Annotated in this window: 132 protein-coding genes, 2 pseudogenes, 2 riboswitches and 1 other annotated feature (1 of these 137 cut by a window edge); of the genes and pseudogenes, 23 read left to right on the top strand and 111 right to left on the bottom strand. The window is 45.5% G+C overall.

Annotated elements, in window-relative coordinates; translation table 11 throughout:
* Both BHE18_RS19045 and BHE18_RS19040 read right to left on the bottom strand, forming a co-directional pair.
* On the bottom strand, positions 1-120 hold the start of the coding sequence (locus tag BHE18_RS19045) for a serine/threonine protein kinase (protein ID WP_071620089.1). It extends 546 nt beyond the left edge of the window; the window shows 120 of its 666 coding nt (coding positions 1-120); it begins with the start codon at positions 118-120; its stop codon lies off the left edge, out of view.
* A 121-nt stretch (positions 121-241) separates the two neighbouring features.
* A complete protein-coding gene (locus BHE18_RS19040; protein ID WP_071620088.1) occupies positions 242-1,186 on the bottom strand; it encodes a TRM11 family SAM-dependent methyltransferase in 945 nt (314 codons plus the stop codon).
* A 185-nt stretch (positions 1,187-1,371) separates the two neighbouring features.
* Here BHE18_RS19040 and nei point away from each other — a divergent pair, with 185 nt between their 5' ends.
* A complete protein-coding gene (nei, locus tag BHE18_RS19035) occupies positions 1,372-2,214 on the top strand; it encodes an endonuclease VIII (RefSeq protein ID WP_071620087.1) in 843 nt (280 codons plus the stop codon).
* Positions 2,215-2,243: 29 nt separating this feature from the next.
* Here nei and BHE18_RS19030 read toward each other — a convergent pair whose 3' ends face one another.
* The 7 genes from BHE18_RS19030 to BHE18_RS19000 form a co-directional block, all read right to left on the bottom strand.
* On the bottom strand, positions 2,244-3,689 hold the full coding sequence (locus tag BHE18_RS19030; protein ID WP_071620086.1) for a DEAD/DEAH box helicase: 1,446 nt from the start codon (positions 3,687-3,689) through the stop codon (positions 2,244-2,246).
* 80 nt (positions 3,690-3,769) lie between these two features.
* Positions 3,770-3,970, bottom strand: coding sequence for a cold-shock protein (locus tag BHE18_RS19025; protein ID WP_071620085.1), 201 nt, complete (start codon positions 3,968-3,970; stop codon positions 3,770-3,772).
* A gap of 199 nt (positions 3,971-4,169) precedes the next feature.
* Positions 4,170-4,322, bottom strand: coding sequence for a DUF3934 family protein (locus tag BHE18_RS19020; RefSeq protein WP_071620084.1), 153 nt, complete (start codon positions 4,320-4,322; stop codon positions 4,170-4,172).
* Positions 4,323-4,497: 175 nt separating this feature from the next.
* The gene (locus BHE18_RS19015; protein WP_071620083.1) at positions 4,498-5,439 is read right to left on the bottom strand and encodes an NADP-dependent oxidoreductase; all 942 of its coding nucleotides are present in this window, start codon (positions 5,437-5,439) and stop codon (positions 4,498-4,500) included.
* A 176-nt stretch (positions 5,440-5,615) separates the two neighbouring features.
* Entirely contained in the window at positions 5,616-6,476 is an 861-nt protein-coding gene (locus BHE18_RS19010) for a 5'-methylthioadenosine/S-adenosylhomocysteine nucleosidase (RefSeq protein ID WP_071620082.1), read from the bottom strand.
* A 149-nt stretch (positions 6,477-6,625) separates the two neighbouring features.
* Positions 6,626-6,729, bottom strand: a riboswitch (purine riboswitch).
* Positions 6,730-6,874: 145 nt separating this feature from the next.
* Positions 6,875-7,951 (bottom strand): GGDEF domain-containing protein, encoded by a 1,077-nt coding sequence (locus BHE18_RS19005; RefSeq protein ID WP_071620081.1) that lies wholly within the window; start codon positions 7,949-7,951, stop codon positions 6,875-6,877.
* 209 nt (positions 7,952-8,160) lie between these two features.
* Positions 8,161-9,633: a protein adenylyltransferase SelO gene (locus tag BHE18_RS19000; protein ID WP_071620080.1), complete on the bottom strand. Its 1,473-nt coding sequence runs from the start codon at positions 9,631-9,633 to the stop codon at positions 8,161-8,163.
* 180 nt (positions 9,634-9,813) lie between these two features.
* Between BHE18_RS19000 and BHE18_RS18995 the strand changes: the two genes are divergently transcribed.
* Positions 9,814-10,320: a GNAT family N-acetyltransferase gene (locus BHE18_RS18995; protein ID WP_071620079.1), complete on the top strand. Its 507-nt coding sequence runs from the start codon at positions 9,814-9,816 to the stop codon at positions 10,318-10,320.
* 47 nt (positions 10,321-10,367) lie between these two features.
* Here BHE18_RS18995 and htpX read toward each other — a convergent pair whose 3' ends face one another.
* A complete protein-coding gene (gene htpX / locus BHE18_RS18990) occupies positions 10,368-11,249 on the bottom strand; it encodes a protease HtpX (protein ID WP_071620078.1) in 882 nt (293 codons plus the stop codon).
* 164 nt (positions 11,250-11,413) lie between these two features.
* On the opposite strand from htpX, the gene BHE18_RS18985 reads away from it, so the two are divergent.
* Positions 11,414-12,151 carry a DUF1836 domain-containing protein gene (locus BHE18_RS18985; RefSeq protein ID WP_071620077.1) on the top strand — a complete coding sequence of 246 codons (738 nt, stop codon included), beginning with the start codon at positions 11,414-11,416 and terminating at the stop codon, positions 12,149-12,151.
* 438 nt (positions 12,152-12,589) lie between these two features.
* On the opposite strand, the gene BHE18_RS18980 is transcribed toward BHE18_RS18985, so the two are convergent.
* From BHE18_RS18980 to BHE18_RS18955, 6 genes are all read right to left on the bottom strand, one after another.
* Positions 12,590-12,778 (bottom strand): hypothetical protein, encoded by a 189-nt coding sequence (locus tag BHE18_RS18980; RefSeq protein ID WP_071620076.1) that lies wholly within the window; start codon positions 12,776-12,778, stop codon positions 12,590-12,592.
* Between the two features lie 25 nt (positions 12,779-12,803).
* A complete protein-coding gene (locus tag BHE18_RS18975) occupies positions 12,804-13,208 on the bottom strand; it encodes a DUF5412 domain-containing protein (protein WP_071620075.1) in 405 nt (134 codons plus the stop codon).
* Between the two features lie 32 nt (positions 13,209-13,240).
* Entirely contained in the window at positions 13,241-13,519 is a 279-nt protein-coding gene (locus BHE18_RS18970) for a SunI/YnzG family protein (RefSeq protein WP_071620074.1), read from the bottom strand.
* A gap of 49 nt (positions 13,520-13,568) precedes the next feature.
* Positions 13,569-13,775, bottom strand: a complete 207-nt coding sequence (locus BHE18_RS18965) for a hypothetical protein (protein WP_071620073.1) — start codon at positions 13,773-13,775, stop codon at positions 13,569-13,571.
* A 99-nt stretch (positions 13,776-13,874) separates the two neighbouring features.
* Positions 13,875-14,369, bottom strand: a complete 495-nt coding sequence (locus BHE18_RS18960) for a hypothetical protein (protein WP_071620072.1) — start codon at positions 14,367-14,369, stop codon at positions 13,875-13,877.
* Entirely contained in the window at positions 14,366-14,746 is a 381-nt protein-coding gene (locus tag BHE18_RS18955; protein WP_235860383.1) for a hypothetical protein, read from the bottom strand. The genes BHE18_RS18960 and BHE18_RS18955 overlap by 4 nt, the downstream gene beginning before the upstream one ends.
* 266 nt (positions 14,747-15,012) lie before the next feature.
* On the opposite strand from BHE18_RS18955, the gene BHE18_RS23810 reads away from it, so the two are divergent.
* Complete coding sequence (locus BHE18_RS23810) at positions 15,013-15,135, top strand: hypothetical protein (protein WP_268876382.1); 123 nt, start codon at positions 15,013-15,015, stop codon at positions 15,133-15,135.
* 49 nt (positions 15,136-15,184) lie between these two features.
* Here BHE18_RS23810 and BHE18_RS18950 read toward each other — a convergent pair whose 3' ends face one another.
* Complete coding sequence (locus BHE18_RS18950) at positions 15,185-16,864, bottom strand: glycoside hydrolase family 13 protein (RefSeq protein ID WP_071620070.1); 1,680 nt, start codon at positions 16,862-16,864, stop codon at positions 15,185-15,187.
* 189 nt (positions 16,865-17,053) lie between these two features.
* Between BHE18_RS18950 and BHE18_RS18945 the strand changes: the two genes are divergently transcribed.
* Together BHE18_RS18945 and BHE18_RS18940 are read left to right on the top strand one after the other, a co-directional pair.
* A complete protein-coding gene (locus tag BHE18_RS18945) occupies positions 17,054-17,965 on the top strand; it encodes an NAD(P)-dependent oxidoreductase (RefSeq protein ID WP_268876475.1) in 912 nt (303 codons plus the stop codon).
* A gap of 56 nt (positions 17,966-18,021) precedes the next feature.
* Positions 18,022-18,528 carry a 2'-5' RNA ligase family protein gene (locus BHE18_RS18940; protein ID WP_071620068.1) on the top strand — a complete coding sequence of 169 codons (507 nt, stop codon included), beginning with the start codon at positions 18,022-18,024 and terminating at the stop codon, positions 18,526-18,528.
* A gap of 55 nt (positions 18,529-18,583) precedes the next feature.
* Here BHE18_RS18940 and BHE18_RS18935 read toward each other — a convergent pair whose 3' ends face one another.
* From BHE18_RS18935 to BHE18_RS18905, 7 genes and pseudogenes are all read right to left on the bottom strand, one after another.
* Positions 18,584-19,159, bottom strand: a complete 576-nt coding sequence (locus tag BHE18_RS18935; protein WP_071620067.1) for a DUF4256 domain-containing protein — start codon at positions 19,157-19,159, stop codon at positions 18,584-18,586.
* 242 nt (positions 19,160-19,401) lie between these two features.
* Positions 19,402-19,920, bottom strand: a complete 519-nt coding sequence (locus tag BHE18_RS18930; RefSeq protein WP_071620066.1) for a phosphatase PAP2 family protein — start codon at positions 19,918-19,920, stop codon at positions 19,402-19,404.
* Between the two features lie 162 nt (positions 19,921-20,082).
* A complete protein-coding gene (locus BHE18_RS18925) occupies positions 20,083-21,603 on the bottom strand; it encodes an MDR family MFS transporter (protein ID WP_071620065.1) in 1,521 nt (506 codons plus the stop codon).
* Positions 21,604-21,778: 175 nt separating this feature from the next.
* Complete coding sequence (locus tag BHE18_RS18920) at positions 21,779-22,018, bottom strand: hypothetical protein (protein WP_071620064.1); 240 nt, start codon at positions 22,016-22,018, stop codon at positions 21,779-21,781.
* Positions 22,019-22,042: 24 nt separating this feature from the next.
* Positions 22,043-22,437: pseudogene (locus BHE18_RS18915) on the bottom strand (VOC family protein).
* A 27-nt stretch (positions 22,438-22,464) separates the two neighbouring features.
* A complete protein-coding gene (locus BHE18_RS18910; protein ID WP_071620063.1) occupies positions 22,465-22,716 on the bottom strand; it encodes a hypothetical protein in 252 nt (83 codons plus the stop codon).
* A gap of 29 nt (positions 22,717-22,745) precedes the next feature.
* On the bottom strand, positions 22,746-23,027 hold the full coding sequence (locus tag BHE18_RS18905; RefSeq protein WP_071620062.1) for a hypothetical protein: 282 nt from the start codon (positions 23,025-23,027) through the stop codon (positions 22,746-22,748).
* Between the two features lie 577 nt (positions 23,028-23,604).
* Between BHE18_RS18905 and BHE18_RS18895 the strand changes: the two genes are divergently transcribed.
* A complete protein-coding gene (locus BHE18_RS18895) occupies positions 23,605-25,155 on the top strand; it encodes a hypothetical protein (protein ID WP_071620061.1) in 1,551 nt (516 codons plus the stop codon).
* Between the two features lie 479 nt (positions 25,156-25,634).
* Here BHE18_RS18895 and BHE18_RS18890 read toward each other — a convergent pair whose 3' ends face one another.
* From BHE18_RS18890 to BHE18_RS18875, 4 genes are all read right to left on the bottom strand, one after another.
* Complete coding sequence (locus tag BHE18_RS18890) at positions 25,635-26,054, bottom strand: GNAT family N-acetyltransferase (RefSeq protein WP_440480402.1); 420 nt, start codon at positions 26,052-26,054, stop codon at positions 25,635-25,637.
* Between the two features lie 190 nt (positions 26,055-26,244).
* Complete coding sequence (locus BHE18_RS18885; RefSeq protein WP_071620060.1) at positions 26,245-26,682, bottom strand: NUDIX hydrolase; 438 nt, start codon at positions 26,680-26,682, stop codon at positions 26,245-26,247.
* A 149-nt stretch (positions 26,683-26,831) separates the two neighbouring features.
* Positions 26,832-27,935 (bottom strand): AI-2E family transporter, encoded by a 1,104-nt coding sequence (locus BHE18_RS18880; RefSeq protein WP_071620059.1) that lies wholly within the window; start codon positions 27,933-27,935, stop codon positions 26,832-26,834.
* An 80-nt stretch (positions 27,936-28,015) separates the two neighbouring features.
* A complete protein-coding gene (locus BHE18_RS18875; RefSeq protein ID WP_071620058.1) occupies positions 28,016-29,320 on the bottom strand; it encodes a hemolysin family protein in 1,305 nt (434 codons plus the stop codon).
* A gap of 482 nt (positions 29,321-29,802) precedes the next feature.
* On the opposite strand from BHE18_RS18875, the gene BHE18_RS18870 reads away from it, so the two are divergent.
* Together BHE18_RS18870 and BHE18_RS18865 are read left to right on the top strand one after the other, a co-directional pair.
* Positions 29,803-30,171 carry a hypothetical protein gene (locus tag BHE18_RS18870; protein ID WP_071620057.1) on the top strand — a complete coding sequence of 123 codons (369 nt, stop codon included), beginning with the start codon at positions 29,803-29,805 and terminating at the stop codon, positions 30,169-30,171.
* Positions 30,172-30,305: 134 nt separating this feature from the next.
* On the top strand, positions 30,306-30,500 hold the full coding sequence (locus BHE18_RS18865; protein ID WP_071620056.1) for an IDEAL domain-containing protein: 195 nt from the start codon (positions 30,306-30,308) through the stop codon (positions 30,498-30,500).
* A 130-nt stretch (positions 30,501-30,630) separates the two neighbouring features.
* Here the strand turns inward: BHE18_RS18865 and BHE18_RS18860 are convergent, their stop codons facing one another.
* The 12 genes from BHE18_RS18860 to BHE18_RS18805 form a co-directional block, all read right to left on the bottom strand.
* Positions 30,631-31,038: a YbaN family protein gene (locus tag BHE18_RS18860; RefSeq protein WP_071620055.1), complete on the bottom strand. Its 408-nt coding sequence runs from the start codon at positions 31,036-31,038 to the stop codon at positions 30,631-30,633.
* Between the two features lie 942 nt (positions 31,039-31,980).
* Entirely contained in the window at positions 31,981-32,910 is a 930-nt protein-coding gene (gene rbsB, locus BHE18_RS18855; RefSeq protein ID WP_071620054.1) for a ribose ABC transporter substrate-binding protein RbsB, read from the bottom strand.
* 10 nt (positions 32,911-32,920) lie between these two features.
* Complete coding sequence (gene rbsC, locus BHE18_RS18850; RefSeq protein ID WP_071620053.1) at positions 32,921-33,877, bottom strand: ribose ABC transporter permease RbsC; 957 nt, start codon at positions 33,875-33,877, stop codon at positions 32,921-32,923.
* Entirely contained in the window at positions 33,870-35,360 is a 1,491-nt protein-coding gene (locus BHE18_RS18845) for a sugar ABC transporter ATP-binding protein (RefSeq protein WP_071620052.1), read from the bottom strand. The genes rbsC and BHE18_RS18845 overlap by 8 nt, the downstream gene beginning before the upstream one ends.
* Positions 35,361-35,379: 19 nt before the next feature.
* Positions 35,380-35,766 (bottom strand): D-ribose pyranase, encoded by a 387-nt coding sequence (gene rbsD, locus BHE18_RS18840; RefSeq protein ID WP_071620051.1) that lies wholly within the window; start codon positions 35,764-35,766, stop codon positions 35,380-35,382.
* Positions 35,763-36,653: a ribokinase gene (gene rbsK, locus BHE18_RS18835; protein WP_071620050.1), complete on the bottom strand. Its 891-nt coding sequence runs from the start codon at positions 36,651-36,653 to the stop codon at positions 35,763-35,765. The genes rbsD and rbsK overlap by 4 nt, the downstream gene beginning before the upstream one ends.
* A 5-nt stretch (positions 36,654-36,658) precedes the next feature.
* Positions 36,659-37,636, bottom strand: coding sequence for a LacI family DNA-binding transcriptional regulator (locus BHE18_RS18830; RefSeq protein WP_071620049.1), 978 nt, complete (start codon positions 37,634-37,636; stop codon positions 36,659-36,661).
* Positions 37,637-37,819: 183 nt separating this feature from the next.
* Complete coding sequence (locus tag BHE18_RS18825; RefSeq protein ID WP_071620048.1) at positions 37,820-39,802, bottom strand: hypothetical protein; 1,983 nt, start codon at positions 39,800-39,802, stop codon at positions 37,820-37,822.
* Positions 39,803-39,946: 144 nt separating this feature from the next.
* Positions 39,947-40,513, bottom strand: coding sequence for an AAA family ATPase (locus tag BHE18_RS18820; RefSeq protein WP_071620047.1), 567 nt, complete (start codon positions 40,511-40,513; stop codon positions 39,947-39,949).
* Between the two features lie 24 nt (positions 40,514-40,537).
* Positions 40,538-42,484: a DUF2207 domain-containing protein gene (locus BHE18_RS18815; RefSeq protein ID WP_071620046.1), complete on the bottom strand. Its 1,947-nt coding sequence runs from the start codon at positions 42,482-42,484 to the stop codon at positions 40,538-40,540.
* 87 nt (positions 42,485-42,571) lie between these two features.
* The gene (locus BHE18_RS18810; RefSeq protein ID WP_071620045.1) at positions 42,572-42,982 is read right to left on the bottom strand and encodes a hypothetical protein; all 411 of its coding nucleotides are present in this window, start codon (positions 42,980-42,982) and stop codon (positions 42,572-42,574) included.
* A gap of 52 nt (positions 42,983-43,034) precedes the next feature.
* A complete protein-coding gene (locus BHE18_RS18805; protein WP_071620044.1) occupies positions 43,035-43,796 on the bottom strand; it encodes a YdcF family protein in 762 nt (253 codons plus the stop codon).
* 188 nt (positions 43,797-43,984) lie between these two features.
* Here BHE18_RS18805 and BHE18_RS18800 point away from each other — a divergent pair, with 188 nt between their 5' ends.
* Positions 43,985-45,124, top strand: coding sequence for a YibE/F family protein (locus BHE18_RS18800; RefSeq protein WP_071620043.1), 1,140 nt, complete (start codon positions 43,985-43,987; stop codon positions 45,122-45,124).
* Complete coding sequence (locus BHE18_RS18795; protein ID WP_071620042.1) at positions 45,121-45,897, top strand: YibE/F family protein; 777 nt, start codon at positions 45,121-45,123, stop codon at positions 45,895-45,897. Before BHE18_RS18800 ends, BHE18_RS18795 begins: the two co-directional genes overlap by 4 nt.
* Before the next feature lie 156 nt (positions 45,898-46,053).
* Here the strand turns inward: BHE18_RS18795 and cntE are convergent, their stop codons facing one another.
* The 9 genes from cntE to BHE18_RS18750 form a co-directional block, all read right to left on the bottom strand.
* Positions 46,054-47,220 (bottom strand): staphylopine family metallophore export MFS transporter CntE, encoded by a 1,167-nt coding sequence (gene cntE, locus BHE18_RS18790; protein ID WP_071620041.1) that lies wholly within the window; start codon positions 47,218-47,220, stop codon positions 46,054-46,056.
* Positions 47,221-47,268: 48 nt separating this feature from the next.
* Complete coding sequence (locus tag BHE18_RS18785) at positions 47,269-48,030, bottom strand: ABC transporter ATP-binding protein (RefSeq protein WP_071620040.1); 762 nt, start codon at positions 48,028-48,030, stop codon at positions 47,269-47,271.
* A 1-nt stretch (position 48,031) separates the two neighbouring features.
* The gene (gene cntD, locus BHE18_RS18780) at positions 48,032-48,838 is read right to left on the bottom strand and encodes a staphylopine uptake ABC transporter ATP-binding protein CntD (RefSeq protein WP_071620039.1); all 807 of its coding nucleotides are present in this window, start codon (positions 48,836-48,838) and stop codon (positions 48,032-48,034) included.
* A 43-nt stretch (positions 48,839-48,881) separates the two neighbouring features.
* Positions 48,882-49,760: a staphylopine uptake ABC transporter permease subunit CntC gene (gene cntC, locus BHE18_RS18775; RefSeq protein ID WP_071620038.1), complete on the bottom strand. Its 879-nt coding sequence runs from the start codon at positions 49,758-49,760 to the stop codon at positions 48,882-48,884.
* Entirely contained in the window at positions 49,761-50,693 is a 933-nt protein-coding gene (opp1B, locus tag BHE18_RS18770) for a nickel/cobalt ABC transporter permease (RefSeq protein WP_071620037.1), read from the bottom strand.
* A gap of 110 nt (positions 50,694-50,803) precedes the next feature.
* Positions 50,804-52,411: a staphylopine-dependent metal ABC transporter substrate-binding lipoprotein gene (cntA, locus tag BHE18_RS18765; protein ID WP_071620036.1), complete on the bottom strand. Its 1,608-nt coding sequence runs from the start codon at positions 52,409-52,411 to the stop codon at positions 50,804-50,806.
* Positions 52,412-52,498: 87 nt separating this feature from the next.
* Positions 52,499-53,794, bottom strand: a complete 1,296-nt coding sequence (locus BHE18_RS18760; RefSeq protein ID WP_071620035.1) for an opine metallophore biosynthesis dehydrogenase — start codon at positions 53,792-53,794, stop codon at positions 52,499-52,501.
* Entirely contained in the window at positions 53,791-54,594 is an 804-nt protein-coding gene (locus BHE18_RS18755; RefSeq protein ID WP_071620034.1) for a nicotianamine synthase family protein, read from the bottom strand. The genes BHE18_RS18760 and BHE18_RS18755 overlap by 4 nt, the downstream gene beginning before the upstream one ends.
* 134 nt (positions 54,595-54,728) lie before the next feature.
* Positions 54,729-55,556: a diaminopimelate epimerase gene (locus BHE18_RS18750; protein ID WP_071620033.1), complete on the bottom strand. Its 828-nt coding sequence runs from the start codon at positions 55,554-55,556 to the stop codon at positions 54,729-54,731.
* Positions 55,557-55,899: 343 nt separating this feature from the next.
* Between BHE18_RS18750 and BHE18_RS18745 the strand changes: the two genes are divergently transcribed.
* Entirely contained in the window at positions 55,900-56,892 is a 993-nt protein-coding gene (locus BHE18_RS18745) for a metal ABC transporter solute-binding protein, Zn/Mn family (protein WP_071620032.1), read from the top strand.
* 333 nt (positions 56,893-57,225) lie between these two features.
* Here BHE18_RS18745 and BHE18_RS23340 read toward each other — a convergent pair whose 3' ends face one another.
* The 11 genes from BHE18_RS23340 to spxA form a co-directional block, all read right to left on the bottom strand.
* The gene (locus tag BHE18_RS23340) at positions 57,226-57,384 is read right to left on the bottom strand and encodes a hypothetical protein (protein WP_171910753.1); all 159 of its coding nucleotides are present in this window, start codon (positions 57,382-57,384) and stop codon (positions 57,226-57,228) included.
* Positions 57,385-57,408: 24 nt separating this feature from the next.
* The gene (locus tag BHE18_RS18740; RefSeq protein WP_071620031.1) at positions 57,409-57,588 is read right to left on the bottom strand and encodes a hypothetical protein; all 180 of its coding nucleotides are present in this window, start codon (positions 57,586-57,588) and stop codon (positions 57,409-57,411) included.
* Between the two features lie 11 nt (positions 57,589-57,599).
* A complete protein-coding gene (locus BHE18_RS18735) occupies positions 57,600-57,827 on the bottom strand; it encodes a hypothetical protein (protein ID WP_071620030.1) in 228 nt (75 codons plus the stop codon).
* Between the two features lie 129 nt (positions 57,828-57,956).
* Positions 57,957-58,511, bottom strand: coding sequence for a DUF488 domain-containing protein (locus tag BHE18_RS18730; protein ID WP_071620029.1), 555 nt, complete (start codon positions 58,509-58,511; stop codon positions 57,957-57,959).
* Positions 58,512-58,622: 111 nt separating this feature from the next.
* Positions 58,623-58,859, bottom strand: coding sequence for a DUF2651 family protein (locus tag BHE18_RS18725; RefSeq protein WP_071620028.1), 237 nt, complete (start codon positions 58,857-58,859; stop codon positions 58,623-58,625).
* A gap of 19 nt (positions 58,860-58,878) precedes the next feature.
* Positions 58,879-59,304: a DUF4181 domain-containing protein gene (locus tag BHE18_RS18720; RefSeq protein ID WP_071620027.1), complete on the bottom strand. Its 426-nt coding sequence runs from the start codon at positions 59,302-59,304 to the stop codon at positions 58,879-58,881.
* A 443-nt stretch (positions 59,305-59,747) separates the two neighbouring features.
* Complete coding sequence (locus tag BHE18_RS18710) at positions 59,748-60,041, bottom strand: hypothetical protein (protein ID WP_071620025.1); 294 nt, start codon at positions 60,039-60,041, stop codon at positions 59,748-59,750.
* A gap of 145 nt (positions 60,042-60,186) precedes the next feature.
* Positions 60,187-60,630 (bottom strand): GNAT family N-acetyltransferase, encoded by a 444-nt coding sequence (locus BHE18_RS18705; protein WP_071620024.1) that lies wholly within the window; start codon positions 60,628-60,630, stop codon positions 60,187-60,189.
* Between the two features lie 221 nt (positions 60,631-60,851).
* Positions 60,852-61,175, bottom strand: coding sequence for an IDEAL domain-containing protein (locus tag BHE18_RS18700; protein ID WP_071620023.1), 324 nt, complete (start codon positions 61,173-61,175; stop codon positions 60,852-60,854).
* Positions 61,176-61,250: 75 nt separating this feature from the next.
* Positions 61,251-61,664: an RrF2 family transcriptional regulator gene (locus BHE18_RS18695; RefSeq protein WP_071620022.1), complete on the bottom strand. Its 414-nt coding sequence runs from the start codon at positions 61,662-61,664 to the stop codon at positions 61,251-61,253.
* A 75-nt stretch (positions 61,665-61,739) separates the two neighbouring features.
* A complete protein-coding gene (gene spxA, locus BHE18_RS18690; RefSeq protein WP_071620021.1) occupies positions 61,740-62,135 on the bottom strand; it encodes a transcriptional regulator SpxA in 396 nt (131 codons plus the stop codon).
* Between the two features lie 291 nt (positions 62,136-62,426).
* Here spxA and BHE18_RS18685 point away from each other — a divergent pair, with 291 nt between their 5' ends.
* Together BHE18_RS18685 and BHE18_RS18680 are read left to right on the top strand one after the other, a co-directional pair.
* On the top strand, positions 62,427-62,909 hold the full coding sequence (locus BHE18_RS18685) for a GNAT family N-acetyltransferase (protein ID WP_071620020.1): 483 nt from the start codon (positions 62,427-62,429) through the stop codon (positions 62,907-62,909).
* Between the two features lie 23 nt (positions 62,910-62,932).
* Positions 62,933-63,313: an FAS1-like dehydratase domain-containing protein gene (locus BHE18_RS18680; RefSeq protein ID WP_071620272.1), complete on the top strand. Its 381-nt coding sequence runs from the start codon at positions 62,933-62,935 to the stop codon at positions 63,311-63,313.
* A gap of 600 nt (positions 63,314-63,913) precedes the next feature.
* On the opposite strand, the gene BHE18_RS18675 is transcribed toward BHE18_RS18680, so the two are convergent.
* From BHE18_RS18675 to BHE18_RS18595, 17 genes are all read right to left on the bottom strand, one after another.
* Positions 63,914-65,323, bottom strand: coding sequence for a sensor histidine kinase (locus BHE18_RS18675; RefSeq protein WP_071620271.1), 1,410 nt, complete (start codon positions 65,321-65,323; stop codon positions 63,914-63,916).
* Complete coding sequence (locus tag BHE18_RS18670) at positions 65,313-66,011, bottom strand: response regulator transcription factor (protein WP_071620019.1); 699 nt, start codon at positions 66,009-66,011, stop codon at positions 65,313-65,315. The genes BHE18_RS18675 and BHE18_RS18670 overlap by 11 nt, the downstream gene beginning before the upstream one ends.
* Before the next feature lie 229 nt (positions 66,012-66,240).
* A complete protein-coding gene (locus BHE18_RS18665) occupies positions 66,241-67,122 on the bottom strand; it encodes a peptidylprolyl isomerase (protein WP_071620018.1) in 882 nt (293 codons plus the stop codon).
* A gap of 323 nt (positions 67,123-67,445) precedes the next feature.
* A complete protein-coding gene (locus BHE18_RS18660) occupies positions 67,446-68,720 on the bottom strand; it encodes a S1C family serine protease (protein ID WP_083573885.1) in 1,275 nt (424 codons plus the stop codon).
* Positions 68,721-68,908: 188 nt separating this feature from the next.
* Positions 68,909-69,142, bottom strand: a complete 234-nt coding sequence (locus BHE18_RS18655) for a hypothetical protein (RefSeq protein ID WP_141771937.1) — start codon at positions 69,140-69,142, stop codon at positions 68,909-68,911.
* Positions 69,143-69,267: 125 nt separating this feature from the next.
* Complete coding sequence (locus BHE18_RS18650; protein WP_071620016.1) at positions 69,268-69,705, bottom strand: hypothetical protein; 438 nt, start codon at positions 69,703-69,705, stop codon at positions 69,268-69,270.
* Between the two features lie 46 nt (positions 69,706-69,751).
* Positions 69,752-71,479, bottom strand: coding sequence for a phosphotransferase (locus BHE18_RS18645; RefSeq protein WP_071620015.1), 1,728 nt, complete (start codon positions 71,477-71,479; stop codon positions 69,752-69,754).
* A gap of 182 nt (positions 71,480-71,661) precedes the next feature.
* Positions 71,662-72,141, bottom strand: a complete 480-nt coding sequence (locus BHE18_RS18640; RefSeq protein ID WP_071620269.1) for a GyrI-like domain-containing protein — start codon at positions 72,139-72,141, stop codon at positions 71,662-71,664.
* 28 nt (positions 72,142-72,169) lie between these two features.
* Positions 72,170-72,616, bottom strand: a complete 447-nt coding sequence (locus BHE18_RS18635) for a GyrI-like domain-containing protein (protein WP_071620014.1) — start codon at positions 72,614-72,616, stop codon at positions 72,170-72,172.
* 114 nt (positions 72,617-72,730) lie between these two features.
* Complete coding sequence (locus tag BHE18_RS18630) at positions 72,731-73,195, bottom strand: GNAT family N-acetyltransferase (RefSeq protein WP_071620013.1); 465 nt, start codon at positions 73,193-73,195, stop codon at positions 72,731-72,733.
* Positions 73,196-73,223: 28 nt separating this feature from the next.
* On the bottom strand, positions 73,224-73,565 hold the full coding sequence (locus BHE18_RS18625) for a n-acetylglutamate synthase (RefSeq protein ID WP_071620012.1): 342 nt from the start codon (positions 73,563-73,565) through the stop codon (positions 73,224-73,226).
* A gap of 41 nt (positions 73,566-73,606) precedes the next feature.
* A complete protein-coding gene (locus tag BHE18_RS18620; protein ID WP_071620011.1) occupies positions 73,607-74,281 on the bottom strand; it encodes a RibD family protein in 675 nt (224 codons plus the stop codon).
* Positions 74,282-74,596: 315 nt separating this feature from the next.
* Positions 74,597-75,154, bottom strand: a complete 558-nt coding sequence (locus BHE18_RS18615) for a D-glycero-alpha-D-manno-heptose-1,7-bisphosphate 7-phosphatase (protein WP_071620010.1) — start codon at positions 75,152-75,154, stop codon at positions 74,597-74,599.
* Between the two features lie 72 nt (positions 75,155-75,226).
* The gene (locus BHE18_RS18610) at positions 75,227-75,751 is read right to left on the bottom strand and encodes an AAA family ATPase (protein WP_071620009.1); all 525 of its coding nucleotides are present in this window, start codon (positions 75,749-75,751) and stop codon (positions 75,227-75,229) included.
* A 70-nt stretch (positions 75,752-75,821) separates the two neighbouring features.
* The gene (locus tag BHE18_RS18605) at positions 75,822-76,364 is read right to left on the bottom strand and encodes an AAA family ATPase (protein ID WP_071620008.1); all 543 of its coding nucleotides are present in this window, start codon (positions 76,362-76,364) and stop codon (positions 75,822-75,824) included.
* A gap of 134 nt (positions 76,365-76,498) precedes the next feature.
* Complete coding sequence (metG, locus tag BHE18_RS18600; protein WP_071620007.1) at positions 76,499-78,136, bottom strand: methionine--tRNA ligase; 1,638 nt, start codon at positions 78,134-78,136, stop codon at positions 76,499-76,501.
* Between the two features lie 54 nt (positions 78,137-78,190).
* Positions 78,191-78,454, bottom strand: a binding site (T-box leader).
* Positions 78,455-78,582: 128 nt separating this feature from the next.
* A complete protein-coding gene (locus BHE18_RS18595; protein WP_071620006.1) occupies positions 78,583-79,947 on the bottom strand; it encodes a VWA domain-containing protein in 1,365 nt (454 codons plus the stop codon).
* 157 nt (positions 79,948-80,104) lie between these two features.
* Between BHE18_RS18595 and BHE18_RS18590 the strand changes: the two are divergent.
* Positions 80,105-80,341 (top strand): annotated as a pseudogene (locus tag BHE18_RS18590) (GNAT family N-acetyltransferase); the annotation flags it as partial.
* A 103-nt stretch (positions 80,342-80,444) separates the two neighbouring features.
* Here BHE18_RS18590 and BHE18_RS18585 read toward each other — a convergent pair.
* The 4 genes from BHE18_RS18585 to BHE18_RS18570 all read right to left on the bottom strand — a co-directional run bounded on the left by BHE18_RS18585 (position 80,445) and on the right by BHE18_RS18570 (position 83,405).
* A complete protein-coding gene (locus BHE18_RS18585; protein WP_071620005.1) occupies positions 80,445-80,732 on the bottom strand; it encodes a hypothetical protein in 288 nt (95 codons plus the stop codon).
* A gap of 384 nt (positions 80,733-81,116) precedes the next feature.
* On the bottom strand, positions 81,117-81,992 hold the full coding sequence (locus BHE18_RS18580; RefSeq protein WP_071620004.1) for a YitT family protein: 876 nt from the start codon (positions 81,990-81,992) through the stop codon (positions 81,117-81,119).
* Between the two features lie 391 nt (positions 81,993-82,383).
* The gene (locus BHE18_RS18575; protein ID WP_071620003.1) at positions 82,384-82,848 is read right to left on the bottom strand and encodes a YjdJ family protein; all 465 of its coding nucleotides are present in this window, start codon (positions 82,846-82,848) and stop codon (positions 82,384-82,386) included.
* A gap of 2 nt (positions 82,849-82,850) precedes the next feature.
* Positions 82,851-83,405 (bottom strand): cysteine hydrolase family protein, encoded by a 555-nt coding sequence (locus tag BHE18_RS18570; RefSeq protein ID WP_071620002.1) that lies wholly within the window; start codon positions 83,403-83,405, stop codon positions 82,851-82,853.
* Positions 83,406-83,721: 316 nt separating this feature from the next.
* On the opposite strand from BHE18_RS18570, the gene BHE18_RS18565 reads away from it, so the two are divergent.
* Positions 83,722-84,138 (top strand): SRPBCC family protein, encoded by a 417-nt coding sequence (locus tag BHE18_RS18565; protein WP_071620001.1) that lies wholly within the window; start codon positions 83,722-83,724, stop codon positions 84,136-84,138.
* Between the two features lie 343 nt (positions 84,139-84,481).
* Here BHE18_RS18565 and BHE18_RS18555 read toward each other — a convergent pair whose 3' ends face one another.
* The 4 genes from BHE18_RS18555 to BHE18_RS18535 form a co-directional block, all read right to left on the bottom strand.
* Complete coding sequence (locus BHE18_RS18555; RefSeq protein WP_071619999.1) at positions 84,482-84,781, bottom strand: hypothetical protein; 300 nt, start codon at positions 84,779-84,781, stop codon at positions 84,482-84,484.
* A gap of 569 nt (positions 84,782-85,350) precedes the next feature.
* Entirely contained in the window at positions 85,351-85,932 is a 582-nt protein-coding gene (locus tag BHE18_RS18545) for a hypothetical protein (protein ID WP_071619997.1), read from the bottom strand.
* Between the two features lie 117 nt (positions 85,933-86,049).
* Positions 86,050-86,967: an alpha/beta fold hydrolase gene (locus tag BHE18_RS18540; protein WP_071619996.1), complete on the bottom strand. Its 918-nt coding sequence runs from the start codon at positions 86,965-86,967 to the stop codon at positions 86,050-86,052.
* A 19-nt stretch (positions 86,968-86,986) separates the two neighbouring features.
* Positions 86,987-87,511 carry a DinB family protein gene (locus BHE18_RS18535; RefSeq protein ID WP_071619995.1) on the bottom strand — a complete coding sequence of 175 codons (525 nt, stop codon included), beginning with the start codon at positions 87,509-87,511 and terminating at the stop codon, positions 86,987-86,989.
* Between the two features lie 155 nt (positions 87,512-87,666).
* Here BHE18_RS18535 and BHE18_RS18530 point away from each other — a divergent pair, with 155 nt between their 5' ends.
* The gene (locus BHE18_RS18530) at positions 87,667-88,185 is read left to right on the top strand and encodes a GrpB family protein (protein WP_071619994.1); all 519 of its coding nucleotides are present in this window, start codon (positions 87,667-87,669) and stop codon (positions 88,183-88,185) included.
* A 541-nt stretch (positions 88,186-88,726) separates the two neighbouring features.
* Complete coding sequence (locus BHE18_RS18520; protein ID WP_235860381.1) at positions 88,727-90,829, top strand: peptidoglycan D,D-transpeptidase FtsI family protein; 2,103 nt, start codon at positions 88,727-88,729, stop codon at positions 90,827-90,829.
* A 73-nt stretch (positions 90,830-90,902) separates the two neighbouring features.
* Here the strand turns inward: BHE18_RS18520 and BHE18_RS18515 are convergent, their stop codons facing one another.
* The 14 genes from BHE18_RS18515 to BHE18_RS18450 form a co-directional block, all read right to left on the bottom strand.
* Positions 90,903-91,433, bottom strand: coding sequence for a GNAT family N-acetyltransferase (locus tag BHE18_RS18515; RefSeq protein ID WP_071619992.1), 531 nt, complete (start codon positions 91,431-91,433; stop codon positions 90,903-90,905).
* 16 nt (positions 91,434-91,449) lie between these two features.
* Positions 91,450-91,818: a GNAT family N-acetyltransferase gene (locus BHE18_RS18510; protein ID WP_083573882.1), complete on the bottom strand. Its 369-nt coding sequence runs from the start codon at positions 91,816-91,818 to the stop codon at positions 91,450-91,452.
* A 96-nt stretch (positions 91,819-91,914) separates the two neighbouring features.
* Complete coding sequence (locus BHE18_RS18505; protein ID WP_071619990.1) at positions 91,915-92,280, bottom strand: hypothetical protein; 366 nt, start codon at positions 92,278-92,280, stop codon at positions 91,915-91,917.
* A gap of 112 nt (positions 92,281-92,392) precedes the next feature.
* Complete coding sequence (gene fosM / locus BHE18_RS18500; RefSeq protein ID WP_071619989.1) at positions 92,393-92,815, bottom strand: FosM family fosfomycin resistance protein; 423 nt, start codon at positions 92,813-92,815, stop codon at positions 92,393-92,395.
* A 13-nt stretch (positions 92,816-92,828) separates the two neighbouring features.
* Positions 92,829-93,692 (bottom strand): alpha/beta fold hydrolase, encoded by an 864-nt coding sequence (locus BHE18_RS18495; RefSeq protein WP_071619988.1) that lies wholly within the window; start codon positions 93,690-93,692, stop codon positions 92,829-92,831.
* Between the two features lie 292 nt (positions 93,693-93,984).
* Positions 93,985-94,779: a phosphotransferase gene (locus tag BHE18_RS18490; RefSeq protein WP_071619987.1), complete on the bottom strand. Its 795-nt coding sequence runs from the start codon at positions 94,777-94,779 to the stop codon at positions 93,985-93,987.
* 28 nt (positions 94,780-94,807) lie between these two features.
* Entirely contained in the window at positions 94,808-95,383 is a 576-nt protein-coding gene (locus BHE18_RS18485) for an HAD-IA family hydrolase (RefSeq protein WP_071619986.1), read from the bottom strand.
* 29 nt (positions 95,384-95,412) lie between these two features.
* Entirely contained in the window at positions 95,413-95,904 is a 492-nt protein-coding gene (locus tag BHE18_RS18480) for a VanZ family protein (protein WP_071619985.1), read from the bottom strand.
* A gap of 39 nt (positions 95,905-95,943) precedes the next feature.
* Positions 95,944-96,486, bottom strand: coding sequence for a DUF402 domain-containing protein (locus BHE18_RS18475; RefSeq protein ID WP_071620267.1), 543 nt, complete (start codon positions 96,484-96,486; stop codon positions 95,944-95,946).
* A 26-nt stretch (positions 96,487-96,512) separates the two neighbouring features.
* A complete protein-coding gene (locus BHE18_RS18470; protein WP_071619984.1) occupies positions 96,513-96,935 on the bottom strand; it encodes a GNAT family N-acetyltransferase in 423 nt (140 codons plus the stop codon).
* Positions 96,936-96,951: 16 nt separating this feature from the next.
* Entirely contained in the window at positions 96,952-97,656 is a 705-nt protein-coding gene (locus BHE18_RS18465) for a peptidase E (protein WP_071619983.1), read from the bottom strand.
* Positions 97,657-97,679: 23 nt separating this feature from the next.
* Positions 97,680-97,901, bottom strand: a complete 222-nt coding sequence (locus tag BHE18_RS18460; RefSeq protein ID WP_071619982.1) for a DUF3953 domain-containing protein — start codon at positions 97,899-97,901, stop codon at positions 97,680-97,682.
* Positions 97,902-97,991: 90 nt separating this feature from the next.
* A complete protein-coding gene (locus BHE18_RS18455; RefSeq protein WP_071619981.1) occupies positions 97,992-98,462 on the bottom strand; it encodes a GNAT family N-acetyltransferase in 471 nt (156 codons plus the stop codon).
* A 60-nt stretch (positions 98,463-98,522) separates the two neighbouring features.
* Positions 98,523-99,776 carry a sensor histidine kinase gene (locus BHE18_RS18450; RefSeq protein WP_071619980.1) on the bottom strand — a complete coding sequence of 418 codons (1,254 nt, stop codon included), beginning with the start codon at positions 99,774-99,776 and terminating at the stop codon, positions 98,523-98,525.
* A gap of 295 nt (positions 99,777-100,071) precedes the next feature.
* On the opposite strand from BHE18_RS18450, the gene BHE18_RS18445 reads away from it, so the two are divergent.
* Positions 100,072-100,584 carry a DUF3189 family protein gene (locus tag BHE18_RS18445; RefSeq protein WP_071619979.1) on the top strand — a complete coding sequence of 171 codons (513 nt, stop codon included), beginning with the start codon at positions 100,072-100,074 and terminating at the stop codon, positions 100,582-100,584.
* A gap of 524 nt (positions 100,585-101,108) precedes the next feature.
* Here BHE18_RS18445 and BHE18_RS18440 read toward each other — a convergent pair.
* From BHE18_RS18440 to BHE18_RS18425, 4 genes are all read right to left on the bottom strand, one after another.
* Positions 101,109-101,537 carry a hypothetical protein gene (locus BHE18_RS18440; protein WP_071619978.1) on the bottom strand — a complete coding sequence of 143 codons (429 nt, stop codon included), beginning with the start codon at positions 101,535-101,537 and terminating at the stop codon, positions 101,109-101,111.
* Positions 101,538-101,583: 46 nt separating this feature from the next.
* On the bottom strand, positions 101,584-102,060 hold the full coding sequence (locus BHE18_RS18435; RefSeq protein ID WP_071619977.1) for an NUDIX hydrolase: 477 nt from the start codon (positions 102,058-102,060) through the stop codon (positions 101,584-101,586).
* A gap of 75 nt (positions 102,061-102,135) precedes the next feature.
* Positions 102,136-102,378 carry a DUF3221 domain-containing protein gene (locus BHE18_RS18430; protein ID WP_071619976.1) on the bottom strand — a complete coding sequence of 81 codons (243 nt, stop codon included), beginning with the start codon at positions 102,376-102,378 and terminating at the stop codon, positions 102,136-102,138.
* Positions 102,379-102,476: 98 nt separating this feature from the next.
* Complete coding sequence (locus BHE18_RS18425) at positions 102,477-103,094, bottom strand: NUDIX hydrolase (RefSeq protein WP_071619975.1); 618 nt, start codon at positions 103,092-103,094, stop codon at positions 102,477-102,479.
* Between the two features lie 202 nt (positions 103,095-103,296).
* Between BHE18_RS18425 and BHE18_RS18420 the strand changes: the two genes are divergently transcribed.
* Complete coding sequence (locus BHE18_RS18420) at positions 103,297-103,629, top strand: SdpI family protein (protein WP_071619974.1); 333 nt, start codon at positions 103,297-103,299, stop codon at positions 103,627-103,629.
* 331 nt (positions 103,630-103,960) lie between these two features.
* Here the strand turns inward: BHE18_RS18420 and BHE18_RS18415 are convergent, their stop codons facing one another.
* The 5 genes from BHE18_RS18415 to BHE18_RS18395 form a co-directional block, all read right to left on the bottom strand.
* Positions 103,961-105,310 (bottom strand): histidine--tRNA ligase, encoded by a 1,350-nt coding sequence (locus tag BHE18_RS18415; RefSeq protein WP_071619973.1) that lies wholly within the window; start codon positions 105,308-105,310, stop codon positions 103,961-103,963.
* Positions 105,311-105,580: 270 nt separating this feature from the next.
* Entirely contained in the window at positions 105,581-106,108 is a 528-nt protein-coding gene (locus BHE18_RS18410) for an AAA family ATPase (protein ID WP_071619972.1), read from the bottom strand.
* Positions 106,109-106,267: 159 nt separating this feature from the next.
* The gene (crcB, locus tag BHE18_RS18405) at positions 106,268-106,636 is read right to left on the bottom strand and encodes a fluoride efflux transporter CrcB (RefSeq protein WP_071619971.1); all 369 of its coding nucleotides are present in this window, start codon (positions 106,634-106,636) and stop codon (positions 106,268-106,270) included.
* Entirely contained in the window at positions 106,633-107,013 is a 381-nt protein-coding gene (crcB, locus tag BHE18_RS18400; protein WP_071619970.1) for a fluoride efflux transporter CrcB, read from the bottom strand. Before crcB (BHE18_RS18400) ends, crcB (BHE18_RS18405) begins: the two co-directional genes overlap by 4 nt.
* Before the next feature lie 73 nt (positions 107,014-107,086).
* Positions 107,087-107,147: riboswitch (Fluoride riboswitch) on the bottom strand.
* Positions 107,148-107,157: 10 nt separating this feature from the next.
* Positions 107,158-107,640: a dual specificity protein phosphatase family protein gene (locus tag BHE18_RS18395; RefSeq protein WP_235860388.1), complete on the bottom strand. Its 483-nt coding sequence runs from the start codon at positions 107,638-107,640 to the stop codon at positions 107,158-107,160.
* A gap of 124 nt (positions 107,641-107,764) precedes the next feature.
* Here BHE18_RS18395 and BHE18_RS18390 point away from each other — a divergent pair, with 124 nt between their 5' ends.
* Both BHE18_RS18390 and BHE18_RS18385 read left to right on the top strand, forming a co-directional pair.
* Positions 107,765-108,073, top strand: a complete 309-nt coding sequence (locus BHE18_RS18390) for a PepSY domain-containing protein (RefSeq protein ID WP_083573880.1) — start codon at positions 107,765-107,767, stop codon at positions 108,071-108,073.
* Positions 108,074-108,228: 155 nt separating this feature from the next.
* Complete coding sequence (locus BHE18_RS18385; RefSeq protein ID WP_071619968.1) at positions 108,229-108,447, top strand: hypothetical protein; 219 nt, start codon at positions 108,229-108,231, stop codon at positions 108,445-108,447.
* A gap of 152 nt (positions 108,448-108,599) precedes the next feature.
* Here the strand turns inward: BHE18_RS18385 and BHE18_RS18380 are convergent, their stop codons facing one another.
* Together BHE18_RS18380 and gpmA are read right to left on the bottom strand one after the other, a co-directional pair.
* A complete protein-coding gene (locus tag BHE18_RS18380; protein WP_071619967.1) occupies positions 108,600-108,989 on the bottom strand; it encodes a DUF421 domain-containing protein in 390 nt (129 codons plus the stop codon).
* Positions 108,990-109,145: 156 nt separating this feature from the next.
* Positions 109,146-109,916 carry a 2,3-diphosphoglycerate-dependent phosphoglycerate mutase gene (gene gpmA, locus BHE18_RS18375; RefSeq protein WP_071619966.1) on the bottom strand — a complete coding sequence of 257 codons (771 nt, stop codon included), beginning with the start codon at positions 109,914-109,916 and terminating at the stop codon, positions 109,146-109,148.
* 109 nt (positions 109,917-110,025) lie between these two features.
* On the opposite strand from gpmA, the gene BHE18_RS18370 reads away from it, so the two are divergent.
* On the top strand, positions 110,026-111,726 hold the full coding sequence (locus tag BHE18_RS18370; RefSeq protein ID WP_071619965.1) for a pyruvate oxidase: 1,701 nt from the start codon (positions 110,026-110,028) through the stop codon (positions 111,724-111,726).
* A 48-nt stretch (positions 111,727-111,774) separates the two neighbouring features.
* On the opposite strand, the gene BHE18_RS18365 is transcribed toward BHE18_RS18370, so the two are convergent.
* Positions 111,775-112,809, bottom strand: coding sequence for a nitronate monooxygenase (locus BHE18_RS18365; protein ID WP_071619964.1), 1,035 nt, complete (start codon positions 112,807-112,809; stop codon positions 111,775-111,777).
* Positions 112,810-113,260 lie beyond the last annotated feature (451 nt).

Here is a 113,260-nt window from a genome sequence, read left to right as displayed (position 1 = left end):
CACTCCGATGCAGCGGAGGCGGTCATGTCCGCCCGCGATCGTGACTGGTTCATTATTGGGATGGGACGTGACAGTCACCTCGGATAAAGAATCAATTGCAGCTTCCCACTTCTGATTCATGTCATTCTCTCCTCATACAAATTGCTTTCTTTGTTATTCGCACAAATATAGCATGTATTAATGGGAAACTCCAACTAAAGCCTTTTAGTAATTTTTATCAGTCACTTTTTTCAGGCCGTGTCTATTTGCACACAATAACATGGCGGACAAAATTAGCTTTCGTGACCTCGCACCGGTCCGTAATCGTGAACCCGGCCTCAAGGATAACGGGGTCGACATCCTCGACGGTGACGATGACGACTTTAGAAGCAAACCGCCTTGCACTCTGGAGCATTTCAAGCTGCTCCTCCACTGTGATCACCGAGCATAAATTATAAGGAAGATCGATGATGGCTGCATCGTAATTCCCGGTGACGTCGCGTACATCCCTGCATGTGACTTCCCCATTGAGGCCAAAGTGATCCATGTTCTCCCTCACTCCCGATAGGATCAGAGGATTCCGGTCACTTCCGATGATATCGATGCCCATTGATAACGCTTCGATGAGTACCGTCCCGATGCCGCAGCATGGGTCTATAAGTTTCACCCCATCCGTTTTGGGGGCAGCAATATTCACGACGGCCCTCGCGACGCGGGTGCCGAGGGCAGTTGAATAACTGTGCGGCTTCCATTGATGCTTTAACCAGATCGCTTCGTTTTTTGAGTATTCCCCAAGCACCCATTTCTCACCCGTGTTCAGGATGCCGAGCCAAATGGAGGGGTCGATCAGTTCCGCTGCACCCTTCATATGAAGGCCGACTTCCTTTTCGATTTTGCGCAGTTTTTTAAAGCCTACTCTTTCATGATCGGGATTTTGCACAAAAACAATTTTGAAACCATCGAAGGATTCTAATTTATTTACTTCCTCTGTTAATTCTTCTATACTCTCACCCTCGCAGATGATGCCGAGCCTTTCTTTTATGAACGGGCTTCTGCTTGGATTGATTTCATACGTACTTTCAACAATACCGGATTCAGAGTCAACACTGAATAATGCGCGCCTCTCCAACGCACATAAGCCTTCTTCATTTGGTTCAAATGTAAAAGTATATATATACGAACTTGGTTCGATTGTTATTGTTTTCATAAATTCATCTCCGTGTGATCGTTTATTTCCTCAAAGCTGCTATTTCTCCATTGTACCATCCTTGTAAACTGCCGTCTTAAAGCCCGTCCTTCTGTGCATTAATGCGTTAGTGCATCGAGTGACGGGCTTTAAGGGATTACAACGTGTTAAATCAGGGAACTTCTATATTAAAAGGAGGAGAATATATGCCGGAAGGTCCAGAAATCAGGAGGGCGGCCGATCAAATTGAACGCGCCCTTCAGCACAAACAGGTGGCGGATGTTTATTTTGCTTTTCAGGAACTGCAGGGTTATGAGGATATCTTGCAGGGTGCTGTTGTGACGGGGGTAGACACCAAAGGGAAAGCCATGCTGATCCGCTTTGACAATGGCTACACCATATACTCACATAATCAGCTTTACGGAAAATGGTACGTAAGGAATGTATATAACTATCCCAAGACTAATCGTCAGCTGCGATTGGCGTTACATAATGAGAAGAAGTCCGCACTTCTGTACAGTTCATCCGATATTGACGTGCTGCGAGACGAGGAGGTCAGCGAGCATCCTTTCATTGCGAAGGCCGGGCCTGATATTTTGAGTGAGAAGGTTACCACTCGGGATCTGCTGCAGCGGATAAGAGATAGGAAGTTTTTAAGAAGAAGATGGGCAATCCTTTTGTTAGACCAGGGATTCGTGGCAGGGATCGGGAATTATTTGAGATCTGAAATTCTATTTTCTGCAGGCATCCATCCCTCTCTCCGTCCAATTGATTGCAGTGAAGATCAACTTGTAAAAGCTGCCGGAGCCATCATCCGATTGATGGAACAATCTTACCGGACAGGAGGAATCACGAATGATCTTGAGCTCGCAGAAAAATTGAAGGCTGAAGGTGTCAAGCGCTCCCGCTATCGTCACTGGGTTTTCAACCGGGAAGGCGCACACTGTTTCATATGCGGCACCGAAATCGAAAAAACACAAGCTGCTTCCAGGAGACTTTACTACTGCCCGGAATGCCAAAATGCAGAAGCCCGTCCCTCGGCACGTTAATTCGTCAGCGTGCCGCGGGACGGGCCTTTTTAATTTCTTGCCTCGTGGACTTTTAGTTTCTTCCCTTTAACGGGGGTGGTTTTCATGGCTTGGAGAACAAGCGGACCTTTTCCGTTGAGTATATCGACATAGGTCAGGTTTTCCTGGATGGTGATGATGCCGATGTCGTCTGCGGTCACGCCTTCAATTTTGGCGATGGTTCCGACAAAATCCACTGCCCTTAGCTTCTTTTTCTTCCCGCCGTTGAAATAAAGCTTCATGATTTCTTTGTTTAATCGTTCGCTTTTATCTGATTTGATGTCCGGCATTCGATTTAATTTTTCCTCAAAAGCACTTGCCGCCATCACAACCTCGTCTTTTGAAGGAGCCTGAACTTCCGCTATCGTAAAACCGATATACGCTTCAATCTCCTCCAGGAATTTTTCTTCATAAGGAGTGATGAACGTGATCGCTTTTCCAGAGTTCCCTGCCCGCCCTGTTCTTCCGGTTCGATGGACGTAACTTTCTTTTTCAAGTGGAAGATCATAATTGATGACGTGTGAAATCCGCTCGACATCAATCCCTCTTGCCGCCACATCTGTTGCGGCAAGATAACGGAATTCTCCCCGTTTAAATTCATCCATCACCTCAAAACGGGCTTCCTGATTCATGCCGCCATGAATCTTATCGACCGGAAATCCTTTATCAAACAACTCGTCACAGACCTTATCCACATTCTCTTTGGTCCGGCAAAAAATGATGCAGCTATCCGGGTTTTCAACGGTCGTCACATCCATCAGCAGTGAAAACTTATCTTTCTCATCCACTTGTATGACAGAGTGGTCAATGTTATGAGTGGTGATGCCCTTCGCTTTCACCTCGATGTTCACGGGGTCTTTCATGTATTTGTGGCAAAGCGATTCGACATCCTCCGGCAGTGTGGCTGAGAATGTCAATGTCACTCTTTCGGCAGGGAGTTCCTTTATGATCGCTTCAACCTGTTCGATAAAGCCCATATTGAGCATCTCGTCCGCTTCATCGATGACAAGATAATTCAGCTTATCCAGCGGAAATGTCCCTTTTTCGATATGATCAAGTACACGGCCGGGTGTACCTGCGACCACATGCGTTTTTTGGTTCAGTTCAAGCTTTTGACGGTGAAAAGGGGATTTCCCGTATACGGCGGCGGCTTTGATCCGCTTAAATCTCCCTATATTGGTGATGTCTTCTTTCACTTGGACCGCAAGCTCCCGGGTAGGGGTGAGGATCAGTGCCTGAGGCTTGTTCTCTTCCCACTCCACCATTTCACAAAGCGGAATCCCGAATGAAGCCGTCTTTCCGCTTCCGGTCTGCGATTTTACGACAAGATCTTTCTTTTCCAACGCCACAGGCAGTACCCTTGACTGCACTTCAGTCGGAGTTTCATACCCCAGTTCCGTCAGGGCCCTGGCAATTTCCACGCTGAGTCCGAAATCGGAAAATCGTTTCGTATTCATATAACACCCTCATTTTCATTTTTTATTAAATGTACGCATAAAAAAAGGACCCTGCAAAGAGAGTCCTTCGTTTAAAGCTGTTACGCTTTGTTTACGTTAGCCGCTTGAAGTCCGCGTTGACCTTGTTCTGTGTCAAACGTTACTTTTTGGCCTTCGTCTAAAGATTTAAATCCTTCGCCTTGGATAGCTGAGAAATGTACGAATACATCTTCTCCACCTTCGACTTCGATGAAACCGAAACCTTTTTCTGCATTAAACCATTTTACTGTACCTTGTTCCATAATTGTTTCCTCCTGCGTGGAGTCAAGTCCACATGTTATTACTATTGTTGCTCAAGTTAGATATCAAAGGCGAAAAGTTTAAATACTTTCATTCCTTACAGACCGAACAAAAATAATTCTTACTAACCTTAACACGTAAAGAAACTAAAAGCAAATCTTTATGAAAGAAGTTGGCTGCAGCCGGCTTTTTTGGCCTTCCTTACTTGTCTGCATCCGATTTGTTCCCGTGCTTCACACCTTTACTCTTATAAGGTTTATTGCTCTTTGCCTTATTGGCTCCCGCCTGCCAGCGATTCCAGCCCTTCTTGCCGGTACCTTGACCCGTTCCGCTTTTTTTCTTTGGTTTGCTCATGCGTTCCCTCCGCCCTATCTGCTGCATGTCTTTAAGTTCATCATCTTACCATAAGAACCAATGAAAAAACAGGGCCCGTCCCTCGGCGCGCTAATGCGTCAGCGCAGCGAGGGACGGGCCAAAAAAACTTCGGGATCATGTTCGGATCCCGAAGCCTTTTCTTAATTTCTTCAGATTAAACTTCATTTATTTTTATTACAATCTTCCCTTTTGCATGATGGGTTTCACTCAACGCATGCGCATCCTTCAACCCTTGTTCATTGAAGGGGAAGGTGTCGCCTATGACCGGTTTCAGCTGACCTTTTTCAAAGAGATCTGCAAGCTGTTTCAATTGCTCACCTTTCGGCTCGAGCCACAGGAATCCGGCTTCGATGCCGTACTCCTTTGCTTCATCCTCATTCGGCGGCTGAGCGATGGAAACGAGTTTCCCGCCTTTTTTTAATACTTTATAGCTGCCCGACTGGACCTCACCGCCCATTGTATCGAGGACGATGTCGAAATCATTAAGAACCTCGCTGAAGTCATCCTCTTTATAATTGATGAACTGGTCTGCCCTGAGCGACTTCACAAACTCTTCATTCTTGCCGCTTGCCGTAGCGGCGACATGCGCTCCGAAGCTTTTGGCGATCTGGATGGCAAAATTCCCGACTCCCCCGGAGCCCGCATGAATCAGGACCTTATCCCCTTCTTTGATATCGGAAAAGTCAACCAGGCACTGCCAGGCCGTCAATCCTGCAAGCGGGATGGCTGCAGCTTCTTCAAAGCTCATCGACTCCGGCATCGGGGCGAGCAGATGATCATCCACGGCAACATATTCAGCATATGTACCGCGGTTGGTCGTATCGGGGCGTGCAAATACCCTGTCTCCAATTTCGAAGCCCTCTACATTCTTCCCTTTCCTTGCCACGACTCCTGCTGCATCCCAGCCCAGGATGATGGGAAAATCAAAGGGAAGCATATCTTTCAGATATCCTTCACGTACCTTCCAGTCAATCGGGTTGATGGAAGTAGCACGGTTGGACAGGAGCACTTGATTGTCTCCAATATCCGGCTGCTCCACTTCCCGTTCATTAAGTACATCCTTATCTCCATATTGATCGATTACAATGGCTCTCATATAATCCCTCCCAGTATTCGTTCCGGTAACCATTTTCCGATCCCGGATCCTCACATAGAGATATCTTTCCCTTATCATTTCCTTTTCTAAACACACAAACACTCGGAAAAAAGCCCGCCCCACACATGGTTAATGGATGAACACATGGAGGGACGGGCTTATTTCGTCAGGCTGGTTTATTTTGTTTTAATGTATTCTTTCAGGACTTCCAACACGTATGCCTGGTTGGCTTCTGCTGTATCGGGGTTGTACTGCCCGCCGTTCACTTTATTGTTGGACAACACGCGGATTCCGAGAAATGGAACGTCGTAAGCGGCCGCGATCTGCGCACCGGCAGCTCCTTCCATTTCCTCCACAGAGGTGCCATACTTTTCATGGAACCAGTTGATGCGGTCCACTTCATTATTCCAAACGTCGGCGGAACCGATCGTCCCCTCGACGACTTTCCCCTTCTCGTATTTCCCTTTCACGGCTTTAGCCGCTGCCAGCAGGTCTTCATCGCCTTCGAAATAACGGATATTCTCTGCATCAGGATCTTCCCCGGCACTTCCTTCAGAAGCCATCAAGTCCATCGGGATCCATTCCTTCGGTTCGATGCCTTCGCCTTCATTCAGAGCGCCTGTTTTCAACGACCCCAAGTTTACCGTTCTTTCCCCCAGCACGATATCAAAGACATTCAATTCAGGATCGTGACCTCCGGATGTCCCCTGATTGATAATGGCTGCCGGATCATATTTTTCAATGGCCAGTGCAGTCGCGGCCGCGGTATTTTCCATACCCTTTCCTGTCTTTGCAATGATGACCGGGTAGCCTTCCAGCTTCCCTTTATAAAAAACGAATGATCCTGATTTTTCTTCTTTTACATCTTCCAGATGCCCCGCCAGTTTTTCAGCTTCGATGGGCATCGGGCCCTGAACGATGATCGGCTGCTTCTCCTTCGCTTCTGCAGCGCCCTGTTCCTTGGACGAGCTGCACCCCGTAAGCCCCGTCACAGCCAAAGCCGCAAGGATGATGAATGAAATAAATTTTTTTACCATGTTGTACCCTCCTGTTGAATGATGTCTCCCGTAAAGACAATAAAAGGTCCGGAAAAAGAGAATTTTCTCTCTACCTTCCGGACCGTAAAGTCAAAGTATGGATAAACAAGGCACACTATATCCCCGTTGTTCGGATTTACATTGGAAACCCGAACAATACTTCAACCCGTAGTCCGGTTCTTCCAATGGGAACCAGGTAGAGACTCTCAGACCATATTACTGAGTTTATACGAGTGTGCTATGTAGTTGATTACGAAGTAAGTCTAACAGAGGGGGGAGTCAGTTTCAATACTAAATACGAATTTTAATTTTATTTATTTAACAATCGTTCGGCTTTAAACCCAAAAAGCCCATCCCTCTTCACTATATGGAGAGACGGGCTTCCCTGTCTCATTTGGTCATGCACTCTCCACCCTGTTTCTGCCTTTATTCTTTGCCAGATAAACGGCCCGGTCGGCCGCTTCCAGCAGTTCTTTCGGCCCGACCCCGGGTGTGGCGGCAATTCCAACAGACAGTGTAATCCCTATGGTGACTCCGTTGTTTCGAAACGGATCGCCCTCTACGGCTTCCCTTACCCGTTCCATGATCATCCTTGCATTCTCCTGGCTGCAATCCGGCAGAAGGACAACGAATTCTTCCCCTCCGTACCTTGCCACAATATCAACATTCCGCAGGCTGCCGGCAATCAGTCCGCTGACATGCTGCAGCACCAGGTCACCTGTGCTGTGGCCAAATTGGTCGTTCACTTTTTTGAAATGATCGATATCGATAAAGCCGAGGGATAAAGGGAAAATCCTCTCGTCTTCACTGTATTTTTTAAAATAACGCAGGAACGCCCTTCGGTTGTATAATTTCGTCAATGGATCCCTGCCTGCCTTGTCCATCAAGTCCAGTTTATTCACATGTTCATCAATCATATCTTTCACAATCCATACGAGCAGCAGGCTTAATAGAATGTTTGCGGGGAATACGGTCGGCATGATCATCCGCAGAATATCGTTAATCGGAATCACTCCCAGCAGGACGATGATGAGTGTATTAAGCAGGTTCAATGCCAGGACCACCGTCCACATCTTCCTCCGGTACGTCCAGGACCGGGTCAGATAGGAAATCAACACTCCCATCAGTGCAAGGAAAACCATATTAATGAATCCCACCGCGGCCGCCAGACTGAAGCCGAAGGTGAATCTCATCAAACCGATGCCTATTCCCACCCATACGATGTAACGGCGCCTTGTGGCATAAAGGGATGCCACGATGATCGGGACAAAGCGCAGGTCAAAAATCACCGATTCGGTCAGATGGATGCCGAAATACATCGATACCCACCCGGTCAGTGCAGCAATCACGACAAGAGTTACTTCCTTCCATTCTCTGTCTGCTTCCATGAGGAAATGTTTGTACAATAAAGAGGTCAAATAAATGAATGAAATCATGAGACACAGATTAATGATATATTCCTCAATATTAATCATTGCCTCTCCCTCTTTTCCCCAAGAATAATCACTTTCTTACCTATACCCTTTCCGATTAAAAATAATACTATTTTACTAGTTAAATATAACTATCCAAGTACTATAATAAAGCAAAATAAAAAACACATCCAAAATAGGATGTGTTTTCAATGTACAAAAAACCACCTCTTACCTACCCCCCTCACATTAAGGGGCCGGACATTCAAGCATCAGGTTCCGCAGAACGTGCGGTATGGACGTTCCGACGGAGGCGCCGGCGCACAGTATTCTTCCTGTTCCGGAGAATGTTCATAGGGGCGGGAAAGAACTCCAAGCAGCCTTTCCATTACGCTGTGATCGCCCCGCTCCACTGCAGCATCAAGTGCTTCTTCCACACGGTGATTCCGCGGGATGACCGCCGGATTGCTGTTCTTCATGAGATTGAATGCATCCTCTTTCGTTATCTGCTGACGTCCGAGCCTCTCTTGCCAGCGCTTTTTCCACTGAACGAATGCCTCTAAAGAAAATAAAGCAGAATCCTCTTCCCGGCCAAATGTAAGGGTGCGGAAGGTATTGGTATAGTCGGCTTTCTGTTCATGCATCATGCCAAGGAGCTCTTCAATCAAGACTTTGTCTCCCTCTTCTTCCCCGAACAATCCAAGCTTAGCCCTCATCCCTTTAAGCCAGCGGGCATGATACAGCTTCGGAAATTCGGAAATCGCATCCTGGGCAATTTCGACTGCATGCTCGCTCTCTTCATGAAGGAGCGGCAGCAGCGTTTCGGCAAAACGTGCAAGATTCCAGCCTGCAATCGGCGGCTGATTCCCATATGCATAACGTCCCTGCCTGTCGATCGAACTGAATACCGTTGCCGGATCAAAGGTATCCATGAAGGCACAAGGCCCATAGTCGATCGTTTCCCCGCTGATCGTCATGTTATCGGTATTCATCACACCGTGGATGAAGCCCGCAAGCTGCCATTTAGCCACCAGTTCAGCCTGGCGCCCGATCACTCCATTCAATAATTGGAGGTACGGATTCTCCGCGCCGGATGCTTCCGGATAATGACGTTCGATCGCATAATCGGCCAATGAACGGACATCATCTTCAGATCCGAACTTCGAGGCATATTGAAAGGTTCCGACCCGCAAGTGACTTGACGCCGCACGCGTAAGAATGGCTCCGGTCTGTTCTGTTTCCCGGATGATGGATTCACCTGTCGTAACTACCGCAAGACTCCTTGTCGTCGGGATCCCGAGGGCATGCATCGCTTCACTAATGATATACTCGCGGAGCATCGGCCCGAGTCCGGCACGGCCGTCTCCTCCCCTTGAATAAGGCGTCCGCCCCGCCCCCTTCAGTTGGATGTCGAAGCGTTCACCCGCTGGCGTCATCTGTTCACCCAGCAGGACCGCACGGCCGTCCCCGAGCATGGTGAAATGCCCGAACTGGTGCCCAGCATAGGCCTGTGCCAACGGCTCAGCGCCCTCCGGCGGCTCATTGCCCGCAAACACTTCCACCCCCGATTCACTCTGCAGGATATCCATATCCAGCCCGAGTGACTCAGCGAGCGAACCGTTCAGGATGACGAGGTGCGGCGAATGGACGGGTGTCGGCATCTGTTTTTTATAAAAATTCTGCGGAAGAGATGTGTAGCTGTCGTCTAAATTCCAGCCTGCTTCCGTTCGTTTCTTTTCCTTCATAACATATCCCCTTCTTTTCGAGTAATTCAGTCTGTTCAACGAGTGCCGGGTTTCTATCACCATACTAACATACGTACACTTCCCCTATAGTCTCCTCTGCCTCGGGAGGGTTATACTTATTCCTTCTTTGCCTGAAATGATTTACTATAAATATAGATATAAAATGCTGGAGGTCACACCATGAACGTAATTGAAACAGACCGTCTCATTCTGCGCACGGTCGAAAAAAGCGATGCTGCTTTCATTTATAAACTGCTTAACGAACCTGGATGGATCGAATATATCGGGGATAAGGGGATCCGGACAACTGAAGACGCGGTACACTATATTCAAACCGGACCGCAGGCGATGTATGAGCAGAAAGGATTCGGCCTTTTCCTGGTTGAATTGAAGGAAAACCATGGTCCCATCGGGCTGTGCGGGCTCATCAAGAGGGATGGCCTTGAAGATGTGGACATCGGGTTTGCCTTTCTTGAAGATCATCAGTCCCGGGGATATGCAATAGAGGCAGCGAAAGGGACTGCTGCCTATGCAAAAGAAATCGGCCTGAAACGTCTGGCTGCGATTACCACGAAGGACAACCTCCCTTCTTCAAGGCTGCTCGGAAAGCTGGGGATGAAGCTTGACGGCTACGTGACCCTGCCCCATGACACCGAGGAATTAAAGAAATATACGATGACACTGTAAAAAAAGCCCTTCCTCCACTGATCAAACAGTGATGGAAGGGCTTTTCATTATTTTGCCTGAAGTCTATTGATGCGGTCATCAAGGTCCGGGTGAGTCGAGAAAATGGCTGATTTTCTGCGGCCGTTGATTTTCAACGTGGAGATGGCTGTATCATCCTCGCCTCTCATCCGGGCTGAATAGTCTTTCAGCATGCGCAGGGCATGGACCATTTTATCTTTACCGGCAAGATCCGCTCCGCCGCGGTCTGCATGGAACTCCCTGTGACGGGAATACGCGAATACCACCAGGCTTCCAAGGATCGAGAAGACGATCTGGAAAAGGATAACGGCAATAAAATGGACGATCGGTGCCATTTCTTCTTTTACAAATCGGGACGCAATCCATGCTGCAATCCTTGAAAGGAACACAACGAATGTATTGACAACACCCTGCAGAAGCGTCATGGTCACCATGTCTCCGTTCGCCACGTGGGCAACCTCATGGGCGATGACACCTTCCACGGCATCGTCGTCCATCTCGCGGAGAAGTCCTGTCGAAACTGCCACGAGGGAACGCTTCTTGGAAGGACCTGTCGCGAAGGCATTCACTTCCGGTGAATCATAGATTCCAACCTCAGGCATATGCATAAGTCCGGCAGCTCTTGATAAGCGGTGGACTTTCTCGACAATCCCCTGTTCGGCTGCAGACAATGGACCGTTCGGATCAAGTACACGGACATTCATCATTCTCTTTGCCATCCAGCGGGACATGGCAAGGGATATGAAAGACCCTGAGAAACCGATGATGGCACTGAAGATCAAGAGAGCCCCAAAATCTATTCCACCTTGATCATTAATATAATTCCCGGCTCCAGTCACGGAAAATATGATAGAGATGGTGAGTAGTACCAGAATATTGGTCAATAGAAAATAAAAAATACGCTTACCCATCTTCAGTCTTCACTCCTGTTTTTAAGTTCATATGAACTTATATTTGAACTTATTATATAGCTTTTATTGATAAAATTCAATCAATTTTTACCGGGGGTGCAATTGACGGGGCTTTTGGGAAGACGTACTATAAAGAAGGAGATTTAAGATAAGGGGGTTTGACTGTGGAATACTTTACATTATCACGCAAGAATATGGCTGACCTGCTGCACTCACTTAATGGTCAGCACTCCAAAACCCCGACAATGATCCTGAAAGAAGCCTGGTCCCTCACGAACAAGGAAGAGTTAAGCACGCTGATTTCATCCGGGATGCCCTCCATTTTTGAAAAGATCCTTAAACACACGAAAAATGAAATCGGGTTTTCCATCAATGAAATCGTCGCCCTCGGAAACCAGATTGAATATACCCACCTTTCCCCAAGCGCCGTCCAGAATTGGGTGAAGCGTGACATCAAGGAATTGGTCGGAAGACCCCAGATCGGCAAGAAATACAATGTCGACCAGGCAACGATGCTGTTGATTGTCGAGGATTTAAAGTCATCGCTTGATTTTGATTCCATCAGGAAGATATTGACACTTGCCTTCAATAACCCTGAAGACAGGTCAGATGACATCATCCATCCCATCGACCTCTATTCAGCCTATGCGTTCGTCTTCGAAAAACTTCATCACCGGCCGCTTCCGCCAGTCGACGGCTCAGGCCCGATGAATGAGTGGATCGAACAATTCATACATAAAGAATGCAGGGACATCCTTCCGATTTTCCACCACCTGAATGAAGATCAGATGAACTCGGTGCTGAATGTCCTCATTGTTTCTTCCTTGAGCGTCCAGGCGGCATACTACCAGTCAGCCGCCAAACGCTATGTCTATGCTGCTTTGTTCATGCAGGAAAAATAGAAAGTGATTTTAACTTATTTGCCCGTCCCCGGCTGTGTAGACGCATCGACGCTGACGGGGGCGGGCTTTTAAAAATTCATTTTAGATCACTTGCTATTCCCGTGTTATATAGTTGGTCACATACTTTCAGTAGGATGGAATCCCGGCCGGACAGGGCGGACTTGCAGACCAGCTTATTTAGAATAATTCTCATAAGATCATAAATTTGAAAATAGGATCATAAATTTCTATTTAGGATCATATAATTCTAATTTGGATCATATATTTCTATTTAGGATCATAAATCCTGAATGGGATAGTAATCTATATACAAAATGCAGCTTTCAGACGATTGAATCGGCTGAATTTCGTATTTGAGCGGTCAACTACTCCCCAAAACAGACAAATCTCAATCATTTCAAGCTAAAGCAAGCCAAAATACCTTGTTAATTTCCACTGCTAAAATCCACGTTCCGCATTTTCCCCCTTATTTTTCACTACCAACGTTAAAACCAGCAAAACCACCCCGGTCACACCACCGGCAAACTCCGCTATGTAAAAATCTCCGTCCCTTATAAAACGAATCAAAAAACCGCCTCCGAAAATGACGGCCAGGGCCGACCCGAAAAAGAATAATGCTTGCTTCATGCCGCTTCCTCCCCTCCCCATGTAATCAGTCATGCCTAAAATCAAACCGATCCCCCGGCACATCCAACGTGTGTCCGTTTATGATGACTGTATCGTCATCCTTCCAAGAGAGGTGCGCACTTTCCTGGCGATCGTTCCAATAGATTGTTTTCTTCTTGCCCTCTTTTTTATTAAATACCAGTTCAACGCGGACTGAATACGGGACGGTCGCTCCGCCGTTCGCTACGTATGCTCTCACGGTGTAGGTGCCATCAGGTGATGGTTCTTCCGTAAGAAAGTCCCCCTCTGGCAGGCGGCCCATATCATAAAACAGCCAATAAACACCATATCCAAAGATTCCAGCAGTGACCAATCCGACGACGAGGAATGTGGTGATCACTTTTTTGAAAACTCTTCTTTTCCCGCTTTTAAATGCTGCATCTGAATCCATGATTTAACTCCTTACTTATCACTTGCAGTATGTCAGCTTAAAGCACCTTTTTGCTGATAAGACAAAATCTTCTCCCTCAAGCCGCCGATGCTTGTAAAAAGGATATAGGTTTCGGTTTGTGTCTGGATGACCACCCTGTCAGTATGCCCATACGGGTTGCCGATCCGGATCGCTGATTTTTCTTTGCCGCCATATGTATCATCGTTTTCCACACTCACAATGTCTGCGAGAGGGATCTCAATCTTGCTCAATTGCCATCTGATCTGGAGAATGCCTTGATTTTCAGTCACTTTCAGTTCGAATAGTTCCATATCTATCACACCTGACTCATGTAATTTTTACTTTCCGGAAAAAAAGGATTCATTCGCCTCCCCCGCATCCGCCATCTCCACCGCCAAACCCGCCGCCCTCAAAACCGCCGCAGTGATCCGAATTATCATTGTCGCCGCCGTAAAAGACGGTATTCCCTCCTCCCTCTGTATGCTTTCTTTCTGAAGGATCGGCCATGAGTTTAGCGATGAAAACAATGAAAAACGGTACCAATATGATTAAAAAGATTCCAGTCATCTGAATCACCCCTTATTACGATTTACGGATAATATAAGGAAAAGTTTCAATTTTTTGTAAAACAAAAAGCCCCTGGTTAAAAGGAGCTTTCAATGGTAACTATTTAAAAATGATCGAAATGATTTCATCCATGCTCATTCCGCTTTCGATCTGGAATGTGCCTGGTCTTAATTCATTCTCGAGTCCGCGTTTTTCGACTTCTTTGTAGAATTTCATCCCGTCATCGATGATCTTTGCATCTTCCAATGCATTTCCGATGTCGATACTCGTCATACCCATCGATACGTTCAGGATAGTGCGGTAAACGACACCGTCTTCATTTTTCTTTTCTGATTTCTTTTCAGGTTCATCTTCCTTGGCTTCAGTTGCAGCTGCGACCTGCTTGTCCCATGCTTCCTTCGATTGGACAACAAAGCCTTTGGCAGTCAACTGCTCGATCATTTCGTCTTCTGTGAGTTTTTCTGTTTTCACTGTTTTTTCATCGGATTTCTCGGTGCTTTCCGCTTCCGAAGGACCAAAGAAATAGACTCCCCCGGTTGCCGTTGCGGCAAGAAGGAGGCCCAGGGCAAAACTGCGCAGGGAATTAGATGTCATTGTGCCACCATGCCCCTTTCAGCCTTTCTTCTCATATAAGGCGTAAGCATGCGCTCCACTTCAGTTTTAGGGAGCTTTGATTTGGCCGCGATGCTTTCTACTGAATATCCCCGTTTATAGAGATCAAGCATGTCACGAAGCATTTGACGCTCTTCTGAAGAAGTTTCCATTGCTCCGGATTGTTGTGCCGTGATCTCAGCATCCAGTTGCATATTCCGGATCTGCTTTTCGAGTTCCTGGACTTCATTCAACACAGAAATTGAAGCATGTTCCACCTGCTGCTCCAGCTGTGATTTTTGTTGTGTCGTTTTAATTAACGATATAATGAGCAGCACGACGGCTGTACCGAACAAAATGGCGATTATCCACCCCATCATCTGTTCCTCCTTTAAATATGTATGTAACTTTCATCAATTCTAAATTATACCGTGATATCCAGAAAAATTCGATTTAAACGGACAAAACCCCACGAAAGTCCCGTTTTTGTGACAGAATATCGGATACTCACCTGGACATAGGAGCTATTCCAATTGATGATTCAAACAATTCATAATGAGGCAAAATGGAATAATAAAGAATAAGCATTTCTAAATAAATCAAAACTAGAGATGAACTTGAACGATTGGAAAGGGAGGGAAACATCATGGCAAAGCCTACGCAAGAGCAGCAGCATGAAGCAGCAAAAAAGCTTGCTGAAAAGCAGATGAGCGAAAAGGATGAAATCATGTCCGTTCAAACGGACGGAACACAAAAGAAGCAGAAATAAAGTCAAACAGGAAAGCACCCGTTAAAAGGTGCATTCCTTTTTCCACCCATCACTTCATTAAATATACCCGTGCCTCATAAGGGCGGAGCTCCACTTCGCGGATGTCCGTGCCCGATTCAACCCCGTAGTTGCCAATCAACAGGTTCCCTGCACTTTCATAATCTGAAGGAAGTTTAAATACCGGCTTGTCATCAGAGAAATTGAGCATGACAATCATTGTTTGTCCCTCATATTTCCTTGTGTACGCATAGATTTTGTCGTGGTAAGACATGACCAGGTCATATGAACCGTATACCATGATCGGATTTTCTTTACGAAGTGCGATCAGCCTGCGGTAATAATGGAAGACGGAATCGGGGTCGTCCATTGCCTGTTCCGCATTGATCTCCGTGTAGTTAGGATTCACCTTCAGCCATGGGTCGCTGGTCGTAAATCCTCCATGCTCCGAATCATCCCATTGCATCGGAGTGCGGGCATTGTCGCGGCCCTTCGCGTAGATGGAATTCATCACAAGGTCTTGATCTTCTCCGTTTTCAATGACTTTTTCCCGGTACATATTCAGGGTCTCGATATCCTGATAATCCTCGATGGAACCGAATCTGACGTTCGTCATGCCGAGTTCTTCACCCTGATAGATATACGGGGTCCCTTTTAACGTATGAAGGAACGTGGCGAGCATTTTCGCTGATTCCACGCGGTATTCCTTGTCGTTTCCGAAGCGTGATACCATTCGCGGCTGATCGTGATTGTTCAGGTACAAACTGTTCCAGCCTTCGTGCTCGAGCCCTTGCTGCCACTTTGTGAAGCTGTCGCGGAGCGCGCTCATCTTCATCGGACGGAGGTCCCATTTGCCGCCGGGACCGGAGTCAAGGTCCACGTGTTCAAATTGAAAAACCATATTCACTTCTTTACGGTGTTCGGCTGTATAAAGTTTTGCTTCTTCCACGTTCACCCCGGGCATTTCACCGACTGTCATGACGCCATAGCCGGACAGCGCCTTTTCATTCATTTCCTGAAGATAGTCATGGATTTTCGGCCCGTTCATGTAGTAGTCTCCGCCCGGCGCGAACTTCCGGCCTTCCGGTAACTCTGCATCCGGCAGCCCGTCCACTTTTGAAATGAAGTTGATGACGTCCATCCGAAACCCGTCGATCCCTTTATCAAGCCAGAATTTCATCATCTCGTATACTTCTTCGCGGAGCTTCGGGTTCTCCCAGTTCAAGTCCGGCTGCTTCTGGCTGAACAGGTGCAGGAAGTATTGATCCGTAGCCTCATCGTATTTCCATGCCGATCCGCTGAAGCACGACTCCCAGTTGTTCGGCTCGCTTCCTTCTTTGCCGTCCATCCAAATATAGTAATCCCGGTACGGATTATCCTTTGATTTCCTGGATTCCACGAACCACGCATGCTCATCCGAACTGTGGTTGACGACGAGGTCCATGATCAGCTTCAAGCCGCGCTTATGCATCTCATCAAGGAGGCGCTCCCAGTCTGCCATCGTCCCGAATTCATCCATGATACCCCGGTAATCGCTGATATCATAGCCGTTGTCGTCGTTGGGAGATTGATAGACCGGAGACAGCCAGATCACATCGATCCCGAGTTCATTCAGATAATCAAGCTTCGAGATGATCCCATTGATATCACCGATCCCGTCGCCATTCGAATCCTTGAAGCTGCGGGGATAAATTTGATAGATGACCGCTTCTTTCCACCATTGCTTAGACATAAAACCGCTCCTTTATATACTAATCAAATTTGATTCAATCATTATTCTACAATAAAGTTAGTATACTATGAAACCGGTTGCATTAACAGGGATAAATCACCCTTCCGCTACGCTCAACAAAAATGTGAACGAACCTTTAACTGTTCCTATCAGACAGGGATTGGTATACTTTACCTAATAGATCGATAGATTCCAAATGCGAAGGTAGGGAAAGAAATGCAAAAGAAGACGATAGGATTCATCGGCACCGGCGTCATGGGAAAAAGCATGGCCCGCAATCTTACGAAAGCCGGCTTCCATTTGAATGTGTTTACGAGAACGAAGGAAAAAGCGGCAGACCTCCTCACAGAAGGAGCCCGGTGGAAGGAAAGCGTCGCCGCTCTCTCAAAAGAGTCGGACATCATCATCACAATTGTCGGTTATCCGACTGATGTAGAGGAAGTCTATCTTGGCGAGGCCGGTATTTTGGCAAATGCAAAGCGGGGTTCGTATGTCATCGATATGACCACTTCGTCCCCTGACCTCGCGAAGCTGATCTTTGACAGGGCAAAGGAAGCGGGCATCCATGCCTATGACGCTCCTGTGTCGGGCGGTGATGTCGGGGCCAGGAATGCTGCCCTCACCATCATGGTCGGAGGCGAAGAAGAAACATTTGAAGGAATCCGCCCGGTCCTTGAAGCAATGGGAAAAAACATCGTGCTGCAGGGAAATGCAGGCGCCGGACAGCATACTAAGATGTGCAACCAGATCGCGATCGCTTCCGGTATGCTCGGTGTCTGTGAAGCTGTTTTCTATGCCGAAAAAGCAGGCCTTGATCCAAAAACCGTATTAAAAAGCATCGAAGCCGGGGCTGCCGGAAGCTGGTCGCTTTCAAACCTGGCCCCCCGCATGATCGACGGCAACTTCGACCCTGGATTTTATGTAAAACATTTCATCAAAGACATGAAAATCGCCATCGAATCTGCAGAAAACATGGGCGTCCCTGTCCCGGGCCTGAAGCTGGCAAAAGAGTTATATGAGCTGTTCAGCCAATCAGGTGGTGAAAATAAAGGAACGCAGGCGCTGTATCAGTATTATGAAATGATGAGTAAAGAAAATTAATCAGCGGCCCGTCCCGCCCAAACCGGGGGACGGGCTTACAATGGCAGGTGATAAGAATGATAAACCGCTCCATTTGTATTTTCCCCGAATTTGATAATGTTGAAGAAATCGAAGAATTGAGAGAAAAATATGACCCCCTCCATTCCTGCATCTCTCCTCATATTACATTGGTTCATCCGTTCACAAGCAGCCTCCAAAAAAGGGAACTTATTAATCATATTCAAGACTGCCTGATTGGCTTCAAGCCTTTTGAGATCAGATGTCAGAACGTGACCGGTGCTGATGGACATTATTTATTCTTGAATGTTAAGAAAGGGAATGACCACATCATTGAACTGCGTGACCGCTTGTACCAGGGCATCCTGAAGAGACATCATGCACGTGAGCTGAGTTACATACCGCATGTGACGGTGGGAAAGCTGAATGGTGAGGAAACGTTTCAGAAGGCTCTGCATGATACGGAGGAGTTCAACACTGAATTCTCTTCAGTCGTACATAAAATTTCGGTCGAGCAAATTGGTGAAGACGGGACTTCAATGATTGAGTATGATCATTATTTTTAGTCAAAATAAAAAGCCCGTTCCCTGCAGTCGACGGCAAGGAATGGGCCCGATTATTTTATACGGTCAGCCTCCCGCGGAATCCCCGGGCGGCATAATAGGAGTCCGCCCCGTTATGATACACGAAGACATGTCCGAACCGGTAGTCGCAGAACAGGGCACCGCCAAGTTCCCTGATATCTGCCGGAGTCTGGATCCAGCTCGAGGTTTTCTTATCAAACGATTCAATTTCCTGGAGCGAACGATATTGTTCCTCCGTCAATAATTCAATCCCCATCGAAACGGCCATGTCGATCGCGCTGTTTTCAGGCTTGTGCTTTTTCCGGGACTCAAGGGCTTCTCGGTCATAACACACGCTCCTCCTGCCTTTCGGGCTTTCTTTTGAACAATCACAAAACAGGTACACGTCCTTCTGCTCATCATATCCGATGACATCGGGCTCGCCCTCTGTCCGTTCCATTTCGTGCAGGGACCATAACTTATCAGGATTTGCCTCCAGCTTTTTCTGCACCCCGGACCATTCTACTCCTTCATGACGATGCATGTTCTTCTCAAAGCGAGCCTCCAATCCGGTGAGTAATTCTTCCCTTTGTTCTGGTGACAATTCTTTTTTATCGCTGATTTCATATGGCATATTCGTTTCCTCCTCTGTTATGTAAAAGCATCTCTATTGATAGATTCCCGCTTTATATTCCGGAACCCTTCAAAAACGATTAAAAATTGCCTGTAGTCTCTTATCTATTTCTATTAGAATAAACTATTCTTTATTCCAGCACAAAAAAACCGATGGACCTTTCGATCATCAGGCAGTAGTACTTCCATTATGTTACCTTGTGAGTTCTTAACTTTCTGGAACTATTGCAGTGATGGTATCTGCTATAAAAGGGATACCAAAACCGCTGTACACATAGCCAGTAACGCCCCAGCCATCACATCGGAAGGATAGTGCACGCCGAGCACAACTCTCGAGTAGGCAACGAGCACACTGATGGGGAACAAAATCACGATGACTGCAGGAAATTGCAGCATAAATGGGATTGTTATCGAAAAGATCGCCGTGGAGTGGCCTGAAGGAAATGAGTGATCCTCAAACGGATGACCGTGGAGCATCACATCAGGCAGCGACAGATAGGGCCGGATCCTTTTCACCGAACGTTTGATAAAGTGCATGAGGAAATGGCTGACACTCAAGGCGAGGAATGCCTGGATGACTGCCGGCCTGATCGAAGGATAGAATACGCTTATAAGAGCCAATAAAAGGATGGAAAGGATTGAGATTCTCGCACCTCCCAAATGAGTGATCACACCAAAGAAGGAACGGTACAATTTACTGCCGTTTATTTTGTAAAAGAGCTGCTGATCCATCTTATGAAGTCCTGTAAACATTCGATCCATTGATATCACCCCTTTAAATAGTCACCTTCATTATAGACACGGAATGTTGGGGCGATTATAAGGAGTGGTTAAAAAGTGTAAATTTCATTGGAGTTAATTGTAAATCCATAAATTAAAAAAGGAGAAGGTCGCAGCCCCGTTCTCCTTTTTTCTTTACTACACTTATTCAGAAGCCTTTGGTGCTTCCTTTTCAACTTCAAGCCTGCTGCTGCCCATCCGGTAAACAAAGAACACCGCGATGACCAGCGGAATCAATGCATAGGCGAATGTCGTGGTGATCGAGTCCGACATCGCCGTCGTGATTTTCTCAAGGACAGGTGCAGGGATCATCTCTCGCATTTCCTGTTCGAAAATGCTTCTTGGATCCCCGCCTCCAGGGAAGGCCTGCCCGCCGCCCTGGCCTTTAAAGGCTTCTTCCAGATTGGAAGCGAAGAGCTTTGTCTGAAGCGTCCCGTAAACGGTGATCCCGAGCGTCATCCCGAGTGAACGGAAAAACGCATTGGTTGAGTTGGCGGATCCCCTGAACCTTGGATCAAGCTTATGGATGGTCGCATTCGGCAGCAGCGAAAAAGAGAAGCCGACGCCAAATCCGCTCAGAATCATATAGAGCGTGAGCAGAAGCCTGCTTGTATCCGGTCCCATCGTAGCCAGGAGCAGCATTCCTGCCAGGAACGACAGGATCGACAGCCACATGATGTTCCGGTAGCTTGTCTTTGTCATGCGGATACCGGCAACCGCGCTCCCTGCGACTGATCCGAGCATCAACGGTGTGAGGATCATCCCTGCATTTGTCGCCGAACCTCCATAAACAGCCTGAACGAAGATCGGGATCAGGATCGTCAGGATGATGAAAGCCGCCCCGTATAGAAAGGCAAGCGCCTGTGAAGACGCGAACAAAGGACTCTTGAACATCCAGAACGATATGATCGGTTCGTCTGCTTTTCGTTCGATAAACATGAAACTAACAATGAAAATGAAGAAAGACAGCAGCAATCCGATGATCTGCCAGGAAGCCCAATCGAATTCCTTCCCGCCGAGTTCAAGCGCGAACATCAGACTTACGACCGCAATGACAAGCGTAATCGCCCCGCCCCAGTCGATGCGCTGATCAGAACGCTGAGGGGATTCTTTATAAGCCGTGATGATGAAAAATAAGGATAGCAGCCCGATCGGCACATTTACGTAGAATACCCAGTGCCAGCTGAGATTATCGGTCAGGAAGGCACCGATCAGCGGACCGAATACAGATGCCGATCCGAACACGGCACCAAGCAGACCCGTCATTTTCCCCCGCTGTTCAGGAGGAAACAGATCGAATACAATCGTGAAGGCAATTGGAAGCAGTGCGCCTCCCCCGATGCCCTGTATCGCACGGAAAATGCTCAGCTGGACGATATCCTGTGCAATCCCGCACAATGCAGAACCAATCAGGAATATGGACAGCCCGAAGATATAAAACCTCTTCCTTCCATACATATCCGACAGCTTACCAAAAATCGGCATTCCGGCCATGACGGCCACCATGTACGCAGATGTCACCCAAACAAATTTATCAAGGCCGCCGAGATCGGACACGATCGATCCAAGCGCCGTAGCGACAATCGTATTATCCATCGCCGACATCAGGATCCCGAGCAAAAGACCTGCAAGAGCAAGCTTCATATTGCTTTCTTTTGCCACCATATATCTCACCCTTTATATGTAAAAAAGTAGGTTTGCCTTTTTATTATAGTCCTTTGAATGGGAATGTCTAGTTAAACTCAGCATCAAGTTCAAGCGGGTACATACTTAGGAATGAAATTTAGAACAAACAAAAGAACAGCAGGGATTTTTGAGATCCCAGCTGTTTATTAGCATTCTAAAATTTATGATCCATATACCAAATGACCAACGTGCCTAGTACAGGACAAGATAATCCACTGAGGATTCCCATTATGATGAGATAAACCCCTTTCCTTTGTTCATCATAATCAATCTTTAATACAACCCCAATACACACTGCAGCGATTGCTGGGAAAATTGTTCCCGTGAAGAAGGCGGCAATTACAGCGAGCCACCCTGAGACTAACAGGATTTTCCTTCCTTTCATCTCTTTCACTTGAACACCTCTCTGAATATCAAATTAAGGTGCCGCAAACTCCACCTTTATCTGATCGGGATCTTCGAAGTAGACAGCATAATAATTCTCTCCCCCTGCGAAAGGTGGAGATCTTCATAGAGGACCTTTGCCCCCTTCTCCCTCAACTTTTCCGTCATCTCATCCACCCGCTCGCGGGATGCAGCATAAAACGCCAAATGGTTCATTCCCGTCCTGCACCTGTGATAAGGTTCGTCCAGGAACCGTTCTTCCGTCTGAACAAAAACAAGATAAGTCTCTCCCAGCCTCCAGCTTTCTCCCTTCTCCCACTTTTGATAAGAATGGTACCCAAGTTCTTGTAAAAACCATCCCCAAAACTCTGATGATTTTTTCAAATCGGATACGTAGATTTCGACGTGGTGAAGATGTCCTTCTTGCATAGAGATTCCCCTTCCTTTACTCATTATTTATGGTGTGTTCCAAAAAAAAGTCGTCACGATAACCGGCACAATAATTGCGACACCCACGATGACACCATTGCCGGCGATTGCAATTTTTTTATACGGGCCGCGCTCTGAAAACAAGGCAATGATCAACCCCGCCACCGAGCAGCTCACGCCTGCCAGGAGGAACTCATCCCTGCCAAAGAGCATCATCACGTAAATCAAGGCTCCAATTAAAAATAATCCAAACGATAATAGACTAAGTTTTTTCTTCATAGCATCATCCCCCTGAAAGTCTTATCGAATTACGCTTCACCCATCCCGAAACCAAGCAGGAGGAGGTAAATAAGTGAACCTGCCAGTAACAGTGATGCGGACAGCCCCAATACAGCAAATCCATTCTTTTCACTTTTCTTGAATAGTGCAGTAATACTTAAAATAATGGATACCGGAGCACCTAAAAATAGTGCATAAAAGATACCTTTAACCACTGTTCGCTCCGTAATGTTCGGCACTGCAAATAATAGAATCATCAATACAATCGGAATCCCTGCTGATACATAACTCATCCAGGAGTATTTTTTCAACTTTATCCATCTCCCTCATTCTGCTTCCCCGTTAAGCGGGCAGGATATTTACCATTAGACGTTCTGTGCTTGAATTAAGTTTTCAGCATCCTCAACTTACTGCTTTGCTGCGGTGAACAATCCATACGATAAGGTTCAACAATATCGTTACACTAAAGAGAATCGGTGATGCAAATGTTGCCCCATACATCGTATCCAGGAGGGCCGTCCAGTCCTCAACCGTAACCTTATGATAATATATAGAATTTGAAAACACAGTGAAAAACCGCATGCACTGAGGCTTATGATGGAAAGCATGGCCCAACGAGGATGTTTGATTTTTTGCCGCGCGCAAGATTTATAAATGGCAGCATCCATGCGATCAGCCCAAGCAGAAAACTGACAAGATTCAGCCAAACAAACATATCTTCAACCCTCTCGTAAATTCCAACTATTTGTAATTTTACCATATATCACTCAGGTGAGTTCTTTAAGTTAATTTCTAAAACGGAGTATTTTGTAAAAATATGGTGTTTTCCGATGTCTATTGTGTTAAAATTCAAAATTATACAAAGACAACTGTGGGGGATGTTATTTAATGAAAGAAAAGTTGAAAGCCTTCGGACTTCCAATTGGGATTACTTTGATATTTATTGCAGCACTATTTATCCATCAACTGCTGATTGTGAAAGAGCTTCCGCAACAGGGCTGGAGCAGGTCGATGCCATTCGAGGAATCTTTCAAGGAGAAGCCGCAGGTATTTGTGGATGCTGAAGATAAGATACATATCGCATCAGACGGTCATGTGCAGACGATCAAGATAAACGATAAGCTGGAAATCTCTGAAGAGACCACATCAAAAACAAAAATCACGAGGGGTTTTCCCTTTTGGACCGATGGAAAGCAGTATATATATTATAAAAGCGGGAATTTAGTTTCAGCTTCCGGCGGGCAGGAACAGATCCTGGAAGAAGATATAGCTGGCCTCGGAACAGGAAAGAATGACGTCTACTACTGGAAAGACAGCACATTGAGCCGTTACGATTTAGAAAACAATGAAGCAATTAAAATTCAATCTTTCCCGAATACTATTGCCGGCATGTTTGTAGCTGACGACGGGAGCGCGGTCGTTCAAGTCGAGAAAGACAATACCCACGACGTTCTTTATTACGTAGATGAAAAGCAGCAGGTCAGCGGCGCTTTCCTGACTGTCGCCAGCTCACCTAATAAGAAGATGGAGGGCCTTACGTTTAAAATAAAGGACGGGAACCTGCTTGTTTTTTATAATCAAAAGGCAAGGACCCAGGGAACACTTTCTTACAATGTATTCAAGCTTCAGGCTCCCGTCGGGGAGATAGGGAATTCCATGCTGGAAGGTGAAAAAGTTGAGTTCGATCTTAGCGATACCGGACAAAAGCTGATGAGCCCCGGCGGCGTACAGCTGATGGAAATGAAAGGGGAAGAAATGATCCTCATTACATCCGAAGGCACAAAGATAGGTGACAATAACACGGTCAGCCTGTATGCGGCACCATTAGAAGATGGTACAGTCTTCAGCGCAGCACCGGTGAGCACGACAAAACACGTGTCCTATCCGCCGCTGAAGATTTCCGATGAAGCCATGATCTGGATGAATTACGATGGAGCCGACTATGCACTGAAAGGGAGTTCACGAAATCCGGAGGTCATCTCAGAAAGCACCAACTGGTCGAAAAGTTCTGTTAAAGAAGCCATCAATAACGGCATCCTCATGATGTTCAGCAGTCTGGTGACAATCATGACGTCATTCTACTGGGTGCTGCCTTCCCTGTTCTTACTGATCCTCATGTACATCTTTAAGCCGAACGCATTCGAGAACGACGGGATCAGCTGGGTTGAGTATCTTTCCATCATCATCTTTATATTCATGCCAGTGTCATATACGCAGAATGCAATGAATGCCTACTTTGAACAGATGGCTCCAGGTTACCTTCTCTTCCCGGGCAGTGCCTATGCAGTGACCATATTTTTGTCTCTGATCACTCTCGCCATCTGGAAATTCGGAAGGGATCCCGACTGGGGTTCGATGGGCGGAGCATTTTATTTCATGGGGACGTACATCTTGTTCTACATCACATTCATCGGCCCGTATATTTTTAATTTGTATTGATTGGGAAAGATGCCTGTATCCTGGATGGCCGGGATACGGGCTTTTTGTTTGGGTTCAGCCTTTTTAGTAAAAATAACTCCCATTACAGCTGGGGAGTAAAAGATTTGTCTGCCTCCCACATAAAAAGACGGAGTACAGGCTTTTTTGTTTTGTTTCAAGACCATTTTTCGTTGAAAATCATCAAAAAAGCATCTGGTTACAGTTGGAGATTCAATGATATAGCAGCTTCTCACTGAAAAGACAGGGTAAATCAACGATTACAAAAGGTTGAACCGGCATTATTATCGAAAATGTAAATTTTATTATCGAAATTAAAAGATTAATTATTGAAAATCAACGATTTATTATCAAAACTCCCTATCCTGACTGAACCAATCGGCGACTTTATTGTAATATAAGCAAATCCAAAAGTTTATCATCACAACTGTTTAGTTATTATCAAACTCAAAACAGTTTCTTTAAGCAAAAAAAGACAAGTATCACTCAAGATACTCATCCTGCAATTCCTCCCGTATGTACCGCGCCATCCCCGTCTTCATCTTTCTGAAACCGCACTTCTTATAAAATGCTTCATTCCCGCTGGTGGAAATCAAATGGACGCAGGAAACCCGCTCCAGCCTATCCAATAAATGTGCCAGGATCTTCTTGGCAATGCCCTGCTGCTGAAACTCCCGGTGGACGACGATATCATAGATGGCAGCATTAAAAACACCGTCAGACAGAGCCCTCCCGAAGCCGACAACCCGCTCCTCCAATTTAACAATCACGATGACATTACTTGATTCGAATACCTGTTTAATCACCTCAGCAGAATGCTTCATCCATCCAACTGACTGATAGACTGCTTTCATTTCCTCGAGGTCGCCGCTGCAGTATTCTTCTGTTATTTCGAGTTTCACTTTTTCTCCTCCTGACAGGATTTCATAAAAAATTCTTGCTCTGAAACGCGTTTCATACTTTAAGCTAAAGACAGGATGATAACCCCATATCCTGCAGCCATGATTGGCGTTACGCGAAAAGGCGGCGTGACAATCACGGCTCAATCAGAAGTGTTCATGAAATCATGAACACTTTTTCATTATGAGCAGCTTAATTAACAGACGCACTCTCCTGAATCTTCTTTTCGGCAAGCGAGACATTCGTCTTTAAATATTCCGGGATCTCTCCATTTGACAAAATCTCGGACGTCGACATCCATAACACCTCATCGACTTCGTCAGTACTCTTCGGGCAGGGTTCACCGGATTCAAGCTGACAAAGGAATACGATATCAACCACGTTCACCCCTGTGTCCGTTACAAAAGAAGAACTATTCACATAGGTCAGCCCTCCGATCACTGCTCCCACTTCTTCCTCCACTTCCCGGATCAATGTCCGTTCGAGTATATCATTCGCCACTCCTTCCGGATCACATTTGCCTCCGACGAGTGACAGCTCCCCCGCCGCATGCTCCTCTTTTTCACTTCTTCTTATTAATAGCCACTTTCCATCACGATGGATGGCTGCTTCAACGTTGACGATGAACACATTGAACCCCTCCTTATGTATTAAGACACGTACATTCCCCTTTGGAACCGCCACTCTACTACTTCCCTGGAAAGGGCAGGAAATCCTTCAAAAAAACCCGCCCCTTTATGCAGACATGCATCAAGGGACGGGCTTTCTATCTGGCTGTGCTATTCTTTTTTCAACTCACTTAAGTTATACCGGCGCATTCTGATGAACTTCACCGTATTCACGACGATGGTCTTGGCGACCGCATACGTCGGAATCGCAAGGATCATACCGAGGATCCCGGCAAGGTTCCCCGCTACAAGGAGCAGTATGATGATCGTCGCAGGATGGGTGTCGAGGCTCTTTCCGAGGATGAGAGGCGACAGCACGTTCCCTTCGATCTGCTGTGCTATCAGGATGACGACCACGACGAGGATCGCTTTTGTCGGTGAATCGAACAATGCGATGACGACCGCCGGGGCGGCTCCAAGGAACGGCCCCAGGTAAGGGATAATGTTCGTGACTGCCCCTATGAGCGCCATCACCAGCGCATAAGGCAGCCCAATGATCAGGTAGCCTATGAAGGTCAGTGTCCCGACAAACAAACCGACGAGAAGCTGCCCCTGAATATATGCGCCCAACGTGTCATTCGTGTCGTGCAATGTTTTCAATCCTTCTTCGCGGTACGCATCCGGCATGAATTTTGCAATCGCATGCGGAAGTTTGTGACCATCCTTGAACATGAAGAACAACAGGAACGGAACCGTGACGATCGTAATCGCTATGCTTGTCAGGATGCCGAAAAATCCTGTGATGGCAGCTGTAATATTGTCAGGAAGGGTATTTGCATACTCACCCAGACGTTTCTCGATATCCTCAAGCGGAACGTAGTCCTGATTCATCATCCACTTGAACTGATCGCTCTCGGATAAATGGATGATATAATCACGGGTCTGCCTTACATAGTCAGGCATATCGTTAATCAGCCCGGTCACCTGTTTTGTGATGATCGGTGCGATATTCCCGATGATCAGGCTGATCACCCCGATGATCAGCGCATAAAGGACAAGGATGGCGACCGTCCTTGGAAGCTTCAGTTTTTCAAGTAAATTCACAAGCGGATTCAACAGGAAGTAAAGAAATCCGGCAATGATGATCGGGAAGAAAATCGTGGAAAACAGGACCCCGATCGGCTGAAATAAAAACTGGACTTTCGTTGCTACATAGATAATGGTCAAGATAATGAGTATCTGAATACTCCATCGATACAGTTTGCTTTTTGCCAATTGAATCACCTGCCTTAAAGTAATATTCATATGTATGAAAAGAAGCAACCGGTCTACCAAACCAGTTGCTTTTCTTGCGTCTAAAGCTTCGTCACTTCGAGATAACGGAGCTGGATGCCGTCTTTTTCGATGATTTTAAAACGGTATCCCTCTTCTTCGATGACACTGCCGATTTTGGAATTGATGTTGTGTGTCATGAACCAGCCGCCGATCGTATCGATGTCAAGGTCCCCTACGTCGATCGAAATGTCCAGAAGAGCGTTAACCTCATTGATCAGCACCTTCGAATCAAGCAGATAATGTCCGTCCTTCAGCTTTCTTACCTCAGCGACTTCATCCTCATCAAATTCATCACGGATCTCACCGACGATTTCTTCAAGGATGTCCTCGACCGTCACGATCCCTGCCGTTCCGCCGTATTCATCGATCAACACGGCGATATGCACGCGCTCTTTCTGCATTTTCACAAGCAGGTCATGGATCGCAATCGTCTCGATGACGGTAATGATCGGATTGAGGAACGAATGAACCCTGAAATGCTCTTCTTCGAGGTTCCTGGTCACCGTCTCCGTCAGAAGCTCCTTCATATTGACGAATCCTTTGATGTTATCCTTATCACCGTCAATAACCGGATAACGGGTGAAGTTCTCTTTTCTCAGTGTCTCCACCACGTCGGCAAATGTATCGTCGATCGAAAGGGAGACTATTTCTTTCCGCGGAACCATGATTTCCTTGGCGATCCGCTCATCGAATTCAAAGATGTTGTTCACATACTTCAATTCATTCTTATTGATTTCCCCGCTTTGATAGCTTTCCGAAAGAAGGATCCGCAGCTCTTCTTCTGTATGGACTTCGTCATGCTCAGAAGCCGTCTTTAGTCCAAATATGCCCACAAACACCCTGGCTGAACCGTTCAAAAGCCAAATAAACGGATACATGATCCGGTAGAACCAAATAATCGGACCCGCGAACAGCAAAGTCACTGCCTCGGCTTTCTGAATCGCCACCGTTTTCGGGGCAAGTTCACCGACCACCACGTGGAGGAAGGTTACAAGAGCAAAGGCAATACCGAATGAAAGCAAATGCGTGAGCGTTTCATTCACTTCTAAATAAGCAAACAGCGGATGCAGAATCTTCTCAACAGTCGGCTCACCCAGCCAACCAAGACCAAGGGCTGTGATCGTAATCCCGAGCTGACAGGCAGAAAGGTACTCATCGAGATGAGTCACGACTTTCTTCGCTGCCATCGATCCCTTCCTGCCCTCAGCAACAAGCTGGTCAATCTTGGATCCGCGGACCTTCACAATCGCGAACTCAGTCGCCACGAAAAATGCGGTCAAAGCAATCAATAATGCAATCAAAATTAAATTTATAGACGTTGTCAATTAGCAGCCTCATCCATGGACGAGGCTTACACCTCCATTATTTTTAAAAATCTCATTTACATTGTAAATGGTTCCGGGAGATGAAAGCTTATGAATCTACTTATCTAGTGAAGGGATAGCATAGAACCTGTCATGAGAAGCAGAACTTCCGGCTTTCAGCAGCCCGCGCTGATACGTTACCAAATATGTTCCTGCGCGTGTCGCAAGCAATCTTAGCTTCTCTGTCCCATTTCCATCCCCCCAGCCGTTTTAAAAAAATGAATATAAAAAGATTTTACCTAATTCCGAGTGCATAATCAAATAAACTATCACTATTTCATTATTATCTTCTCTTAGTCATTCAAGCTTCCGGGAAGTTTGCTAAGCGGGCTGTGTTATCTTGAAGCATGAACAGAATCCACAAAAATCTGAAACAATCTGATGCCCCATCCGTATATACTAGCAGACCCTCTTCAGGCGAAAACCAGAACGGAGGAATTATAATGGGGAAAATGAATATCCATGTAACGACCAATGTCATCTTGTCAGAAGAATACAGGAATCAGCCGGACAAGCTTCAGGAAGAGATCGATTTCATCCTGCACAAGTTCGGGGAAATAGAAGAGTTCAGAATAGAACAGGACGCTGACGGCAGACTGACCGTGAACACCAGATTGAAGGCGGCGGACCTGCAGGTGAAACTGTTCGAGAAATGGGGACAATGGGAATATGCCCGAAATCTCGACCGCGACATGAAGATGAATTTCATCGGATTCGGCGAAGTCGAATCCTGCACAAGCGCAGTCCGCGATTACGAACCGACCAAGAGAGCATTCAAGAATCCTTTGCGGTCGTTGTTTTTCTTTGATTGAAATACTTTTGAAAGCCCGCCCCTCTGTATGTCGATGATTAACGGATTGAGGGGCGGGTCAATTTTTTTTATAAAATGTTTGAAAATTAAGAAAATGGTTAGTATAATAGAAAAAAGGTCAAGGAGTTGATTCTCATGAAGAAATACTTGCTGAACGCACCAAAGCCTGATTTGATTACCCTGGACTCTTTAATGGCAGAAATGATTTTGGATAAAGCTCTGCTTGTGTTCCGGAAAGAACAGCTCGAGCAGAACATCGACCGGGCATTGCGGGACGGAGACAAGAATGAATTCCTGCGGCTGACCGGGGAATTAAAAGCAATGGACTAAATTACAGGCCGTTATATGAAGGCTGTTTAAATGGACGAGCACCGGCTGCAGAGCCGGGACCCGTCCCTTTTTATGTGGTTGGAGACAGCCGGCAGGACCACAGCCGGGAAAAGCGGCCGCGCCTCCCGCGTCAGTTCGCTTCATTCACCTCATCACCTTGCCTATCCGCAGGCAGGGTCTTTATTTTTTTCACAAAATAATAATGTTTGTACAAAGCGAGGACTATTAAAATGATTCTGACAAACAGGATGTCCACGAATATGACAGAAAGCAGGATGAAGAAATCGGCCGTCACGTTGATTCTGATCTTCTCCCTGCGGGTCATCCCCTTCTTTTGCAGAAATGCCAGAACATACTTATCATATATAGTTGTATTTTTAAACCATGTTTCAATCCGCTTGGAACTTTTGGCAAAACAAAAGGCGGCAAATAAATAGAACGGACCGCCCGGAAGGACAGGCAGCACCGTGCCGGCAAGCCCGATTCCGAGCGACACGATCCCAAGCAGCATGAACAGGATACTTTTTATCTTTTTCATAGATTCATTTCCCCTACGATTGTCATTAATCCATTCATTCTATTTTAACTATAACAGGGATATGCCGTTATTTGTTTAGGGGATTTCTGTTAATGGGGGTTCTGATGGTAAGTTTCGGGGCGTGGCAGCTTCTTGGTACGGTGATTTGGGTGGTTTTTTCGGAGAGTGTGGCGGTTTTTGGGTAATGTTTGAATCTTAGGGCGGTGGTTTGGTAATTTTTGAGTTTTATAGTGGTGAATCTTACAGTTTTTTTAGTTAATCTATAGGTTTTAGAACGGTGAATTTTACAGTTTTTAGTCAATCTTTGAATTTTGGCCTGAAATCTTTCGAAAAATGCACTTATTCTTTCGATTTCGGCCAGGAATCTTCGAATTCCCACCAATAATCTTCGAATATCTCGATTTCCGTCACTTACCAAAAATACCCAAACAAAAGGCATCTTCTATCAATAAATCAGCCTGCCGCCCCAGGTTCCTACTTATAAAAATAGATCCATCCCCATGAGTTTCTCCAATCCACTTAGATAATTCATCTCGTCCCCCCTCCATTAAATTGAGCCCGGTTTGAGTCTTATTTGTGTATTTTGAAAGTTAATCTTGAATTTTCCGGGGGTGATTGGACCGATTTTTTAGTAATCTTTGTGTTTCGGAGCAGTAATAATTACATTTTTTGGATAATATTTGAATTTCAGCCTGAACCTTTCCGAAAAATGCACTTTTTCTTTCGACATCAGGGCGGAATCTTTGAATTCCCACCAATAATCTTCGAATTTTACTATTTATTCCGTCAATTATAAAAAATATCCATGCTAACACCAGGCAAATGATACCCCTTCCGCCAATATATGTCCCGGCATCCGTAAAACTTCAAATAAAAAGAGACCCACCCCCGTGAGCCTCCTCTCCAATCACTAAAACCAACCAATTATCATTCTCTACTTCCCTATTCTACATTCTCCTCCGTCACCAGTTTCAACGGAACCGGGATCAGCTCTTCAACCTTCTTCCCCTGCAGCACATCGGCTCCTGCCTTCACGGCAAGCTTACCGATTTCAACGGGCTGCTGGGCGACGGTTGCGGACAGATTCCCCTGTTTGATACTGTTCAATGCATCATCATTTCCGTCGAATCCGACGACCAGAACATCTCGGCCTGAGCTTTGGATCGCCTGATACGCACCGAGTGCCATTTCGTCATTGTGCGCAAACACCGCTTTGACATCAGGATTACCCTGAAGGATGTTTTCCATCGTGTTCAACCCTTTCGTACGGTCGAAGTTGGCGGTCTGTTTTGCGACGACCTCCAGTTTTTCATCGGCGATATTGTGGAAGCCCTTCCCGCGCTCGCGGGTAGCGGATGCCCCCGGAACCCCTTCAAGTTCCGCGACTTTCGCTCCATCACCAAGCTGTTCCACGATATATTCGCCGGCCATTTCTCCGCCTTTTTCATTATCGGATGTGACCAGCGTCTCCACTTCGCCCTTATCGGCGGAACGGTCTAGTGTGATGACTGGAATGCCGATACTGTTCGCCGACTGGACCGCGGTGGATATCGCGGATGAATCGGTCGGGTTGATGAGCAGGACATCAACGCCCTGCTGGATCAAGTCTTCAACGTCATTGATTTGTTTGGCTGCATCATTCTGGGCATCGACAACGATGACGTCCATCCCCTGTGATTTCGCTTCTTCTTCGACACCGTTCCGGATTGAGACGAAGAATGGATTATTCAACGTGGAAACCGACAGCCCGATCTTGATGTCTTCCGGATCCTTGTTTTTCGTGTCAGGTTTTGCCCATTCCGGCGGCTGCAGCGAGCAGGCGCCAAGGAATACAAGAGACAAGCTCAATATGAATACGAGTAGTTTTCTCATGATCATCCTCCTATGCTGCTTTCTTTCGATCGATCAGAACGGCGATGATGATGACGACACCCTTTACGACCATCTGGAAGAAGGATGAAACGCCCAGCAAGTTCAAGCCGTTATTCAAAGTACCGATAATGAGCGCCCCGATCAGTGTACCGACAATCAGTCCGCGTCCGCCTGAAAGGCTTGTCCCGCCAAGGACGACGGCTGCGATTGCATCCAGCTCATACGATGTACCGGCTGTCGGCTGCGCCGAATTCAAGCGGGAAGTCAAAATTGCACCCGCAAGTGCTGAAAGCAACCCGGCCAGTGAATACACCATCACTTTCACGCGTGAAACTTTGATACCTGAAATCAGTGCTGCCTTTTCATTACCGCCGATCGCATACGTTTTGCGTCCGAACGGTGTTTTATGAAGAATCACCCAAAGAACGGCAAATGCAAGGAACATCGTGACCGCAGGAACGGGGATCCCAAGGAAATAACCTCTTCCAAAAAGCTGGAACGCGTAACTGTCACCTAGCCCGGTGATCGGATTTCCATCAGTGTATACAAGGGTCAGCCCGCGGAACATCGTCATCGTTGCCAAAGTGGCAATGAACGGTGCCATTTTCCCTTTCGTGATGAGCAGTCCGTTGATTGCACCCATAATTGCACCCAACAGACATCCGATCAGGATCGCAAGGATCGGATCGATGCCGGAAACCATCATGCCTGCCATCAAAGCACTCGATAAAGCGAGGATGGATCCGACCGACAAGTCGATTCCGCCTGTCAAAATGACGAAGGTCATGCCGTACGCGATCAATGCGTTAATGGCCACCTGTCTTAATAAGTTCAATAAATTCAATGGTTCGAGAAAACTTGGGTTCATGACGGAAACAGCCACAAACAATACGAGCAGCCCCATGAACGGCCCAAGCTTCTGCATTACACTTCCTGCATGGTTTGTACTTCTCAATGCATTATTCATGAATTCGACCTCCTGTTGCCAGTGTCATAATTTTTTCCTGATCGGCTTCTTCCCTTGTAAGTTCGCCTGCAATCCTTCCTTCGTGGACGACTAGGATCCGGTCGCTCATCCCGAGCACCTCCGGCAGTTCCGAAGATACCATGATGATTGCCACCCCGCGGTCCGTCAGCTCATTCATCAATTGATAGATTTCACGCTTCGCCCCGACATCCACACCGCGCGTCGGTTCGTCGAGGATAAGCACTTTCGGGCCGATCCCGATCCACTTCGCGATGACGACCTTCTGCTGATTCCCGCCTGACAGATTCCTTGCTGCCGTCTGGGAGGATTCCGTCTTGATCGTCAGGCGTTTGATGAGCATGTCCACAAACTCCTGTTCCTGCTTCGACTGAATCAAGCCATTTTTTGTAAAACTGAACAGACTCGGCATGACGATATTTTCCTTAATCGGAAAGTCGAGCACCAGCCCCTCATCTTTCCGGTCTTCAGTTATAAATCCGAGGCCCATTTCAACCGCTTGGTTCGGGTTCTTGATCTTCACATTTTTTCCGTTTATAAAAATGTCCCCGTCATACTTACCGTCAAGGCCGAATATGGTCCGCATGATTTCTGTCCGGCCGGCCCCCATCAGACCCGATACGCCGACGATTTCGCCTGCACTGACCCTGAAACTCACATTCTCGAAGACTCCTTTTCTCGTAAGATTCTTCACTTCGAGCATTGATTCACCCGGCTTCGCCTCACGCTTTGGGAAACGGTCGGTCAGTTCGCGGCCGACCATCTTGCGGACGACCTCGTCGAAGTTTGTTTCAGGGATCGGCGTCGTATCGACCGTCCTGCCGTCGCGCATGACAGTGATCGTGTCGCATATCGTGAAGATTTCCTCCATCCGGTGAGAAATATAGACGATGGATACGCCCGATTTCTTCAACGACCGGATCACTTCGAAAAGTTTCCCGATTTCCCTGTCCGTAAGTGCCGCCGTCGGTTCATCCATGATGATCACTTTCGCATCGGTCATCAGTGCTTTCGCGATTTCAATCATCTGCTGTTCACCGACTGAACACTGTCCCGCTTCTTTATGCAACGGGATCGAGATGGACAGCTTCTCGAACTGCTCACCAGCAATCGCTTTCATTTTTTTCGTTTGGATAAGTCCGAAATGTGTAACCGGTTCCTTATTGATGAATAAGTTTTCCAGCACCGTCAGTTCCGGCCAAATATTCAGTTCCTGGTGGATAAATGCAATGCCGAACTCTTCTGCCTCTTTAGGACTGGCGAACGTCTTTTCCCTTCCGTCGATCTGGACGATCCCCTGATCTTTTTTATGAAGGCCCGTCAGGATATTCATAAGGGTCGACTTTCCCGCTCCATTTTCCCCCATCAAAGCATGGACTTCCCCGTCTCCAATGTGGATATCTACACCTTCGAGCACCTTATTTTTTCCAAAGGCTTTATGGATATTTTCCATTTTGATCTGCATAACTTGTCACCCCTTTTTGTTAAAAAGTAACGCCTGCATGAAGGATACAGTTCGCATAGGGTGTGATTTCTCCCGTGCGAATGACAGCCTTGGCATCTTTCAACTGAGATTTCAACGATTCATGTGTGATGTATTCCATTTCCGGAAAAGCGTTCTTGAGCTCCTCATGAACTCGCTGGTTCTGTTCGATTTCTCCGGCCACCGTCACCTGTTCAACGACCATATCTTCTTTCAAAACCTCCACGACATCGAGAAAAGACGGGACCCCTTCTTTCAAGGAAAGGTCAATCTTCATGACCCCCGCCGGAACAGGAAGTCCCGCATCGGCCACCACAATCGTATCGGTGTGGCCAAGATCTGCAAGTACTTTCGTGATATGACTGTTCAGCATTCCGTTGCGTTTCATTCCGCCAGTCCCCTTTCCACTTCGTCCCTTGTCGGCATTCCGCCCTGCGCCCCGAATCCGGTGACAGACAGCGAGGCTGCCCGGTTTGCAAAACGAAGGCTTTCTTTCATGCTTTGGCCTTCAGCGATTGCCGTGCCGAATGCGGCATTGAATGTGTCACCTGCACCAGTCGTATCGACCACTTTCACCGAAAATGACGGGATGAGCTGTTCCCCATTGCCATCATGATAACGGACGCCTGCCGCTCCTTCGGTAATGAGAAGTTTGTCCGGATAATCAGAAAGTGCTTTCGATAAGTCCAGCCCTTTGAATAAAATTCCTGCCTCGTGTTCGTTCGGTGTCAGGTAGGCCGCTTTTTCAATCACCTCATCAGGTAATTCCCTGGCAGGAGCCGGGTTCAAAAGAAGCGGGACTCCTATTTCACCGCAAAGCCTGGCTGTTTCCAGTACCGTTTCTTCGGGTACTTCCTGCTGGATCATGATCAGATCGCACCCTTTTAAAAGAGGCAGCGCTTCTTTCACATAGTCGGGAGTGACACAATCGTTCGCCCCTTTTACGACGACGATGCTGTTATCCTCTTCAGCTAATATGATGTGAGCCGTTCCGCTCTTTTGATGTGTAACCGGTTTCACATAACCGGTGTTTACTCCATTCGCTTTCAGGTTTTCCAGTATTTCATTTCCGTAGGAGTCATCCCCGACGCATCCGATCATATGGACGTCAGCTCCAAGCCGTGCAGCCGCCACTGCCTGGTTCGCTCCTTTTCCTCCGGGTACCGTTTCAAACGACTCCCCGAGGACAGTCTCTCCTGCGAGCGGGCGCCTTTTTGAAGTCACGACAAGGTCCATCGATGAACTGCCAATGACCGCAATCTTTGGTTTCTTCATGCTTTTCAATCCTTTCGGGTAGTATTTCGTTCTATCAGTTCGACAGGCATCTGAATCGTCTGTTCTATGCCTTTCTCTTTTCTAATGATATTGATAAGCAGCTGAGCTGCCTCCCGCCCCATTTCGTAGGCCGGCTGTCTGATCGTAGACAGCGTCGGATACGACAAGCTGCTTTGCGGGATATCATCATATCCTATGATCTGCAGCCCCTCGGGGATCCTTTTTCCAAGCTTAAGCGCCTCATGGAGGATCGCGATTCCGACGATGTCATTACTCGCAATCACGCCATCCGTATCCGGGAACTTTTCAAATAGTTCCTCTGCCCATCCCTTTGCTTCTTCAAAAGAATAGGAGGTCGTGGACAACACGGAAAAATCGACGTCTGTCCGGCTCAATTCTTCAAGCGCACCCTTGTATCGGTCCTGAGCAGGCTTGACGTGAGCCGGTCCTTTTACAAGTGTGATCCGCTCTGCCCCCTTATCGATAAGGGTGCGCGCGGCCATACGACCGCCTTCCCTGCCATCCGCATATACGGCCGGGAATTCTTCAGACGTTCGGTCAAGGAGGACAAGCGGCAGCTTCAATTCGTTGTAAATCTGATAGTCAACGTGATTGGTCGCTGAGATGATCCCGACCACATTGTTCTGCACAAATGTCTGGATATAATCAAGTTCCTTCTCCGTATTCTCATCGCTGTTCCCGAGCAGAAGCCGGAAGCCCGATCGGCTCAATTCATCCTCCACACCCCTTGCAAGCTGCGGAAAAAATGGATTTGTAATATCGGGCAAAAGCAGCCCGATCAGCCTGGATTCCCGTTTATAAAGAGAGCGTGCCACTTCATTCGGGCTGTAATTCAATCGGGCAATCGCCTTCATTACTTTCTTCCTCGTATCGGTACCGACATAGCCGGTATCATTCAATACACGTGAAACCGTAGCGACAGATACACCCGCTTCACGTGCAACATCTTTTATCGTTGGCATCATTTTCACTCCTGGTTTGTGTAACCGGTTACATACAAGATAGCATAGAATTGTAATCGCTCGCAAGTTTATTTTTCTTCATAAAAAGTAGTTTGTGCTCACCCTCCCGCTTTGTTTCATAAAAAATGCCGGAGTCATCTCCCCCGGCTTTCATTCTAATGAATGATTTGAAAAATAAATCACTTAAATCAATAAATGTATAAATTTTTCATTATCATACTCCAATACCCCCATATTGTTCTTTGTTTCTATTAAAGTCCCGCTATTCAAAGGCAGATACCGGATTCGTTCTGTACACTGCATATCGATATCGTTAGATGGTTTCTCCGATGATAAGAAAGGCCTGCATTCTCCATCACAAAATAGGTAAACCGCACGCTCCGTTCCTTTTCTTGCGTACATCCATATTTTCCATTTCATCATAAAGCTTTTAAATATGCTGCAGCTCATGTTCTTTATAGGACTGCTTGTGAACTGGCGGAGCGTCAGGCTGCGATTGCCTTCCCCATGAAAAGTGATGTCGGATGTAATGGCGGAAGCAAAGTGCCGGCCGCCGGACAGGATGATGCAGGGCCCCGGTTTCAGTTCACCAACCTTATGAATAAATTCATTGAAGTCTTTACCGTTTTGCCTCCAGGGTTCAAAATCATATCGGCAATGCCCAGAGACACCTGGCAGGGTTTCAATCAGGGCGCTTCCGTATACCGGCTGCGGCATGGTAAGGATGAGCGGTTCGCCTTCCTTCCATCCCGATTGCATTAATTTAGCCTTCACCTTTTCCCAGACTCCACTCTGATAAGCAGACGATGTTCCTTCACTGCCTTTTCTGCAGAGAATCCTGCAATCAAGGAATACCGAGGCCGGGACTGTCGGCGCTGTAAAATGACTGAAATCATAATTCCAGAGAGAACTGGACCACTCCTCGAATTCTGGTGAACCAACTTGATTAATGTCCAGGTATGAGCTCATCGTTTTTTCAAATTCAACAAAGGAATCCGGGTCATTTCCCCAGCCCTGGAATAACCAATATGCTGCAAGCGCATTACTGACCACATGCCTTCCAAGCGGAGCCTCCCTTACTTCTGTCATCCACTCCACTGAAGAATTCCAGCCGTCTGTGATGTCATGTTCGTCGAAAATCATATACGTCGGGGTGTTGGCAAGCACCCTTCTCACTGCGCCGAGGGCTTCGACGGTGTTCGATAGTTCATCCAGCTGTTTCCCATAACGCTTTTCGAGCTGTTTGTACTCCCTCTTATATTGCGTTGAATGCTTGTCCTTACTGTAAAAATGGATCTTTTCCGAATCCACAAGTTCATCGAACGGCTCGAACATCCCGTAAGCAAGTGGCTGCCTCCACAGTTCGGGGCTCCAGGATAATAAGTACATGACCATATATTCCCCAAGCGTAAATAGGTGGTTGGCTGATTTTCGGGATGTGAAACTGCAGCAATTCTCACAGATCGATTGTCTTCCATTGATCTGATTGAGCTGTTTTTGAAGAAGGGGATCGTTCAGGCGTGAATCGATTAAACCAAGCTCCCCCTCCCGGCCCGAGAGGTCTTCACCCATTCTGATAATCGGCTGGATGAAAGAGTCCGCCACATCATCCGCGTAAATTTGATTTCCAATTAAAAAAAGGGCAGAAGGTCTGTCTGTTCCGCCGGCATCCATTGAAATGACCTGATCAGCTTTTATAAACACATCTTCCCCTTTGCCATGAAGGTTTCGGCATGACCCATATAGGATCTTGTTTTTCTTACTTTTATTAATATAAAACGTAGGATACGCGAGGTATCCATAGACTATGGATTGAGGTTTCCCCGGGGAAAGCAAACCTAGATCACCGAGATCGAACTTTTCCCTTTTACTTTTGAACGTTAGATTATAACCAATCAGTGTATTAACAGGAAATGTCCCGTTTTCAGGGGACACTTTTATCATGCAGATATACAGATGCTTCCCTGCCCTGATTGTCCGTGTTTCTGTGGAACAATCCAGCTCGTTATAATGAAACCCGGCAGGCGCGCCGTTCTTCGTCACCTCGAACAATTGTGCACCCAACTCATAAGACTTACTCAAGGCTGCCCAGATGAAAGCCTGTCCATCTTCGACCCGCCTTAAGATCGGCCCTCCCAATATAATTGGTCTCTCACTTTCACCCACTCTATCATCTCCTGTTCGTTTGTATTACACAATATCGTATTCAGATAGAGCAGCAGTGGTGTGGACAACGAGACGATTTAGCATAACCGTTCACACACAAAAAGCCGGCCCCGTTTGCTGCCGGGGCCGGTGTCTCAGCTTCTCTTAAATTTTTTTCATCTTAAACACTTCAATTATTTTCTTTGTCGTTTCTTCCGGTGTCAACGTTGTATTATTAATCTTTAAATAATGCTTTCTATTTATTTCCCCATCAAGCGAATTCAACCGAAGCCTGTCCAATGAAGCCAGCAGCCGCTTCTCGGAATCTTCTATATTCCGCTTGGACGGTTTATGCTGTAGCCGGTTCTCTGTTTTGTTCCGTTCCAACCGTACTTCAAGATCGGATTCAAGTTCAACGAAATACACTTCCGCACCATTCGATTCGAAGATGGCTTCCACTTTTTCAACCCAGTCCCAATCCTCCTGCTCGTTGAACGCCCACATGAAGGTGAAGATCATGCCTCCCTGGTCGCTTTTTGCAAAAGCTTCAAAAATTTCTTCCCGCATAAGTGTGGACAGCCTCCACATTTCATCGGTGAATCCGAAGAAGGGCTGAAGCAACTCGATGGTCATGTGGTTGTGGAACAGCTTTAATCCCGTCGCTTTCTCCAGCTCTTGTCCGACCGTCATTTTTCCTACGGCCTGTGGACCGAATATCAGAACTAGTTTCATATTTGAGTCCTCCCAGTATCATGATCAATCCGCGCCTGCACCCCCGCCGCTGTCACCGCCGCCTCCGCCATCACTTGTATATACCCCGCCGTCGGTATAACCCGATGAAGGACTTGGCGGCGCCACACTCCCCTTCCATGAGTTCACGAGAAATTCATGTGGATTCTGATCGGTCAGTACTAATGAGGCAAGAGGCGCTGCTGAAAGCATCGAGCGGTCTGTCCGCCCCCAAATCTTTCTGATTCTCCGTCTGCTTTGAAATAACATGGAGCGGATCATCCACTTATCCAGTTCTTCTTCTGCGCCAGCCGGGATCCCCTCTTTTCTTGCTTGTCTTTTGAAATCACGGATGCCTGCTTTCAATCCGAGAGCAGGGCTGGATAATACGTGACGAGGCACCACAAGAATGATCAATGCAGACACCGTGATGATCGAGAATAGAAGAAGCATCGTTGTTTCGTGATAAACCTGGGCAGCTGCAAATAGCGATAGTACATGAAAAACGAGTAATGGCCATTTCCTTTTGACCTTCAGCCAGGCAAATAACAGTAAGGCAACTCCTCCCCCTGCATAAAGGGAGATCGCAAAAGATGATTGCTGATTGAAATAATAAGCCAGGGTAACTGCTGCCAAGATGAGAAAAGGCAGCGCTTTTGTACCCATTTGATACCATTTTCCATGTAAAAGACCCGCTTCTTTTGCTTCCATTAATACCGCTGAAAACCATTCCTTCTCATTCATTTTTAACGTCTTTACCTTTGAATGATATGTTTTTGTATGCCGTTTGTTATTTTTCTCATCCTTGGTCGCTCCTGCCAGATCAGTCAGTGCCAGGGACGCTGATCCATTACGGCCTTTTCGCTTAAAAAATAGGGAAACAAAATATTTTTCATGTACGGAGAGTGTTTCTTCACTTGCAGTCAAATGGACAAACAGGGTTTCATCCGGTGCTTTCGGATCACTGAGGAACCGGCTGCTCGTTTTCTCCGAACGTGCCGAAGCCTTTCCCCTTTCAATGAGCGAATACAAACCTGCCATTAAAGCTAAATACGTGAACTTCCCCCGGTTGTGGACCATGTACAGCAAAAGAGGATCAGCATCCAGCACATCGGACATATTATTCCTTCCCCTTAACCTGCCGATCAACATGCCGAGAACGACGATTGCACCGAGAGAGCCCAGCCCGACTGCCAGCCCTTCAAGCAATTTGTTATAGTTTTGTGTCTGCTCTTCTTTAAGAACAGCTTCTGCCATCCGCTTTTCCTCTGAGGCAATCACCTTCTTCAATGAGACAGGGGCTGATGCCTTTTCTTGATCTTTCATAATGGAGGAGGGAAAAAGGAGCCGGGTTTCCGTCAAAGTGTACATTTTTGACACAGGTGAAGTGAACCGGATGACAGCCGGACCTTTCTCCTCCACCTCTCCTTCCCGGCCATGAAAGAAAGCAGTATAATCTGCCGGATCCATTTTTTCAGGGAAAACAAAATCGATTGTCACGTTATTTATATCCACGTCATGATTGCCGTCTGTACCGAAGAAAGGGATCGTTAAATCACTATACGTATCGTAGGTCTTCACGGCATTCTTCAGTTCATACGCATACACAATATGCTTCGCCGTATTCTTCACTTTAAACGGCGACCTGTACGTGTTCCCCTCTTCCCGCTCTACCTTGAGCTGCTTCAGGTCCCCATCTTCAAGGAAGCCCAACTCTGCCTCATCATCCAGCAGTTCATAAGTTTCAAACCACTCCACCCCATCATGATGAACCTGATGGACAGACCTACGGACACTTTCAAAGGCGCCATCAAATGTATAGGTGAATTTTTCATTGACCAGGACGTTCCCATCCGTCTGGATCCAGGCCCGGATCTGCACTTCATCAATCCGGTAGGACTTCGCATCAGCAGTCATCTGGGCAAAGGCAATAAACAGGAAAAGGATGATGCTGATCTTTATACCTGCTTTCAAATTCGTCCAGCCCCCTCTCAGTTGCAATTTGTATAATATATATACGCAGAAAGAGAGTTGAAAGTTTCATAGTTCATCTCTCCAGGATCAATACCAAATGAATAGATAACTTACAAAAACCCCTATATAAATCGTATCCGCAACAGCCAGATACATTAATAGATTCGATTTCCTCAATCTCTCAAGGGTGTAATTAAACAAACAATCATACAAACTGAAAATAAAAAGAATAAGAGAAATGATAAGGACAACAGGATTTCCGGTCATCGTCACTGCCAGGATATAGATCAGCCATCTCCTGAAAAAATTGAAGATCAGCACCATGATATCGAGGGACACGGAATAAGGGTTGATTTCAAGTTCATCGGCAGAGGCGATTTCATCGAGTCCTTTTTTAATCTTTTTGTATTCTCTTAAGTAGCCGATATTCAGCCAAAGAATAATGAAGCAGTAGATGATGATCAGCATTTCCTGGTTATTGCGAATATAATCTTCCAATAAAACACCCTCCTTGAAATCAGCTCAGGAGCCAATTTATTCAGCTGCCGGTTCAGATTGGCAGAATCTTTTCCATCATCATTTTACCAATCGCAAAATATTCCCTTATGAAATAATTCACCCTCACAACAAAAGGTGAAATTCCCGAAACCCCAACGGCGTCAATGCCGAGATCTCCTGCAATCATCTCCGCCCTTACGACGTGGTAATCACTCGTCACAATGAGGACTTTTGGATCCTCCATTCCCTGCTGCCTTAGGATCTCCATAGAGTTTAGTAGATTTTCATATGTAGTGGTGGACGTTTTTTCATAAATGATACGATCCTCTGAGATACCGTTTTCCATTAAATAACGTCCCATTGCTTCTGCTTCCGGTATCGACTCTCCCTCGCCCTGGCCTCCTGAAACGACCACAGGGAGGTCCTTATCGGCATCGAGGACCGCCTTCCCCGCTTCAAGCCTTGAAACCAGCGTCTTCGATGGAGTTTCCCCTTTCAGTCCGGCACCAAGGATGATCACCACATCCGCTCCAGATGAATCAATCACTTTTGATTTTTCAGATTCTAGTATGAGATAGCCCTCGACCGCGATGAATGAGAGCAGGAACAGGCCATACACGATCATGAATGATCGGGCTATGTACAGAAAGGGGTCTTTCATTGTTTTTTTGTAGCTTTTTAATAGAAACGTAATAAGGAAGATGAATATAACGTTCGCTGCGATGAAGAGGACACCGAATGTGCGGCCGAACAGGGTCAGCAGCAGTCCTACTATCAAAATTGGAAGTAGGTATACGGACTTTTTCACTTTCATGTAAGGCACCTCTCTTGTTTAAGGCGGGATGAATGACTCGGTTCAATATCCTTATTTTACCACAACCTTTCATTTCAAGTTGGCATTTCTTTTGTCCGGGCAGGATGTTCCTTTGAATTCCCTCCTCGATATGAAATAATGAAAACTGCCACTATGGCTAATACGCTCTTTCGGAGGTACCTCCTTGCATGCATGCACTTATAAGAAAATTAAAGAATATGTCTTACATACACATCATTTCAATTATACTTGCCGGGTTGGCGTTCGCGGGATCGCTCTACTTCGTCGATCATAATCAATCGCTTTATGACCGGCCCATAGCCGAAGTCGAGAATGTAAAAATCATAAACTCGAATGACATGGAGGATATGAACGGCAATAAAGACCGGTTGTATACCCAGCAGATCACGGCCCAAATAAAAAACGGGGAGCATGAGGGGGAGAAGATTCTCTTGAAGAATGAATACTCCTCATCGGGCGCGTATGACCAGCCTTATAAGCCGGGTAATGAAGTATTCGTCACGATTGATAAGGATGGGAAGGACTCCGGGGCATTGACCGGCGGTATTGAAGATGTGAAACGGGATAAATTTCTGATGTTGATTTCCTGGGTTTTCATCCTCCTGATCCTGGTCGTCGGGAAGAAGCAGGGGCTGTTTTCACTGGTTACGCTCGCGGTCAATGCAGTGGTGCTTTCCTATGGACTTGACGTATATATCCAGACTGATGGTACGAGCCTTCTGCTAGTATGCAGCGTCGGGGTCATCATTTTCACGGCCGTCTCCCTATTATTCGTAAATGGATTCAATGAAAAGACCTATGCGGCGGCGGTGTCGACTCTCATCACGACGTTTATCACACTGCTCATCAGTTATGCCGTCGTGAAACTTACCGGGGGCAGTGGTCTCCGGTACGAAGAGATGCAATTTTTAACCCGTCCTTATGAAGCGGTCTTCCTTGCAGGAATCCTGATCGGCTGTCTGGGGGCCGTGATGGATGTTGCCATTACCCTGTCATCATCCATCTTCGGTCTTTACGAGAAGAATCAGGGGATTTCCATCAAGGCATTGACGAAGTCAGGCTTTGAAATCGGGAGGGATATCATGGGCACGATGACCAATATCCTGTTCTTCGTCTACATCAGCGGAGCGATTCCGATGCTTATTTTATATTTTAAAAATGCTTCTCCGCTCGGGTTCACCCTGACCATGAACCTGTCGCTCGAAACAGCCCGGGCATTGTCGGGGGGAATCGGCATTGTACTGACGATTCCGATTGCGATCTTCATTTCCATCTTTTTTGTCAAACGAAAGAAGGCGAAACTATGACTGTACAACTTTGGCTCGCAGCCATACTCTTTATCCTGATGGTATCAATAGGGGGTAAAAAGGGAGCAAGTTCGTTTGCAGCCCTTTTCCTCAATTTCGGGGTCCTCCTCCTCACCATCATCATGATGAACGATCCAAATATGAATCCCATCATCCTGACACTCGCAGCATGCGTCCTGATCAGCTGCATCTCACTGTTCATCATCAGCGGGATCAACATCAAGACCGCGACAGCCTTCATCTCCACGATCGCCACCGCCGGAGTCCTGCTCTTCTTCATCCTGACACTGGCAGATGCAGCCATGATCCAGGGATTCAGCGAAGAGGAAATCGAAGAAATTGGTGCCTTCTCATTGTTTGTGGGGGTCGACTTTGTCAAAATCGGTGTTGCGATGATCATCATGAGCACCATCGGAGCAATCATCGATTTATCGATCTCGATTTCCTCCCCAATGAAGGAAATACACTATCACAATCCGGGCATCAGCCGGAAGGAATTATTCACAAGCGGACTGAGCATTGGCAGGGATATCCTCGGCACCTCTACAAACACTCTGTTCTTTGCATTTTTTGGTGGATACATGGCACTGTTGATTTGGTTCAAGGACCTGTCCTATTCTTTAGGGGAAATCGTCAATTCCAAAGTGTTCAGTTCAGAGATGATTTTCATCGGTTCTGCCGGGATCGGTGTGGCACTTGCCATACCGGTCACCTCGTGGATCACGGCGTATTTTTTGATAAAAAGGAAAAAACAGACAGACATAGAAGTTTGATTGCCCTTGCTCACCAAGAGCCTGTTCCCGGCACTACTATTTTCACCTTTGGATTAGTGGGATCCCTGGCTCAACTTAAAATTTGGCGAACAGGGTGAGATAAATTAAAAACGACCCGCTCCGAGAGAGCGAGTCGTTTTTTTGCAGCAAAAGTGTTTATGCTGTTACCGGCCTCCCCCTAAAGGAAAAGAAAATCATCAACACGGCGAGCACGGCACATGCCATATACATTGCTGAGTATGATGTGAGATCGGCCACCGGCCCCATGATGACTCCTCCCATCGATACCCCGAGGTCTGCAGTTGCAATGAACAGGCCCAATAAGACATTCCTGTCCGCCTTTGGCAGGACGAAGGACAGGTAGGTCGTGAGCGTTGGGTAGATCAGTGCCTGGGCGATTCCGATGCCGACAGCCGCTGCGTAGAAAAAGACGGGGCCAGCCGTTGAGGAAAAACTGATGAACTGAACGGAGAGTGCCAGCAGAGACATTGTTCCCAGTACAAATGAAGGATGCCATTTCCCGTCAGACGGGACACGTTTTCTCAACGTGAAGCGGGCAGCTACAACCGTCGCTGCCTGGAGCATAAGGAAGATTCCTGCACTCCCTCTGTCCAATTCCAAGGCATAGAGGGGGATGAATGTGGTAACCGCCCCAAATATAATAGACGATGCAAGCATGAGGACACTGCATTTAAACAAGAAAGGGTTTTTCACCAGCTGGGAAAAAGACCCCAGGACGTTTCCTCCTTCTGTGCTTCCCTGCTCCTCTTCACCTTTGTCAATCTTCGCACTGTATCCCGCGACTCCGGTAACCACGGCGATCCCGATCATGACCCAGCCGAACGAATCCATTCCATCCTTCCAGATCGCCACCGCCGCCAATGGGCCGAGAATACCCGGGATATAGGAAGATAAAGAATATAACGATATCCCCTGTGAGCGATCTTTTTCAGGAAGCGCGTCGATGATGCCGATTTGAAGCGCCATCGAGAAAAAGGCAGTCGACACTCCTTGAAGGACACGTGCAAGAATGTATCCCCCCAGGCCGGAAACGGCGTATATCGCCAGGGCAGCACCATTTAATATAAGAATGATGCGGAGTACTCTAATCGGGCCATATTTCTGAATGATGCGGCCTGCCCACGGCCTGAAGAACATAGTCGTGAACAAATATGCACCCATCACAAGCCCGATTGTTGTGTTGCTTGCTCCCCATTCCTTCCCCTGCAGCGGAATCAGCACATTCAAGATGGCGTTCGCACTGAAGTAAAATAGAACCAATATGTATAATCGTAAAAAGGGCCATGATAATGCTCCCTTCACGCTGATCCCTCCTTTTTGACAAGAGGAGTGTTTTTTCACTCCCTTCTATTATGCCTGTTCTAAACCTGCAGCCGCTTCGGCTGTACCGGAAAGTACGCCGAGCAGTTTTCTGGCGTAATCAGACCGGACATTCTTTAATTGTCCAGTTTCTGCTGTTTCTTCAATCCTGCCGTCCCGGAAAAAAATGATCCGGTCACAGATATAGGCGGCTGCCTGGATATCATGAGTGATGAAGACATAGCCCATGCCGCGCCGTTCCTTCAATCGTTTCAACAGGTTCAGGATCTGCAATTGAACCGTGACATCCAGGGAACTGACGGCTTCGTCAAGCAGAAGGAAGCGGGGGTGTGATGCCATCGCTCTTGCGATGCACACCCTCTGTACTTCTCCACCAGATAATTCATGGGAGTATTTTTGCCTGTAAGAAGAAGGAAGCCCTACTTCTCTCAGCAGCTCTTCAACCCTCTGCCTGCTGCCGTCCTTCCCGAGGGGCTCCATAATTGCTTTTTCTACTGTAAAGAAAGGATTGATTGACGATTTATAGTCCTGAAAAACTGCACTGACTGCTCCTTTACGTGTCTTCCTATTAAACACATCGAACCCTTCAAGTAAAACAGTTCCCCGATCAGGCTTCTCGATACCGATCAGGAACCGTCCCAGTGTCGACTTGCCGCTCCCGCTCTCTCCTACGATGGCGAGGCACTCACCGGCGGGGCTTTGGAAGCTGACTCCTTTTAATACGGGCTTTCTTTCCAGGGAAAAAAGTCCGCCTCGCTTATATGATTTATATACATTCTCCACCCTGATCATATCAGCGCACCTCCATGATTTTCATGAAGTTGTCACTCAAAACCTGCCTGGCAGATATGAGAAACTTCGTGTATTCTTGCTTATGTTCCATGAAGACGGTTTCTGTTTCTCCTCTTTCCACAATTTCTCCGTCTTTCATGATCAGCAGTTCATCGGCGACCTTCCTTACCAGCCCAAGATCATGAGAGACGAAAATCATTGTACAGCCGATCCTATCCCGCAGAAGCGAGAGTTCATTCATCACTTCATACTGCGTGATGGCATCAAGCGCCGTCGTCGGCTCGTCGGCAATGATGAGCCCGGGTTCGAGTACCAGGGCGAGAGCGATCATGGTACGCTGCAGCATCCCGCCTGATAACTGGTGGGGATATTGATTCATTACTTCCCCCGGATTTTTCAATAGTACACGTTCGAGCGCGCTGTGAAGGTTCCGCTCGGTTTCTGCAGCAGTCCACCCGTAATGTTCTCCAGCAGTCTGCTTAAGATGGACGCCGATGACGGTTGAGGGATCAAATGCGGTCATGCCGTTCTGCATGATCATATACATCTCCCTGCCCCTCATCTTCCTCAAGGATTCTTTTGAAAATTTGGCGATATCATTCCCTTTATACAGGACGGTCCCCTTCTCAGACAGCCCTGATTGATTAAGCTTCATCAAAGCCCGGCATGTAAGCGACTTACCGCTGCCGCTTTCGCCCGCGATGGCAAGGCACGATCCTTGTTTTACTTGAAAAGAGCTGTTCTTGACAAGGATTTCATCCTTTTTATCATCTCGGATGGAAAGTCCTCTGACTTCCAATACATTCATTTCCCTTCAACCACCTTCCGTATGTCATTTCTTGACGGACCGGTCATGATACTTCCGCCTTCTTACCGGATATGTGAACACGTTCTTTCCTTTCCCTATTTTGCCTTGCCGGGTCTAAGGCAGTCTGGAGGGCATCACAGAAGAAGTTGAAAGCCATGACAATAATGATGATCGCAAGACCTGGTGCGAGCAGCAGTTCCGGCCTGGTGAACATTACCTCACGTGCTTCGTTCAGCATCATCCCCCATTCAGCTTTCGGAGCCTGGATCCCGAGACCCAGAAAGGAGAAGCCGGAAATCTGAAGGATCATCGACGAAATCGAACTGCTTGATATGACCGCGATGTCGGCAAATGTCACCGGTAACATATGCTTGACCATGATAGGGATATGTCCCTTCCCTATTGTTTTCGCATATTTCACATAGTCTTCTTCGGCAAACTGGCGGACTGAAGTGCGAATGATGCGCGCAAACCATGCCCACTTGATGGTGATGAAGGCGATCAAGATGTTTTCAAGACCAACACCAAGAACACCGATGATCGCAAGGGCCATCACATACCCCGGGAATGACAACATGATGTCGCAGCATCCCATAAGGAAGGCATCCGCCTTCCCCCCGAAATACCCGGACACGAATCCTATGACTGTTCCGATCAGTACTGACAAGGCCAAGGCTGCTATCACCCACAGTACACTAGGCCGGATTCCATAGATGATGCGAGATAGGATGTCGCGCCCCAAATGATCATTCCCGAGAAGATATTCTGCCGAAGACGGTGCATAGCGCATGCCCATATTCACTTCTTCCGGGTCATGGGGAGCGATGAAAGGCGCGAGTATCCCGGCTATGACCGTCACTAAAATTATCCCAATGGACACAATGGCCAGGGGATCTTTGAATAAATTCTTTAACCTGCTCATCTATAAATCATTCCTCATCCTTGGATTGATTAATGCGTTCACAATATCGGATAGGGCATTGAACACGACAAAAGCTCCTGCTACAACCAAAACATACGCCTGCAGGATAGGGAAATCGCGGCTGACAATAGATTCGACACTCAAGGTCCCCACTCCCGGCCAGGCAAAAACATTCTCGATGACGACCGTACTCCCGAGGATGATGGGAATCGCCATGCAGAAGACAGAAATAGCGACTTGAAGGGAATTGCGCAGTATCCGCATGGTAATCTTTCTTTCCTTCAATCCGCATGCCCTGCCGTACAGCACATAATCCTTCTGAAGATTGCTGATCATGGAACTCCTCACTACCCTGAAGTAGATGCCGGCATAACTGATTGTGATCACAGATGCCGGCAGGATATAACTTTCATAAGAGTCCATTCCATTTGTAGGGAATAGATCCAGTTTGACTGAAAAGTACCAGATCATCAGCGATGCAAGCAGATAGGAAGGCATCGCCGTCAGGAAAAAAGCGCTGCCCCTGACGGCGTGATCGACCGCTTTCCCCTCTTTGACGGCACAGATGACTCCTAGAATAATAGAAATAAAAATAACCATTATGGAAGACACGGCCGTCAGTTTCAGTGTATTGAGAAATGCCGGACCGAGCAGTGACCAGACAGGCTGCCCGGTCACATAGGATGTTCCGAAATCAAGCTGCAGACAAGACCACAGCCAATCTGCATATTGCAGCAGAAAAAACCGGTCCATCCCGAGTTCTTCCCTTGTTTGATCCAATAATTCTTCCGTGATGACTGGCACCCCTTGAGACTGAAGGACTACCTTCGCCGGATCCATTGGAGACAGATTCATCAGCGCAAAAGAAATGAACGAAATGACAAACAGTAAAGGGATGGAGACGAGCAGCCTTTTAAGCACAAAGTGAAACAATGAATCACTCCTCCTTTTTCAGGTATCAACTATGCTGACTTTCAAACCTGCCGGCCCTTTTCCCGGCAATCGGCCAATTATGTGTAAAAGATATGACAAAGCGGTGCAGATTACTCAAAACGCATCTCCTCAAACGGCAGTTCAAACTGTGTCTGCTTAAACGATAATCCTTTTAAGTCTGAGGGTGCCACCACTGTCATGCTTCCGTTGGTAATCGGGATGAACACCGCCTCTTCATGAACGATGGTAAGAATCTCTTTGTACAATGTTTTTTTCCTCTCCTCATCCGTCGATTTCATCACTTGATCAATTTTTTTATACAATTCGCCGGCTTGATCTATGCCTTTTGTGGTATGAAGATATGAAGCGTCCGAGGTGAAGGCTGCAATGGTACTTTGCGGATCGTATGCAAGTCCCCAAGTTTGATTAAATAATAAATCATACTCCCCGGTAGACCTCCTGTTCGCTATTGAACTTGATTCTTCCCCTATGAGTTCCAGCTCAACACCTATTTTTTTCAATGAACTCTGAATGAATTCTGCTTCTGTTTTTTGGGACCCTGAATTGACGTCATAATATAATTCCAAGGTCAGCGGATGACCATCTTTCTCCCTTATCCCACCTTCTTCCTTTGCTTTCCAGCCGGCATCTTCAAGGAGATTCTCCGCTTTTTTCAAATCAAATCCGCGCTTTTCCAACTCAACGTCCGCATAGTTGACATTCGAGGAAAAAAGAGTGTGTGCTTCGGTTTCAGTACCTTCGAGAATCTCTTCTGCAATCGTTTTGCGGTCAATGGCATACCAAATGGCCTCCCGAACGGATTTCTCGCTGACAGGATGGCCGACTTTGCTGCTGTTCGCCACAATCATTTTCGTATTCATCGGTTCGCTTCTTTTCACCTGATAATCACCGCTTTCATCCAATTGCTCCATCGCTTCCTTATTCAAGCTGTCTGCTCCCCGGTCATCGGTAAAAGCGAAATTAATTTCTCCCTTTTGGAAAGCCAGGAAGGTAGTTTCACCGGCAGGAAGCACTTTCGCAGTTATTTTCTCGATGTCAGGCTCCCCTCCCCAATAATCTTTGTTCGCTTCAAATACAGCGTACTCTTTAATCTTTTGGTCAGTTAAGATATATGGACCCGTGCCGTTGTAGCCTTTCACGCCGTTTTTTGTTTCACCATCTTTAAAATCGTTTGGTGAGATAAATACGTAGGGCCTTGTCATGGATAGTTCGACAAGCGCGGGGTCATAGGGCTCGGATAGTACCATTTTCACTTTATATTCATCGATAGCATGGACATTTTCGATCTTAGCTGAAAGTTTGATCCACGAATGCTTTTCTTTGTTGCGCTGAACTGCCTCTATATTCTTTTTCACTGCTTCTGCGTTGAAAGGTTCACCATCATGGAAGGTGACACCTTCTCTTAAATGGAAGGTATACACCTTGCCGCCCCCTGAAATTTCCCAGGATTTAGCAAGTAGCGGCTTTATGCCGTCTTCGGTGTTCTCCACAAGTGATTCAAATACTTTTCCCTGCGCCGGCATCGATCCCGCGTAGAGGTGTGGATTCATGTCGTTGATATCTTTTGCAGTGGCATAGACCAATTCATTTTTTTCACTGAGGCCTTCGGATTCCTCGCCTTTCTCTGATGAACATGCTGCCGAAACGGCCAAACATATGATAAACAGGGAAAACAAAACAATTTTACTCTTGTTCATACTCTTCTCTCCTCTGATTCTTTCATTTCTTTTATTCTCTTTCTGCTTGCCTACTGATGGTAAGGTTTCTCCAAAAGTTCTAAAACCTCACTCTTCTGAGTGTGTTTTCAATTCCCGGGTGATCCTACCGATATCTCCATGAAAATCCCGGAGTATGAAAGCTTCCGATAATAATTTATCCTTATAGAGTTCTGCCGCTTTCTTCAGATTTTCTTCATAGACCAAAATGAGACCGTCTATGGCCGGGCACTCCACTTCAAGATGCCTGGCAATGCCCTGGATAATTTTAATCCGGTAATAATCTTCTTTCGGCATCCTGGGGATATCAAGTTCCCCTTCGTGGTTGACGAACAGCTTCCGGATCGGGACAGCGGAGAAATCAAAGTATCTGCCATCTTCATCCGGTGTTGAAAACGGATCAATAAGCAGGGAAGTATAACGTATGTACAGTAAATACTCCTGATGAACCGGCTCTAAATCCCCAAAGTGTTCGATGTCCCGGCGCGGTAGACTCTCAGGCCTTACCGGATAGGTATCATCCGTCATGAATTTGAGGAGGTTGAGCTGCGGAACCCCCAGCTTCTCCAAAATCCCCATCATTTCCTTCCATTGAGACCGCATGATACGGATCAGCCGGTGGGTGATTGGACCTTCCGGAAAGAGTTTATACACATACTTTCTCGTACCTTCTTCAAAAATGGCACGAAGCGTATACTCATTCATGAAGAGAGGCGGATGTACGTACAGGGATATGTTCCTCGTTTCCGCTTCAAGAGGAGATGGTACATGGACAAGTTCAATGCCCATATCTTCTCCGGCATTCACAAGTCTTTGAATCACCTTGGATTCCCGAAAGCCCGATCCGATATACAGCCTTTTCTTCACTGCAGCCGTGATGACATGATGAGAGGGCTCGCCGCCCACCCAGCGGGTATCCCCAAGATAGGTGGAGAAGCTGATGATCTCGCACTTTGCATTAATTCCCTTTATGAACTGTTTTACAAGACTGTTGGAACCGAAAGTAGGCGAAATCAGTACAATGCTGCTGACCTTTTTCAATACTTCCCGGTCAATTGACTTCAAGACAGCTGTGTATGAATCAGTCGTCACAGTAAGTACAAGGACATCCCACTTTCCTTGCACCGCTTCGTAACCGGAATAAATGTTGTCGATCACACACACGCCCTCCATACCGCGGATTGTTTCTTTTTGAACAGAAACAGCAATGCGCTGACGGTTTTCAGCAAGGGCCTGAAAGAATTTACGCCCGCGTACTGACCTCCTGCCTGCGATGCCAACTTCACAATTCAGCTTTTTTTTCGCAATGACGGCAAGTTGAACAGATACCGGTCCGGTCCCTGCCAATAAGACACGAGGATTCATCGGCTTCCTCCTTTCATTGCTTTTTCATAGATGAGAATATCGAAAATTTGATCGTTGCGAATGAAGTTCTCTGCTATGATCCATTTTTCCTCATTCACCGACTTTGATGGAAAGTTGAACAGCGATTTAAGTCCGTTGCCGTAGCGCATTGATACGACCACTCTATCCCCGGTCTTCTCATACAGACTGTCCAGGATTTTATATTTCCCATCGACTGTCGAACTGAAGATGATATGCGTCACTTCATTCAATTTATCCAGCTCTTCTGCCGGCTTTGGCTCAATCCTTATATCCAGGTCTGCACCAAGTCTTTCTACGACCTGCCTTCCAAGCGTGACCGCATCTTCATCGATATCGATTCCGATCACTTTAGCACCCGTCCTTCCCGCAATTAATAACGGTGTCATGGGGAATGCCCCGGATCCCACAAGGAGGACGACCGACTCATCCGTCACTTGGAAACGGCCGAATTCCTTGTCGATGCAGGATTCGATATTTTCAAAGTAATCCGCTTTTCCGGACTCCCCTTTCAGTAGTTTCATAGCCCGGTGTTTCTCCAGTACAGCAACGGCAAGAGCGGAAGACTTTTGCAATTTCTTCACTATTTCCGGAACCCCTGCTGCAACTAATTGCTCCCATCTTGAAATGTATTCGGGACTGAGTATGAAACTTGAATAGTCATCCACCAGCTGCTCCAATTCCCCGGCGCTGGTTCCTTCCTGTATAAAACTTTGAACGGTATGTTCGAATCGTTCTAAAAAGATATCCAATTCCCCTTCAAATGTCCTGATTGCTTTCATTTGATTCCCTCCTGTACCGTTCAGTTTTAATTTTGATGTGCCGTTATGCTATGTGTTTGATGTCGTGCTTTGTTTGGTGGCACGAGGCACAATTTGACGGTTTTTTGCCTGGCACCACGAACCGGTAATGAAACTTAACCGATATATGCTTTTCCCTCCGCTACGATGCCGACGGTTCCTTCGATCTCAATCGCCCGGATAGAACCCTTTTCCCATTCACAGGCAGCTTTCATCACTCCTCCCGGCTGCTTAACCAGAGCGGAGATGATCTCTCTTTTTTTCCAGGCAAGATATGCCGCGAGAGAAGCAGTGCCGGATCCACAGCCGCGTTCCCAGATCATGCTCCCTATTTCCGGGACATATATGAGGGGGGCAAGCTCCTCGGTATGAGGGATATACACCAGCACTCCTACAAGTTTCCCCTCATATCCAGAACCGATTATTCTCGCCATCTCCTCCGCCTGCACCCGGACTCCGGAATTTATCTCGTCCACTTCGATCACGATGTGGACTGCTTCTTCATATTGAATCATAGCCATAGAGAAGTGGGCGAAATCATCCCGCTGATTTTTCCCGATCGCTGAAGGCAGCGGCATCGATAACTTGCAGTGGTACCTATCAACCTCCCTTTTAACCCTGCAACGCACCAGTTCCCCGGTACCTGAAGCCTCCATCGCCACGTTAATTCCTTTCCCCTCGGGTAAACCATTTACTGAAGCGATGTATGCTGCAAGCGACATGCACGCATTCCCGCAGAACTCCCCTCCTGCCATACGTAATGACGAAACCATCCCTTCTTGTTCAGAAAGTTTGATGAAACCCACCTGCTCTGCATGGACGCAGTCATAAGACATCAGCTTTTCTGCGATACGGGCATGATCTTCCTTATTGTGCATGGACTTTACCAGAACGGTCATGTTCTCTGTCGGATTAAACTTGATAAAATCGACTCCCTGCTTCATGCGCACCTCTCAAAATGTATTATTTAATCCGTAATCATTACGATTTATTACTTAAAAAATAAAACGTAATGATTACGATTTACCTGTTTTATACTATTCCTTTCGCTCTTAACTGTCAATTCTTTTTCCATTGCTTCTAAAACATCCCACCTCCCCGCGCACAGTCAGTCTGGGTAAATAGATTGGTTGAAACAGATCGAAAGAAGCAGGCCATTCACCTCTGCAAAACAGACTTATGACTTATGTTTGGTTAAGTTTTTACTCAAATCGAAATCATTACTATTTACAAATCGTAATCACTCCGATAAAATACCTGTTGAACAATAGAAAAGGAGATTTTCAGATGAAAAAAAATACCCTGCTTACACTAATTAGTACTTTAGTCATCTTAACGGCTTGCCAGAATGAGTCTTCAACGCTTTCTTCAGAAAATGAGCCAATATCCATCAAGACTTCCATCTATCCGCTCCACTACTTTGCTGAGCGGATCGGTGAAGATCAAGTGAAAGTCAGCACATTGCTGCCTCCAGGTTCCGATGCCCATACTTTTGAACCGACACCCAAAGATATGATTGAAATAGCAGAGTCAGATTTATTTATTTATAACGGACTTGGCATGGAATCTTATTCTAGTAAAATAGCAAAAGCCCTCAAGAGTGAAGACGCTCTGATGGTCGAAGCGACTGAAGGGGCGGATGTCATCTCAAGTTCCCACGGTCACAAGGGTGAACAAACTGCCGGAGAGGAAGGTGTACATGATGAACACGGCGATGGTTCCCACGAGGAAGAAGCTCACGACAAACACAGCGACGGTGATTATGACCCTCACATATGGCTTGATCCGACACGTGCCGATCAATTAGCCGCCAACATCCGTGATGCCCTGATTAAGGAAAAACCAGAAGAGAAAAAAAACTTCGAGAAAAATTATCAAGAGCTGGTAAAAGATCTTAATGAACTGGATAGAGAAATGAACGAAGTCACAAGTGAAAAAGACCATCCCGAAATCCTGGTTTCACACGCAGCCTATGGATATTGGGAAGATACTTACAAAATCGAACAATTGGCTGTTGCCGGATTATCACCGACAGATGAGCCGTCCCAGAAAGAATTGAAAGAAATTATAGAAACAGCAAATAAACACGGACTTAAATACGTCATTTTCGAACAAAACGTGACGCCCCGGGTTGCGAAAATCGTTCAAGATGAAATGAAAGCAGAGCCTCTGCGTATTCATAATCTATCGGTATTAACGGAAGAAGATATTGAAAAAGATAAAGACTATTTATCCTTAATGAAAGAAAATATTGAAACGTTGAAAAAAGCACTGGAATAGGATCATTTAGCTGCCGTAATCCTGGTAAATTTGACTAGGCAGCTTTTTTATTTCTCTCTTCCCCCGAACAGTACCTACACTTTTACCATTATTAAACTTTTATAATTTTTGCCTTCCGACTATAAACACTTAAACAAATCTTTCAAATTTATTTCAAAAATATAAAGAAGGTGAATCTATGATAAGATGAGGGTAATTTCATACAACTTGGGAGGTTGCAACATGGTCAATAGAAGAGTGATCGTCTTAGGGGTGCTTCTAGTCATCCTGCTAGTCGGGGTTTCACTGGTATCGATCTAACATACATAAAATAATGGTCAGGTTCCTTTGCTGTTAACAGCGGCGGACCTGGCCATATTCTTTTTTTAGTAACCTTGTGATGCCAAATAAGAATAATAACAGCGAAACCGGAAGTGTGTATATGGTACTTACCGGGGTGAGGTAACCTAGGAGGAATAGGATGATTGCAATAAAGATTGTTATGAATGCCATGGTTGTACCCCCTGTTCTTTCTTTTTAATGAGTCTTCTTAATCTGAAATACCAGAGCGACAACAAATAACACAGGCAAATAGAATAACACCCCAAATACAATGACAAAAGCTGTACCGTTAGGATCAGCTTCATCTCTTAGGAGCAATGCTATCAAACCGGCAAATAGCAGCAAACCAACACCGAATACTTTCAAGAACGTCATTTTCGTTTCATTTACTCCTTGCTCATCTTATTGGCGATGTCCCATAGCAGCCCGATAATCACCCCAAGTGAAATGGAGACCACATAAAAAGATGTCATATCCGTATCGGTGAGAATATTTAGTGACGTGTTTGCCGTCCACCCAAGTGCTCCTCCCGCAAAGGCACTGAACGCTGTGAGATTTTCTTTTTTCTTTACGTTTTGTTTGCTGTCTTTAATTCTCTTTTCTGCTTGTTCCATGTGGGTCACCTCTAATTCTTATATTTACAATTAACGTTTATTTTACCATAAAATGTATTAAGGTGGTGGAAAATTAGAACAAGCCTAATAAACATGAAATAAAAATATGTATCAAAGGTGCAATGACACCTACCCCTCCAGCTCCGGATAAACCACCGAACCATCCTCTTCAATTATCGGCACGGCACCCCACTTGCCGAGTTCATGACTGACCAACTCAGCCTCCCCGTCAGAACGATCAATGATATGCCGGACATCCCAGCCGTTCGCTTTCAGGACATTGCTGATCAGCAGCCGGTGGCACCTCGCAGGATGCCGTTCCGAACACATATAGGCAAGTCTTTTATCGGATGCAGCGATTTTCAATTCTGAGAGTCCCTTTTTGAACTCATCCGTAAGAGTGTAATCTGCGTAATTATGAAACGATCGATTATTCCAGCCTGCGTTCAGGTTTTCGCCGATCACACCGGATAAACGCCTCCTGCCCCCGAGACCCGGAAAATGGCTGTACCCGCATCCTGCTTCTGCCAGCCATTCCGACATGTTCTCCTTTTTGAACTGAGGGTATTTTCGGCTGGCGGGGAATGCACGGATATCCGCTATGTATTCGATTTCTGCTGCCTTAAGCATTTTGAGAAATTGGTCTTTGGTGTGAGTAGAGTGGCCAATTGAGTATACTTCCATGGTAGATCCGCCTTTCGTGACGAGTTTAATATACTATACCCGATAAGCGTCTCCTTACGCTTTCAATCATATAAAAAGAGCTTATCGGGACTTTGGATAACCTCTGCTCGTTCAGCTTCTTTTTTTACTGAATGCCTTTAAAATCACACCTGTCACCAGTGCCAAAAGAGTATATACAAATACCCATATCAAAAAGGTTTCGTTGAAAACTAAAAACAATGCAATCATTGAGGAGATGAAAACAAACGCCGGGGCTGCAAAAATATTCTTGAAGATTGCATACCCCGCTATCCCCAAGATAACTGAAATGACAGGTAATAAGATCAGAATTATGAAAAACACATTCATCGGACCGCCTCTTCCTCTTTTAAAATGAATTGCTTAAATATTGAACACCCAGTGTGAAAAACAAAATTAGCAGGACTGCCTGCAGGCTGGTTTCGAGTATTGTATATGTATATTCACGTTTATCTTCAATGTATTTCCATTCCATATAGATTTTTAGTAATTCACCGCTAATGAGAGAGACAACCAAAATCGTGTACGGATGGATATACCAATGATTCAGCTCAAAATCCGTAAGAAGACTTAATATGAAACCGGTTATTAGTACCGCTACAGTAATCAACCTAATCACTTTATCTAATTCTTTATGTTTTTCATTGACGATTCCGTAATCAAAAATTTTTCGTTTGGTGACACCAAGCCAACGGCTGATTCCAAGGTGGGCTGCGTACAAGAGCAGAATATAGATAAATATAAAGAGTATTAATTTTAAGAAGAAGAGTCCCATATTAAAACCCCTCCTTTCCATGTTTGCCTAAATAAAATAATCGAATATACTACCCGCCCCGATAAAGATAACGAAAAAGATCAATCCCATAAGCGAGATGATATATTCCTTTTCAGAGCGGTTTTATTTCCACTGAACGGCTAAATCAAAGGTGAAAAATAAAAAGATAATAAGGACAGTGATGATTTCAGAACCGTAGAAGCACATATTCACAAAGAACAGAGCCCAAAAGCCGCGTTCTATCCATTTAAGGACTGTGCATCTATCTTGAAGAGCCGTTCTCTGCTTATATGGGATTTTCAGTTTCTTTCGCATAAGCCATTCGAAGAGAAAAAATATTGCTGCTGAAATGGTAATGTAAATGAAAAAGGTATACATTTGTCGCCTTCATGTGTCTGTCTTCCTGCCGCTGTTCCTGAAACTTCACTCCTAATTATTTCAAATCACCTTTGTATGTTCAATGGTTTTTCTAGTTTATTCCAATCGATATAAAAAGCCTGTCCTTTGATTACTCCCTTACCAGGGATCAAAAGACAGGCTTGCATTTGAATGACGAAAAGCTTATAAAAATCCGGTGAAATTGAAGATTCCCATTGGTTTTGCAACCAATCAATGATGAAATGGCGATTTTTTTGATTTTTGGATAAGCCTGATACCCCTTTCAGTCCATTCATCAGCCCCAACCGATGTTTTTCATTCCACTTTTGAAAAATACATTCCTCTTTTACGATTTTCAATCCAGATTCCAGAAATACATTCCGGATTTCAGATTTTCATTCCACTTTTCTAAAATACGTTCCACTTGTCGAATAATCTTTATCCCAGGAGAACCGTCTCAAGGCCCAGCCCCCTTAGTTCTTCAAATCAACGTTCTAAGTTCAATCACTTTTCCAGCACCATATCAATATGAGGAATCCCATCATCCAAATAAGTCTCCGTTATCGCCCGGAACCCGAATGAACCGTAAAACTCCCTCAAATATTCCTGGGCCTGGATCTTAACTTCTGACTCTCCTAATTCGCCATGGATGAAATTCAATGACTTGTTCATCAGTTCGCCTGCCAGTCCCCGGCCGCGATATTCCTTTTTGACAAATACCCTGCCGATGGATGCTTCCCTATATGACACACCCCGGGGTAGAAGCCTGGCGTAGGCGGCTACCTCGCCATTTTCTTCTTTATAAAGGTGGTAAGAGTGAACGTCCTTCCCGTCGACTTCGAGGTACGGGCATTCCTGTTCGACCACGAAGACCTGGGTTCTCTCTTTTAAAATTGCGTACAATTCTGTAGTTGTCAGTTCATCAAATCGTTTAACCTTCCAGCTCATGAGTGTGACACCTCTTATGTATTATTTATCTTAACTATTATAGAATAGGCTTCTTCACCTGCAAACTGTGTGTACCCCAGAGTGGGCCGCTGTACCTGTCCCCCTGGCTACTACTTACCCTAGTATGAGCCGGGCACCTTGGCTCTCCTTCCACCTCCGGCCCACATAAAAAGTGCCCGACACCAACTGGGAAAACCAGCTGGTATCAGGCACTTCTTTTGTCATTGACCATTTTTCACCAGTTCCCTCATTGCGTTATATTTCTTTGAAAGCTCGAGGAACCACTCTTCATCCCCTGTAGAAAGGGCGAGGTCAATCAGGAAGCAGATTTGTTCTTTATTCGCTATTTTGGTGTCGGGCAGCTTCTTCACATCTTTGGCTAACAGCGGGATGACAGAGCCTTCAATTTCCCTGTTGTCGCTTGTGATGACCTTGGCTTTTACGGTCGTTCCCTGCGGATCAAGATTCTCGATATAGCCGATGATCAATTCCCCTTCCAGGGAAGTCGCTTTTATCCAATCGCCTTTTGTCAGGATTTTGTTCATTTATTCCACCTACTTTTTTAAACTGAAATAATTTTTATTACATTTAAGTTAAAGGAAAGGCCGATCCCTTTCATGTCATTTCTCTTTTGAAATCAGATCGACGATGTCTTTTATCGTATATTGTTTCAGGTACTCGCCAAGATGCTCTTCCGCTCCGAGAAAGATGGTGAACAGCACCTTGTGCATATTCGCTCCGACGACACACGCTTCATTCGACTGCGGACACTTTGGCTGCAGCGCGCCTTCCGACGTGAGCGTGTAGATGTCCCAAAGGCTCACTTCGCAGAATTCCTTTGCAAAAAGAAATCCTCCGCCGGTCCCTTCTTTCGATTTGATGATTCCGTGTTTTTTCAGTAAGCTCAGGACCTTCCGGATACGGACGGCATGGACGCCTGCACTTTCTGCGATGGCATCGCTTTTCGACATCCGGTCATTCTGCAGGGCGAGATACGTTAAACTGTGAATGGCCAGAGTAAAATCACTATTCATGGGCTTCCTCCTACTTTCTATCTGCACGGTAATCGTATATGCTACAGATCAGCCAGTCAAGTCTGCCGGGCCATCCTAGTTCGCTTCTTTCATCAATTCATGATAGTTGAACGTACGAAGCTTCCTTGGCAGGAAACTGCGGATCTCTTCGTCGTTATAGCCGACCTGGATCCGTTTTTCATCCAGCATGATCGGTCTCTTCACCATTTTCGGATTGTCGATGATCAGCTGATACAAGTCTTTAAGGGGAAGTGACTCAAGATCGACGTCTAATTCCTTATATGTCTTGGAATTTGTCGAGATGATCTCTTCTGTCCCTTCCTCCGTAAGACGCAGGATCGACTTGATTTCATCAACTGTCAGCGGATCAGCCAGGATGTTCCGTTCCGTATACTCGATTCCGTGTTCCTCAAACCATGCCTTTGCTTTTCGGCAGGAAGTACAGCTCGGTGTGACGTATAATGTAACCATATTATCCACTCCTTTAACGTTTCTATATCGGTTATGTGAAGTTCAGTTTAAATGTAACAATTATTCTTACAGTTAGGCTTTAAAAAATAGTTCCCTTCTTCGATTGAGAACTTAACGTTACTGTAATTATAATATTTACAGTTGAAGATGTCAATAGCAGGTATATCGTTTGAATACTTCTAACCTTTTCCCTTACCCCTTCTGCTTTAAACCTCCCCTCTCATTTCATATTTCCAAAAAGGAAATTCATGGTAAAATATTCTCTATAAGATACCGAAGTGAGGTCGTAAGATGAACGTCATTAAAACCATAAACCTGCCTCAAAAAGTGTTAAATGATTTCTTCAACACCCACTGGGGAAGCCCGCAGATGGTGATTTCAAGCGGAGTGTACAACTGCTCAGAACTGGATGGATTCGCCATAATGAATACCAAAGATCAGGTCATCGGACTTATTACATATGTCTTCCGGAACAATGAGTGTGAGATCATCTCCCTGGACAGCCTGGAGGAAGGCAATGGAATCGGCACCATCCTTGTGCAGGAAGTCGAGCGTGCCGCACGCCATCATCAATGTGGGCGCGTTACGCTTGTCACGACAAATGATAATTTACTTGCATTGAAGTTTTATCAAAAACGAGGTTTTAAATTAGTGAAGATTCATAGAAATGCCGTCGCACGCGCGCGGGAGATCAAGCCTGAAATCCCGCTGATTGGGATTGCCGGGATTCCGCTTATGGATGAAATTGAACTTGAAAAGCGATTAGAGGGCTAGTGTTTGATGAAAGGATGATTGAAATGACTTTAAAAGTAGGCGATATCATTTCGTTCGAACGCCGTTTTACGATAGAAGACGTGAGATTATTCTCAACGATTTCAGGAGACGAAGGCATTCATCACATGACCCCTGATGAACAGGGGAGACTCGTGGTCCAGGGACTTCTGACAGCGACACTTCCCACAAAGGTGGGCGGAGATCACAATGTCCTGGCCCGGACGATGAATTTCGAATTCCAGCGGCCGGTGTTCACGGGCGATACAATACGATGCAGTGTAACTATCAATCGTTTTGAAAAGGATCGACGGAACCGGAAGGCGATCAGAGCTTCCTTCCAATGTGAGAACCAGGATGGGAAAACGGTTTTGACCGGGGGATTTGCCGGAGTGATTCTAGACTGATAAGTGAAGCGGGTAAAGGGACTATCCCTGACCCGCTTCTTTCATGTTGGTTGAATTGATACACCCTTGTCCCCTTCTTCTTTTCTATCATCTTTCATCTATTCAATTCCTCACATTTAATATAAAGTTGTACCACATAATATAGTATTTCGTGCTATGCAAATGGTTCGGGACAGAGGGACAGGTTCGTTGTCCCATTTTTATGATTGAATGTGAGTTTTGGGGCTGCTTATGGTTCGTTCGCGGACCACAGCTTTATACTTTTATGAAAAATGATAGATTAAAACTATAGATTTAATAGTTTATGCAGTTACTTGCTCAGTTTGTGACTGATATCTTTTGGAATTAGTCTTCAAGCTGTGGACCTGGCCGCCGAATCATTGATATCCACCACGCTAGGAAGCTATTCAATCCACTTTTTTAGTTTTCCGATCCAAATCCTATAAATACGTTCCACTTTTGAATTTTTCAAGCAAGATTTCAAAAATACATTCCACTTTCACCAGAATACGTGCAACTTGTCGAATAATCTTCACCAAGTCTCAGCTTGGGACGTGAATGGGACAAGGTACCTGTCCCCCCGACCCGCTCCCCATCCGCCTAAAGCGGCAGTCGGATGACAAATCGGGTCCCGTTTCCTTTTTCACTGAATACATCAATAGTTCCGTCGTGCATCAGTACGAGCTGCTTCACGATCGAAAGTCCGAGACCGAATTCGCCGTATGGGTTATTGGTCCGGGAGAGGTCGGCTTTATAGAATCTCCGCCAGATGGATTTGACCTCTTCCGGGTCCATGCCGATTCCCGTGTCTTGGATTTCGATGATGGTTTCTTGATTGGAGGATGAGCCGCTCAATGTAATACTGCCTCCGTTTGTAAATTGGATGCTGTTTTTTGTGATATTGATCAGGATCTGGATGAGCCGGTCGTAGTCGGCGTGCACCTTAGCCTTGGGATCTGCGTGGATCCTGATTTCATTGCCTTTTTCTTCAGCTTGAAAATCGAGCTGCTCCTTGATGACTTCGAACACATCAAGCAGCGGGACGGTAACTTTTGTGATCGTGATCTGGTTGGAGCGGATTTTTTCATAATCCAGGTTTTCGTTAACGAGCCTGATCAGACGCATCGTCTCCTGGCTGACGAGTCCGAAGCTTTTTTCTTTTTGTTCTTCTGGGATCATGTCGTTCCTGATTCCCTCAATAACGCCGCGGATCGTAGTCAGCGGTGTCCTCAGTTCGTGCGACACATCCGCCATGAACTGCCTTCTCCGGTTTTCAAGTGTATCGATTTCTTCTTTGGAGAGCTTCAATTTTGTGACCATTTCATTGAAGTCAGCGGCTAGATCACCGATTTCATCGAAGTTGGAGCTCGGCACGTGGACATCGTAATTCCCGGCTGACACACGTGATGCCGCCTCCCTGATCCGCTGGATTCTTTTCACATGCAGCGTTGATAAAAGCAGGGAGATCAACACTGAAATCGCCAATGCGAGCAGTACTATATATAAAAGATATTGATTGATTTCAGTCAGCATCTCCCTCGTGCCGCTGATCGGGGAAATCAGGATGAGTCCGCCTACCAGCTGGTCATTGATGACCCGTGGCATGATGACCAGAGATACAGCCTGATTGAAGCGGCCGAAATCTTTTTTCAACGGGACGGTTTCCCCGCGTTCAATTTTACTCCATTCTTCTTTGGACAATTTGATCTGCGGGTACACCCCGCCTCTCGAGTAGGATACCTCCCCTTTTCGGTTGAAGGTGATCAAATCAATATCCCGTGCCTGAAGCAGGTTGCTGTATTCCTCCAGATAAAGCGGCCTTCTCGGAGTCGGCCGTTCGAGGTCCGATAGAATTTTTTCCCCGTACGAACTCAGTTCCTCCACCTTATTTTCATAAACAAGATTCTCGACATAATGGGAAAACAGGGTGCCGAGGATAAGGAAAGCGATGATGAGGACGGTTGTATGGCTGAGAAGCAGCTGATACAGGTATCTGAATTTAACCTTCATCACCGGCCGCCGTCTCATCGAATTTGTAGCCTACGCCCCAGACCGTATGCAGATACGGTTTTTCCTTGCTTCCGATCTTATTGCGCAGACGCTTGATATGGACATCGACCGTCCGTTCATCTCCGTAAAAATCATATCCCCACACCCGTTCGAGCAGCTGCTCCCTTGAAAATACCTGACGCGGATGACGTGACAGATAATAGAGCAGTTCGAATTCCTTCGGCGTCAGGTTCGTAAGGGGTTCACCATTCAGCAGGACCTCGCGGGTTTCTTTACTGATCATGAAGTCAGACGTCGCCACATCCTGGGAACCGCTGTTCTTATCCCCCTGATAACGGCGGACAACGGCGCGGATCCTCGCCATCAACGCAAGCGGTGAAAAGGGCTTGGTCACATAATCATCGGCACCGAGCTCGAGGCCGAGCACCTGATCGGATTCGCTGTCCTTCGCCGTCAGCATGATCACCGGGACCTGCGAACCCTCGTCCCTGATTTTCCTGCAAATCGAGACGCCGTCCATCCCCGGCAGCATCCAGTCAAGGATGATGACGTCCCAACCGCCTTCCTTATAACGCTTGTACCCTTCATTCCCATCGTGGACAAATTCACCGCGGATGCCTTCTTTTATAAAAAACATCTCCAGCATCGACGTGACGCTTTCATTGTCTTCAACTACCAGCACGTTCATCCTCATCTTCCTTTCCAGTTATAATCTTCGGGCAACGGACTGCTTGAGCAGTCCCGTATCTCTATACCTGAATTATAGTCGTTTCAGCCATTCTGTTCTATTGATAGCATGCAGAAAATCCCCGCACCCGGCGGAGATTTCTTCATAGTGTCCTTATTATTTTGGAGCCGACAGCTGTGGAATGTATGTGGAGTCACGCTGTTAAGAGTTCTATTGCCATTCAGGCAGATTAACTTTTCAAGCGGTTCTCTATATCATACTTCTCTTTCTTCTCTTCAAGCCAGTTTCCATATTCAGCTTGCATCGCCTGATCGACCAGGATGTCCTTTATTTCATCCTTATGATCCTCAAGAACCGCTTTCTTCGCTTCTTTCTTATCCGTCACCTTGATGATATGGTAGCCGAATTCCGTTTTGACAGGATCACTGATTTCACCTTTCTTCATCGCAAATGCCTTATCCTCAAATTCCTCCACCATTTCTCCTTTCGCAAAAAATCCGAGCTCTCCGCCCGATTCAGCGTTGGACGTATCGGTGGAATACTCTTTCGCAAGTTCTGCAAAATCGCCGCCGTCATCAAGCTTTTTCTTCACTTCCTGTGCAGTCTTCTCATCCTCCACAAGAATATGACTCGCTTCCACCTGCTCTGCCTGGGCAAACGAATCCTTATTCTCATCGAAGTATTCTTTAATTTGATCATCCGTGATGGAAACCCTGTCCTTCAGTAATTTTTCCGTCGTCAAGTACGTCTCGATATTCTTCTTAAGCCCGTCAACACTAGCACCGCTGGATGCCAGCGCTTCATCAAAAGCCTCGTCGCCCCCGTATGATTCTTTGATCGACTGAAGCTCATCCTCTATCTCACTGTCCTTAATCGTAATATCTTTCTTCTCACCCTCAAGCTCCACGATCTTCTCGGCAATCAGCGTATCAAGCGCAGCATCCCCATATTGATCCACAAGCGTCGAGTACAGTTCATCCTTACTGATCGACTCCTTCCCTACCTTCGCCACCACTTCTTCCTTCGAAAATCCAAACGCAGCAAGCAACGCGCCTGTGATAACAACAAATCCTAAAATACTCCATAATGTGATCGATTTCTTTTTAGTCAATGATCCGCTCTCCTTTTTGTTGTTTTTGGGCGGGATTCAGCTTGTACCTGGAACAAGCCTGCTTTTTGGTGCCTGGCTCAAATCATCATGTTTGTGCCTGGCTCAATTCAACCGTTTTGTGCCTGGCTCAATTCATCCGTTTTTGTGCCTGGCTCAATTCAACCGTTTTGTGCCTGGCTCAATTCATCATGTTTGTGCCTGGCTCAAATCATCACGTTTGTGCCTGGCTCAAATCATCACGTTTGTGCCTGGCTCAAATCATCACGTTTGTGCCTGGCTCAAATCATCACGTTTGTGCCTGGCACCACACTCCAAACTCCCGACTAGTTCACCATTGCATTACTCGTCAATGTCAGACTGATTGTCTCCTCTTCTTCTCCACGGAAAACGGTCAGCTCTATTTTATCCCCTACCTTCAAGTCAGCGTATAGCTGTCTTCTTAAATCGGCAGCGTTCTCAACCTGGGTTCCGTTCAGCTCTGTGATGACATCGCCTTCTTTGATCCCTGCTTTGGCTGCAGCTGAAGTGTTATCAATGCTTGCGACGACCACACCGGAATCCACTTTATCAGGCAGACCTCGAAGATAACTGCGCGGCACATCGGCAAGGTTGGTCATCCCGATTCCGATATACGGGCGTTCCACTTTCCCTGTTTCGATGATTTCACTCACAATCGGCATGAAGTCTTTACTTGGAATCGCAAAGCCAAGACCTTCCACTCCTGAGTTTGAAATCTTGAGGCTGTTGATTCCGATGAGCTCGCCTTTTGAATTCAAAAGCGCTCCGCCGCTGTTCCCTGGATTGATCGCGGCATCTGTCTGGATGACATTCAATTCGGTTTCACCTGCTGATGTATCGACTGAAATCGTCCGGTCGACAGCGCTAACGATTCCCTGGGTCACGGTCCTTGATAAATCCAGGCCGAGCGGATTCCCGATCGCAATGACCTGCTCGCCGGCACGCAGCGCATTGGAATCGCCTACTTCCAGCAGATTATCCGCATATTTGCCGTCAATTTTCAGTACGGCCAGGTCTGTCAGCGGGTCGGCACCGATCAATTCGGCTTCCGTTTTCTCGCCGTCATAAAGCGATACTTCAATTTTTGAAGCTCCTTCAATAACATGGTTGTTCGTAATGATATAAGCGCTGTTTCCTTCTTTTTTAAAAAGGACCCCCGATCCTGTACCGGCAGCTGCTTCTTGTGAGGCACCCGTGAAACGGTTCCCCTGCTGCTGATAATTCACGACTCCGACAATGGATTGTGAAGCGTCCTCTACGATACTCGCAATATCCCCGCTTGTTCCGGCAGAAACTTGAGTGGGAGTGATATCTGAATTTCCAGATGACCCTGTTTGCGATGAACTTACTGCTGATTGTTCAACTTTCGGCTGTGTGAGGTCTTCATAATAATCGGTATGCGGCAGGACTGTCAGAGTCAGCACCGACCCGATGATCCCGGCACTCACCGTAGAAAGAAAGCCTTTACCTTTAAAAGGTTTCTTCGGTTTTGCACTTCTTTGTTTTTCCTCGTTGATTACTTCTTTTGGATTATCTTCTATATGTGTCAATTTTTCATTCTGATTGTTAGGTTCGAACATTTTTACTTCCTCCTTTGAATTTTTTTCTGCTTATCGTTGCTGTTGATTTCATCTTAGAAGGAAAATATTACGAAATTATTAACAATCTATGTACAGGGTGGGAAGTTTTCAGGAATAAAAAAAAGCCGCGGGGACAGGTACCGCGGCCTCACTTCGAAAGCGTGCCGGCATACCTGTCCCCGTGGTTTTTATGAAAGGAAAAAATAAATTCCTTTAAAGAACAAGACAATATCACCAAGTGCCCCTATACAGAAAAACACAAAATAATAGCTTGCTTTCGTAATTTCTTTTGAGAACAGTTCCTTGATTGCCTGGATGAATAATTCATCAAATTTGAACCAGCCTAAGATCCATCCGATAAGCAAAAAACTGACAATCGCCACTACTGATTCCCCCTTATTTATCTTTGTAAGTATTTTCATGAAGTCCTCTAAGGTGTCAGCTTTAAGGAACCGTACTAAATTTTATCATAAAAATCGGCCCTTGCCGCCGGCATGCCGGGGTATGGACCATTGCTTAATCTGGTGAAAAACTGAATGCCCCGATTTCACCCATCCGAAACAATCAATCCCCTTAACTTCTTCGTAATTTCCGGGGGTGCGTGATAAATGGTGTCATCCCCGATATACACGAAGGTGCTCGCATCTCCTTCATCGCCAAGCCATAAATGAATGCCGTGTGTGGGTAGGGCCTCCTCTTCGGATTCATACTGCACCATGAGATCATAATCAGGTTCCGTCAGATCCACTTTCCCTGGCTGCTTGCGAGCAGTCGTGATGGCTGTTTTGAAAATGGAAAGGGAGTCCTTATCCTTGAATGACCTCAGGACTTCCTCATTCATCCCTCCCAGCCCTTTCGAACCCGATATGTCCACTGCGGTGATTTTCTCCTCCAGCAGGACCATCTTTTCTGATCGGTCTTGCTGACAAGTTGCGAGAAACATGGCAGCTGCAAAAACCGATACAACTATTACTAATTTTTTCATGTGAATCGCCTTCCTCTTTTGCATTAACGCCTATAGTTGTGACACCTTACCGGGTCAACGTACCTGTCCCCCTGACCCACTCTTCCTTAAACTCGGTCAGGGTTTGGTGGCGGCTGGTCCGATCATCGCTGACTGCTTTGGTTGCTGTATTGCAGAGTTCGCCGCTCAGCCTCCATTGGTCGCGGGAACGGTCTGTTTCGCCGCCGAACAGGGCGAAGGCGGTTGCTCCCATTAGGTAGACATTGGTGGCTTCGTCTATTTCCGCCCCAAGCTCGAATTCTTCCGGGGACATGAAGCGTGATGAGCCCCACATCCTCCCCATCTCATTTATATAGGGACGTTTGGAATAGAGGTCGATATCGCAGATGAATGTCTTTTCTTTTTTAAAATCATACAGGATGCTGCCGTCGTAAAAATCGATGGCCACGTAACCTTTGGCAATTACGTGTATGTGAAAATCGATGATATCGTTGAACACACCGAGCCTTGTTCTATCTGGCATCATCATGAATTTCTCCCTGGAAAGGGGATACATTCTTCCCATGCATTCACCATCTGTCCATTCAAAAATGGCTGCAAACCCGCCGCCGACTTCCTCCGTCCGGATCAGCGGGATCAGGTGAGGGTGGGCCAGTTCCTTATAAACGTGAGCGGCAGCTTTCAGTTCAGCGACAGCATCTACCGGTTTACCACTGTACCTCACTGTCGGGGCACCTGCGAATTTTATAAAATATCGGCCGTCACCATTCTTCACTCCAAAGCAAATATTGCCGGAATCTTGATCGTCATACACTTTGAAGACTTCCCCGTACTGCTCCATGAATGAAAAGTCGAAAGGAGATTTCAATTTGTATGGAATCCCGTATATGTACTGAACATAGAAGTTTTCCAGATACCAGGTCGGCACCGGATTGTTCATGTCGTCGAACCATTCCATGACTTCTTTTGCCTGCTCCTTCATGACCTCAACCTCTTTTTCTCCAAAAACAATCGCCCAAGATATTGACGACAGCATATTACTGCTTATGTAAAAAGCCATGAGCTTGAAGAACTCCTGTGGCGGTCTGCCGCCAAAGTATCCGTTGAGCTGTCCGGTGGCAAAATGCGGACTTGCAGAAGCACTCCACACGATCCTGTTGAACTCTTCCCACGGATCACCGAAGTCATGACGGTTGAAATCGATGATAGACAGTTCCTTTTCTTCAGAAATGACCATATTTCCAACGTGATAGTCTCCGTGATGAAACGATTGCGGCCGTCCCCGGAGGAGATACCTGTTTGCTTCTATGTATGCAATGATCTGGTCACCGCCGTCAATTTTAATCGGGCAGTCCTTATACTGTTTGATCTTGCTGTCCGCTTTCCGGTTGAACTTCATTTCCCAACTCTCTTCATCGGCAGGTGCAGGGACCGAGTGGATCTGACGGAGATACCGGCCCGATTTCAGCCCCAGCTCATACTGTTCCGTATCGGTCAGCTTTGGCAAAACCTCGGCGGCATCTTCACCGTCGCACCAAGTAAAGAGTGTGTAGACACTCTCCCCGTCGTCGCATAAGCCAAATTCAAGCGGGTTCGACATCGAAATCCCCTTTTCCGCCAGCTGCTTCATCGCTTCAAACTCACTTTTCTTCATCTCATACTGGGAGCGGTCCGCCGTCCTGAGAAGCAGCCTCTCACCCGTAACAGTCTCCACGTAATACTTCTTATCACTCGACCAGCCCTTATTGACCGGTTCAATCACCTTAAACCTGCGATCAGTTTTAATATCCAGCATCACAGCACCTCCAAGCGGGTCAGGGGGACAGGTCCCTTGACCCGCATATCATCCTTATGTAGGTTACAAGTTTCATAACCCTAATTTTACCAGCAGATACTACATAATGATATAGGGATGGTTCTTAATTTTTTCATAAAAAGAACCCAGTCTGATCGACCGGGCAGGGGTAAGCCATTGAGTTAGAGGACCGGGTCACACAGGTCCACGATATCTTCATTCTCCGTCCATTTCGAATAGATTTCCAGTGTCCATTTATCCGGGGTCCTTTTATGGCCATTCTCATGGATCCATTGATGAAGATGGTCATATACGCGGTGAATTTCTGAAGCACGACCAGTGAAATTCAATACGGCATATTTCTGGAGAGGGACTGTCAGCTTGACCATGCCTTCGGGGATCTCCTCAAAGTCATGAACCTCGAAACAGGACCAGTACCCGTCATCTTCCTCTGATGTCTCTGAAGCTTTGAAAGCACCGATCAGTTTAATCGGCTCGACCAGGTGTTTAATTTCCTTTTCACGTTGAGCGAGCTTCAATGAAGCTTTCGGGATTTCTTCCTGAAAATCTGCTATGTCACCGCCGACAACCCGGAAACCTACTAACTTTTTCTCCTCCATTGTCTTTACTCCATCCAGACTTAACGATTTTACATTCTCCATCTCTTCAGTACCCCTTTCAATCATTTGCTTAGGCATAAACCGGCAAATATACTTCTACCTCTTCGTCCCCGTTTTCCACAGGGTGGTACGTCTCCACAATATAAGCGTCCGGGTTCCGCCTGAATCCCTGCTCCTCCGCCCACTTCACGAGCCCCTTATGCAGGCTGCCGATTTGGTCGATGCTCCCTCTCGCAGTCACGTACTCCTCGTTCAGTTCGATTACATCCATCCCGTCTGGTACGTCATTCGTCCCTTCGTCGACAATCAGCCCCACATAATACTGGCCCTCCAAGTGATGTTCATCCTTTTTTGGTTCAAAGACTGCAATTTCAGTACCCGCCAGGTGTTTATAGTCCGCTGCCTTCGCCATAAATTGCCGGGCTGCTTTCGGTATCTCTGTACCAAACTCAGCATATGCTCCATTATTCTTCATGCCGATCAACCTGAATTGGTGTTTGATTTTTTTATATTCCATTGTGCATCTCTCCTTTTACCTGTTTAGTTCTTCTTTCGGACATCCATCTCCTTTAATTTGGAATATTTAAAAAAGAACTTATCCTCCTTTGGATAAGTTCTTTAAAACTCACATTCATTTATTAAGCACTAAATAATGACTCGACCCAGGATAAAGATCCCCCCTCGAAAATCCAACCGCCCGGTAAAACCGATCACCCTGTTCTGTGTCTGTGTGAAGCACCACTATTTCATAGTGTCTTTTTGCCTCGTCTATGATTCTATTCACCAGCAGGCTGCCTATACCGCTTCTCCTTACCTCTTTGCTGATATAAAATCTTCTCAGTCTGCCTATGTTTTTATCTTTGGAAAAGGGATCCCTGTTCAAACCGCCGATCGCAGCCGGGATCCCTTTTTCGTTGAACACTCCGATCAGAACTTCCCCTTCACGGTTAAACGTGTTGCTTCCACTTTTATAATCATTGACTAATCTTTCTAAGAACCGAAACCCATCTTCTTTGCTTTGCTCTATCAAACTATGTAAATCAATATCAAGCAGGTTGACGATATGTTTCAACTCAAAGTTCCCAGTTCCGCGCATTCATGTCCGTCCTCTCAAGAATCCGATATTATTTTACTTCCTCCACAATCGATTCTCCTTCACTCTGGTCATGATCAAGCCATTTCCAGTTTTCATGGAGCCTGATCCTGCCATCATACAGAATTTCAGGTGTGGAAGTGCACTGCCCTCCCCGTATTTCATTTTGGACGTTTACATGGTTGTATCGGAAGGTTAAGGAACCATCTTCTTTCACAATCCCCATCAGCGTACCTTTCTTAATTTCGCCTCCGCTATACGCCGCTGAAAGGATATTACCGTCTTGCTTGTATTCAAAAAACGTTTTTGAGGAAACTTCACCGTTAGCCGTATTTTCAGTTGATACGAATGTCCGTCCATTATAATTGATCATGTGTATCGCTCCTTTTTTAATTAACTTTGATCCTGGAGTCCTTACCTCTTCACCTTATAACGGAGCCAAACCGACCCATTCCCGACACGCTGCAGATCTTTCAACTCCAATTTTGCCGCACCGTCCAGTCCTTTTAAATCCTCAGAATCAAAGAGTGACGGAGTGGAAGTTCCCCCGACCGCTAAAGGAGCCATCACCAAACTGATTTCATCAACGAGCCCCTGCCTCAGAAATGCTCCATTTATCGTACCGCCACCGCTCAGTCCCAATCTCCTGAAGCCAAATTCATATAATTTGTGGAGGGCAGAAGGAAGATCAATGTACTCTCCTCTGCCTGCCGTGATGTATTGAATTCCTTTCTCGTTCAACTGCTGCATATATGAATCTGACACGTCTTCTTTCGTCACGACCAATAATCCCTCTGTCTGGTACCAGTCAATGCGCCCTTTCCCATCAAATACAATGTACGCCTTGGATTTTTGAGGTTCATAAATTGGCTGATCGAGTTCCACCCAATCCTTCCCCCAGACGATTAGACTTTCGCTGCCAGATACCAACCCGTCACACTCCAGCTCATCATACAGCCGGTGCGTGATTTCATTCGCCCCGCCTTCGACCCCGGCCGCTGTCCATTCGGCTACATTTTTACCCGGTGCTGTCGTCATCTTCCCGTCGATTGAAGAGAAGACGTTTACGATTACTTCTGGTCTATTCAAAATAAAATCCCTCCTTTTTTCAATGCTATAGGATTTAAAAATTATTTTTTTGCTGGCTTCAAAGAATCAAGCGCCTCCACACACCACAGGGTATTACAAGCCCTCAATTTGGCGATTTGATAATATATCTCTATTTTTGATAATAAATAAATGGTTTTTGATAATATATCCAAGTTTTTGATAATAACTTGGCCGTTTTTGATAATATAATTTTTCCTGAGTCAATAATACCCCTCTTACCAACAGGTCTACTTTCCATATAGAAGCTTTTTGAACCGACAAAATAAAAGAATTGCTTATTAAGTTGAAAAAAGTCTATGTATCCAGCAAATCCCCACCTATCCACGCCACAGCCTCTCTCAAATCCTCTGCAATGAAATCCGGTTCGATTCCTGCCCAGCTCTCCCGGTATTTAGTAAGGGAGCTTTCACCCCAGCCTGTTTTCACGAGCACTTTTTTGGCACCTGCAAGGTGTGCCGCTGACATATCCGAACTTCCTGTATCGCCTACAACATAGCATTCTTCAAGTTTTAAACCATACTTCTCTTGTGCTTTCAGTAATAATCCAATTCTAGGCTTCTGACAGTCACAGCCGTCCTCAGGGTGATGCGGACAATAAAGAATATCATCGATGAAAGCCGACTTACGTTTCAATTCGTCTTTCATCAACTCGAATCCTCTCACTAATTCCTCCTCTGTAAAATAACCTCTGCCCACCCTCGTTTGATTGGTGAACAGAAAGATCTTTATTTCCAATTCATTGAGCAACCTAATCGCACCCGGAGCAAAATCATACAGCGCAAACTCAAATGGATGCATCCCGCCGCCGGTCCCTCCTATGGTTCCGTCACGGTCTAGAAACACAGCTTTCATGCGTAGACCTCCACCAGACTATAAAATTTTCACCAAAATGGTTCCCTGCTTTCTAACTTCACAATCTATAAATCACTCCACCAAATATTCCATAACCTCATCTATATATGTATCCAGCCCCATACTCGTATCCACCACCAAATATCGATGACCTTCGGGCTTCTTACTATTTTCAAGAGTCTTCTTAAATCCCTCAAGAGATTTAACCTCTCTTATCTGGCTTATCTTTCTTTCTCTGTTTTTCAGACGTTCGTTGATTAAATCAAAATCATCGAGGAAACATTTAACATACTTATATGAAGCACGATACTTCCGTGCCAGGTTAGTTCCTTTTATAATCATTTCCTGGTACAGGCAAGGGCTGTCAAAAATAACGTTTCGCTCCTGGGATAATATTGATTCGATGATAGACCAATCGATGTGATAAGAAATGCTCCCTGATGTCTTTCCGTCCATTCCCGCTCCCTCTGGAGTCTCCAGCAATGCAGTCTTTGTTACATCATGATCAATGACGACGGCTCCCGTTCTGCCGGCGATCTCGCGTGCCAGGGCAGACTTGCCCGAACCCGGGAAGCCTGACATTTGTAGAAAAAACATGGATATACCTCGATTCTGATTTGTTTCGATTTAATTCAAGAGGCCACAAAAAAGCGGTGTATACTAGCGACTAATCACTTTTCTCTAAAGCTTCCCTAATAAAATTTATAATCTCGTTGATTGGTAACATTCCATCAACAATTAAATCTGAATTAGGTTTTATTGTCTCTAACATGTGAAGATAAGCTCTTCTTCCTTTATTGATGTAGAAATCGAGTTCCACAAATACGTTCTCTGAAGGATGATTACTATAATCCCTTATCAGCCTTCTGGCCATAGCCATATCTAAAGGAGTATCTATGAAAATAGCGTAATCAATGAATTCATTAGCTTGACTATGTAAATGGGCAAATGGAAAATCCAATATGAGGTAGTCCAAAGCTTCCATCCTTATCGCTTTTATATCTCTGATAAGGGGAGACAGGTCCCATTCATCCGGATGTCCCCCATTTTCAATCCATTTGATAAAATCATCAGGCCCTTTAAAATCATAATCATCGAATAATAGCGATTTACTATTTGGCAAAGTTCTGTTCAGTTGTTTTGTTATTGTTGTTTTTCCTCCACCTGAAATGGCAGCAATTGCAATGGTTAGAGGGTGCTCTTTTTTCATAGACTCCTCCTTTATACACTTCAATTAACTTAATTCTAATTATTCCAAAAATAACCACATTCTACAATGTTTATCTAGAATAAAAAAGCCCGATAGCAGGATATCGAGCTTTTTCCATCAGAGAAATATAACTTCTAACTTGAAACCCCTTCTTTCAATCTGCTTAACTCCTCCTCAATCTCCCTCAAATCAATCCTCTTATAAAGCGGCTCGATGTCTTTAAGAGTCAATACCCCTGACTCAATTTCCTCCCACTTAAAATCATTCAATCCAAGCATGCCTTTCACTTTCGCACTCGAAAAAGGGAGAAAAGGCTGCAGGAGCTGTGCAAGGTTTGAGATAATGTAAATGCAATTGGCCATCGTATTATCACAGGAAGGCTTTTCTTCATGAATTTGTATCCAGGGTTTTTGCTGATCAAAGTACTTGTTGGCATAGCGCACAAACTCAAACAGGGTGTCCAAAGATTTTTTTAATTGTGCATCTTCGATTAAAGCTCCCACCTCTTTGTAGAGCTGACAAATCTTCATTTTAATTTCTCTATCAATTTGTCCTTCAGGCACGATACCGTCATACGATTTTTGAATGAACTTCACTGTGCGGTTGACAAAGTTGCCATACGCACCAAGAAGTTCGCTGTTGTGACTGTAGATAAATTCACGCCATGAAAAGTCAGTATCCCTGTTTTCAGGTGCATTGATGGTTAAGAAATAGCGGATGGAATCCGGGTCATATCTCTTTAAAATGTCCGGGACCCAGACAGCCCAATTTTGACTCGTCGACAGCTTCCGTTTTTCCAAAGTCAGATATTCATTTGAGATAATATGTGTGGGCAAAGCTGGATTGTTGAGACCCATTAAGATCGACGGCCAGATGACAGTATGGAACGGGATGTTATCCTTCCCGTGAATATAATAGGAGATGGTTTCCTCATTCAACCAGTCTTCTATTTTTTCATTTGCATGTTTTGCCCATTCCATACTTGCCGTTAAATAGCCCGATACCGCTTCGATCCACACATATATTTTCTTGTTTTCAAAACCGGCAACGGGAACATCGACTCCGTTTGGCAGGTCACGTGTCACCGCCCTGTCCGGCACCCCTTCTTTTAAATATCTGCTCGTTAAAGAAATGGCATTTTCCCGCCATCTGGTCTCCTTCTGTGCAAACTTCAAATATTCTTGTAACCTCTCCTGGAATTTGCTGAATGAAAAATAATAGTGCTCGGTTTCTTTGATGGCAGGCTGGTTCCCGCAGATTTTGCAGCGCTTGTCTATTAGTTCAAGTGGATCGAGGATCGCAGAACATTGATCGCATTGATCCCCTCTTGCTTTTGCCCCGCAGATAGGGCAGGTCCCTTCTACAAACCGGTCGGGTAAAAACTGTTGATCGGTTTGGCAGTATGCCTGCTCGATTTTCTTTTTATAAAGGTATCCATTTTCCAGCAGCTCCAAAAATATGGCCTGCACAGACTTATGATGATGATCAGCGTCTGTACGGGTATAAAGGTCATAGGTGAAACCCAGTTTCGTAAAGCACTCTTCGAATTCTTGATGATAACGGTTGGCAATTTCCTCCGGCGTGGTATGCTCCTGGTTTGCCCGTATCGATATCGGTGTCCCGTTACAATCGCTGCCGGAAACATACAGGACACGTTCGCCTTTCTGCCTGTAATATCTGGCCAGAATGTCCCCCGGCAATAACGCCGCGATATGCCCCAAATGAAGTGAACCATTCGCATACGGCCATGCCCCTCCAATTAATATAGTCATCTTTCTTCCTCCTTTTAAAAATAAAAAACCCCCGCCCCAAGACAAACATAGTTGCCTAAGGACGAGGGTTATCTCGTGTTACCACCTTGATTCACTGATCACTCGCATGATCAGCCTCACTAAGTACGGAGAGAATGGACTCCCTTATACTTTGACATTTGTAACGAGTGTCAAATCTCGTCAACATCTATTCCAACCGGGAAGTCGATGCTGCTGCTCATAGGCCATTTTCACTCAACGATTTTCTGCTTCTTTTCAGCTCCCGAAGCTCTCTGGAAGAAAATGATGTTGAATTACTTTCCTTATCATTGCATTTGTTCTTGTTATTTTCCTTATTATGCCACAACTTAGAAGTTTTTAGAAGCATGTAATGAATTGATAAATTTGCAAGCATCATTGCTTCTCCAGGAGAAACGAGCCAATGTACCTGTCCCCCTGGCTCAGCTTCAATAAGTTTTATGGTAATACTCGGTCCATTTCGCATTCCCTTCATTGTAGAACTCCCGCCAGACATCATTCCCGTTGTGGTATGAATCCTGCCAATTGTCGGTGGAAGTGTGATAGCCGTATTGCCAAATATCAGTCTGGCGATCATAGAAGCGACTCCACACATCCCCGGCATTCTCTAACTTCCGTTCTTCCTCAAGATAGGCGATCAACTCTTCCGCCCGTTTAAATTCGAGTTCAGATTTATCCATGATGGAATTACCGGTTTCTGTTGCCAGATTCATCAATTCTTCACTTTTTTCATCTGCTTGCTTCATTCCTTCTGCTTTCCATTCGTCCCACGCATCCATCATCCGCTGATATTCTTCTTCCCAATACTTTTCTAATTCCTGCTTTGAATCGACATAGGAAAATTCGCCGTTCCCAGCCTCGGCCACTTTTTTCAGAAGGGTCTGGGCTTCGTTATCAACCTGGAAACCTATGATGTTAATGATCGGCTGGATTCCTTCGCCTGCAAGTTTTTTCGCTTCTGCCACAGGGTCGCTGCCGCAAGTTTCAATACCATCACTTACGACATAGACAATCGATGCAGCCGCATCTTCCGGTATATCGCTTTTGGTTTCAGAAAGTGCTTTTCCGATCGGGGTCCATCCTTTGGCTTCCAGCTTATCCATCGCCTCTGTCACTTTAGCGGAATCCGCCCCGCCCTCATAGATCCTTTCCGTCGCCCCGCAGGATAATTCTTTATCTTTATCGGCACTTGAGCCCTTATGGCCGTAAACCCTGATTGATAAAGTACTGTTTCCGGGGAGGGTCTCGATAAAGCTGTTGATGGCATCCTTTGCTTCATCCATCCTGGTACCATTTTGGTTCTTGGCATTCATACTGCCGCTTGCATCTAATAAAATGGCGAAATGCGATTTTTTAGCTGCCGGCTCTTCTGTCTTTTCGTCAGGCCGGCTGACATCGACATTCACTGAGGGATCGAATTTAATAAATGTTTCCGTTTCCTCATGATAATCCTCATGGATCAAGGACAAGATTGCACGTTCAATTTCATCCTTGCTTGCATCTTTCGGCAGTTCATCAAGCTTTTTCTTCGCTTTTTGTACATCATACTGGTCTCCGCTTAAAGGGCCCGGCTTTCTCATCAGTTGATTCTCTATCTCAGTCAGTTCCCTTCCTGCATCCGACGCTTCATAATAGTCTGGTTCTTTATTCCACCATTGTTCAGTTGGTTCTTCTTTTTTCACTTCTTCTTTTGGCGCTGCATCAGTTTTTTCACTGGTTTCTTTTTTGTCATCAGAACCGCAGCCTGCCAGAATAATCGCTGCAGAACATATAAAGGTCATTAATTTTCTCAAAACATTTCCTCCATTATCATTCTTCATATCTATGTACCTACTAAATCATTGTAAACAAAATGCAGAGTGGATGATGATCTTTTTTTACAAATAGAGGGAATTCGATACTTTATACCTACCCTTCCCACTAGAGACTAAAAAAGATGCTGGTAAGACAGAGTCCCTGGCACTCGCTCCCGTTTCTGTTTTGCCCGCATATCAACATAAAGGAATCGGAAGCATTTTGATCCGAACAGCCATTAAGAAGGCACGAGAACTTAGTTCCAGCTCAATCATCGTGCTGGGTCACAAAGATTATTACCCTAAATTCGGTTTCCAACGGGCTTCACGGTGGAATATCAAAGCTCCATTCGAAGTTTCTGATGATGTATTTATGGCATTGGAATTAGTTTAGGGGGCTCTTGAAAAAACGCAGGGGATTGTGCATTATTCACCGGCATTTTTGAATAGCGATTTTTAACGGCAGCCATTGCGCTGCCGTTTTTCGATTCACTCGCCTAAGGTGCCGGCCGAAGAAACTCATCTGCTAATTCCATTACAAAAGCATAGGCAAATAAACTTAATGGAAGCAGATTAACAAACAAAGCAAACATTCTTTTCGCTATATTTTCTTTACTGAACATGGAAACTATGCTTAAAGGGATGCCAACTACGGAAAGGAGAAAGGAAAATGTGCCGATTCCTTTTGGTACGGATGTATAAAGCGACAAGGGAATAACCACAATCGTGATGATCGCTATAAAAAATGAGATGGTAGTGAAGACTTTTAGATTATTCCTATCCATTTGATACACTCCTTCTCAAATCTAAAGGCAGATTTTTAATAGACTCATAGACATAAAAACTGCAACAATGATATAAAAATAGCCTGTTTTAAGTTGTTTATCCATTAACTGTTCGATTCCCCATAATAAAAACGTGACTGATAAATAGAAGAAGAAAACATAGAACGGTATCCGGACTTTTTCAATAAAAAAATGCGTGAATCAACTCATTCCACCCCTACTCTGTATAATTTGGGACTGAACGCATGTACACCCATCTACCAATTATTTCAAAAACCTGTTATCTTCTCAAGGCAATTTTCCCATAAAAAAAGACTTACCCTAATATGGATAAGTCTGATCCTGGAGGAGACCCCGAGGATCATGCTGTGGGGGGACAAGAATTTAATGAATATCTCTTTTCTTGAAATTTCCGCCCTTCACTTCTGCCACTTCATATACGGTAACAAAGGAGTGCGGATCGATTTCATTAATGATTTCTTTTAGTTTTGTTTCTTCCAGGCGGTTGATGACGCAGGTGATTTCTTTGAATTTTTCGTGTGTATAACCGCCGTATGCTTCTTTGTAGGTAGCACTGCGGCCCAGTCGGTCACGAATGGTTTCAACCATTAGCTCCGGCTCGGTCGTGATGATCTGGAATGTCTTCGATCCGCTCAGCCCTTCTTCTACGATATGTATGACTTTTGCAGCGATGAAGTAAGCAATGGCTGAAAGGATGGCTCCCTGAAGACCGAACACCGTTGAAACAATTGCAAAAACTCCGACATTCAGCATCAGGATAAAGTCATTGGTCCCGAACGGCAATTTTCTGGAAAGCAGAACTGCAAGCATATCGATTCCATCCAAGGCACCCCCGTTACGCAATGCGATACCGAGGCCCAAGCCAAGGATGATTCCGCCGACAACCGTGATTAACAGCGTATCCCCTTCAATGATGGCCGGCGTGTGATGCATCAATTTCGTCCCGATCGCCAGTGAAGCGATACCGAGTATCGAATTGATGGCGAAACTTTTACCGATTTGTTTATATCCCAGCCAGACGAAAGGGATATTCAGTAAAGCAATCAGAACCCCCAGCGGCAGGCCAAACAGCTTTGACCCGACGATGCTTACACCGGTCACGCCCCCATCCGACACGTTGTTTGGTATTAAAACGGTTTCCAGGCCATAAGCAGCAATGAATCCCCCGAGAATGACCATAAATCCCCGGAAGATCAACTTTGCCTTATTACCGGCCCTGTGTTTTTTGATTGTACTCATGTTATTCCTCTCTTCGTTGATAGTGTTTTTTTAGTTTACCACATTGGATCGTTTTTTTGTTATGGGGATGCATGGTGTGTTGGAAATTGGTTTCCACAAATACACTGACAGGTATAACAAGCGGTTGGACGCAGGTTTTGATAATATATTTCTGTTTTTGATAATAAATGGTCCGTTTTTGATAATATATCCAGATTTTTGATAATAAGCGGCCTGTTTTTGATAATAAAAAGTAGGCCAGCCTCCTGGATACCCCCTTATCGGCTCGATTATCTCAAGCCGATAAGGAGATTTCTCGCCATTCATAATGAATGACTGCTAAAATATTACCCTTTCAATACTAAAACGAACAAAAAACGGGTCAGGGAACCTGTCCCCACGACCCAACACCTTACCTCCTATTAACAACCCTCCTGCCAAAAGGGGCAAAATGATACATTAATGCAGCAAGCACGGTTACAAGCCCGCAGACTATAAACACATATGATAATAATTGTGCTCCAGAAGTTGTTGCCGAAAACATAAGCGCTCCCAATCCAAACTGCAGAACTGCCAAAATCGGCAGGTACAGGCTGTAGAATCGTTTTCTGCTAAGAAACAAATACCCTGCCACAACCAATAGATAGAGTAAGCTTATTGCCATCACGATCGGGAATGCAGGCTTGAACTTGATTGCATAAACAAAATAATCAAGTTTTGAAATGTCACCTGCCGCATTTACTTGCCCGGAAAAAGGAGTAGAATACTCCCATTCAAAGGGCCTGTCCACAATTTCAGAGCCTTCGAACAACGTTGCAAATAAGGAAAAGAACAGGACTCCTATGCCGAGTCCGATCTGGATTACAGCACGACTCACTTTTATTCCCCCCTCATTTCTGATGCGGGCTGAGCCGCCGCAAATTCAATTTCGTCCGCTGGATATACATCCGCAAACCAGCGAAGCACCCCATTATGATGATTGATGATCTGCTTTGCAGTCAGTTCACCTGAATCCCATGTACTGTGGGCATCCGAGACTAACGTGACTTTGTATCCTTTACCGAACGCACTCCGGCAGGTCGTGTCCACGCACGCTTCGGTCTGGATGCCTGCAAGATACAGATGGTCGATGCCTTTTTTATTCAGCTCTTTATCCAATGTGGTATGGAAGAATGAATCCGGGGTTGTTTTTTGAACGATTACATCGACGGACCGCGGTTTGATCCCTTCGTGTATTTTCCAGCCTTCCGTCCCGTATTCAAGCGGCTTCCCTGCAGGAGCATTATGCTGTATGTAAATGACCGGGACGCCGGCAGCACGGGCTTTCCCCAACAGGTTCTGGATGGTGAAAATGAGGCCATCCCCTTTATATACTGCGGCGCCTGCAGGGAACATGCCTTTTTGTACATCGATGATGATTAAAGCACTGCTCATTACTTCTCCTCCTTTTTCAATTCCTTTTGGATATACATCAAAAATCATCTGAAGTAAGACTAACCCGCTGCATCCAAAATTATCAGTCTCTCAAAAGTTTTACATGCGGATAAAAGGTATCAACGCATCTATACAATTCCAATTATTTCAAAACCAATATCCATACTCAAGAAAAACTTTACACATTTTGCCTAAGCCGGACAAAATCAGTACAGAAAGCAGTAGTGCCGTTTCCAGGGACCATGTACAATATAAATAGATTCTTACACCTGTTTGAACAACAACAATTTTCGTAAGGGAAAGGAAGTTAAGTAGAATGGGAACATCAGACAAAATCACGATTCAAACCACTGTGCAGGCTCCGGTGGAAAAAGTATGGGAATATTGGACAGAGCCGAATCACATCACAAAATGGAATGCTGCTTCCGATGACTGGCATACACCATTCGCAGAGAATGATCTGCGGATAGGCGGAAAATTCCTTTCAAGGATGGAAGCGAGAGACGGCAGCTTCGGATTTGATTTTGGCGGCACGTATGACGAGGTCAAAACTAACGAGGTCATCGCGTATTCCATGGAAGACGGACGGACCGTAAGTATCACATTCAAAGGCCACGGGAACGAAACCGAAATCGTGGAGACCTTCGACCCTGATTCCGAGAACCCTGTTGATATGCAGCAGCAGGGATGGCAGGCGATTTTGGATCGGTTTAAGAATTATGTAGAGAACTAAGCCAAAGAGCCCCCGAAATATTCAGGGGCTCTCTGTTTTCCCGTTTTAAGCATCACCAATGGATGAAATAACAGCGATACTCCACATGATCAGCGTGAACGAGAAGGTAAGCCAAAACGTATTTTTGCCTGTAGCCTCTTCTCTGTGAACCTTCTTTAATATCGAAACTAAGTTCAAGCAAAAAAGGATACAGAGTAATGGCATGAATACCCATCCTATGTAACCGAAAACAATCATTGATTAAGTACCTCCCTGGTTTATACCAGGCTCTAGTATTCCAGAATGCTGGCACTTTGACAATACATACCAGAAAAAAGGCAAGGCACCCGGAACCGATCGGAATTTATGACTGACTTTCAATGGCTGCGCTAATGTCAAAACCCTGTTTCAGTGCAGACTCATTCAAACTTCCGATCAATTTACTTCGACCTATAGAAAACGATTGATGGATTTCTCTATTCCCGTCAATAACGTATTCTTCAAAAACAATGAAGTTTAATAGATCCATTTTTTTCACTACATACTGATTACATTCATATTCTCCGCATCTAATATTCTCATTCATGATAAAGTCAAAAATGCCATCGTAGAAGTCTTGATCAGATATTTCAGTTTGCAGAAATGTTTGGAGCTGTTGCTTCATGGTGTCACCTCCATTTCCCGGCGAAGTTAAAGTGCTTTAACACCTAAGTTATATATGTATATCGTAAGAATAATGATAGGTACAGTGACGGTAATGGGCATTAAAACCTTTCGATGTATATAGAGGTATGAGCTCTTATATTTACCAGGGTCATTATAATTTTTGAAAGAGTCTTCACTAAATAATGTGTATAGTAAATAGATGTAGCCGGGAATGAAGATAGTGATCAATGCTGCGATGAACAAGTACGGCTTTATTTGTTCCATCGTATATCCCTGCATAGTTAAGTTCTGTCCGGTGATTAAGATTGCTGCAAGAGGCACACTGCCAACTACTTTTATCATGAATCCATGCTTTCTCTGCTTTTCTACTTCTGAACTTCGTTTATAGTGAGTGAAAGTCTTTATTGCATATCCAACTAAACAGCACCAAAGTATAATGGATCCTATAATAATAAACATGCTTCCTCCCTTTCCATGTTCATCAGCGGTGGATTTTTATTGCTTCGACTATCGTCGCCAGCAATATCGTTGGTATCTCACCTTTTCCTCCATCAAAATAATCTATCTTTAATGCTGAAAAAAGTAATAATCAACAACGATACCCATGGCAATCAAGTAAAAATTGAATACGCCTTCTGCCGCTGTACAATCAATATAATACCCATCATCATTTATTAGATTTTCCTTTACAGTTGAATAAACCATTGAACGTCTCTTAATAGTGGATACTAGTCTGCCTTCCTGTTGGTCAATAACCTGGAAGTCGGTCGCACCATATCCACCTGTTGCTTCAATGATTTTCATCCCGTTGACATCATATACAGTCAGCCTAGGCGAATTCACTTTAACTTCCGAAGTAATTGTTGCTAAATGATCGCCATGTTCCGAATATAATAGAAAGTCTTTATAAAAACCGGGCTTCTTTTTAATAATCCCTATTGTGTTTTCCTTTTCGTCCATTAACTTCATTTCTATACTTGCAGCACTATTTAAACCGATCAAATTTAAAAGCTGTCTGCCAATGTTCTTGGAAGATTCCATTGTTTCTTCAACTGTCCCGATGATTTTCTTATCTGAACTTATAGTATATTTCTTTCTGATACTTACGGTATCTTTTTGTAAAAAGATTTGATTATTCTGTTCAAACATGCAATTCCCCCGAGTAAAGATTTTATAATCTTTTTACGGTTGTATCTATTAAAAGTTTCTATTCTTTCAAAAAAAGATTCAGCACTTGCTTTCCGAAATGGCAAACCCTGTTATCACTCAGTTGACAGCAGGCTCACCCGTCAAAAACGCCCCCACAACCTCCCTGAATTCATCCGGCTGCTCGTAGTGAGGGCTGTGCCCGCAATGATAAAACATATAAGTCCTTCCATTCGCAGACTTATTAAACGCTTCAACCTGCTTATCACATGTAACCGGATCGTGCTCTCCCTGCATCAGGAGCATCTCATGATGTATCTCCTCAAATAACGGCAGGAGGGATTTAAATATCTCCCCTTCTTTTCGGAGCAAATCAAAATGAACATCAGACTTGTCGTATAACCGATTCCATTCTTCATCAGAGTACAGTGAATAGTCGGTCGGGTTATCAAAATTAAAGCGGTAGATTTTCATTCGTTCCGACTCCAATGTATCACTGTATTCAAGGTATTTCTCCGTCAGTTCCTGGATGGAAATTGATTCTTCGGAGTCTGCCAATGAGAGGCACTTCTTCGCGATTTCATCATTGTTGAGCTCCCTTGATAGAAGCGCCGTTTTTCTAAGCAGGCTCCTGGAGGTTAATTCAAAATCAAAAGTCGGGCACTCAAGGATTACCTTATGTATGGAATTTGGATATATCGATGTATACAACACGCTGAGAAAGCCTCCGAAAGAATGTCCGATCAACGACCATTTTTCAATTTGGAGGATTTTCCTCAATTCTTCACAGTCTTCTATTAGATCCATTAAACCAAAGGCCTCTCCTGTCTCTATTCCTTCAGACCGGCACACGCCTCTTTGATCAATTGCAATCAGCCTGAACTGCTCCTGAAGCTTGGCTGCCTGGTGGAAAGAAAAGTCATAACAGCTCTCGCCCGGGCCGCCGTGCAGATATAGTATTGCTTCCTGATTGTGTGATCCGTACTCTTCTATATGTAGATATTTCCCTCTAATTTTATGTAAGGTTCCTTGTTTCATGATGCACCTCCTCCACGTTCTACAATCTTTTCGCGATCATCCTGATCTGTCCCCTGTGATTCAACTCATCCTCAAATACATGGAACCATTTAAAGTAATTGTTTGCCGGGTAATCCCAGCCATAGAAATTCACATTATCGAGCCAGGAATCTTTTAACTTTGAGAACTTACTTAGGGTAACAGCACGGATCTCTGATAATCTATCAATATAGAAATCTAAAGAATCTCCTTTTATGTTCTCCTTAGCTTCATCTCCTAATACAATGCCTAAGCTAAGGTCCTCCCATTCATCATCTGTCAAATCACGATCTTCAAAGGTCATGATTTGAAAGGCTGCCTCTAAACTTCCGATATGATATAAAAGCATGCCGATTGAATTACTCTTCTCATCAATATGGAAATCCAATTCTTCCACTGACAAATTCCCAACCGATTCGAGGAGGGTATGCCGTGCATAATTCATCATCGATACCAATTTCCCCAATTCAGGGTCGTACCCTTCAATACCCTGAATAAAATATAAACTCTCTTTTGTACTTTCCATTTCTAAAACCCCTTGTTCTGTGAATTGATGATCATTAATTATCTTAACACAAAAAATGGAAATAACATTACAATGCCTTATATAAAATCCATATTAGGAATTACATGTTAAAATAAATATGAAGAAAAAAATAATTCTCGTTAGCAGGTGATACCATGTCAACCCCAACCGTACAGCTATCTCCTTACACCGAGGAATGGGCAACCAAATATCAATATGAGAAAAATTGGATTGTGAACGCGGCAGGCAATGAAATCTCAAATGTCGAACATATCGGAAGCACCTCGATAAAAGGCTTAAAAGCCAAGCCGATCATTGACATCATGGCCGGTATCGACGATTTAAGCAGGACGGAAATTCTTATTGAACCTCTGAGCAAAATTGACTTTGAGTATGTCCCCAAACCGGAATTAGCGGATAGAAGGTTTTTCAGGAAAGGTTTGTGGGGAAAAGGAACCTGCCATTTGCATATTTGCGAATTTCAGGGGAAGGAATGGAATGAGAAGTTATTATTCAGGGATTATCTAAGAAAACATCCGCAGGCAGCTGAGGAATACGCTCAACTGAAAAGCGAGCTTGCAGTGAAGTATAAGTTTGACCGACCTGCCTACACAGAGCATAAGGAACCTTTCATCAGAAAAATTATTCAAAGAGCCAAAAGTGATTTTTTATAAGAGCAGCAAATTATTAAATAGAGCGGAGCTGATAAAGTGAAGTTACTAATGCAAGCCCTTTTCTTTTCTTTTCTTTGGTTCTCCACATCATCCATTTTGTCACCATGATGACCATCGGCTATATTAAAACAAAAAGGTACGAACCTGATATCGACTCTGCTTGGAATAATGCAGAACGACTTACGAACAATGTGTCAATAGGTACGTCAGTGTCACCTTATTCGTATATGGTTTCCATACTCATCGGAACAGTTATTTGCGCTTTAATTATTGCTATGGTCAATAGAAATAGACCTTCTTTAAAAAAACTAAAAAATTGACAACATTATGTTTCCTTATTTTATTTGAACAAAGCTCATTCATGCCCCACTTCCACCAGTTGTTCACGCATTACAAAAGTTCTTTCAGCCAGAACCCCTCCCCACTAAAACATCCCATCAAAAATGAAACAGTTTTTTGAACGTTTAACAGAATCTCTTGGGTTTTGGTCCTGCCTCTGTTTTAATGATAATGAAATCAAATGGATAAAATGGTGATAAAAATGAAAAAGGAAGCAAAATCACGGCGTGCAAACAGGAAGGTACTGCCCAAGAGGGTGAAGATCCTATTTCTCACGGTATTTTTCTTATTCAGTACGTTGATCGTAAGACTGGGTTTCGTACAGATTGCGAACGGACAGTCTTATGAAAAAATCGTAGAAAAGAAAGAGAGTCTTTCTGTTGATTCTCCTGTTCCCCGCGGAAAAATATATGACCGGAACGGCAAGCTGATTGTCACGAATGAGGGGCAGAGGGCCATTACATACACCCGGACAGCCGATGCTTCTCAGGAAGAACTGCTGGAAGTGTCAAGGAAATTGGCAGATTTGATTGAAGTTGAAACAGAATCACTCACCGAGAGAGACAAGAAAGATTTCTGGATAATCAGGAACCCTGATAAGGCTGATGATAAAGTATCAGAATCAGAAAAAAACGAGATTCAGAATAAGAAAGACTTCACGCAAAAAGAGGCTGACAGGGAAATCTATCAATTAAAACTGGACCGCATCAGTAAGGACGAATGGTCCTCATTTACAGAAGAAGAATTAGAAATGCTGGTCATTTATCAAAAAATTTCAAGAGGCTACGCTCTCTCTCCTCAAATTGTAAAAAACAAAGATGTCAGCGTTGTTGAATTCGCCCAGGTAAGTGCGCATCTCGACAAAATGCCGGGGGTGAACATCACGACCGATTGGAAGAGGGCGTACCCGCTTGGCGGCACCCTTCGCTCCGTTCTCGGGGACGTGTCATCGTCAAGGGAAGGAATCCCGAAAGATTTGCTTCATGAATACCTGGCAGAAGGATACAACCGGAATGACCGCGTAGGTACAAGCTACCTTGAGTATCAGTATGAAGACCTGTTGAAAGGCAAAGATAAGACGATTAAAAATATACTTGAAGATGGTAAAGTCGTCGGGTCGGAAGTGACTGAAAAAGGTCTAAGCGGGAAGGATCTTGTCCTGAGCATCGACGTCGAACTGCAGAAAGAGATTGAGAAAATCGTGCAGGAAGAGCTTTCGAAACATATCGGGACAGAAGGTTCTCCTTACCTGGACCGCGCATTTGTCGTGATGATGGATCCGAATACAGGGGAAATTGAAGCGATGGTCGGTCAAAAAGTGGATGAAATCAAGCAAAATGGGGAAATCGTCTTTGAAGATTACTCCCTCGGCACCTTCACTTCATCCTATGAACCTGGATCCGTTGTTAAAGGAGCGACACTTTTAACCGGCTATATGACCGGCAATCTCGAGCCTGGGGAAAAAATTGTGGATGAACCGCTCTTTATCAAAGGCACACCCAAAAAAGCCTCTTGGTTCAACGAATGGGGAAATAATACGAGGCCGATATCTGATTTATTCGCACTCGAAAAATCATCTAACTCTTATATGTGGAAAGTGGCTCTTCGGATAGCAGGAAGCAAATATATTCCGAATGCTCCGCTTCACTTAAAAGGTAACCCTTTTCAAACATTCAGGGAACATTTTGCCCAATTGGGATTGGGTGTAACGACAGGAATCGACCTGCCCGGAGAATCCCCTGGATTTCAGGGTAAAGCAGAGCAGCCGGGGTTACTTCTCGACTTTGCGATTGGACAATACGATACCTACACACCCATGCAGCTGGCCCAATACGTTTCTGCGATCGCAAACGGCGGAAACCGCGTTCAGCCGCACCTTTTAAAAGAGGTCCGCGAGCCGTCCAATCGATCACCCGAAATGGGCAGCCTGATCTATAAAAAAGAAACCAATGTATTGAACAGGGTTGAAGCAACTAATGAGCAGATTGAACATGTCCAAAAAGGGTTCTACCGTGTTTTCCACGGTGCAGAGGGTACGGCCAATCTGTTCAAAGACGCCGAATACAATGCAGCCGGAAAATCAGGAACCGCCGAGGCATTCTATAAAGGAGCGGACATGGAAGAAGCAAAGCCGACATATAACACTTCCCTGATCGGCTATGCCCCGTTTGATAATCCTGAAATCGCCTTTTCCACCGTCGTTCCTTGGTCGCATCAAACGATCGATCCTTATATCAATAAGACGATCTCGAAGCGGGTGATGGATACGTATTTTGAGTTGAAGAAAGAACGAGAGAACGAATAAGATGCATATATAAAGGGGCTGTCCACATTGGACCGCCCCTTTTTTATCTATCCAGACTTTTACTTTTGACACTTTAAACTCCTTTGCGCCACTCTTCTGCCAGCACACCCATCTCCCACAAACTCCAGTACTCCTCTCCGTTCTTCCTGGCATCCCGGAGCAAAGCCTCTTTTTTAAAACCCGCCTTTTCGTAACAAAGGATGGCAGCAGTGTTAAAATCGAACACCCCGAGACTGACCCTGTGTAAATGCAGTTCTTCAAACGCAATCCGCAAGGCTTCCCTGATCATCTTCTGCCCAATGCCTCTTCCTCTTGTCTCCCGGCTCCCGACCAACACTTTCCCGATTCGTGCGGACATGTTTTTCCGATCTATTTTCCCCAGTGAGATATGTCCGATTGCTATACCAGTCTCTTCATCGACAACCTTATAAATCAGTGTATCAGCCTCTTCATGATTGGCGTTCTCCATATAATGTTCCAGTTGCTCGCGATCCAACGGGTAATCAAATCCCGGACCTCCCCACTGCAGTAAAAATGAAGGCGAATCGATCCAATCAATGAGCTGATCAAAGTCAGTTCGTTGGAAGTACTCAAGCTTGATCATCTATTTCTTCTCCTTTTTAGAGTAGCTTCCTGAATGAATAACACCATTTATCATAATCCAGTCTTTCTTCATAAAATCGGTGAGCGGCGTTCCGTTGTATACCCGATTCCAGTGCTGCGTACACTGCACCATTCCTCTTAGCCCACTGATGGATGAAATCCAGTAACTTTTCGCCATATCCTGAGGAACGGTGAGCAGCATCAGTCACGAGATCATAGATGAATACGTGGCGCTTACTATAAAAATTCGTCTTCAAACTAACTCCCGCAAGACTGACAAGCTGCCGGTCATGATAACATCCAAATAACCTATACCCGTCTTCTCTCATTTCTTTCAGAAGCTCCAAATAGGTTTCTTCGGTCAAATCCGTACGAAGCTGGCTCATGACAGGAAAAGCTTCAAGCCATTCATTTTTTTCGGTCAGCTTTCAATAATGTTTCCAAGTGATCACTCCTCATTGGTTATGGGATATTTTCATTATTTAATGAGACATAGGATGCTGAACTAAATAAACCACTGCCACGATGCTGAAAATGCCAAGCAATGCGATTATATACAGGGATATCCGCCTTCCCTTTTCCCCGGTGAAGTACAGGTTCACAAGCAGGTAATACAAAACTGCGCACACCAGCGTGAAGAGGGATAACTCCATGAATTTACCCGCACCCATCTTTATTTCTTCAATTCTTGAAAACTCTCCGCTGTTACTGATCGTGAAAGGAACAGTCAGGCTCTGCAGCAAGAACCCTCCAAATATCACAGCACCCATACTATTCATAAAAGTCCGTGTGCCGTTTTTCTTAGGAACCGGATGATAGTCAGGTGCTGTTTGATAATTTAATTCCATACTGTCGCCTCTTTTCTTGGGTTTTTCACAAGTACGGATGTAGGTGGTGATAGGTTCCAAACGATCAAGTTTATACAATAATCCACTTCTCAAGACAGATATGTAAATAACGTCAATCGTAAAACTCCATATGTCCTTTTTCCTCCTTATAATAATCCAGCCTGTCCCCCAGCGTCCCTGTATGAAACTCAAATTTATGACCATCGGGATCTGTGAAGTAAACGGACTTTTTATCCCTTTCGTCTCTCAAACGGCCCGGCAGGATATTTACCTTTAACTTCTTTAATTTATGTACCATATCACTAAATTCCGTCTCTTCTACCGTAAAAGCAATATGTGTATAAGATTTGTTGATTTCATTCCTCGGGATATCCTTTTCCTCATTGAGTGCCAGCCACATTCCCCTTAAATCAAAATAAGCCGTACTGCGGCCTTTCACCAGCAGCTTGGCTTCAAATACCTGCTGATAAAATAAGATGGATTCTTCTAAATCGGATACTGAAAATAAGAAATGATTGAGACCTTTTATCGGCATCTTTTCACCACCCTTAATTTTGGCATAGTCCTGTAACCTGTTCTGTAAAGCGCACAACTACCTCACAAAACAATTCTTTCTCCTCTAAGAAAGGATAGTGGTTGCTTTCTTCAAATATAGCGAGCTGCGCATAAGGGATTTCTTCCACCATTTCAATCGAGTACGAAACCGGACACTGAACGTCGTGTCTGCCGCACAAGATAAGGGCAGGTGCGGTGATAAATTTCAGCTTCCTTGTTACATCGAACACATGTAATTCCCTGCTGAAATAATTAAGCCTGACACCACACATTCTTTTGTGGATCGGCAGAGAAAAATATTGGTCATGCTTCTCGGGTTGAACCAGGGATAATTTTGTTCTTTTAGCACTGATCCTCTTTCTTTCAGCTTCACTCAAACCCGATTGTTTGAGCGTCTCCATGTATTCCTGCATGATTTGATAATTAGGATGTTCAGGATTGTAGATACAGTCTTTTGAAAACGTCATATACTCCCTTGCTGCCGCTCCGGTGATGATAGAGAACAAAAGGCTGTCCGAATGATATATTCCATATAGGACTCCGAGCATCCCGCCGGTTGAGTGGCCGGCATAGCCCCATTTTTTAAAACCGAGGCTGTCGCGTATGGCTTCTAAATCAAAGATTGTATCCAGCATGCTCAGCTGATACGGTTCACGGGCCTTTTCCGAGGCCCCGGCTTCCCTTAAGTTCACTAGAATGACCTGGTGACCGGATGTAAAAGTTTCTGCAAAATAGTCACCCGTTTCATTGAACTCTGAGTAGTGGTGGGTGACACAGAGCGGCTTACCTCTGCCTTTTATGAACACTTCAAACGTACCGCGTGAAGTAGTGATCAATCGCTTATCCCACGTTTGCATAAATACTTCTCCTTTCTGGGAATTCCTCATGTTATAGTTGTTCTGACCGGCATATGGCATAAAGAAACTTCGACAACAGGCTCAATTATCAGGAAAGTGGCACAATAATCAGGATTTCGGCACAATTATATGAATATTTTCGATTGTGAGCTGCTAAGTTCCTAATCAATACTGCTTTAACTTCAGGGAGCGGGCCCCGCTATGACCAATACAGCCAGCTTCATTCTTTTTTTACCACTTATCAATGAAAAAAAGGACATTTCTGTCCCTAAGTTTAGAATCTCCCTCTTCATTACGACTTCCACTCTCCCCCATGCTCCCGGACAAACGCAAGGTCCTTTTCATAATGATCGACATGCCCCTCATCCAGCATCTTTTGAAAAGCGGCATCTCCTTCTTCGGCTTTTCGCTTAATCGTCTTACATATCCCTTCCAACCGTAATAAGACCATCTCCACAAAATCTTCTTCAAAGTCCATGCCGTAGGCTTCAAAGAATAATCGAACTCTCCGCTTGATCTGCCCGGCATCTTTCTCAGAATTATAGAGTACCTCTTCACCCGTTTCTGAATGATAATGCCTGCTCAACGGCACACATGTGTACAGCGTGTAGGCGATGTCGTACATCCTTGGTCCCGGACCAGCTACATCGAAGTCGATGATCCCGACCGGCTTTTTTTTATTAAAGATGATGTTGTAAATGGCAAAATCGTTGTGGCAAAGGACCTCATATGGCTGCGGGGTGTTATCGATCGGCTGCCAGTGATCATCAAATGGAAAATCGCTGACCGCTTCATGATAAAGACGGAGCATGTTCGCAATCCCCTCCAACGCCTCATCAGACCACATATACTCCTTTAAAGGATAGTTGCCGGCTTCACCTTCTATAAAAGAAAGGATTTCCCTGCCTCTATCATCGATCCCCAGAAACGAAGGTGCATGTCTGTAACCTTTCTTCTCCAAGTGTTTTAATAAAGTATGAATCTTTGCACTTTCAGGTTTTAATTCGCGGCGGACCGTGTCTTTCAATCGGTATACGCTTGAGACATTTCCGCCGGTTAAAGTCTCTTCTTTTTCGTTGTTTGACATGGAAGTTACCTCCATCTTGTTAAGAAAGTTATCTTATTAATAAAGGAAGAACCTTATCAAAAAAATCATTGAAATCCTCCAAATGATAATCCGCTACCTCCGACTTCCCCTGAAACATGCAAGTAGCAATCCCCAGTTCCTTTGCCGGCAATAAATCCAAATCCCTGTCCCCTATGGCGAGGTCGACTCTATTTTTCGTATGCAGATGGTTGTATGCCGCCGGATGCGGCTTGCGCGGGAACCCGTCGTCGATCGTGATTATATCGGCAAAATAAGGCGTCCAGCCGTAGTGATCTAGTATTGCTAGGACCCCTTCCCTGTCTTTATGGGTCATAATTACATTGCGGTCGGCAAACTTCAGTACCTCTTCAACACCCGCAAATGGCTCCATATCCACAGGGGATAGTTCTTTCTTAAGTCGCTCAATCTCCTCTACCTGCTCAGCCGAAATGTTATAAAACTCGATTGCATGAGAAAATGAAACTTTCAACTTATCATAGATTTCCTGCTTATCAGCTTCATCCCCGAGCACTTGAGAGAGGACACGCGTGTAGGCAGGATACGTATCAAATAATGTTCCGTCAAAATCCCATAGTATGTTCATTTGGATCATCCTTTTCTTTTTCATACTTACTATAATTTCTTTTTCACCCGTTTAAATTGATTCCACAAACCCCTGCATACACGAAGTATAAAATATCCCAGCAAACCGCCAAGCGCATTCAAAATCAGATCATCCACATCGAAACTGCCGAATTTGAAAACAAGTTGAATCAACTCAAATAGTAAACTTAAGCAAAATGTCGCGGCAATAATCTTCTTTATAGTTAAAAACCTTTTTGTTAATAGAGACAGCATGAAACCAAACGGTGCAAAACCAGCCATATTACCAACCAGATTTTCAACGCGGATATTGACATTCACGTCCCCTAAGAACAAATAATAAATAATTGTCTTAAAAGGGATGAAATTATGACTTTCGAAAAAAGAATAATCACTGTCAAAAGTAAAATATCTGATGATCTCAGAAAGCGGCAAATGCTTGAATAAGATTAGTTTTGAGAGGACAAGCAGGTAAAGGAACAAGGCTGTAAATATTCCTGTTTTTGTTAAAGCTTTCCCCATTTTTCACTCCAGTCTATGTAAATCACTTGGTATACTTCCTCACTCCAAAATACCCGACAATAACTCCATATGATCCCTAGACAGTTTGATCAAATCAAAACTTCCGCTGCTGATTGACTCCTTAAGACGATTCGCTTCATCCCAAGCCAATTCATATTGTAATTGATCGATCGTTCCGGTCGATAAGGCGTCTTCAAGTTCTTCGGCATCCAAAACGATCAGGTCTCCAGAAGGCAATAGGACGAGATCCAAAAACAAATCATCCATCCAAGGGATACCGTGTTCCACTCCGTTGCGCAGGGTGACATCGATGTACCATTGCACAACCTCCCCCCGGGCATCAAACACGGTCGTCACTGCATGATGTTGATCCTGCGGGAACTGCTGCAGCCACATATAGCCGTCATCCACTATAGAAAGATGTTCTTTCCCGTATGGGACTGTTAACGGTTTTGCGACTTTTACTGTTTCGAGCAACGTGATGTATCCTCTGAATTCTGCTGTATCAAGGCGGGTTTGGGCATATCTCCTTTTTAAAATCCGCTTCCAGCCGGAACGGTCACCAGATTTTCGTTTAAGCATGTTTTCCCTGCTCCTTTTCTCTCCCGTCAATACTCCTCAATCGTCTTCCTGAACCCATAAAATTTCCGATAATCTTGATCTTCATAAAAAGTTCTTGATGTCGATGATCCGAGCAGGTCGATCCTCGTTTTGGGGTAGAGGTGATGGACGAATTTAATGAGCTCGGACCCCATTCCCTGGCCGCGGTAATCCTTGTTGATCAGCAGCTCACAAATGTAAGTCGTTATGTTTTCGTCCGTGAATCCCCTTACATATCCGGCGAGAGTATCGCCGTCGCAGACCAGGAATCTTATATTTGAATGGAGCCAGGCGTTCTTCGTGTCTTCCTTCTTTTTCACGAGATTGTTCCATTCTTCTTCGGCATTAAGCTGGTTCACCTGGTCAAAATCAGCTTCCTCGAATTCTTTCAATCTATATGATTTTCCGTTTTGCAATGATAATTCCTGCATTGGAACTTCCCTCTTTCTAGTTATTTCTTTCACCCAGGAACTCTGTTTCAAGCTCCTCTTCTATGAGCTTTCCATCAAAATAAACCTTATAGGCCTTTGCATCGGGGCGTGAACTGACGATTTTATGGATGGTTCCGTCAATGTAATGAACTGCGGCCCCATCATCTTCTGCGATGCCTGGCTGGATTTTACCGGATTCGATCAATGAATGATAGGCCGGCCTTCTCTCGGTTTCCCCATCGAAGTGAGGACAGTTGCTGCCTTTCAGGAAGCCAAGGCACTTAATTGGATCCAGTCCATTTCCATAAGAGCCTGTCAATCCTTCTTCATACCAGCAGATCGAACCCGCGCTGATCCCGGCGAGCACGATCCCCTTCTCCAACGCCTTCCTTAGAATAGGTTCCAATCCCCATTCTTTCCACAGAGCAAGCAGATTCTTCGTATTCCCCCCGCCGACGTAAATGATATCTTTCTCTAATAAGTATCCCTCTAAATCTCTTGTAGGCGGATCAAATAACGATAAGTGGGAAGGCTGACATTGTTCTTTTTCAAAAAACTTGTAAAACCTCGAAATGTAATCATCAGAGTCGCCGCTTGCGGTCGGAACAAAGCAGACCTTCGGATTAGATTTATCGGATTGGGCAAGTATGTAACGGTCCAATAACGGATTCTCCGGTTCCATCGAGAACCCTCCGCCGCCCAGCGTGATAAGTTGTTTCATCTGATTCACAGCCCTTCATTAAATTAAATTGTAAACAGGACAATCATAAGAAAGATACAAGCCGCGACACTTATATACCCATACTCTGTACGTCCTTTTTGAAATTCTTCCAGCCCCATTACCAGCAGCATGACGCCCATTAAGAACAGCATGTATGGCAGCAGCCAGAAATTATCTGTAAAAAATCCGTATAGTGCCATGACTAACCCAAGCATGGCCAGACTAATTCGCAAAATTTTTAACATCGATTTATTCTCCTTAGCTGTAACCGGGTTAACTAGAGATTTAGGCACAGAGTTACAGAGTTAATGAGTATTCTGGAAAACTCCCCTGATTCACAGAAGCGGCTTTGTCATATCCATCATCGGTTTGAATCCGCTCTTTTCATAAACGCTTCTTCCTGAAGAACTCGACCAAAGCCTTGCCCGTCTGGCCCCTTTTTGTTTTAGCCATTCACACACTTCATCGGTTAATGTCGAGGCGAGACCGTTATGCCTGTGATTTTCAAGCGTATATACGGAGATCACCCAGCCGAATATACTTTGCTCCTCTGCAAGCGGGTAAGGATATTCTGTCCTGACAAGCCCTCCTGCGCAGGCTGCAATCTGATCACTCTCATCCACGGCCACCCTGAACATCAACTGTCCAGCTTCCGATTCTCTTAAAAATAAGCATTTCACTTCTTCTATCCTGTGTATATCCGGTTTTGGCACGCCGTCTATTTCACTCATCTCGCATGCCATTCTGTACCAGTGGTCAGCCAAGACCGGAAATTCTGCCTCTGTCGCATTTCTTGTCCTATACATGGTGAACCTCCTGTAATACAGTTACTTTAAAGCGTTTCACTCCATCGTTTTAAAAAAGGGTCAACGTACCTGTCCCCCTGTCCCGGGCAGGGTGATGGTGAAGGTTGTGCCTTTGCCGAGTTTGCTTTGGACGTGGATTTCGCCTTTCATGCGCTTGACGATTTGGTAGCAGACGGTGAGACCGAGGCCTGTGCCTTTTTCTTTTGTGGAGTAGTAGGGGCTTCCCAGGACTTTGAGTTGTTCCGGGGGCATTCCCGCTCCGTTGTCTTTGATGGTGATCACGACCTGTCCGTCTTTATCCCCGGCTGCTGCAGCGGTGATTTCCCCGTTTTCTTTTACCGCTTCAATTGCGTTTTTCAGGATGTTGATGAAGACCTGCTGGATCTCAAGCTTCAGCCCTTTCCCCATCAGACCTTCCTCGATGTCTTTCTTGATTTCAATGCTGTTCATGACTGCATACGCAGACATCACTTCGACGGATTCATTCATGGCATCAGTCAGGCTGAACTCTTCATATTCTTCCGTCTGCGGCTTCGCGAGCGAGAGATATTGATTGATCACTTCCTGAGCGCGGTCCAGTTCCTGGATGGAAATCTTGATGAATGTCTTTTGTTCATTGGACAACCCTTCTCCCTGCAGGAGCTGCATGAATCCCCTGACCGTCGTCATCGGATTCCGGATTTCATGTGCGACAGAGGCTGCCAGCTGGCTTACCACATTGAATTTTTCCGCTTTGATCAATTCCTTCTTGATCCTTGCCTGTTCCAGCCTGTTTTCAATGAGATAAATGCTCATGAACAGTGTCAGCCAAATAACCACCGTGGAGCTAATCAATAGCGGAAGCTGATCCAGCATTCCTTTTAAAAGCAAGAAAATGGCCCTTGTAACTGGTACCAATAAATAAAAAAGGGAAATCATGAGAAGCTTCTTCTTCCATTCAGCCTTTCTATACCATTTGGAGAATGGGATAAGGAGCAAGCTGTAGATCGCATAATTCACCAGTAAGTTGAGGAAGACATGGCCAGTAAGAAAACTGGATGCCAAGAGTACGGTAACGACAGCATATCCCACTCGCTTTCCTCCATAGATAAAAGCAAGGATAACCGGGACCACTTTAAAGTCATACACATATCCGCTCGAATGGACCACGGGAAAAACCATCGTAAACACGACAATCACTATATTCATGACCAGAAACTGCAGATTAAACCCCTTAGTGCCGAATTCAGATTCCCTCGCAAACATCTGAAAAAGAAGGATGGTAAATAAAATAAATACAACATGCAAAATTAAATGGTGGACCGTCTCTAACATACAAGAACCCCTTTAGGACAAAAGCACGAAATTTTAGTCATCTACCCTAAAACTTCGACACCATTTTTCCATTTCCCTTCTAGGTCTTGCCAAAAAAAGCCATAGGGACAGGTACCGCGGCCCATTTTTTTCACAAGAGGTCTCATGATGGCGATCAAAGAAGGACATTGAATCCAAACTCGTAAGGCAGGTATGCACGCCCGCATAATCAAACATTCTATTTCACATAATAATGGAGCTGATACATGCCGCAGCGGCGGGACAAGCTACATAAACAAATAAGGATTGGTTCCCTATGATATACATATACAACGATTTTGGCGGTACTCATACAACATCCCTTGCTGCCGCCTACCACTTAAAAAAACTGCCTCAATCCGAAAGAATACTGACATCAGAAGAAATATTGAACGTACCCTATTTCAATCAACTTACGAAGAAAGATTTCGGAAAGCTGATTTTTCATGGAATCGATGATGAAGGCAGCCCCGTGTATACAATCGGAAGAAAGCGGAACAAACTCGTTGTCCCCGCATTAAAGGAGCTGACGGCGCTCCTTCAGCATAGATTCCAATTTGATGAAAAAATCATCTTCTCCAACACTTCGCCCACCGTCCCGATTCCCATGTCAATAGGCGGATTCTTATCGAGAACGCTGAAAATCGATTCGCTGGGAGTACCTTTATTGGTAAAAGGCGCCCAACAATGCTGTGACAACATCTATCGCTTGGTGCAGAATACGAAAGAAACAGCGAAAATCCCTTGCAAGGAGAACGTGATTGTATTGGAGAATGAGATGTATAAGTGATTGGGGTAGAGCACGCGTAATGCAGCCGCTGTCCTTTCCAGCAAAGTCCGAAATCACCTCTTTAATAAGCAAGTTAACTCAGGCAAAGAAAATTCGACAGGCGGCTCGATAATCTTAAAAATCGCCACAATAATTTCGATAAGGGCACAATTATATGGAAGTGGCAAGATAATTTGAATAAGAGGCACAATTATCCTGAAAGCGGCACAATAATACTGCTGGAGCGCACTTTCAAAGGCTCAATATAGAGTCACTCTGAATAAAAATGAGGCTAGGCCTGCAGAATTCACTCCTGCCAGTCATAATAAAGTCAATCCAAGCTTGTTTTCCTTCTTAAAAAGTCAGATTGTTAAATCATTGCGATCGTCACGACCGCAGTGACCGCCACCTTGCAAAGTGAAGCAATCAAGAAAGGGTTCAATTTCAAATTAATACCTGACTCATGAATGCAAAAATGATTTCATTTCGTTTCAAGATAGTCACTTCCCTTTTGTAAGCCAAGCTAACAACATCTCAGAATTCCCTTACTCTGCCTCAATATCAAAACGGGTAAAAGGCTCTTCATCTACAGTTACTTCAATCTTCCAAATCCCCGCTTTTCCCAGTGCGAATTTCGCGCCGCTCCTGTTGTTGTTTATTACCGCTTCATAAAGATCGACGGTCTCTTCCGTTTCCTTGTAGATAGCAGTCATTCTATATTTTTTCCCGTTCATATCAGCCGTATCATCTAAAAAATAGACTTCATAATGCCGTCCCTCCCCAACCGGGAACGGGGGTTCATCGGATGAACCGTTCACCTTAACGATTTCAAACTTGCCTTCCGTACCATGTATCGGCTCTTTTTCAACTGACTCGGCGTCCAATATCGCTGTTTCATCATTTTCTTCCCTGCATCCGGATAAACAGACTGCCGCAAAAATACAAAACATAAAGAAAATAGGTTTCATCTTCACGCTGAGTTCCTCCCCCATTGGTTGAATAATGGCGATTATTACCGGGTCAAGGGACCTGTCCCTCCGGCTCACCCGCAGCCAGCTCATCCACAAAAGGATGAATATAACTTCTGTACTCATCCGTTAATCCTTCGGGGAACTCTCTCAAATTGAAATACTTTAACTCTACGGATTCTTCCTGATCCATATCAATCTTCCCGTTTACATCCCTTGAAACAAATACAGCGGTGACTGAATATAATTCATCTCCGTTTGCTACTTTAAAATAATACTTGGGACCTGAAAATACGCCCAGCAGATTCAGTTCTCCCACTTGGAGTCCGGTTTCCTCTTTCACTTCTCTCCTTGCCGTGTCCTCCAGGCTTTCCCCAAGTTCCATCAGTCCTCCAGGCAGCCCCCAGCCGCCGTCCGTCCTATGCTGTAAGAGCAGTTCATTGAATTCATTCAGAATCAAGACCACGGATCCTGTCAAGATCAATGGTCTGCTGCCGACTGCTTTTCGCAGGTCTTTTACGTAATCCATATGCAGCGACCTCCTTTTCGGTATTGCGCTGAATCACTTCATGGTGATTTCCAGCAGATTATCGAAAAAAATGAACTATTCCATCCCCTTTACTGATAGAGTATTAATCTGAGCCGGATCCGACTCCCGGACTTGCCCGTCATACTCCACTTTTATCTTGTCTCCAACTTGAAATGTCTCTGTTTCATTCACTGATAAATCGACTAATACCCGCCCACTGAAATTCCCTTTTTCAACTTGGACTATGGCTCTATTATCAAGGAGTTCTTCAATCCTTCCTTCGAATGATACGCGGACGGCATCGTTTTTATCCCCCAACTCATTGGTTTGGCATGCCGCGAGTAAACAACTGACTATAACAAAGATTCATAATTTCATAGAGAGTTTCACTGAACATTCCTCCCCCATGTATAAACTTAGTCAAAAAACACATCTTCTCCCTGATTGTACAAATGCCAGAACATCATCCGAATCTGCGACTCTGTATTCCTCGCAACCGATAAAGTCGGCAATTCATCTTCCGCAAAGAAACCTACGGCGCTCGTTTCAATTCCTTCTTCCGGCTGCCCGCCAATGATGTCACACAGGATAAAAATTTTATACACATGATAAGGCGAAGGCGGATGCGGGTGGCATTTTTTATCCAGCACACCAAGAAGTTTCACAGCCTTTACGTCAAACCCGGATTCTTCCTTTGCTTCCTTCACCGCGACTTCGCCCGGAGAAAGTCCGATGTCACCCCAGCCTCCCGGGAGCGACCAGTCACCGTCAGTGGTTTCCCTGACCATCAATAGTTTATCTTCCTTGAATACGACCGCCCGGATATCCACCTTTGGCGTGGCATATCCCGTTTCATTGGCAAACAAATCCAGTATCACAGTTTCATCAGCCCCAGTATGCTGCGCCATCATTTCCACGCTCATCTCCCGGATCATTTCAAAACGTTCCAAATCATATACATCCTTGGAATAAGTCAGCCCTGCCTGCGAGATTGCCTGCAGCTGCTTCGCCCATTCCAGCCATTTCGGTTCCACAATGAATCACCTCACCTTGATTGTACCAAATTTTACCTGTTAGTAATTAGTAAGCTCAGAATATTTTTAAAAGAAAGCAACTTACCATCAAGGATATTTTCAAGCTGTAGCGAATGTAGTAAACAGCAAGTGTTCGACCAAAAACCTAAAGTTGAGGGATTTCAAATAGTATAGAAAAGAAAGCTCGGAAGGAGTAATAACTATGGAAAACCTGGGTCCCGCCCTTACAAATATCGCAGTCGCCCTGTTATTAATTGGATTGAACATTCCCCTTTTAAAGGGAAAAATAAAGATGAACCACTTCTATGGCATGCGGATCGGCAAATCATTCGAGTCTGATGAAATGTGGTACAAAATCAACAAATTCGGGGCGAGACTCTTCATTTTATGGTCCATCCCTATGCTGATCGTCGGGATCGTCTCCATTTTTCTGGATCCTTTTTCCGAACCGATATCCGTCTTTCTGACATTTATGCCATGCCTGATCATCATCATTCCCACAATCCAGGTCTTACTCTACTCCAACAGACTGTAATGCGGGTCAGGGGGACAGGTCCCTTGACCCATTTTGATCGGGGTTTTCGTGAATGTATCTGGTTAGGGCATCATTCAGACGCAAAGAAAATTCGACAAGTGGCCCAATTATCGGGAATCCGGCGCAATTACCTGGAAAGCGGCGCAATTAATTGTATTCTGGCGCAATAACTTTGAAAGTGGCGCAATTATCATGACAGCGGCACAATAAATATAAATATATTAATAATCTTGTTATTTTAGATCTCTTCGCTGCCAGCTGGAAGTGTTTATTTTCAAAAGTTTGCCTGATTGGTTTGAAAATCCCGTAAACTTACTATTAACACTCCTATTTAGTCAAAGAGAGCCGCTCGGACAGGCTCCTTCCAAAACCATGCCATCACCCCGCCCCGCCCCAGCCACCGCTCACCCAAACTGTAGGAATAAATCTTCTCCTCACCCGTCACCATATCCCTCACCTTATACCGGTTCTCCTTCACTTCATCCTCACCGATAATAATGACGTTCCTCACTCCGTCTTTATTTGCTTTATCGAGGAGTTTCCCGAGTTTTTTGCCGCTCATGTCGCATTCTACATTGTAACCATCTGCTCTCAGCTCATTCGCGAGGAGTAGTGCTTCTTTCCCCGTTCCCATGGGGATTACAAAGTAGTCCAGACCGGATTCAATGGCAGTCTTTTTCCCATCAATTGCCGCATAGATGACGTCAAGTCCGAACGAGATGCCGACTGTCGAGAAGGTTTCATCCGTCCCGAGGAGCCCCCCGATGGCATTGTCATATCTTCCGCCGCTGCCGATGCTTGATTTGAGCGATGCGTCTGTCAAAAACAGCTCGTAAATGGTCCCCGTATAGATATCCAGCCCCCTTGCCAGGAACGGATTGAAGATGCACTGCCCGTCAATCCCCAGATAATCGAGGACAGTCATCAGTTCCTGCAATTCCTCCAGACCCTTTTTCACCAGTTCATTCCCACGGGAGTACGGTTCAAAATAATCGAGGGAACGATTGTCTTCATCCTTCAAGAACCGTTTAATCGAACGCTGTGCTGCCTCGGAAACCTCCAGTTCACTCAATTCAGCGATAACTGCCCCAATCCCGACTTTTTCAAGCTTATCGAGGATCAATACCGCTTTATTGATCTTTTCACCCGGGACGCCGAACACTTCAAGGATACCCGTCAAAAGCTTCCGATTGTTATATTGGATTACTACATCCAGCCCAAGCCTGCGGAACGCCTCCAATCCCATCGCCATCAGTTCTGCTTCGGCCAGCTGCGAGTCCACCCCTACGATATCGACATCACACTGGGTGAATTCGCGGAACCGACCAGCCTTGACCGGACCATCCCTGAACACTTTGCCGATTTCATATCGTTTGAAAGGCATCTTCAAACCCGGGTTCATCGCCGCCACTTTTGCAAACGGAATCGTCAGGTCATACCTGAGGGCCAGATCCCTTCCGCCCCTGTCGGATAAAGTGTACATCTCCTCAAGGATTTCAGCCCCACCTGCGTACTTCGAAGCGAGCAATTCCGTATAATTCAAGATCGGCGTCTCAAGCGGCTTGCAGCCGTACTGGCTGAACACATCCTCCAGTGTACGCCTGATTTTGCACCTCACGACTTCCGCCTCCGGTAAATAATCCTGCGTCCCTTTTACATTCTGATAATCCATCTTTTTCATGATTCTCTCTCCTTTTCTTGTAAAATAAAAAAACCGCACCTGATGTAAGTGAAAACTTAATCAAATGCGGTTCATGAGAAATAACCTTCCTATTTGCGATTTTCATTAAAAATCGGATAGCAAGGTTACTCGATATGATGATGTAGTTGTAAGAATGATTTCTGTATCGCGTTAACCATTATTACTCACCTCTGAATTTAGATAAAGGTAACATATGGGAAATGGGAAATCAATAGGATACTATGAAAAAAATAATATATATGCGCGGCTTTAGTTTTCAACAACCATTTCCCCTTCTTCTTCAGGAATTTCAAACCCTCTAAGATATAAAGTCAACAGCTCTTCCGAAATGGGAAACGAGTTTGCATCAAACCGTTGATTACGCAAGGCGAGCCGTTCGCGCAAATCATCCGGGTGTACCTTCAAGTAAATGAGTTTCCACTTGCCGCCGGAATCTTCAATGAGTTTTTTATAACGGTCCCTCCTGGCACGGTCCCAGAAGCTGAAATCAATAACCACTTCCTGCTTCTGGCTCATCAGCCAGATTAACCTGTTTCGCAAAGTCTCTTCCGCTTCTTTTTTGTACTCCTCGATTTTTTCAATAGGGAAATCCACTCCGTACCTGCCCCTGGTCGCCCAGATTTCTTCATCAATGGAAAGACGCACAAAGCCTTCCTTCTCCAACCCTTTAGAAAACGTGGTCTTCCCCGATCCGGCGACTCCGCACATCATCACCACCAAAGGCTCTTCTTTGCTCCGATCACCTAAAATCCGGGCAAAATCAAAGTGCTCAAACATTCCGCCACCCCCGTTCTTATAGCTTCCACAGCTTTATATGGTCATGTGTATTTACTACCAATATTCTACGTCCGGAGGGAAGAAAAAAACCACTTCTCCAACATAAAAATGAGCCGCGGTACCTGTCCCTCTGGTTCACCCCTGGTTCACCCGGCCTGCCTATACAAACAATCGCCCAATCTCATATCCGACAAATGCAAGCAGGATTCCGCCGCCGTAACAAATTACGTTATACAGGATGAAGTCCTTTCTTCTTCTGTCGGCATGGAGCTGGATCCCTTCAAGCTTGAACGTGGAAAAGGTCGTGAATGAGCCTATGAATCCCGTGCCCAGCAGGAGGCTCCACACTTCGCCGGTCCCTTTTCCGATCAGCAGCCCCAGCAGGAGAGAACCAAGAATATTCACGAACAGCGTGGCTGCCGGCAGACGGAAGGTATGGTTTTTGTTGAAATATTGGCTGGCTGAAAAGCGGGCGATGGCCCCAAAAAAACCGCCGATCCCCACCAGTAATAAGGTGAATATACTCATCTCACCGCCTCCCCTTTCTGCATGCGGAATCCAATCCGGCTCATCGCCAATCCTCCGAGAATACTAACAAAAATATAAACCGCACCCAATAAGATGTGTCCATTCTCAAAAAGGGTCACCGTTTCTACGCTCAAAGTCGAAAACGTCGTAAATGAACCGATGAATCCGGTCCCGATCGCCGTTTTTACATGCCCCGGCAGTGAGAACTTCCTGACAAACGCTGTTGTAAAAAGGGCAAGCACAAAGCTGCCGATCAAATTGACCGTAAGCGTCGCATACGGGAACATGCCGCTTTCATCAAAAAACGCATAGCCGACCCAGTAGCGGAGCATCGCCCCAAGCGAGCCTGCAAGTCCGACCAACAGATATGATATCATCACAATTCCTCCAAACCCGAACAAATAAATACAAATTTTACCATTAATAAAAAAGACTCCTGCCAGCAACAGAGCACTGACAGGAGTCATTAGCCTTCCGGCGGTTAAAGGTGAACTCCATCACCTGTATGTTTTCCAAGATTATCATACTATATTTATGGGAAAATGAAAATCTTTTCGTGCCCGTAACCTTTGGTCACGGATTCCCAAATGAAGCTGATAGTCATCCAGCAATTTTAAATAATTTGGGGTCGGCTCAAGATCCCCTTTTTTCTGACGGACTGAAGCAAGTGCATCTTTGCTGCTCAGTCGAAAACGATACATATAAAATGCCGCAATGACAAAGCCAAGCCGCTGCACTCCGATTGTATCGTGGATAAGGATTGGATAGCCCCCATCAAACAAGTGATTAACCTGTGCCATTAACGTATCAACCCAGCGAATGTCCGGTTCCTTCTGTATGGTGACGGGTGTCCAAATCATGAATCGGTGAGAGAAGTTGAAAGGCGGAACATCAGGCTTCGTCCTTAAATTCACGATGGCTGCAATATGTTTCTCGACAAACGCCCAATCTTCAGCGGACAGCTTTCCATTGATATAAAGCCTGCCCCGTATCATCTCAGTCACGCTCAAGCAAAATCCCCTCCTCCATTCACTAGTATTAAAGTGTATGAAATTCAAACAATCTTATGCTTTGAACGAATAATTCCCTTTCTTCTACAGAACCTAATGAAAGAAAGGAGTGAATTCATTGAATAAGAAACAGATGATTGCAGGACTTACAACCATTGGACTGCTGTCCATAACCGGAACAGCAGGCGCAGCTGCCCTTTCTGAAACGGGCACACAATCCGTCGCACAAAATCAAATCACTGAATCCCAAGCAAAGGAAATTGCCCTGAAACAAATTCAAGGGACCGTCGTTAAGGTAGAGCTTGAAACAGATAACGGGGTGCAAGTCTATGAAGTAGATGTGAAAACACCAACCAAGCTGTTTGAAGTAAAAATCGATGCTAACACCGGAAAAGTATTAAAAGTGGAAAAAGAAAATAATAATTAATTCTGCCTGACTCCTGTTTTTTAACGGGAGTTTTTTTATTCCAGTTACATATGATAATCCTCTTTTTTTGAAGGAGATCCAATAAACTTATTACCATCGCGATTCCTGCGGTTTCGCTCTCTATTAAGATCTCAGGAGCAAGTGCAGATACCTTTATGAAATGGAAAGTAGGCCTCGACATTCCTGTCAGCTACACACCCGCTATCAATGCAGGAGAGAACGGCATCATCCTGAAAGGCGAACAATCAAACCCAAATAAATCAGGCATTCAATATGAACTTGTAAAAAAGGAAACTGGTCCGATCAGACTTTTGATAAGATCGTCATCAAACAACAAGGAACTTTCAGCAGGACGCTCAACATACCGCCAGTGAATTATCAAATTAAAATCAGCGGTTGTGGCAACATCGTAAACGGCAAACTGGAAGCCATCCCGAACTAAATCACCGGCCAGCCCCTCCGCATATAAACTTTAATGGGTGTTGGGCCTGGCCTTAACTTTTTATGACTCCCTATTCCACCTGGGTTATATCAAACACATCTTTCCCCATAAAAGCTGGTTCATATCATCAATCGTATATTTCAGCTTCTTCAGATTATGGTCCAAAACCTTGCCTTTCTCGATTAAAACGGTAGGTCCGCCGGAAATCCATTTTCTCAACTTCCGGCTTTTGGTGGATAGAACCATGGCAAGATAAAATACAGCGATCAGTGTGATGTAGGATATGAACATATATGTAAGTTTGATATCGAGATTGAAGGCCATATTCGCTATCAATGAACCAATCGTTACGGATAACGCAAAACTATAATGATTCTTATGCGAATTAATATGCTTGCCGACCGTGAAGGTGACAAGTAATAACACGATAAAACTAATGATAGACCTTACTGCTGTGATCAAAATATCCTCCATACTATAAGAACTCCTGTATGCGGCGTTTGTATTCATTGTGCCGTATTTATTTTAGCCTCGAAACCACACATGGCATAAACTCTTCCAATCTTCTGACCAAAAAGCGGGCCGCGGTACCTGTCCCCTGACCCGGGGAACGACCCGAATCCGACCCGCTCATCCCATCCAATGAAAATCAAACTCAGGGTCGTCCAGGTCAATATGCTTCGGCACCTCGCCTTCGGGCATTTCCCCGTCTTCGTTCAGGTAGTAGTGCCTGATCGGCTGGAGGTCGTCATCCAATTCGTAGACGAGCGGGATGCCGTTCGGGACATTAAGTGTGACAATGCCGTCATTAGGGATGTGATCGAGATGTTTGACGAGTGCCCGGAGAGTGTTGCCGTGGGCGGATATAAGTACACGCTGGTTCCTCTGGATGCTCGGCGCAATGGTTTCGTTCCAATATACAATCGCCCTCCTCTCGGTATCCAGCAGTGTTTCCGAAAGCGGGACATTTCCCTCTCCAATCGAAGCGTATTTAGGGTCGGACAGGTCCTTTTGGTGCGCATCGGCAGAGCTGTCCGGAGGCCTCACATCTGCGGACCTCCTCCATTCATAAACCTGTTCCTCGCCAAACTGTTCCCTGACCTCATCCTTATCGAGTCCCTGCAGCCCGCCGTAATGCCGTTCGTTCAGTCTCCAGGATTTATAGACCGGGATCCATACAAGATCCACCTCATGGAGCATGATCCAAAGCGTCCTGATCGCACGCTTCAAGACCGATGTGTGCGCCACATCAAAGAGATAGCCATGTTTTTTCAGAATGGCCCCCGCAATCCTTGCCTCTTTATAGCCGTCATCAGTCAGGTCTACATCCGTCCAGCCTGTAAACCGGTGTTCAAGATTAAAGCGGCTCTCTCCGTGCCGGATAAACACAATTTTCTTCATCACTCATCATCCTGCTCCGTTTTTTTCAGTATGCGCATCCAAGGAAAGAATTATTTTCACCGGAATGTATCACACTAATCTTATCTATATATGAAGAGGTGAACGTGTGATGTTCAAACAAACCGCAGGTGAAAAATTAATCGAGCAGCTGATCGAATGGGGCGTCGACCATATCTATGGAATGCCGGGCGACTCGATCAATTCCATCATCGAGCCTTTGCGGAAAGCGAAGAATAAGATTAAATTCATTCAAGTACGCCATGAGGAGGCCGGTGCGCTGGCCGCTGCCGCCTATGCAAAATTGACAGGGAAACTTGGCGTGTGCACGGCGATCGCCGGCCCGGGTGCCATCCATCTGTTGAATGGATTATATGATGCGAAACTCGACAAAGCCCCGGTCCTCGCGATCACGGGCCAGGTCGAATCGGATTTGATGGGGATGGACTATTTCCAGGAGGTGAATCTCGACAGACTGTTCGACGACGTCGCTGTCTACAATCAGCGCATCATGTCGGCCGAGCAGCTGCCGGCCGTCGTCAACCAGGCGATCCGTACCGCTTATGCGAAAAAAGGGGTGGCCGTTCTGACCATTCCGGATGACATCCCGCGTTTTGAAGTCGGAAAAGAAGCGCGGGTAACGACCAATTTTACCGTCAAACAGGAACTTGCACCGCTGAAGGATGATCTGAACAAGGTGAAAGTACTGATTGAACAGGCTGAACGGCCGGTCATCCTAGCAGGAAATGGCGTTCACGGAGAGCGGGAAACCCTGCTTGCTTTTGCTGAAAAAATAGGCGCTCCTGTTGTTTTGACTCTGCCCGGAAAAGGGGTCATCCCAGATAAGCACCCGTACTGTCTCGGCGGTCTCGGCCTGATCGGAACGAAGCCGTCATATGAAGCGATGCAGGAAGCGGATCTGCTTATGATGATCGGTACCTCATTCCCGTTCACGGGATTCCTGCCTGAACATGCAAAGACCATCCAAATCGACATCGACCCGACCCAGATCGGAAAGCGCGTCCCGGTGGATGCCGGACTTGCCGGGGATGCAGGTGCAACCCTCAGATGGATCACCGATCAGATTTCCAGGAAGGAAGACCGGGAGTTTTTAGAAAAGAATCAAGAACGGATGAACAAGTGGTGGGAAAAACTCGAAAAGCAGGAAGCGGACGAATCCGAACCGATCAAGCCGCAGCATCTCGTCCGTGCGCTGCAGCAGGTGGCGTCTGATGATGCGGTCATGTCAGTGGATGTGGGGAACGTCACGGTGTGGATGGCGAGGCATTTCCATATGACAAATCAATCATTCGTCATTTCCAGCTGGCTCGCCACACTCGGCTGCGGCCTCCCGGGTGCAATCGCAGGAAAAATCGCTTACCCCGACAGACAGGTATTCGCCGTGTGCGGGGACGGCGGTTTTGGAATGATGATGGCCGACTTCGTGACTGCAGTGAAATACGACCTGCCGATGGTAGTAGTCGTCATGAACAACCACAAAATCGCCATGATCAAATTCGAACAGGAAGTCATGGGCAACGCCGAGTTCGGCACCAATCTTCACAACCCGGACTTCGCCAAATACGCAGATGCCTGCGGCGGTGTGGGATACCGGGTCGAGCGCTCGGAGGATCTCCTCCCTTCCCTGCAAAAAGCCGTGATGCAAAACAAACCATGTATTGTCGATGTGGTCGTCGATGCAGATGAAGCACCAATGCCGGGGAACTTAGAATTTTCCCAAGTAGTCGGTTACACGAAGCATATGGTGAAGGAGCTGTTTCAAGAAGGGAAGCTGGATCTGCCTCCACTATAAAAAAAGCCGTCCCAGTGTGAATTTGCATGCGCTGGGACGGGCTTCAATTTAATTCTGCTTGCTTTTCCACAATTGCTCCATCAATTCTTCAACACTCATCTCACTATTCAATTGTCCAACACCCTGGCCAGCCCACAAAGACATCCGGGACGGATCATTTTGTTTCGCAGCTTCCTGCCGCATCGGCTTTGTCAATGTATTGAGGTAGGGATAAGGAAGTGCGTCCTGTTCACGATGTTCATTTTCTTTTATCCATGCATTCACGATTCCGCGTGCTTCTTTTCCTGAGAATACTTTCGTCAGTCTGGTATCCGATGCTGAAGCGTTGAAGATCTGCTGCTTATGCACCGGGTGTGCTGCGCTTTCTTTACAAACCAGAAAAGCGGTGCCGGCTTGAACGCATTGTGCACCGAGTTCAAGGGCTTCCCTAACACCTTTTTCATCGGTAATCCCGCCGGCCGCAACTACAGGAATGCCAATACGGCCGACAGTCTCCGTAATCAGCGTGGGCAATTCAACCGGCTTTGATTCTGGCAAAGATGCACCCTGGTGACCGCCGGCTTCCACTCCCTGTAAGACGACTGCATCCATGCCCCGCTCTTCCATCAGTATAGCTTCTTCCGCCGAACAGGCAGTCCCAAGCAGGATGCAGCCCGCGCCCTTCAATTTCTTCACCGCATCTTCCGGAGGGAGGTCGAACGTGAATGAACAAATTTCCACTTGGTGTTTTAGTAGTAAATCGACTTTTTGATAGAAATCCTGCCAGTCATCCTGGATGGAGGCAAACGGACGGGCTTTATCTGAATGGGGGATAATTCCCTTCCATCTTTGAACTTGTTCTTCTTCAAGTGCTTTTTCATGCTTTGGCACAAAAAGATTCACTTGAAACGGACGGTCAGTTTGCTGCTTCATCTCAAGCAGCTGAGTTTCCAGTACATCGGGATTAAGATAACCGGAGGCGATACTGCCGAGTCCGCCTGCATTTGAAACAGCCGCTGCAAGCCTTGGCGTCACCGCTCCGCCGGCCATCGGTGCCTGGATGATTGGTTTTTTTATTGAAAGCAGCTTCATCAAGTCGTTCATATTCATGCCTCCTTTGGAAAGGGATTATTTTGGGGTGTGTACCAGACTGTTTTTGATGAATAAGGGTCATGTTGGCTTTTATACCAGACTGGCTTCTTTGAAAAGGGTTTATATTAGCCCGTATGCCAGACTGTTTCAGTGAAATTTCGTTCTTTTAAGCCCAGATACCAGCTTGGCCCCAGTTAAAATGGTTCTTTTTAGCCTGTATGCCAGCTTGACTCCAGTGAATCTTTTAATTCCACCCGGAAATCTTTGAAAAACCATCATTAATCTTTGAATTCTGACCATTAATCTTCGAATTTTGTTAAATAATCTTTCGAAAACTAAAGTTAGTCTAAAAAGTGGACACACAAAGATGATAATAGGGCATAACTATAACTATTATTAATAAGGACGTGTATCCATGGGAAAGTACTATACAAACGAATATAAAGAATACGTAGCTAAAATG

The sequence above is a fragment of the Rossellomorea aquimaris genome (genome assembly GCF_001877785.1).
Taxonomy (GTDB): domain Bacteria; phylum Bacillota; class Bacilli; order Bacillales; family Bacillaceae_B; genus Rossellomorea; species Rossellomorea aquimaris_A.
The sequence above is the reverse complement of the archived record's forward strand: the minus strand, read 5'-3'. Positions and strand labels throughout refer to the sequence as shown.

Coding starts and splice junctions, on each gene's coding strand:
- rbsC (WP_071620053.1), bottom strand. CDS start 33,877: ATGAATAATGCATTGAGAAGTACAAACCATGCAGGAAGTGTAATGCAG.
- BHE18_RS19015 (WP_071620083.1), bottom strand. CDS start 5,439: ATGAGAGCCATTGTAATCGATCAATATGGAGATAAGGATGTACTTAAT.
- rbsK (WP_071620050.1), bottom strand. CDS start 36,653: ATGAAGAAACCAAAGATTGCGGTCATTGGCAGTTCATCGATGGACCTT.
- BHE18_RS18605 (WP_071620008.1), bottom strand. CDS start 76,364: ATGAAAAAAGAGCACCCTCTAACCATTGCAATTGCTGCCATTTCAGGT.
- BHE18_RS18680 (WP_071620272.1), top strand. CDS start 62,933: ATGACTTTAAAAGTAGGCGATATCATTTCGTTCGAACGCCGTTTTACG.
- BHE18_RS18950 (WP_071620070.1), bottom strand. CDS start 16,864: ATGTCTAAGCAATGGTGGAAAGAAGCGGTCATCTATCAAATTTATCCC.
- cntA (WP_071620036.1), bottom strand. CDS start 52,411: ATGAACAAGAGTAAAATTGTTTTGTTTTCCCTGTTTATCATATGTTTG.
- BHE18_RS19010 (WP_071620082.1), bottom strand. CDS start 6,476: ATGGTAAAAAAATTTATTTCATTCATCATCCTTGCGGCTTTGGCTGTG.
- BHE18_RS19030 (WP_071620086.1), bottom strand. CDS start 3,689: ATGAATACGAAACGATTTTCCGATTTCGGACTCAGCGTGGAAATTGCC.
- BHE18_RS19020 (WP_071620084.1), bottom strand. CDS start 4,322: ATGAGCAAACCAAAGAAAAAAAGCGGAACGGGTCAAGGTACCGGCAAG.
- BHE18_RS18830 (WP_071620049.1), bottom strand. CDS start 37,636: ATGCCAACGATAAAAGATGTTGCACGTGAAGCGGGTGTATCTGTCGCT.
- BHE18_RS18820 (WP_071620047.1), bottom strand. CDS start 40,513: ATGAAACTAGTTCTGATATTCGGTCCACAGGCCGTAGGAAAAATGACG.
- BHE18_RS18970 (WP_071620074.1), bottom strand. CDS start 13,519: ATGGAACTATTCGAACTGAAAGTGACTGAAAATCAAGGCATTCTCCAG.
- BHE18_RS18615 (WP_071620010.1), bottom strand. CDS start 75,154: ATGAAAGCTGTGTTTCTAGACCGTGACGGAACCATAGGAGGGACCGGC.
- BHE18_RS18730 (WP_071620029.1), bottom strand. CDS start 58,511: ATGGAAGTATACTCAATTGGCCACTCTACTCACACCAAAGACCAATTT.
- BHE18_RS23810 (WP_268876382.1), top strand. CDS start 15,013: ATGGCAAAGCCTACGCAAGAGCAGCAGCATGAAGCAGCAAAAAAGCTT.
- BHE18_RS18385 (WP_071619968.1), top strand. CDS start 108,229: ATGAAATGGAAAGTAGGCCTCGACATTCCTGTCAGCTACACACCCGCT.
- BHE18_RS18530 (WP_071619994.1), top strand. CDS start 87,667: ATGTCAACCCCAACCGTACAGCTATCTCCTTACACCGAGGAATGGGCA.
- BHE18_RS18870 (WP_071620057.1), top strand. CDS start 29,803: ATGGGGAAAATGAATATCCATGTAACGACCAATGTCATCTTGTCAGAA.
- BHE18_RS18930 (WP_071620066.1), bottom strand. CDS start 19,920: ATGGATCGAATGTTTACAGGACTTCATAAGATGGATCAGCAGCTCTTT.
- BHE18_RS18745 (WP_071620032.1), top strand. CDS start 55,900: ATGAAAAAAAATACCCTGCTTACACTAATTAGTACTTTAGTCATCTTA.
- BHE18_RS18650 (WP_071620016.1), bottom strand. CDS start 69,705: ATGAAAAAATTAGTAATAGTTGTATCGGTTTTTGCAGCTGCCATGTTT.
- nei (WP_071620087.1), top strand. CDS start 1,372: ATGCCGGAAGGTCCAGAAATCAGGAGGGCGGCCGATCAAATTGAACGC.
- BHE18_RS18545 (WP_071619997.1), bottom strand. CDS start 85,932: ATGTTTGAACAGAATAATCAAATCTTTTTACAAAAAGATACCGTAAGT.
- BHE18_RS18445 (WP_071619979.1), top strand. CDS start 100,072: ATGATATACATATACAACGATTTTGGCGGTACTCATACAACATCCCTT.
- BHE18_RS18725 (WP_071620028.1), bottom strand. CDS start 58,859: ATGAATGTGTTTTTCATAATTCTGATCTTATTACCTGTCATTTCAGTT.
- BHE18_RS18470 (WP_071619984.1), bottom strand. CDS start 96,935: ATGCAGGAATTATCATTGCAAAACGGAAAATCATATAGATTGAAAGAA.
- rbsB (WP_071620054.1), bottom strand. CDS start 32,910: ATGAGAAAACTACTCGTATTCATATTGAGCTTGTCTCTTGTATTCCTT.
- BHE18_RS18610 (WP_071620009.1), bottom strand. CDS start 75,751: ATGTTTTTTCTACAAATGTCAGGCTTCCCGGGTTCGGGCAAGTCTGCC.
- BHE18_RS18760 (WP_071620035.1), bottom strand. CDS start 53,794: ATGAATCCTCGTGTCTTATTGGCAGGGACCGGACCGGTATCTGTTCAA.
- BHE18_RS18655 (WP_141771937.1), bottom strand. CDS start 69,142: ATGAAAATACTTACAAAGATAAATAAGGGGGAATCAGTAGTGGCGATT.
- metG (WP_071620007.1), bottom strand. CDS start 78,136: ATGACTATATTAATTGGAGGGGCATGGCCGTATGCGAATGGTTCACTT.
- BHE18_RS18700 (WP_071620023.1), bottom strand. CDS start 61,175: ATGAACAAAATCCTGACAAAAGGCGATTGGATAAAAGCGACTTCCCTG.
- BHE18_RS18925 (WP_071620065.1), bottom strand. CDS start 21,603: ATGGTGGCAAAAGAAAGCAATATGAAGCTTGCTCTTGCAGGTCTTTTG.
- BHE18_RS18540 (WP_071619996.1), bottom strand. CDS start 86,967: ATGAAACAAGGAACCTTACATAAAATTAGAGGGAAATATCTACATATA.
- htpX (WP_071620078.1), bottom strand. CDS start 11,249: ATGGGTAAGCGTATTTTTTATTTTCTATTGACCAATATTCTGGTACTA.
- BHE18_RS18495 (WP_071619988.1), bottom strand. CDS start 93,692: ATGCAAACGTGGGATAAGCGATTGATCACTACTTCACGCGGTACGTTT.
- BHE18_RS18895 (WP_071620061.1), top strand. CDS start 23,605: ATGAAAGAAAAGTTGAAAGCCTTCGGACTTCCAATTGGGATTACTTTG.
- BHE18_RS18685 (WP_071620020.1), top strand. CDS start 62,427: ATGAACGTCATTAAAACCATAAACCTGCCTCAAAAAGTGTTAAATGAT.
- BHE18_RS18955 (WP_235860383.1), bottom strand. CDS start 14,746: ATGATGGGGTGGATAATCGCCATTTTGTTCGGTACAGCCGTCGTGCTG.
- BHE18_RS18565 (WP_071620001.1), top strand. CDS start 83,722: ATGGGAACATCAGACAAAATCACGATTCAAACCACTGTGCAGGCTCCG.
- BHE18_RS19040 (WP_071620088.1), bottom strand. CDS start 1,186: ATGAAAACAATAACAATCGAACCAAGTTCGTATATATATACTTTTACA.
- BHE18_RS18420 (WP_071619974.1), top strand. CDS start 103,297: ATGGAAAACCTGGGTCCCGCCCTTACAAATATCGCAGTCGCCCTGTTA.
- rbsD (WP_071620051.1), bottom strand. CDS start 35,766: ATGAAACGCAACGGAATGCTGAACAGTCATATCACGAAAGTACTTGCA.
- BHE18_RS18720 (WP_071620027.1), bottom strand. CDS start 59,304: ATGGGACTCTTCTTCTTAAAATTAATACTCTTTATATTTATCTATATT.
- BHE18_RS18675 (WP_071620271.1), bottom strand. CDS start 65,323: ATGAAGGTTAAATTCAGATACCTGTATCAGCTGCTTCTCAGCCATACA.
- crcB (WP_071619970.1), bottom strand. CDS start 107,013: ATGATATCATATCTGTTGGTCGGACTTGCAGGCTCGCTTGGGGCGATG.
- BHE18_RS18740 (WP_071620031.1), bottom strand. CDS start 57,588: ATGACGTTCTTGAAAGTATTCGGTGTTGGTTTGCTGCTATTTGCCGGT.
- BHE18_RS18695 (WP_071620022.1), bottom strand. CDS start 61,664: ATGAATAGTGATTTTACTCTGGCCATTCACAGTTTAACGTATCTCGCC.
- BHE18_RS18800 (WP_071620043.1), top strand. CDS start 43,985: ATGCATGCACTTATAAGAAAATTAAAGAATATGTCTTACATACACATC.
- BHE18_RS23340 (WP_171910753.1), bottom strand. CDS start 57,384: ATGGCATTCATAACAATCTTTATTGCAATCATCCTATTCCTCCTAGGT.
- BHE18_RS18910 (WP_071620063.1), bottom strand. CDS start 22,716: ATGAAGAAAAAACTTAGTCTATTATCGTTTGGATTATTTTTAATTGGA.
- BHE18_RS18750 (WP_071620033.1), bottom strand. CDS start 55,556: ATGAAGCAGGGAGTCGATTTTATCAAGTTTAATCCGACAGAGAACATG.
- BHE18_RS18370 (WP_071619965.1), top strand. CDS start 110,026: ATGTTCAAACAAACCGCAGGTGAAAAATTAATCGAGCAGCTGATCGAA.
- BHE18_RS18795 (WP_071620042.1), top strand. CDS start 45,121: ATGACTGTACAACTTTGGCTCGCAGCCATACTCTTTATCCTGATGGTA.
- BHE18_RS18435 (WP_071619977.1), bottom strand. CDS start 102,060: ATGGATTACGTAAAAGACCTGCGAAAAGCAGTCGGCAGCAGACCATTG.
- BHE18_RS18785 (WP_071620040.1), bottom strand. CDS start 48,030: ATGATCAGGGTGGAGAATGTATATAAATCATATAAGCGAGGCGGACTT.
- BHE18_RS18475 (WP_071620267.1), bottom strand. CDS start 96,486: ATGCTTAAACGAAAATCTGGTGACCGTTCCGGCTGGAAGCGGATTTTA.
- BHE18_RS18570 (WP_071620002.1), bottom strand. CDS start 83,405: ATGAGCAGTGCTTTAATCATCATCGATGTACAAAAAGGCATGTTCCCT.
- BHE18_RS18960 (WP_071620072.1), bottom strand. CDS start 14,369: ATGACATCTAATTCCCTGCGCAGTTTTGCCCTGGGCCTCCTTCTTGCC.
- BHE18_RS18660 (WP_083573885.1), bottom strand. CDS start 68,720: ATGTTCGAACCTAACAATCAGAATGAAAAATTGACACATATAGAAGAT.
- BHE18_RS18860 (WP_071620055.1), bottom strand. CDS start 31,038: ATGAAAAAGATAAAAAGTATCCTGTTCATGCTGCTTGGGATCGTGTCG.
- BHE18_RS18555 (WP_071619999.1), bottom strand. CDS start 84,781: ATGAAGCAACAGCTCCAAACATTTCTGCAAACTGAAATATCTGATCAA.
- BHE18_RS19025 (WP_071620085.1), bottom strand. CDS start 3,970: ATGGAACAAGGTACAGTAAAATGGTTTAATGCAGAAAAAGGTTTCGGT.
- BHE18_RS18755 (WP_071620034.1), bottom strand. CDS start 54,594: ATGAAAGCAATCAGGACATTTGAAGGGGAATTGGATATCTTTTTAGAA.
- spxA (WP_071620021.1), bottom strand. CDS start 62,135: ATGGTTACATTATACGTCACACCGAGCTGTACTTCCTGCCGAAAAGCA.
- BHE18_RS18490 (WP_071619987.1), bottom strand. CDS start 94,779: ATGTCAAACAACGAAAAAGAAGAGACTTTAACCGGCGGAAATGTCTCA.
- BHE18_RS18410 (WP_071619972.1), bottom strand. CDS start 106,108: ATGTTTGAGCACTTTGATTTTGCCCGGATTTTAGGTGATCGGAGCAAA.
- BHE18_RS18735 (WP_071620030.1), bottom strand. CDS start 57,827: ATGGAACAAGCAGAAAAGAGAATTAAAGACAGCAAACAAAACGTAAAG.
- BHE18_RS19000 (WP_071620080.1), bottom strand. CDS start 9,633: ATGAAGGAAAAGAAACGAACGGAAGCAGGCTGGAATTTAGACGACAGC.
- BHE18_RS18450 (WP_071619980.1), bottom strand. CDS start 99,776: ATGTTAGAGACGGTCCACCATTTAATTTTGCATGTTGTATTTATTTTA.
- BHE18_RS18535 (WP_071619995.1), bottom strand. CDS start 87,511: ATGGAAAGTACAAAAGAGAGTTTATATTTTATTCAGGGTATTGAAGGG.
- BHE18_RS18380 (WP_071619967.1), bottom strand. CDS start 108,989: ATGGAGGATATTTTGATCACAGCAGTAAGGTCTATCATTAGTTTTATC.
- BHE18_RS18940 (WP_071620068.1), top strand. CDS start 18,022: ATGATAAACCGCTCCATTTGTATTTTCCCCGAATTTGATAATGTTGAA.
- BHE18_RS18415 (WP_071619973.1), bottom strand. CDS start 105,310: ATGAAAAAGATGGATTATCAGAATGTAAAAGGGACGCAGGATTATTTA.
- BHE18_RS18585 (WP_071620005.1), bottom strand. CDS start 80,732: ATGGATAGGAATAATCTAAAAGTCTTCACTACCATCTCATTTTTTATA.
- BHE18_RS18640 (WP_071620269.1), bottom strand. CDS start 72,141: ATGGAGAATGTAAAATCGTTAAGTCTGGATGGAGTAAAGACAATGGAG.
- BHE18_RS18635 (WP_071620014.1), bottom strand. CDS start 72,616: ATGGAATATAAAAAAATCAAACACCAATTCAGGTTGATCGGCATGAAG.
- BHE18_RS18480 (WP_071619985.1), bottom strand. CDS start 95,904: ATGGGGAAAGCTTTAACAAAAACAGGAATATTTACAGCCTTGTTCCTT.
- BHE18_RS18465 (WP_071619983.1), bottom strand. CDS start 97,656: ATGAAACAACTTATCACGCTGGGCGGCGGAGGGTTCTCGATGGAACCG.
- BHE18_RS18630 (WP_071620013.1), bottom strand. CDS start 73,195: ATGCGCGGAACTGGGAACTTTGAGTTGAAACATATCGTCAACCTGCTT.
- BHE18_RS18965 (WP_071620073.1), bottom strand. CDS start 13,775: ATGACTGGAATCTTTTTAATCATATTGGTACCGTTTTTCATTGTTTTC.
- BHE18_RS19005 (WP_071620081.1), bottom strand. CDS start 7,951: ATGATTAATATTGAGGAATATATCATTAATCTGTGTCTCATGATTTCA.
- BHE18_RS18935 (WP_071620067.1), bottom strand. CDS start 19,159: ATGCCATATGAAATCAGCGATAAAAAAGAATTGTCACCAGAACAAAGG.
- BHE18_RS18460 (WP_071619982.1), bottom strand. CDS start 97,901: ATGTTAAAAATTTTGCGAATTAGTCTGGCCATGCTTGGGTTAGTCATG.
- BHE18_RS18515 (WP_071619992.1), bottom strand. CDS start 91,433: ATGATCAAGCTTGAGTACTTCCAACGAACTGACTTTGATCAGCTCATT.
- BHE18_RS18625 (WP_071620012.1), bottom strand. CDS start 73,565: ATGATCAATTATAATGGACGGACATTCGTATCAACTGAAAATACGGCT.
- BHE18_RS18505 (WP_071619990.1), bottom strand. CDS start 92,280: ATGGAATTAAATTATCAAACAGCACCTGACTATCATCCGGTTCCTAAG.
- cntC (WP_071620038.1), bottom strand. CDS start 49,760: ATGAGCAGGTTAAAGAATTTATTCAAAGATCCCCTGGCCATTGTGTCC.
- BHE18_RS18455 (WP_071619981.1), bottom strand. CDS start 98,462: ATGTATAGGACAAGAAATGCGACAGAGGCAGAATTTCCGGTCTTGGCT.
- BHE18_RS18520 (WP_235860381.1), top strand. CDS start 88,727: ATGAAAAAGGAAGCAAAATCACGGCGTGCAAACAGGAAGGTACTGCCC.
- BHE18_RS18995 (WP_071620079.1), top strand. CDS start 9,814: ATGAACGTAATTGAAACAGACCGTCTCATTCTGCGCACGGTCGAAAAA.
- BHE18_RS18845 (WP_071620052.1), bottom strand. CDS start 35,360: ATGCAGATCAAAATGGAAAATATCCATAAAGCCTTTGGAAAAAATAAG.
- BHE18_RS18365 (WP_071619964.1), bottom strand. CDS start 112,809: ATGAACGACTTGATGAAGCTGCTTTCAATAAAAAAACCAATCATCCAG.
- BHE18_RS18865 (WP_071620056.1), top strand. CDS start 30,306: ATGAAGAAATACTTGCTGAACGCACCAAAGCCTGATTTGATTACCCTG.
- BHE18_RS18705 (WP_071620024.1), bottom strand. CDS start 60,630: ATGAGCTGGAAGGTTAAACGATTTGATGAACTGACAACTACAGAATTG.
- fosM (WP_071619989.1), bottom strand. CDS start 92,815: ATGCCGATAAAAGGTCTCAATCATTTCTTATTTTCAGTATCCGATTTA.
- crcB (WP_071619971.1), bottom strand. CDS start 106,636: ATGAGTATATTCACCTTATTACTGGTGGGGATCGGCGGTTTTTTTGGG.
- cntD (WP_071620039.1), bottom strand. CDS start 48,838: ATGAATGTATTGGAAGTCAGAGGACTTTCCATCCGAGATGATAAAAAG.
- BHE18_RS18645 (WP_071620015.1), bottom strand. CDS start 71,479: ATGCTGGATATTAAAACTGATCGCAGGTTTAAGGTGATTGAACCGGTC.
- BHE18_RS18805 (WP_071620044.1), bottom strand. CDS start 43,796: ATGAAAGTGAAAAAGTCCGTATACCTACTTCCAATTTTGATAGTAGGA.
- BHE18_RS18975 (WP_071620075.1), bottom strand. CDS start 13,208: ATGGATTCAGATGCAGCATTTAAAAGCGGGAAAAGAAGAGTTTTCAAA.
- BHE18_RS18580 (WP_071620004.1), bottom strand. CDS start 81,992: ATGAGTACAATCAAAAAACACAGGGCCGGTAATAAGGCAAAGTTGATC.
- BHE18_RS18670 (WP_071620019.1), bottom strand. CDS start 66,011: ATGAACGTGCTGGTAGTTGAAGACAATGAAAGCGTCACGTCGATGCTG.
- BHE18_RS18980 (WP_071620076.1), bottom strand. CDS start 12,778: ATGAAGCAAGCATTATTCTTTTTCGGGTCGGCCCTGGCCGTCATTTTC.
- BHE18_RS18485 (WP_071619986.1), bottom strand. CDS start 95,383: ATGAACATACTATGGGATTTTGACGGAACATTATTTGATACGTATCCT.
- gpmA (WP_071619966.1), bottom strand. CDS start 109,916: ATGAAGAAAATTGTGTTTATCCGGCACGGAGAGAGCCGCTTTAATCTT.
- BHE18_RS18510 (WP_083573882.1), bottom strand. CDS start 91,818: ATGAGCCAGCTTCGTACGGATTTGACCGAAGAAACCTATTTGGAGCTT.